Consider the following 112362-nt stretch of genomic DNA (forward strand, 5'->3'; position numbering starts at 1 on the left):
GCTCTCCCGCCGCATGCTCTTCTGGAGCCGCGCCGATCCCGCCCGTACCCGGGTCGTCCCCGTCACGCTGAGGGAGGACTTCACCATCGACCTCTTCATCGAGTGGGCCCTGGGCCTGCCGATGATCCACCGGGGCATGCCGGACGGAAGCCGGAAGCGGGTGCCCGCGGTGCCGTTCCGCACCCTCCTCGCCGAGGGCTTCGGGGACGGCACCTTCCCCGGCCTCCAGGACTGGCGCGACCATCTGTCGCAGATCTTCCCCGACGTACGGCTGCGGGACACACTGGAGCTGCGCGCTGTGGACGGGCTGCCCTACGAGGCGCTCGACGCCGTCCCCGCCTTCTGGACCGGGCTCACCTACGACCCCCCGACCCGGGCGGCGGCGTGGGAACTGCTCCGGCACATCAACGGAGAACAGCACCTCGAAGCCCTCGCCGACATCGCCCACCGCGGCATGCGCGCGGACCTCGCCGGGCATCCCGTACGCGAGCTGGCGGCCGAACTGCTACGGCTGAGTGAGGCAGGGCTCCGGGCACGGGTCGACGCGGGCCTTGAGCGTGCCGAGACCGTGTCCTGCCTGGAGCCGCTCAAAGAGGTGGCGCGCACGGGCGAGACCTTCGCCCACCGGACCCTCACGCAGTGGCACCAGGACCCCGCACACTTCCCCCGCAACTACGTCGCAGCACATCGGATCCCCACCACCGGATGACGAGGTCGCGCCGCCACCAGAGAGGGGGGCGGCCACCGCACCCGGTACCGCGCTCCCCGACCCCTGCTCTGCCCAGGCCGTCTCCTTCGGATCTTGCCGGGGTCGCGGGGCTTGGCACGCACATCTGCGGCGTTGTCGTCGGTTGCCAACGCTCCGCGTTGTCGCCCTCCTCCGCCTTGCAGCTGCACGCACCAAGCCCCGCTCGGCTCGACGGATCGTGAACGCCGACCGGATCCGGCCTGATCCGAAGGAAACGGCCCAGCGGATCAGTGCCGCGGCACCAGCCCCCGCACCACCTCCACCCGCTCCGCCGCCACCAGGCAGTCGACGGCGGAGCGGCCGCCCGCGTCTGCCGTGAAAGCGACCAGTACGCCCGGCTGTCCGCCGAACTGCCAGACCACCTCGGCCAGTTCGGTGTCCGTAGGGGAGCGGAACACCGGGTCCTGGAAAGCCGTCGGGCAGCGCACGAACAGTGGGTCGTGGAAGATCAGCTCCAGGCCGTGGTGATACGTGAGGTCGCTGTCGGCGGCCAGGCGGAACCGGCCCGCGTCCCAGCCGAGTACCTCCCAGTCCCACCAGGAACCCTCCGGCAACCGGAACGCCCCCGTCACGCCCCGCCTCCCTCCGGCAGGAGCAGCCGCATCGCCGGTTCCGGCATCCTGCGGAAGCCCAGGGACGCGTAGAGCTGTTCCGCCTCGGGGGACGAGGTCAGGTCGATCTTGCGGATGCCGCGTTCGCGGTACCAGCCGAGGAGGGCCTCCATGCAGGACCGGGAGTGGCCTCTGCGGCGCTGGGACGGGTTGGTGCAGACGTTGAAGACGTAGCCGATCCGGCCGTTGGGGTTCTCCGGGGAGCCGAGGCGGTTTTCGATCGTGCCGGTCGCGCAGGCGGCGAGGCGGTCGGGGCGTGCCGGGTCGTCGACGACCGTGGCCATCAGGTCGCCGTCCGGATCCGCGAGGGCCGTGCGCAATCGCCGTACGGACAGCTGCCGCCAGCCCGCGTGGTCGTCGCTCGGGCGGAGCGAGTCCAGCATGATCCTGCGGAGCCTGACCAGCTCCTCCGCGTCCCGCGGTGTGGCACGGCGTGTGTCGCTCATGGCCGGAGGCTAGCGAGGACACCCGGTGCTTCTCCTCCCGTTTTCGCTTGCTTGGAGTGCGCTCCAAGGTTCTAGCGTGGGGGCATGACGGTGATGGAGAGCAGTCCCCCGATCCCCGAAGACACGGTCGAGCGGTGTGCCGGGGCGGACCCCGGCCATCCGCGGCCGGACGGACAGGACCGGTACACGATCAGCGAGGTCGCGGCCCACACGGGGCTCAGCGCGCACACCCTGCGCTGGTACGAGCGGATCGGCCTGATGCCGCACGTGGACCGGTCGCACACGGGCCAACGACGGTTCACCAACCGGGACCTGGACTGGCTCTCCCTCGTCGGAAAACTGCGCCTCACCGGCATGCCGGTCGCGGACATGGTCCGCTACGCCGAGCTGGTGCGGCAGGGCGAGCACACCTTCGAGGAGCGGCAGGAGCTCCTGGAGCAGACACGGCACGACGTCCTCGGGCGCATCGCCGAACTCCAGGGCACCCTCGCCGTACTCAACTACAAGATCGACTTTTACGCGGGCGCCCGGCGGGCGCCGGAGAGGGCTTGAGCCTGATGAGCACGGAGCACGGCACGGAGAAGATCCCCACCACCCGACTCGGCACCGGCGGCCCCGAGGTGGGCGTCCAGGGCCTCGGCTGCATGGGGATGAGCTTCGGGTACGGGCCGACGGACGGGGACGAGGCGCGGGCCACCCTGGAGCGGGCCCTGGAGCTCGGCGTCACGCTGTACGACACGGCGGACATGTACGGGTGGGGCGAGAACGAGAAGTTCATCGCGCCGTTCGTGCGGGCGAACCGGGACGAGATCGTCCTCGCCACCAAGTTCGGCATCGTCCTCGACAAGGACGACCCGGCCAAGCGCGGCGTCAACAACGACCCGGCGTACATCCGCAGTTGTGTCGAGGGCAGCCTGCGGCGCCTGGGCGTCGACGTCATCGACCTCTACTACATGCACCGGCGCGACGTGAACGTCCCGATCGAGGAGACCGTCGGCGCGATGGCCGAGCTGGTCGCCGAGGGCAAGGTCAAGCAGCTGGGCCTCAGCGAGGTCACGGGGCCCGAGCTGCGCGCCGCGCACGCCGTGCACCCGATCGCGGCCGTGCAGTCGGAGTGGTCGGTGTTCAGCCGGGACGTGGAGGCCGGTGTGGTGCCCGCGGTGAAGGAGCTCGGCGTGACGTTCGTGCCGTACTCGCCGCTCGGCCGCGGCTTTCTGACCGGTGCGTTCACCAACGCCACCGATGAACTCACCGAAGGCGACAACCGCCGCGCGATGCCCCGCTTCACCGGCGAGAACGCCGCCACCAACGCGGCGCTGCTCGAACCCGTGCGCAAGCTCGCCGAGACCCGCGGCGCGAGCCTCGGCCAGGTCGCGCTCGCGTGGGTGCAGCAGCGGGCCCAGGTGCACGGCCTCCCCGTGGTGCCGATCCCGGGCACCCGCAAGCGCGGCCGTATCGAGGAGAACACGGCGGCGACCCGACTGGTCCTGACCGACAGCGAGTTGGAGCTGCTCGACCCGATCGCCGGGCAGGTCGCCGGCGGCCGCTACGCCGACATGAACTTCACGTCGGCCGGCCGGGAGTAACCGCTCCCGTACGGGCCGGGCGACCCGACACCCGCCCGGCCCGTACGGACAGTGCCTCTCAGCTCAGCCCGTACGGACAGGCCTCACGCCCGGCCCGTACGGACAGGCCCCTCACGCCTGATGCCCCGCACGCCTCATGCCCCGCACGCCTCAGGCCCCTCACGCCCAGCCGAGGGCGAACGCCGCGAACCCCGCCGCGAGCAACCCGGCTGCCGCGCGCCGGAGCCCGGAGGAACGCGTCGTACCCGTGCCCCAGGGCCGCTCGAAGCGGTGCGCGTACCGGCCGATCGCCACCAGGAGCAGCGCGAACAGCGGCAGCCAGGCCGCCCGCGCGGCGATCCAGGCGAACGAGTCGGGCGCCGTGGTCAGGCCCGCCAGCTCGCCGAACGGCGCGCCGGTCGCCGCCGCGGCGAACATCGCCGTCTGGTGCCAGCACAGGATCATCATCGCCGACAGGTTGATCACCACCACCGGCGCCCACATCGCGGGCCTGCGAAGCAGTGCGCCGATCCGGTCCCGGAGCAGGATCGCCGCACCGCTCTGCGCGGCCGCGAGCGCGAGGACGAGCAGCGACGGCGGATGCGAGTTGGTGCGCGCCTCGCCGGGCACGCCCACCATCGACGCCGGGTAGTGGAAGGCCAGGAGCAGCGCCGCGAACAGCGCGGTGCCGCCGACGAGCAGCAGCCACGCCCCGCGCCTGCCGAGCCTCTTCTCGCCCCAGGAGACGCCGAGTTGGTACGCGAACATCCACCCCGGCAGGATGTTCAGGACGCTCAGCCAGGACGGCACGGCCTCCGCGTACGGCCCGTAGCGCAGGAAGTCGACGGCGGCGACGGCCGCGAGGAGCGGTGCCGCGGACCAGGCGCCGAGGCGTTCGGCGGCGCGGACGCAAAGCGGGGTGAGCGCGGTGATCACCGTGTAGACGCCCACGAACCACAGGGGCTGGATCACCAGGGTCGAGCCGGTGCGCAGCGAGTCGCCGGGCACGCCGAGCGCGGAGAGCAGCGGGATCAGCAGCGCCCACACGGCCGTCACGCCGAGTACGGGCCGCCCGAGCCGTGCCACCCGCCCCCGCAGCCAGCCCGCCGTGGACCCGCCGCGCTCGCGGGTCCGCCGGTAGGAGAGCACCGAGGCGTACCCGCCGACCAGGAAGAAGATCCCCAGCAACTGCAGGAACCAGCTCAGCGGCGCGAGAGAGCCGAGCGCGGACAGCGGGCTGGCGTTGTGCAGCCCGCCGTGCGCGTCGAGCGTGAACCCGCCGAGCAGCCAGTGCCCCGTTGGCACGGCGAGCAGGGCCAGGGCCCGCAGCCCGTCGACGGCACGGTCGCGGTGCGCGGGCGTACGGGCCTCGATGGACGCGACCGTACGGTGCAGGGCGCGCCGCGCGGACCGCGGGGGAGCGGCCGGGCGGTGCCGGGAAGGGCCCAAGTGCCGTGCGGGAGGTGCGAGTTCGGCGTAGGTCATGGCTGGTCCTTCGAGGGATGCCGGGAAGCCGGGAGGCCGGGAGGCCGGGATGCCGGGAAGTCGGGAGGCCGGGATGCCGGGGCGGCCGGAGGCTCAGTGGGAGGCGCCGAGGGCGATGTCGGCGAAGGCGCGGAGCGAGTCCGTGCCGGGCGCGAAGTAGCCGGTGTGGCCGTCGGCCTCGGCGGACGGGACGGGGCGGGCGCCGAAGGACGGGTCCGCCGGGTCGGTGCCGTGGCCGAGGCCGAGCACCTGGACGTGCGGGACGTTGTCGATCCAGTCGCCCGGGTCCTTCGCGGCCCAGACGCGGGCCTCGGTGCGCAGGTCGGCGGCGCGCTCCACGCGCATGCCGGGGGAGCCCGCCACGACCAGGTCGGAGGCGGGCGCCTGCGGCGCGGCGAGGCCGCACACCACCGAGCCGTAGCTGTGGCAGAACAGCGCCGGGCGCGGGCCGCCCGCCGCGACCACGCCCTGCGCCAGCCGGGCCAGGCGCGGCGCGCCCGCCTCCGCGAGCCGGCCGGTGGCGGCGTCGGGGCCGAGCCCGACCGGCGTGGTGTACCCGGCCCAGGCGATCACGGCCGTGCGGTGCCCGGTCGCGGCGTAGAGGGAGCGGCCCATGCCGGTCGGGGTGCCGTACCGGTCCTTCTTACGGTCGAAGGTGCCGAGGTCGATGTCCGAGCCCGGCACGATCACGGAGACGTGCTCGGCTGCGTCCAAGTCCCCGTACACCTCGGCCACTTGGCCACGGCCGCGCGGGTCGAAGGCGAGGATCTGCCGTCCGGGAGCGAGGAGTTCGGCGTAGCGCTCGGCGCGGGCGCGGGCGGCGGCGCGGTCCTGCTCGGGTTGCTGCTCGTCGGCGGCGCGGTCCAGCTGCTGCGACCGTTCCTCCCGCAGCGCACGGGAGTTGGCCGCGTACCGCAGCTTCGGCGGGGCGCCGTCGAGGTTGCCCACGACAAGGGCGTGCCGTTCGACGAGGGTCCGGCGCCGCTGCTCGGTCAGCCCGGCGAAGAAGCCGGCGATCCGGGCCGGGGACGCGGTCGCCGGGTCGGGCAGCGGGCGGCCGTGCGGGTCGGCGGTGCGGTCGGCGCGCCAGGAACTGACGCCGGGCACCGGGCCGGTGACGGCCTCCTGCTCGGAGCCGACGGCCCAGCCGGTGCTGCCCGCCACGACCGCCGCCGTGAGCGCGGCCGCGACCAGCGTCCGCAGACGCCGCCCCTTGCGCTCCTTCGCCCGCCGCTGCTCGGCCATGGCCGTCCCCGCTTCCCGTAGGTCCCGTACATCGCGTACGTCCGTCTCGCTGACGGGAGGGAAGGTAGGAAGACGGCTTGGCCCGGCACGTCACACCGGGGAGCCAACTCCTGGGTGCTACTGGGGTCTTGGGGCGTGCTACTCAGGTAGGGGGTGCACGCGGCCCGGGAGCTCTCAGCCCGCGTCGCCGGGGGACACGAGGCCTGACTCGTACGCGAAGATCACGGCCTGGGCGCGGTCGCGCAGGTCGAGCTTGGCGAGGACGCGGCCGATGTGGGTCTTCACGGTCTGCTCGGCGAGCACGAGCCGTCCGGCGATCTCCTGGTTGGACAGGCCGCGGGCGATCAGTTCGAGCACTTCGGTCTCGCGTGGCGTCAGCCCGTTCAGGCGCAGCGAGGGGTCCTTGGCGCGGCTCGGCTTCTGCCGGGCGAAGTCCGCGATCAGGCGCCGGGTCACGGACGGCGCGAGCAGCGCGTCCCCGGAGGCGACCACGCGGACCGCGGCGATCAGGTCGGCCGGCGGCGCGTCCTTGAGCAGGAACCCGGAGGCACCGGCGCGCAGCGCCTCGTACACGTAGTCGTCCACGTCGAACGTGGTCAGCATCAGCACCTTCGGCCGGTGCACCACGCCCGGCGGCGGTTCGAGGAGGGCGCGGGCCGCGGCGAGGCCGTCCATCTCCGGCATCCGCACGTCCATCAGGACCACGTCGGGATGGGTGGAGCGGCTCACCTCCACGCCCTGCCGGCCGTCGCTCGCCTCGCCCACCACGTCGATGTCGCTCTGCGCGGCGAGCAGCGCGGCGAAGCCCGCCCGCACCATGGCCTGGTCGTCGACGATGAGCACACGGATCGTCACGGGCTGTCTGTGCCTTTCGTACGCAGCGGAAGCCGGGCCGCGACGCGGAACCCGCCGTCGGGCAGCGACCCCACGTCGAGCGAGCCGCCGGTCAACCGTACGCGCTCGCGCATGCCGACCAGCCCGTGCCCGGTACCGCTGTGTTCGAGGGGCGTCATCGGCTCGGCGGCGGGGCCGTTGACGACGAGGACAAGCAGATCCTCGCCGTCCCCGCGCACCGCGACCTCCGTACGGGCGCCCGGCGCGTGCCGCACGACGTTGGCCAGGGCCTCCTGCACGATCCGGTACGCCGACAGCTGCACGGCCTGCCGCACTTCGCCGAGCTTGGCTTCGAGCGCCAACTCGGCGGGCACACCGGCCCGTACGGTCGCCTCGACCAGCTGCTGCAGCCGGTCCAGGCCGGGCTGCGGGGCGCGCTCGCCCCGCGCGTCCTCGCTGCGCAGCACCGCGAGCAGCCGCCGCATCTCGGCGAGCGACTCCCGGGCGCTGCCCGCGATGGTCGCGAACTCCTCCTGCGCCTCGGGCGGCAGGCCCTGGATGCGGTACGGCGCGGAGTCCGCCTGAACCGTGATCACCGACATGTGGTGGGCGACCACATCGTGCAACTCCCTTGCGATCCGCGCCCGTTCTTCCAGCAGTGTCCGCTGCGCCCGCTCGGCCTCGCTGATGGTCTCCTGCACGACGAGCCGCCGCTGCGCCTCACCGCGGGCCCGCAGGGCGTACGTGACGACGAGGACGACGCCGCTGAGCACGAACAGCAGGACGTGCACGCCGTCGCTCTTCTCCTGCGAGACCGCCTCGAAGAGGAACCCGGCGAGACCGGTGGCCAGCCAGACGGCGACCAGGGTGCGCCGGGACTCGCGAAGGCCGAGCAGCGCCATCAGGAGCAGATAGCCGACGACCACCATGGGCGTCCACGGCCAGCTGCGGCCCGGGGTGCCGTCGGCCCCGAGCAGCGCGAGCGCACCGAGCACGTCCGCGACGCCGACGATCCACCAGGCGGGCAGCGGCCGGGTGAGGGCGAGCAGCAGCGGCGCGGTCTGCGCCGTGGCGAGCGCACCGGCGAGGGCACCGCCGAGCTTGTAGTCGCCCACGAGCACGGTGATGGTGACGGGCAGCAGCGAGGCGACGAAGCCGAGGACGATGACGTACGGCAGCAACCGCACCCACGCCTTGCCCGCCCCGGACAGTGGGGCGTCGCCGGACGCGGCGGGCGTGGTGAGCGCGGCGCCGACCTCCCGCAGCCCGTCGCGAAGGCCGTCGCGCAGGTTGTCCCGCAGCTTGTTGGGTGAGGTTTCCATGACGGCTTCAGCGTAGGCAGGCGGGGGCGTCGATGCCGTCATACCTGGGTCTTCAGGGTGGGGTGCTACTTGGGTATGAGGCGGGGCTGCGGGACGCGTGTTTTTTCCCCTACCCGCCCCTTCCCGAAAGTCCTGCGGACAGCTCCGGGGGCTGCGCCCCCGGGCCCTGCTTCGGGGCTCCGCCCCGGACCCCGCTCCTCAATCTCCCCCACCTACCGCTGGGAGGTGCCCCCAGAGGGGCTCAAAATTGAGCCCCTCCGGCGATTGAGGAGGCCCGAACCCCCTACAGCTCAGCCAGCAACTCGGCCTTTTTGGAGGTGAATTCGGTATCGGTCAGCAGCCCCGCCTGATGCAGCTCCCCGAGGTGCCGGATCCGGTCCGCGATGTCCGCCGGGTCACGCCGGGCCGGTGGGCGCGGGGACTCGGCCGCAGAGGGCCCACTACTGCGCACCGCCGCGAGGACCGCCGCCGCGAACGGCAGGGACTCGTGCACCGGCCCGTACCCGAGACCGAACACCACCGCTGCGGGATCCTGGTCCGCCTGCGCGGGCTGCGCTCCCGCGGGGGCGCGGTGCAGCAGCCGCAGATGGCCGTCGAACACCTCGGGGGAGCGCCACTCGACGTCCGCGAGGTCGCCGACCGCGAAGCTCTGGTCGCCCGCCTTCCACTTCGCCGACGAGGCACCCGTCCAGAACCAGCGGTACGACACGGTCCTGCCGTCGAAGGACGCCTTGCCGTCGTACGCCTTGAACTGCAGCGGACCTTCCGGCGCCGGTACGAGGAACTCCTCCGCGTCGGACTCGGGGCCGACCAGGGCGCGGAGCTCGTCCGCGTAGTACTCGGCGAGGATCTCGCGCTCGGCGGGCAGCACCAGGCGGTAGGGGTCGCTGCTGTCCTTCAGCTGCCCGTCGGCGGCCGCCATCAGCGGATCCGCGCCGGGTCTCGGAACGGCATGCAGCACCACCGTCCCGCGCTTTCCCGGGGTCAGGGTCACCGCCGCCAACGCCTCGTGGGGAATGCGTCGTTCACCGAGCGCCTGGAACAGCTTCGGTGTCCTGATCCCCCGTTCGAAGCGGATGAGCACGGAGTCCGAGTCGAACTCCCAGGCGGCATGAAATCCGGCCAGTACGTCACCCATGCGGCTCATCGTATGCGCCGCGGGAGCCGAAGCCCACCCGTCTCCCGAGGGCCGCGGGCCGAACGAGCCGCGCCGTCCGGCCCTTTGCCGCTCTCCCCGAGCCATCCCCCACACCACCAGGTGAACGGATCTCTACGCGCGTCAGGCCGAAGCGGAACCGGAAGGCGTGTTCCGGCACTCCTCGCCGCCCCCCGCACAGCTCACCGAGCCGTACTGGCCGACGCCGATCCGGGCGAAGTTGCGGAGGCTCTCGGTGCCCGGCTGAAAGTAGCCCGTATGGCCGACGGCGCCCTTCGCGGAGACGACGCGCGCGCCGAAACCCTTCGAGACGGGGTCGGCTCCGTGGCCGAGACCGCCGACCTCCATGTGCGGGATGTCCTGGATCCAGTCGTCGGAGTCCCGCATGGCCCAGACCTGGGCGCCGGTGTGCAGGGCGTCGACGCTCCCGGCGCGCATCCCGGGGCTGCCCGCGACCGCTATGTCGGTGACCCGCGAGGGCAGCTCGGGCGCGGCGACCCCGCAGACCACCGAGCCGTAGCTGTGGCAGTACAGGGCGACCTTCGACGAGCCGGGCAGCGTACGGACCAGGGAGTTCAGGCGGACCGAGCCGTCCTCGGCGCGCTTCGCCGTGGCCGCGTCCATGCCGAGGCCGGCGGGCGCCGTGTAGTCGGCCCAGGCGATGACGGCGGTGCGGGTCTTCGGGCTGCGCTCCTGCTGCTCGCGGTAGAGCGCGTTCGCCATGCCGCGCGGGGCGGTGTAGCGGCCGTACGACTTCTGGAACGTGAGCAGGTTGGTGTCGACGCCGGGCACGACGACGGAGACCCGCTGGGCGCGGTTCAGGTCGCCGAGCACCTCGGCGACGCGTCCGGGGCCCATCGGGTCGAAGGCGAGGATCTGCCGCTCGGGCCGCATCAGCGACTCGAAGCGGTTCATCCGGCGCCCCGCCTGGTGCCGGCCCGAGTCGGAGAGGCGTTTGTCGTGCATGCGCCGCTGCTCGACCTCGCGCGCCTTGCCGATGGCGACGCGGTTGGCCGCGTACCGGAGGGACACGGGCGCCCCGGTCATGTTGCCGACGGCGAGCGGGTGGCTGCGGGCGAGCCGGAGTCTCTGGGACCCGGTGAGGGTGTCGAAGAAGTGCGCTATCCGGGCGGCGGGGGCGTGCGGGTCGGGCAGCCGGTGGCCGTCGATGCCGCTGTGCTTCCAGGCGGAGAGTGCCCGGTCGAGCGGGGTCGACGCGCCCCGGTCGTGACGCACGGCGCTCCAGCCGGTGGTCGCCAGCATGACGAAGACGACCGCGAGAGCGAGGAGCGCGCGCCAGACGTTCAAGGTGGGGGACGAGTCGAAGGAAGTCACTCCGGAACACCCTAGGAGAACTGCCGCTCAGACCGGGAAAGGGGTGGGACAGATCACGTTTCGCGGGGGGTGATTCCAGCAAATCGGGCGCATGGGGGACGAGCTGGCTACGCTCCGTACTCACTTGAGGGGCACGGCAGTTCACCCTCTGCCGATGTGTTCGTACGCTCCGTCGGCCGCCAGTCGCCCGCGAGCGCCGGCGCCAGCTGGTCGAGCTGCGCGGCCGTGACCACGCGCATCGACTCGACGCTGAGGTCCTCACCCGCGCCCCACAGCCGCCCGGTCATCCGCATCACGCCGCTGAACGCGGCCACGGCCACGCGCGGGCGCGGGTCGGCGTCCACGTCGAGGCCCTCACGCTGCGCGATGATCCGCGCGACCTCCTCCTCCATCTCGATGGAGCGGCGCATCTGCACGGCGAGCAGCGTCGGCGTCGACTCGATCAACTGGAAGGTGCGCATGTGGAGTTCGACCGGCACGACCTGCTCGATGCTGTCGCCGATGGTGTTCCACGCGTCCAGGACGGCCGCCCGCAGCGCCTTGAGCGGCGGCTCGTGCGCGGGCCGGGCGCGCAGCTGCTCCACGAACTGCGCCTCGACCATCTCCTGTACGGCGAAGATCGCCTCCTCCTTGCCGGCGAAGTAGCGGAAGAAGGTGCGCTGCGAGACGTCGACGGCGTCCACGATCTCGTCGACGGTGGTCTCGTCGTACCCCTGTGACGTGAAGAGTTCGAGGGCGGCGCGCAGCAGGGCGTCGCGGGTGCGGCGCTTCTTGCGCTCACGCAGGCCCGGCTCGGGGTTGGGCTCGGGGTTGGGCGGGGTCAATCAGGGGCCTCTTTCCACCGGTCTGCGCACCGGTTCGCGCAGCTCACCCTACCTGTGAGCAACGTGACAGTTACCGACTTGTGAACTCGTTTGTCAACTGTCAGTCGCTGTCATTAACCTCGAACGCATGACTAGTCAGACCACCGTCGACAAGGCGGACAAGGCGCCGGAGCACCCCCGTCCTGGCGCTCCGGCTCCCGCTCCGGCCCGGGCCAAAGGCCTGCGGGGCCACCCCTGGCTGACGCTGTTCGCCGTCGCGATCGGCGTGATGATGGTGGCCCTCGACGGCACCATCGTGGCCATTGCCAACCCGGCCATCCAGAAGGACCTGGGCGCCTCCCTCGCGGACGTCCAGTGGATCACCAACGGCTATCTCCTGGCGCTCGCCGTCGCCCTGATCACGGCGGGCAAGCTCGGTGACCGCTTCGGCCACCGCCAGACCTTCCTCATCGGCGTCGTCGGCTTCGCCGCGGCGTCCGGCGCGATCGGGCTGTCCGAGAGCGTCACGTTCGTCGTCGTCTTCCGCGTCCTGCAGGGACTCTTCGGCGCCCTGCTGATGCCGGCGGCGCTCGGCCTGCTGCGCGCCACGTTCCCGGCCGAGAAGCTCAACATGGCCATCGGTATCTGGGGCATGGTCATCGGTGCCTCCACCGCGGGCGGCCCGATCCTCGGCGGTGTCCTCGTCGAGCACGTCAGCTGGCAGTCGGTGTTCTTCATCAACGTGCCGGTCGGCGTGCTCGCGCTCGCCTTCGGCCTGTGGATCCTCAAGGACCACCGCGCCGCGAACGCCCCGCGCTCCTTCGACATCCCCGGCATCGTGCTGCTGTCCGGCGCGATGTTCTTCCTGATCTGGGCGATCATCAAGGCCGGTGAGTCCTGGGGCTGGGGCGGCACCAAGACCTGGATCTTCCTGGGCGCGGCCGTCCTCTGCTTCCTCGTCTTCGCCGTCTGGGAGACCAAGGTCAAGGAGCCGCTCGTCCCGCTCGGGATGTTCCGCTCCATACCGCTCTCCGCAGGCACCGTCCTCATGGTCCTGATGGCCTTCGCCTTCATGGGCGGCCTGTTCTTCGTGACGTTCTACCTCCAGGGCGTGCATCGCATGACCCCGGTCGAGAGCGGCCTGCACCTGCTGCCGCTGACGGCCATGATGATCGTGTCCTCGCCGGTCGCGGGCGCCCTCATCACCAAGTTCGGCCCACGCGTCCCGCTGGTCGGCGGCATGGTGCTCACCGCGGCCGCGATGTTCGGCATGACCACGCTGTCCACCGGGACCGGTACGTGGACGATGTCGCTGTGGTTCGCCCTCCTCGGCCTGGGCCTCGCCCCGGTGATGGTCGGCGCCACCGAGGTCATCGTCGGCAACGCCCCGATGGAGCTCTCCGGCGTCGCGGGCGGTCTGCAGCAGGCCGCCATGCAGGTCGGCGGCGCGCTCGGCACGGCCGTGCTCGGCGCCGTCATGTCCAGCAAGACCGCCTCCGTACTGCCCGAGAAGTGGACGGAGGCCGGGCTGCCCGGCGAGCCCGCTCCCGGCCTGGACGCGGCCGCCGAGGTCGGATTCCTGCCGACCGAGGCCCTGGAGAAGGCGCACACCCCGCAGCCGGTCATCGAGCAGATCGGCGGCGTCGTGCAGGACACCTTCATGTCCGGCATGCACCTGGCCTTCCTCACGGCCGGTGTCGTCGCGGCCGTGGCCGCCGTGGTGGCCGTCTTCACCAAGCGCGGCGCCAACGCGGAGGCGGGCGGCGGAGCCGTCCACATCTGACGCCCACGTCATCTGACGCCCACGTCGCCCGCGGGCTCACGCCCTCGCGCACCCGCGCGCGAGCGGGTGTGCGCGCCGTCGCCCGCGCCGTACGCATCGGAAAGTCCCGCCGAAGAGCCCTTCGGCGGGACTTTCCCCTATCAGGGTGGCAGGACCCCGAACCCCCTTCCGGCAGGCGGCAGTTGCGGCCAGAGTGCGGACCAAGCATTCGTACGACACGGGGGTTCACCACCATGCGCATCATCAGCACGCTGCCCGCCCTGACCACCTCTCTGCTCGCCCTGGCGCTGCTCGCGGCACCCGCGGCGAGCGCGTCCCCGCCCACCCTCGGCGACTGCGGGCCCGGCGAGCTGTGCCTGTGGACGGACGCCGAGTTCAAGGGGAAGCGCCAGGTCCACGAACTGGCCGGAACCGACATCGAGAGCTGCGTCGCCCTCCCCGAGGGCACCTCGGCCCAGTCCCTCGCCAACCGCACCGGCCGCCCGGTGACGGTCTACCAGTCCGCCCACTGCGCGGAGACCGGCGAGTTCCAGACGTACCCGGGCGACGGCACGTACGCGCCCCGATCGCCCTATCGCGTACGGGCGTTCAAGATCTGGGAGCACTGAGCGCTCCCACCCGGACAGGCCCGCCGCCCCCGACGCCAGGGCGGCGGGCCGCCCGACCTCAGCTCAAGCGGGCCCCGACCTCAGCCGGTCGGGTCGCGTCGGCGTGCCGGTACCGGCGCCGCCGCCGCGGACAGCTCGGCCACCTGCGCCCGCAGCGCGGTGACCTCCTGCGTCAGGGCCTCGATGGCGGCGGTACGGCGCCGCTCCTCGGCGTCGTCCTGGTCGAAGCGGGCGATGAACCAGGCGGCGATGTTGGCGGTCACCACACCGAGCAGCGCGATACCGGACAGCATCAGGCCGACGGCGAGGACCCGGCCGAGGCCCGTCGTCGGCGAGTGGTCGCCGTAGCCGACCGTCGTCATCGTGGTGAACGACCACCACAGGGCGTCGCCCAGGGTCTTGATGTTCCCGTCCGGCGCGTCGCGCTCCACCGCGAGCACCGCGAGCGAGCCGAACATCAGCAGCCCCGCCACCGCCCCGGCCACATACGTCGTCAGCCTGATCTGCGAGGCCATCCGGGCCCGCCGCCCGACAAGCAGCAGCGTCGCGACGACCCGCAGCAGCTGGAGCGGCCGCAGCAGCGGCAGCAGGACCGCGCACAGGTCGAGCCAGTGCCTGCGTACAAAGCGCTTCCGGTCCTCGCTCAGGACCAGCCGCACCAGATAGTCCACGGCGAACGCGCCCCACACCGCCCACTCCACGACGGAGCAGCCGCGCCGCAGCGCCGGATCCGCGTCCGGCAGCACGATGGGCACCGCGTACGCCACCGCGAAGAGCACCGCGAGCGCGAGCAGGGGGCGCTGGGTGCGGTTCTCCCAGCGGATCCGGGACGGCTGTTCCTTCATGCGTGTTCCTTCATGCGTGTACCTTCATGCGGCGCATCGTAAGGAACGCACAAGGCGGCGGGACCAGTCGGCCCCGCCGCCTTGCTATCCCTGAGTGGAGGCTAGGCGTCGCCGCCCGCCGCGCCCGGGTCGGCCGCCGTCACGTCGAGCAGCTGGTAGTGGTCCACGGCCTGCTTCAGGACCGAGCGGTCCACCTTGCCGTCCCTGGCCAGCTCGGTGAGCACCGCGAGGACGATCGACTGCGCGTCGATGTGGAAGTACCGGCGGGCCGCGCCCCGGGTGTCCGCGAAGCCGAAGCCGTCCGCGCCGAGCGAGGTGTACTGCCCCGGCACCCAGCGCGAGATCTGGTCCGGCACCGACCGCATCCAGTCCGAGACCGCCACGAACGGACCCTCGGCACCCTGGAGCTTCTGCGTCACGTACGGCGTGCGCTGGTCCTCCTCCGGGTGCAGCAGGTTGTGCCGGTCCACCTCGACGGCCTCGCGCCGCAGCTCGTTCCAGGACGTCGCCGACCAGACATCGGCCTTGACGTTCCACTCCTCGGCGAGGATCCGCTGCGCCTCGACCGCCCACGGCACCGCGACACCGGACGCCATGATCTGCGCCGGGATCGCACCCGACTCCCCGCGCTTGAGGAGGTGGATGCCCTTGAGGATGCCCTCGACGTCCACGTCCTCAGGCTCCGCCGGGTGCTGGATCGGCTCGTTGTAGACCGTCAGGTAGTAGAAGACGTCCTCGCTCTGAGGCCCGTACATCCGGCGCAGGCCGTCCTTCACGATGTGCGCGATCTCGTACCCGAACGCCGGGTCGTAGGCGACACAGCCCGGGTTCGTCGAGGCGAGCAACTGCGAGTGCCCGTCCGCGTGCTGGAGGCCCTCGCCGGTGAGTGTCGTACGCCCCGCGGTGGCGCCCAGGACGAAGCCTCGGGCCAGCTGGTCGGCCATCTGCCAGAACTGGTCGCCGGTCCGCTGGAAGCCGAACATCGAGTAGAAGACGTACACCGGGATCAGCGGCTCGCCATGCGTCGCGTACGCCGAGCCCGCGGCGATCAGCGAGGCCGTGCAGCCCGCCTCCGAGATGCCGTCGTGCAGCATCTGCCCGGTCGGCGACTCCTTGTACGCGAGCAGGAGTTCGCGGTCGACCGCCTCGTACTGCTGGCCGAGCGGGTTGTAGATCTTCGCGCTCGGGAAGAACGCGTCCATGCCGAACGTGCGGTACTCATCCGGCGCGATCAGCACGAAGCGCCTGCCGATCTCCTTGTCCCGCATGAGGTCCTTCAGGATGCGGACGAACGCCATGGTCGTGGCGATCGACTGCTGACCCGAGCCCTTCTTCGCGGCCGCGTACGTCTTGTCCTCGGGCAGCTGCAGCGGCTTCGCGCGCACGACACGGGTCGGGACGTACCCGCCGAGGCCGAGGCGCCGGTCGTGCATGTACTGGATCTCGTCCGAGTCCCGGCCCGGGTGGTAGTAGGGCGGAACGCCGTCCTCCAGTTGCTTGTCCGTGATCGGCAGGTGCAGCCGGTCCCGGAAGCCCTTGAGGTCGTCGACCGTCAGCTTCTTCATCTGGTGCGTGGCGTTGCGGCCCTCGAAGTTGGGGCCGAGCGTCCAGCCCTTGACCGTCTGCGCCAGGATCACGGTCGGCTGGCCCTTGTGCGCCTTGGCCGCCGAGAACGCCGCGAAGATCTTCTTGTGGTCGTGACCGCCACGGCCCAGGTGCAGGATCTGGTCGTCGGTCATGTTCTCGACCATGGCGCGCAGCCGGTGGTCACCGCCGAAGAAGTGGTCGCGGATGTACGCACCGGTCTCGGTCGCGTACGTCTGGAACTGGCCGTCGGGCGTGGTGTTGAGCTTGTTGACCAGGATGCCGTCCCGGTCCTGCGCGAGCAGCGGGTCCCAACTCCGGTCCCACACCAGCTTGATGACGTTCCATCCGGCGCCCCGGAACTGCGACTCCAGCTCCTGGATGATCTTCCCGTTGCCGCGCACCGGGCCGTCGAGCCGCTGCAGGTTGCAGTTGACGACGAAGGTCAGGTTGTCCAGGCCCTCACGCGCGGCGATGGACAGCTGCCCGAGCGACTCGGGCTCGTCCATCTCGCCGTCGCCGAGGAACGCCCACACATGCGACTTGGAGGTGTCGGCGATGTCGCGCGCCTCCATGTACCGGTTCATCCGCGCCTGGAAGATCGCGCCGAGCGGGCCGAGGCCCATCGAGACGGTCGGGAACTCCCAGAAGTCCGGCATGAGTCGCGGATGCGGGTACGAGGAAAGGCCGTTCGGCGCCTTGGACTTCTCCTGCCGGAAGCCGTCCAGCTGCTCCTCGCTGAGCCGGTCCAGGAGGAACGCGCGGGCGTAGATGCCCGGCGAGGCGTGGCCCTGGAAGAAGATCTGGTCGCCGCCGTCGCCCTCTTCCTTGCCGCGGAAGAAGTGGTTGAAGCCCACGTCGTACAGCGAGGCGGAGGACGCGAACGTGGCGATGTGGCCGCCGACGCCGATGCCGGGGCGCTGCGCGCGCGAGACCATGACCGCCGCGTTCCAGCGGGTCGCGTTCAGGACCTTGCGCTCGATCTCCTCGTTGCCGGGGAAGAACGGCTCGTCCTTGGTGGCGATGGTGTTGATGTAGTCCGTGCTGCGCATCTCGGGTACGGCGACGCGCTTCTCACGGGCCCGCTCGATGAGCCGGAGCATCAGGTAGCGCGCGCGCTCGCGGCCGCGCTCGTCGACCGCCGCGTCCAGCGAGTCGAGCCACTCCTGAGTCTCTTCGGGATCAAAGTCCGGGACCTGGCTGGGCAGGCCGCCAATGATGATCGGGTTGCGATCGGATCCGGAAGCCACGCTGTTCCTTCGCTGTCGGTCGTGCTCGGTGTTCTGGGCTGGGGAATGGGCCTGGTACGCCGTCGATTGTCGTCCCCATCGTCCACCTCGGTCGCGCAAACGTCATCTGTACCGTTAGGTAACCAGTACGCGGCCACCCGGGCCGCGATTACCACAGGACCGGCAAAACAGGCCAGAATGGCCTGGGGTGAACAACGGATACCCGGCAAAGCGCTGCCGGCGCCGCGAAGGCGCCGCCAGGAACGTCACCGTTTCGGCGGTCTCGACGGCCGGGTACTTGCGCGATCCGCCCCGCACGTGTGGACTACGGCCAGTGGCCCACGTATGCGTGCGGCCGAGAACAACTTCCAAACATGATCAGGAGGCAATCCGTGAGCGCGACCGCGGACCACGCGGAGACGAGCCTGGCCGAGAGGCTGGGCTTCCAGTCCGGGCAGGTGGTCCAGGAGATCGGCTACGACGACGACGTCGACATGGAGCTCCGCGAGGCCATTGAACAGACCATCGGCGACGATGGCGATCTCGTCGACGAGGAATACGACGATGTGGCCGACGCCGTGGTGCTCTGGTTCCGCGAGGACGACGGGGACCTGACGGATGCCCTGGTGGACGCCATCGCGTACATCGAGGAAGGCGGCCCGATCCTGCTGCTGACCCCGAAGACCGGCCGCGACGGATATGTCGAGCCGAGCGAGATCAGCGACGCGGCCGCCACCGCGGGCCTGACCGCGAGCAAGAGCGTCAGCGTGGGCAAGGACTGGTCGGGCAGCCGACTCGCCACCCCCAAGGCGGCGAAGTCCGGCAAGCGCTGAACCTTTCACGCAGCCTTCGAACCCCCGTCGGCCACCGGTCGGCGGGGGTTCACGCATGCCCGGCCCCCATCGCTAGGCTGGCCCCACCTGAACAGCCCTACGGAGGGATCCGTCCTCATGGCACTCGCTGGCCTCGCGACCGGCACCAAGGCCCCGGACTTCGAGCTCAAGAACCAGCACGGAGAGACCGTCCGCCTGTCGGACTTCCGCGGCGAGAAGAACGTCGTGCTGCTCTTCTACCCCTTCGCCTTCACCGGCGTCTGCACCGGCGAGCTGTGCGCCCTGCGGGACGAGCTGCCGAAGTTCGTCAACGACGACGTGCAGCTGCTCGCCGTCTCCAACGACTCGCCCTTCACGCTCCGCGTCTTCGCCGAGCAGGAGGGCCTCGAGTACCCGCTGCTCTCCGACTTCTGGCCGCACGGCGAGGCCTCGCGTGCGTACGGCGTCTTCGACGAGGAGAAGGGCTGCGCCGTGCGCGGCACCTTCATCATCGACAAGGAGGGCGTGATCCGCTGGACCGTCGTCAACGCGCTGCCCGACGCACGTGACCTGAACGAGTACGTCACGGCCCTCGGCAGCCTCTGAACAGCTCGACGACCTCGTGATCCCGGGACGAATAGCCTGTTTGATGCGGGAACCGGTCACTAGGATCCAGTCGTTGATCCGATGCCAACGCACGACGGGGGCGCTGCCCCTGTACACCAATTGGGAGGACTCGTGGGAGTCAGCCTCAGCAAGGGCGGCAACGTCTCGCTGACCAAGGAGGCCCCTGGCCTCACGGATGTGACGATCGGCCTCGGCTGGGACGTCCGCACCACCACCGGTACGGACTTCGACCTCGACGCCAGCGCCATCCTGGCGCAGGAGGACGGCAAGGTCGCCAGCGACGCCAGCTTCGTCTTCTTCAACAACCTCAAGAGCCCCGACGGCTCGGTCGAGCACACCGGTGACAACATCACCGGTGAGGGCGAGGGCGACGACGAGCAGATCAAGGTCAACCTCACGGGTGTCCCCGCCGAGGTCACCAAGATCGTGTTCCCGGTCTCGATCTACGACGCCGAGAACCGCCAGCAGTCCTTCGGCCAGGTCCGCAACGCGTTCATCCGCGTCGTGAACCAGGCCGGCGGAGCCGAGATCGCGCGGTACGACCTCTCCGAGGACGCCTCGACGGAGACCGCGATGGTCTTCGGCGAGCTGTACCGCCACGGCGCGGAGTGGAAGTTCCGCGCCATCGGCCAGGGGTACGCCTCGGGCCTGCGCGGCATCGCGCAGGACTTCGGCGTGAACGTCTGAGCCACGCACCGCCACGCATGACCCGGCCCGGCGCCGCACTCTCCGTGCGGCGCCGGACGCGCTGGACCACCGCACCACCACCTCGGGGAGGACACGAACATGGGCGTCACGCTCGCCAAGGGGGGCAATGTCTCCCTCTCCAAAGCCGCACCGAACCTGACACAGGTCCTTGTCGGACTCGGCTGGGACGCACGTTCCACCACCGGGGCCCCCTTCGACCTCGACGCGAGCGCCCTGGTCTGCAAGTCCGGACGGGTGCTCGGCGACGAATGGTTCGTCTTCTACAACCAGCTCACGAGCCCCGACGGCTCGGTCGAGCACACCGGCGACAACCTCACCGGTGAGGGCGACGGCGACGACGAGTCCCTGCTCGTGGACCTCTCCAAGGTCCCCGCCGAGGTCGACAAGATCGTCTTTCCCGTCTCCATCCACGACGCGGACAACAGGGGCCAGACCTTCGGACAGGTCAGCAACGCGTTCATCCGCGTCGTGAACCAGGCCGACGGTCAGGAGCTCGCGCGGTACGACCTCTCCGAGGACGCGTCCACGGAGACGGCGATGATCTTCGGCGAGGTGTACCGGTACGGCGAGGAGTGGAAGTTCCGCGCCGTAGGCCAGGGGTACGCGTCAGGGCTGCGGGGCATCGCTCTAGACTTCGGGGTCAATGTTTCGTAAAGCCGCGCACGGCTCGGGGGAGTCCCCTTCTCGTCGCGGGCGCGGGGACGCCCCGTACACAACGATTGGGTAGCCAGTGGTATTGAGAACCTTCGGCTGGTCGTTCGCGGTCACCGCGGCCGGCCTGGTCGCAGCGGTGTTCATCGGGGGGTGGCAGGCGTTCGGGATCGTGGCGATCCTGTCGATCCTCGAGATCTCGCTGTCCTTCGACAACGCGGTGGTCAACGCCGGGATCCTGAAGAAGATGAATGCCTTCTGGCAGAAGATCTTCCTCACGGTCGGCATTCTGATCGCCGTCTTCGGCATGCGCCTTGTCTTCCCCGTCGTCATCGTCGCCGTCAGCGCCAAGATCGGGCCCATCGAGGCCGTCGACCTGGCGATGACGGACAAGGACATGTACCAGCAGCTGGTGACCGACGCTCACCCGTCGATCGCCGCGTTCGGTGGCATGTTCCTGCTGATGATCTTCCTCGACTTCATCTTCGAGGACCGCGACATCAAGTGGCTCGGCTGGCTGGAGCGTCCGCTCGCCAAGCTGGGCAAGGTCGACATGCTGTCGGTCTGCATCGCGCTCATCATCCTGATGGTCACCGCGATGACCTTCGCGACCCAGGCCCACCAGCACGGCGGCGCCCACGTCGACAAGTCGCAGACGGTGCTGCTCTCCGGCGTCGCCGGTCTGATCACGTACCTCGTGGTCGGCGGTCTCTCCGGCTTCTTCGAGAACAAGTTGGAGGAAGAGGAGGAGCGCGAGCACGAGGAGGAGGAGCGCGCCGCGCGCGAGGGCAAGCCCAAGTCGGCCGTCGTCCTCGCCGGCAAGGCCGCGTTCTTCATGTTCCTCTACCTCGAGGTCCTGGACGCGTCCTTCTCCTTCGACGGTGTGATCGGCGCCTTCGCCGTCACCAACGACATCGTCCTGATGGCCCTCGGCCTCGGCATCGGCGCCATGTACGTCCGTTCGCTGACGGTCTACCTGGTCCGCGAGGGCACCCTCGACGACTACGTCTACCTGGAGCACGGCGCGCACTACGCGATCGGTGCCCTCGCCCTGATCCTGCTCGTCACCATCCAGCACGAGATCCCCGAGGTCATCACCGGCTCCATCGGCGTCATCCTGATCGCCTGGTCGTTCTGGTCCTCGGTGCGGCGCAACAAGCGCCTGGCCGCGGCCGGGGGCGGCGGCGGACCGAGTTCGTAGGAGAAGACCGAGGTCTCCTCCGGGGTGTGATCTGCGGGTAGTTGAGGGAACGCTCTGAAGCGGGGCGGTCACGAGGGCATGACCCTCTGACCGCCCCGCTGTCACGTATGCAGGCATGTGAGAAGTTGGGGGCGGAATGTCCTTCTGGGAAGGGCTGTGGCGGGGTCGCGCATCGCAGTTCGAGTCGGGGAACGCGGCGACCAATTCCATCGAGCTCACCAAGCGCCGTCCGTCGGTGTCCCTGACCAAGCAGGGCGCGGCCACCGGCAATCTGCGCGTCAACCTGTCCTGGCGGATGCGTACTTCGGACATCGAGGGACAGTCGAAGCGGAGGGGCGGGCTGCTGCGGCAGCCATGGAAGATGTTCCAGCCCGATGTGGTGCAGGCCCACACGCAGGGTGTGGTCAATGTGGACCTGGACCTGGGCTGCCTGTACGAGATGACCGACGGCGCCAAGGGCGTCGTCCAACCCCTCGGCAGCTTCTTCGGTGATCTGAACGCCCCGCCCTATGTGAAGCTCAGCGGGGACGACCGCTTCGGCTCGGCCTCCGGCGAGACGCTGTATGTGAATCTGGACCACCGCGAAGAGATCAAGCGCCTGCTGTTCTTCGTCTACATCTACGACCAGACCCCGGCCTTCGACCGTACGCACGCGAAGGTCACCCTCTATCCGAGCAACGGCCCGCGGATCGAGATCGAGATCGACGAGCGCGCCCCGCAGGCGCGTTCCTGCGCGGTGATCTCTGTGGAGAACGTCAAGGGCGAGCTGGTCGTGCGCCGCGAGGTGAAGTTCGTGTACGGCTTCCAGGCCGAGCTGGACCGGCTGTACGGCTGGGGCCTGCAGTGGGGCCGGGGCTACAAGGCGAAGGCCGACCGGTAGTCAGCGGGCCAGGAACTGCGGTCCCTGCGGCGGCAGCTTGAAGTGCGGGTCGGGACCCGGGACGGGTGCGGCCACGGGCTGCGGATAGCCGTACCCGCCCTGCGGCGCGGCGGTCGGCGGCGCCGAGACGGGCTGCGGGTAGCCGTACCCGGGCGGAGCCGCGGGCGGCGGCTGGCTGGGCGGCTGCGGGTAGCCGTAGCCGGGTGCCGCCGTCGGCGCGGGCGGGGCGACGGTCGGCGGCAGCGCGGTGTGCTGCGTCGCGGCCTCGGAGTCCGCCCCGGGTTGCCGCGGCTCGGGATCCTTGGCCTCGGGATCCTTGGCATCGCCCCCGGACTGAGCCTCGGACTCGTCGACGGAGATCCCGAAGTCCGTGGCCAGGCCGACGAGGCCGTTCGAGTAGCCCTCGCCGAGCGCGCGGAACTTCCACGTGTCGCCGCGGCGGTACAACTCGCCGCAGATCAACGCGGTTTCGGCGCCCGTCTCGGGCTTCACGTCGAAGTACGCGTACGGATCGCCCTCCGCTCCGGCCGCCGCGTCGTACAGCGAGATGCGCAGTCCGCGTACGTGCTCGAAGGGGACGCCGTCCGCCGATGCCACTACCAGGACGCGGTCGACTTCGGCTTCCATTCCGGCGAGGTCGGCCTGGACGGAATCGCTCAGTCCGTCGGCGACGCGCTTCTTGCCGAGCCGCCGGACCGTGCCGGAGGGGTGCCGGGGCTGGTTGTAGAAGACGAAGTCCTCGTCGGAGCGGACCCGGCCCTCGGGGGAGAGCAGCAGTGCCGAGACGTCGATGTCCGGGGCTCCCGACGCTGCGGGCCCCGGGGTCCAGCGCAGCACGGCGTGTACGGCCATGGCTTCGAGCGGGACGTTCGACCCCTTCAGCATCGCGTGCGTCATGCCGTCATCCTGCCTTCCCCGGCCAGGCAGGGACAACGCGGGGGGCGTCGGCGGGGCGGGGTCCGCTCGCGGGAGACATGAGGGGGTTACCTGAATTTCATGCGAGCAGGGAACCCCTGACATGCTCGTTTACGTACTATTACCGGCCACATATGGTCGGTCGGCTGTCTACAACGGGGAGTCTCATGCGTCATTTCGGGCACATTGCGCCTGAGATCCGGAACCGCTTGTTCCACACGGAACCCTGCGAGTTCACCGCGGACTCTCCCGCATCGCTCCTCTCGGTCGCCCTCGGCGCCACCCTGTACTCGCCGGCGACCCGCCCCCACCTCGCCGACGACGTCGTCAAGCAGGCGCGGCGCGGAGTGGCCTCGATGGTGCTGTGCCTGGAGGACTCCATCGACGACGCGGACGTCGTCGGCGCCGAGGAGAACCTCGTCGCCCAGCTGTCCGTGCTCGCCGCCCGCGAAGAAGGGGCCGCGGCGGCCGGGCAGCTGCCGCTGCTCTTCATCCGCGTCCGGCACGCCGCCCAGATATCCGACCTCGTGCGCCGCCTCGGCCCCGCGGCCCGCATCCTCTCCGGCTTCGTCCTGCCGAAGTTCACCGAGGAGCGCGGCGTGCCCTTCCTGGAGGCGCTCACCGCAGCCGAGGCCGCCAGCGGACGCCGGCTCTTCGCCATGCCCGTCCTGGAGTCGCCCGAGCTGCTCCACCTGGAGACCCGCGCCGACACCCTCACCGGCATCGCCCGCACCGTCGACAAGTACCGCGACCGCGTCCTCGCCCTGCGCCTCGGCGTCACCGACTTCTGCTCCGCCTACGGACTGCGCCGCCAGCCCGACATGACCGCGTACGACGTGCAGATCGTCGCCTCCGTCATCGCCGACGTCGTCAACGTCCTCGGCCGGGCGGACGGCACCGGGTTCACCGTGACCGGGCCCGTATGGGAGTACTTCCGCGCCCAGGAGCGGATGTTCAAGCCGCAGCTGCGCAACAGCCCCTTCCTCGGCCGCGCCGAGGAGCTCCGTACCGCCCTCATCGAGCACGACATCGACGGACTGCTCCGCGAGATCGGCCTCGACCGGGCCAACGGACTGCTCGGCAAGACCTGCATCCACCCCTCGCACGTCCTGCCCGTGCACGCCCTCTCCGTGGTCAGCCACGAGGAGTTCAGCGACGCCCAGGACATCCTGCGCCCCGAGCGCTGCGGCGGTGGAGTCATGCGCTCCGCCTACACGAACAAGATGAACGAGGTGAAGCCGCACCGCGCCTGGGCCGAGCGGACCCTCAAACGCGCCCAGGCCTTCGGGGTCGCGGGCGAGGACGTCGGCTTCGTGGAGCTGCTGACCGCGGGACTGACCGGCGGCACCTGACCTGACAGGTCGACGACATGGGCACGGAGCAGGAACGGACAAACGTGGCGTACGCAAGCGACGAGAGGGACGCGAACAACGTGGTGTGGTCGGGCAAGTGGGTCGCTGAGCGACTCGGGGTCGAACTGGACGGCGACGAGCGGCTGCGGGGACTCCTCGGGCTTGCCCTGCGCCGCAACCCGAAACGGGCCCATCTGCTCGTCTCCCACGTCCTCGGCAAACACGTCCCGCAGTCGCCCGCCCTGGTCTGGCGCTCCGGGTACGACCTGGGCGTCCGGGTCCGCGCGCTGCTCGGCGACGACGAGGCCCGCCGCTCCGTCGTCCTCGGGTACGCGGAGACCGCCACCGGACTCGGCCACTCCGTCGCGGACGGCCTCGCCCTCGCCCCGTATCTGCACTCCACCCGGCGGCCCGTCCCCGGCGTCGCGCGCGCGGGCGGTTTCGAGGAGTCGCACTCGCACGCCACCTCGCATCTGCTGCTCCCCGAGGACCCCGGGCTCCTCGCCGGGGACGGCCCGTTGGTCCTCGTGGACGACGAGTTCTCCACCGGCAACACCGTCCTCAACACCATCCGCGCCCTGCACGAGCGCTACCCGCGCGGGCGGTACGTCATCGTCGCCCTGGTCGACATGCGCTCGGACGCCGACCAGGGCAGGCTCGCCGAGTTCGCCCGCGAGATCGGCGCCCGCGTCGACCTGATCGCCCTGGCCTCCGGGACCGTACGGCTGCCCGAGGGCGTCCTGGAGCGGGGGCAGGCGCTGGTCGCCGAGCACGAGCAGTCCGCGCTGGTCGCCGAACACGAGCAGGCCGCGGCGAGCGTTCCGGTCCGGCAGTCCGCGGTGGGCGTTCCGGTCCAGCGCGACGCGCGCCGACCCGTGCGCGTGGACCTCGGCTGGCCCGCCGGGGTGCCCGACGGCGGGCGGCACGGCTTCACGGCCGCGCACCGCGAGACCCTTGAGGCGGCCGCGCCCGGCCTCGCCGACCGGATCGCCGGGGCCCTGCCCGCCGACGCCCGCCGCGTCCTCGTGCTCGGCTTCGAGGAGCTGATGTACGCGCCGCTGCGGCTCGCGGTCGCCCTCGAGGAGCGCGTGCAGGCCGAAGTCCGCTACTCCACGACCACCCGCTCGCCCGTCCTCGCCGTGGACGACCCCGGCTACGCCATCCGCAGCCGCCTCGTCTTCCCCGCCCACGACGACCCGGCGGACGGGCCCGGCGACCGGTACGCGTACAACGTCGCGGGCGGCGGCTTCGACACCGTCGTCGCCGTCGTCGACTCCACCGCCGACACCCCCCAACTGCACGCCCCCGACGGCCTGTTGGCGCAGCTCGCCCGGCACGCCGAGCACGTCCTGCTCGCGGTCGTCCCGTCCCACGTCCCCGGCGCGCAAGCCGTCGAGGGCGCCTCCGAACGGCAGGAAAACCCCAGCATGCTGCCCGAACCCCTGCGCGGCCCCGCCTTCTCCTCGTACGCACCGGACGAGGTCGGCTGGCTGCTCCAGGACCTGTCCGAGGTCGAGCTCGAAGCGCCGACCGAGGAGCGCGAAGAGGCCATCCAGAGCGGCGGCGCGCACTACGCCGAGTCGCTGCCGGTCGAGTACCAGCCGAACGAGCAGTACCAGCAGCTGTTCAAGGCCGCCCTGGAGACCTCCGCCGCCCGGATCGCGCGGGCCGTCGGCGTCGTCACCGAGACCGTCCTCGCCGAGCGGTCGAAGCGTCCCGTCCTGGTGTCGCTCGCCCGCGCCGGTACGCCCGTCGGCGTCCTGATGCGCCGCTGGGCAGAGCACCGGCACGGCCTCGACCTGCCGCACTACGCCGTGTCGATCGTGCGCGGCCGCGGCATCGACGCCAACGCGCTGCGCTGGCTCGCCGCCCACCACGACCCGGCGGACGTCGTCTTCGTCGACGGCTGGACCGGCAAGGGCGCCATCACCCGCGAACTCGCCCAGGCCGTACGGGACTTCGAGGAGGCGAGTGGCGCCGAGGGCTTCGACCCGGAGATCGCCGTGCTCGCCGACCCCGGCTCCTGCGTACGGACCTACGGCACGCGCGAGGACTTCCTCATCCCGTCCGCGTGCCTCAACTCCACGGTCTCCGGCCTGATATCGCGCACCGTGCTCCGCGCCGACCTGGTCGGGCCGGACGACTTCCACGGCGCGAAGTTCTACCGCGAACTCGCCGGAACGGACGTCTCCGGCCACTTCCTCGACACCGTCGCGGCCCGCTTCGACGAGGTCGGCGTGGCCGTGGACGCCCAGGTCAAGGAGGTGCTCTCGGCGGACCGCGCGCCGACCTGGGAGGGCTGGGCGGCCGTCGAAAGGATCAGCGCCTCGTACGGCATCAACGACGTGAACCTGGTCAAGCCGGGCGTCGGCGAGACCACCCGCGTGCTGCTCCGCCGCGTCCCGTGGAAGATCCTCGCCCAGCGCGGCGCGGGCGCCGACCTCGACCACGTACGCCTCCTCGCGCGGCAGCGCGGCGTGGAGGTCGAGGAGGTGGACGGACTCCCGTACAGCTGCGTCGGGTTGATCCACCCCCAGTACACCCGGGGCGCGACCGGCGCCGACGGCAAGGCGGTGACGGGCCAGTGAGCACCTCCATGAGCAACTCCGTGAGCACCTCCGTGAGCAACTCGGTGAGCGGCTCGTACGGCGCCACCCTCGTCGCCAGCGACCTCGACCGCACCCTCATCTACTCCGCGGCCGCCCTCCAACTGCCGATGCCCGACGCGGAGGCACCCCGCCTGCTCTGCGTCGAGCTGTACGAGGGCAAGCCGCTGTCGTACGTCACGGAGGACGCCGCCGAACTCCTCGCCGAGCTGTCCCGGCGCACCGTCTTCGTGCCGACGACCACCCGCACCCGCGAGCAGTACGCGCGCATCCATCTCCCGGGCCGCACCCCGCGGTTCGCGATCTGCGCCAACGGCGGCCATCTGCTCGTCGACGGCGTCTCCGACCAGGACTGGCAGCGGCAGGTCGCCGCCCGCCTGGCCGAGGAGTGCGCCTCGCTCGACGAGGTCCGCGCCCATCTGGTGCGCAGCGCCAGTGAGTCCTGGCTGCTCAAGGAGCGGGTCGCCGAGGACCTGTTCGCGTATCTGGTGGTCGAGCGGGCGCTGCTGCCCGAGGGCTGGGTCAAGGAGCTGTCCGCCTGGGCGGAGGAGCGCGGCTGGACCGTCTCCCTGCAAGGACGGAAGATCTACGCGGTGCCGAAGCCGCTGACCAAGAGCGCCGCCATGCGCGAGGTCGCCCGCCGCACCGGCGCCGACCTCACGCTCGCCGCGGGCGACTCACTCCTCGACGCGGACCTGCTGCTCGCCGCCGACCGGTCCTGGCGGCCTGGCCACGGCGAGCTGGCGGACACGGGGCTCAGCGCGCCGCACCTGACCGTTCTGGCGCAGTGCGGGGTCGGGGCGGGGGAGCGGATCCTGCGGGAGTTCCTTTACGCCTCCGGCCCCGGCCGGGCCGCCTGATGATTCGTACCGCCACGAAGAGCACCACGGCAGCGGTGGCGGCACCGAGGACCACCGTCGAGTACGTGGAGACGTAGTCCGCGACCTGCGTCCAGTTCTCGCCGAGCAGATATCCGGCGAGGACGAACAGGGTGTTCCAGATCGCGCTGCCGAGCGCGGTGAGCCACAGGAACGTCGGCAGCGGCATGCGCTCCACGCCCGCGGGCACGGAGATCAGGCTGCGGAACACCGGGATCATCCGCCCGAAGAACACGGCCTTCGTGCCGTGCCGGGCGAACCACTGCTCGGTCCGCTCGATGTCGGACACCTTGACCAGCGGCAGCCGCGTGGCGATCGCGATCGTACGGTCCCTGCCGAGCAGCGCGCCGACCCCGTACAGCGCGAGCGCGCCGAGCACCGAGCCCACGGTCGTCCACACCAGGGCGGCCACGAGGTTCATCTGTCCCGTGCTCGCCGTGAAGCCCGCGAGCGGCAGGATCACCTCGCTCGGCAGCGGTGGGAAGAGGTTCTCCAACGCCACGAGAAGTCCGGCCCCGGGCGCCCCGAGGGTGTCCATGAGGCCGGTGATCCACCCCGGCGCGGTGCTGTCGATCATGCGGCCAGGGTACGGAGGGGAGCTGAAGCGGAGCTGAAGTCAGGGCGTCGCGCGGTGTGCGTCAGCCGCAGCAGCCTCCGCCGCAGCAGCCGCCTCCTCCGCCGGACGCGGGGGCGGGGCCGGACGAGGCGGCCGCTCCGCCGACGGCCACCGTCGAGAGCAGCTTCACGGTGTCGTCGTGCCCGGCGGGGCAGGCGGCGGGGTCGGACGACTCGGCCATGGGGCGGCTGAGCTCGAAGGTGTCACCGCAGGTCCGGCAGCGGAAGTCATAGCGAGGCATGCGGGTCAGGTTAACCGGGGCTGAGTCCGGTGAACACCGGCTCGGCCCCGCACCGACCCGCACCGACCCGCACCGACCCGCACCGACCCGCACCGACCCGCACCGACCCGTACCGGCACAGCGAACTCCCCGCGGAGGCTCCGGCCGCGGGGAGTCCGACTGTGGCGCCGTGTGCCCGGCGCCGGGCCCGGAGGCGTCGGGGCTCGGGGGCGCCTGGGGGGAGGGCCTGCTCAGGTCTTCGTGTCCTCGCCACGTGTTCCGGTACGCGTGCCCAGTTGCGCTTGAGCGAGAGTCCGCTCCTCACGTTCGGCCTGGCCGGGGTGGCGTGCCTTCCAGTACGGGTTGTCGTGCGGCAGTGCGCTGCCCACCCGCCCGTACATGCCGAAGACCATCAGCATGATGCCGACCACGAAGCTGAACAGGACGTTCTGGATCCGGAACGCCAGGAAATTCAGGTCCGTGTCGAGAAGCGCGAGATTCGCAAAGCCGCTGAGGATGAACGCGACGCCCAGGATCATGTTGAGCGTCGAGGCGAAGTTGCCGCCGATCACCATGCCCGCGAAGAGCAGCAGCCCCACGCAGATGGACAGCACGCTCAGCGCGCCGTTGGTGCTCAGACCGGCGACCTCGTCGCCCCGGGTGTCGAAGAACCCCACCTTGTCGATCAGGCCGAGAATGCCGAACGCGAGCAGGACGAGCCCGGTGAGGCCCGCGCCGACCCGGTAGACCTTGCTCAGGCGGTGGTCGACGGGGAGGTGTTCGTTCAGCGTGATCCGCCGCCTGGTGGGGTGGAGCGTTGCGTGTGTGGCCATGTCCGCCTCCCTCGGGTGCACGGAGGGCCCTCACTCCGGACGGAGGCTCCGCTCCGTTCCGGAGACCTGCGGTCGCGGGCACCGATCAGCACCCGTGTAGTACCAGGATCCGCCTACCTGGCCGCGGACGCCACATCGCGCCGAGTACGCCGGTACCTCGCGCCGAGTACGCCGGTACCTCGCGCCGAGTACGCCGGTACCTCGCGCCGAGTACGCCGGTACCTCGCGCCGAGACAGGGCGCCCGGCTCACACCCCCGCGCCGCCGCGTTCCTGCCGGATCTGGGCGACCACGTCGGCCACCGTGTTGCGCACCGCCTCCGTCTCCGTGAGGAAGTGCCAGTAATCCGGGTGACGGCCCTCCTCCAGGGTGCCGACGGCGCGCTCCAGGCGGGCGACCGCGCTGTCGAGCGGGCGGGCGTGCCGTGGATCGGGCGTGCTGCGGCCGGCCATCGCGAGCCGCTGCGCGTCCCGGATCGCGAAGCGGGTCCGCTCGATCTCCTGCTGCGGGTTCTTCGCCACGGCGTTCAGCTGCCGCAGCCGATCGCCCGCCGCGGAGACCGCCTCGTCCGTGGAGTTCAGCAGGGCCCGCACCGTGCTCAGCAGCGCGGTGGCGTCCGGCCAGCGCTGTTCGTCGCGCGCCTTGCGGGCCTCGGCCAGCTTCAGCTCGGCCTGCTTGACCGCCTCCGCTGCCTGCTCCGGCACCGACTGCAGGTCCTGCCAGCAGGCCGCCGTGAACCGCCGCCGCAGCTCGCTCAGCACCGGCTCTACCTGCGCGGAGCGCGTGGTCAGCGCCTGCGCGCGGGTACGCAGCGACACCAGCCGCCGGTCCGTCTCCGCGGCCCGCTCGGGCAGCCGCTCCGCCTCGGCGCGTACGGCCTCGGCGTCCCGCAGCACCCGGTCGGCGCGCTGCAGGGTCTCGGGCACGCCGTGCTGCCCCGCGCCCTGGTTGAGCTTGGTCAGCTCCGGGCCGAGCGCGGCGAGCCGGGCCGCCAGATCGTCGGCCCGCAGGCCCGAGCCCCGTACCGCGTCGAGTGCGGTGCTCGCCGCGAGCAGCGCCTGCCGGGCCCGCTCGACCGCCGGAGCGAGCCGCGCCAGCTGCGTCTCCGCCTTGTCGAGCAGCGCGCCGAGGCTCTGCTCGTACCGGTCGAGCTCCTGCTTGACGCGCACCAACTCGTCCTTGGCGCCGGTCAGTTCGGCCCGCGCCCGGCTCGCGACCGAGGCCTCCAGGTCGTCCCGGTCCAGATCGTGCGCGTCGACCGCCGTGATGTAGCGGTGGCTGACCTCGTCGATCCGGCGGCCGAGCGCGTCGAAGTCGGCGGCGACCCGGCGCGCGGCGGGCGAGCTGTCGACGGCCGTGATGGTCTCGATCGAGATCCGCAGATCCCGCTGGGCGGTGTCGAGTTCGTAGAACGCGGCCGCCGCCGCGTCCTTGGCGGCCTGCGCCTCCGCCCGCGCGCTCTCGCCCCGGCCGCCACCGAACCAGCGCCGCGTCCCGCCCCCGGCGAACGCGGCCGGGAGCACGGCCGCGAACCCCGCGAGCAACGGCAGCGGCAGCAGGACGAGTCCGACCGCGTCACGCAGCGCCGCCGCGCGCCGCCGTGGGCGTGATGAGAGGCGAGGAGCGACCTGCTGCGCGTACGGCTGCGGTGGTGTCGCCGTCACTTCTCACTCCCGTGCTGTCGTCCGCCCGGCCTGGGATCCCCTCCCGGCTGAGGCCGGGCAGCCATTCTCCCACCCGAAGAAGACGAACACACGGGCCGTTCAGTTCACACTGACGCTGCCGTCCTCGCTGTGTGCCTCCACCACATGCGCGCTCTGGTCGTCACGGTCCACGCCCACGTCCACCGAGCCGTCGTCGGACGAGGCCGCCACCTTGTACGCGCCGTCCGGCAGGTCCACCGAGACCGCGCCGTCCCGGCTGTGCGCCTCGACGCGGTCCGGGACCTCGGCGAGGGCGAGCCGTACCTTGCCGTCCTGGGACCGGGCGTCGACCCGCGCGGAGCGGATGCCGAGGGCCTCGACGGCACCGTCGGCGCTGATGAGTTCGAGCGGTCCGGAGGAGTCCTTGACGGTCACCCGCCCGTCGTCGGACCGGATCCGCACGGCGGTACGGAACCCGTCGGCCGTCACCCGCCCGTCCTTGTTGACCACGTGCACGCCCGCGTCGCGCGGCACCTCGATCCGGTGCCGGGCCGAGCAGTCGCTGACGAACCCGTCGCATTTCACGCGGAGTTGCAGCGTGTCGCCGTCCATCCGCCAGGTGGCCTCGGGGCTCTCGCCGAGCACAGTGCGGCCGTCGAACCATCGGGTGACCCGTACCTGCTCCTCATCGGCGGCCACGACGTCGAGCGCGGAGTCGTCCGAGTCGACGGTCAGGGTCCGCCCCTGCAACGGGAAGGACCGGCGCTCCGGCTCGTCGTCGCTCCCGGCGCTCGCGCACCCGCCCACCAGGACGACGGCGGCCAGGGCGGCCCCGAGCGCGACGGCCGTGCGCGGCCGCTGGACTCGTGCGGTACGGACGCTCATGTCGGTCTCCCCCAGGGACGGTACGGCGCCCTTCGCCGCGGTCCCTCAGACCGTACGAATCCGCGCTCCCCGCCGGGATCCGGGCCGCCACCGGATCCCTGGTGGGGCTCCCCCCCCCGGCGGTCCGCCCCCGGCCCGTACTGGTTTGCGGGGCAGTGCCCCCGGCAGGGTAAGGTGTCCACTCGTCCCGGGCGCGTAGCTCAGGGGTAGAGCGTCGCCCTTACAAGGCGAATGTCGGCGGTTCGAAACCGTCCGCGCCCACCGGGTATGACCTGGACAGAAGCCCCGCACCATGATCGGTGCGGGGCTTCTTCTAGATCATTTGGGAGATATTCAGGAGATCATCTCCGAAGGGCTCTCACTCCGTGCCCCAGGACGCAACGCGCTGCCCACGCACCCACCGGGCCTCCAGGCAGTCAAGGCGATGCTTCCGCATCTCGGGTGTCACGTGCTCGTAGGTGCCCTCGATGTCCTTCGGCACCCAGCCCATCGTCAGGAACCGTAGTGCGCGGTCTACGTTGTCGTCCTTCATCCACGTGTCGTGCGTGTGCCGTGCACCCCTCATCGTGAACCCAGGGACGATCGGCTTCCACTCCTCGCGTCCGGCGAACCCGACCTTGCGTGGAATCCCGTCCCGGCCGTCCGCGGCGGGCCGCAGCACCCGACTGAAGTTCCCGGCCCGCCACAACGTCCCCGAAGGGGTGGAGAACGGGTGGTCGTAGGGCCACGTCTCCATGTGCGCTTCGAGAAGCCGGACCAGGAACGGCGGCACGTCGATCTCGCGCGCGCTGTACTTGTTCTTGGGCGGCCCCAGATACACCTTCACCGTGGTCTTGGGGATCTTCCGGCGGTTCGCCTTCCAGCCCTTCTCCCGGCACTCGGCAAGCCGTGCATCTTCGGCCGCACGCCAGTCGGCGAGGCCCTGCTTGTCGAGCTCGAAGTCGTCCTCATGCACGGCCCCCACCTCCGGGTCGACACGGATGATGTGCCGGACGAATGGATTGCCGTCGACCTTGTCGACCCGCTTCAGCAGGCAGTTGTCGCGGTGCACCGCAGTGAGCTCATCCCAGCGCAGGCCGAGGTAGCAGTCAGCCACCACCATCAGGCCATGGACCCCGCCGAGTCGCTGGTACAGCTGGAATGCTTCGTCTGGCTGGGCCCAGACCTCTTCGTCGTCGTCGCGGTGATCGGCTCCCACGGTGATCCGCCGCCCGTACAGCTTGTTGGCGGCGATGTACCCAGCATCTTCAGCGCCCGACAGGATCGTGCTCAGCAGACTTCGTGCCTGGCCGACGGTGTCCGGGTGGTACCGGCCCACGGGCTTCGCTGTGCGTGTGGCCCACGCCTTCACGGTGAAGACGTTGTTCACCTCGTTCAGCGTGCTGTGTTCCCACTCGGGGAGGAGCAGGCTTTCGAGGAGCTGGCGGCGCTTGGCCTGGGTGCCGGCGCGCTTCTGGTTGGCGGTCTTCCAGATCTCGACCCACTCGCCGAACCTGGTCTTCGACTTCTGTGGATCGACCCAAGTCCCCGCCCGAATCGCCGCTTCCTGCTGGTTGCCCCAGTCTTCTGCGAGCTTCTTCGTCGGGAACCCCGGCTCACTGTCATACGACCCGTCGGGCTTCTTGTACCGGGCGCGCCAGGTGAACTGCTTGGTCTGCTTCCCGTTGCGGACCTTGTAGACCTTCTCGGCGTAGGCCATGCCTCATCCCCCTTGGTGTTGTGCAGTTTTGTCAGAGCCCGCCAGGCGGCGGATCCTCGGCGCGGGGGAGCAGCCGCTCCACCACCTGGCGGCCAGCGGCTGTCAGTTCGCCGTCGAAGAACAGGTTCGGGTCGACGTAGACCCGGTGTGTATCGGGGTCGGCCCACGCGAGCACGCCTTCCGGCATGGCCGGTGCACTGACCAGGTGGTCGTACATGTTCGAGGTCCCCCGGAGATTGCGGCCGATGGCGTGGGGTCAGCCCCAGCCCAGATCCTTCGTCGAAGCATCCGGGACGGGCTGCTCGATGACGACGGGCTGCTGCGGGATCTGATCCTCCGCGATGGGTTGTGCCGCTGCGGGGGTGAGCGCGCCGAGGGTTGCCAGCGCGGCGAGTGCTATTCCGGCCAGTGCGGCACGGTAACGGGGCATAGGAGGCCTCCCGGTCAGGGATAATCGAACGTGGATCCGATTCATGCTCGGTGACGGATCGTTACATAGGGCTTTGGCCTCAACCAAGCAGCCGAGAGTGCCAATATCGGCATATGCCATATGAGGCACTCTCAAGTCATGGGGGTTGCACGGATGTTGAGAAGAGATCTCCCAGAGCGGATGCAGGAGACGTACCGGCGGTCGCGGCAGGGGAGGCTGTCGAGGATGGCGCTGCCGCGCATCAGCTGCGCGAGCTCGGGCTCATCGAACAGCCCCCGTCGGACAGTACTTGGGTCGCTCACGACCCACGCGCTGTGACGCACGGTCTGATGGAGCGCGCCCTCGAGGGCCTGCAGCACAGCGTCGAGCAGATTCGGCAGCTGCCCGCCCTTGAGGCGATGTCGGTTCACTTCGACTCGAACCGTATGTACAGCGGTCCGGCTGCGGAGTTCCTCGCTAGCCGTACCGAGATGAACGTGCGGATTGGCGACGTCGCGGCCTCCGCGTCCACATCCGTCCTCACTGCACAGCCAGGCCGGCCGACGGACCGCGACCCCAAGGTGGTCGAGCTCGGCGCCCAACGGACGATCGATGCCCTGCAGTCCGGCGTCGAAGTGCGCAGCCTCTACAACCCCCTTGCCGCTGTCCATGAGCAGACGTGCGGCTACGTGGAGCAGATCGTCGACGCGGGCGCGGAGGTGAGCACCCTCGGCGGCGTGTTCCCGCGCATGATGATCATTGACGATCGGCACCTGTTCATCGACAACTGCCTTATGCCGAGCGCCCCGTCGGATGCGGGCTGGCACGTGACCGATCGCAGCGCAGTGACCTGGGTTATCACAGTTTTCGATTGCCTGTGGGACCGGGCGACGCGGTGGGAAGACATGTCCAAGGGGCGGGAGAGGTTGCCCGTGACGACCGTCCGACAGCGCCAGATCCTCCGCGACCTCGAATCCGGGTACAGCGTGCAGCAGGCGGCACGCCGTATCGACCTCGCCTCGCGCACAGTGACCAAGGAGCTGTCCGCGCTTCGGGAGGAACTCGGGCTGCGCACTCTGTACCAGGTCGTCGCGTGGTGGGTGCAGAGCCCCGACCGTGAACTGCACTGAGCCCTCCCTGACGGTCTCGGCCGACCAACGCGGCGCTCGAAGCAGAGTGCGCGGCGTTCGAAGTCCCGGGGCATGCAGTAGGAATCCCCGACAACGAGGCGGTAGTCCGGATCCCCGCCAGGATGACCGACATGATCAGGGAGGCATGCAGTGCCCTCGAACGTACCGACGATCGCTGAGCTCCTGACACAGTGCCAGCGCTCAGCCGTCCACCTGGAGATGCGCGATCAGTACGGCGTAGCGGCGGAGGCTTCCGAGTTCCGGGCCTGGCTCGACACCGGGGAGCTTGACGTCGACCCAGCCTCGCCTGGCTGGGAGCCGTGGGTGTCGCTCGTGTCCGAGGCGACCGCGAGGGGCGTCGCGGTACGTAGGGCGCGCATCGTGTCCGAGCCGGTCACCGACTACATCCGGTGGGAGCACGCATCGACCAGCGTGAACGTCGCCGCGGGCGAACAGGTCCGGTGGCTGCCGCGCCGAAGCGCGTCGAACCTGGCCCTGCCCGGGAATGACTTCTGGTTGTTCGACGACCGCATCGTCCGGTGGGGCTACTTCTCTGGTGACGGCGCCCTGGTCGGCCATGAGGTTACTGAGGACCCGACGGCGGCGAAGCTGTGTACCGAGGCGTTCGCCGCGGTGTGGGACCTCGCCGTCCCGCACGGCCAGTACCAGATTCGCTGACGAGGAAACCGGCAGCCAGCCCATGCCCGCCTCCCCGTCATCATCAGCCCAAGCCGCACGTGAGGCGGTGGCCCGCCAGTTGCGCGACCTGCGTAAGGAAGCAGGACTCACTGTCGTGCAGCTGGCGGAAGCCTGCGGATGGCACTACTCCAAGACGTCCCGCATCGAGAACGCCCTCACCGGTCCGTCGGTCCGCGACATACGACGCTGGTGCACTGCGACCGGCGCCGAGGACCAGGCGCAGGAATTGGTTACTCAATCCATCCACGCCGAGTCCATGTACCGGCAATGGCGAGACCAGGTACGCGCCGGCCTGCGCCATGTGCAGGACAGCCGCGTGCGGCTGTTTCAGGCGACGGCTGTGCATCGCCTGTATTCGGCCAGTCTCGTGCCTGGTCTACTTCAGTCCGAGGGGTATGTGCGCGCGGTACTGGGGATCGCGTCGACCGTCCACGGTCTGCCGCCAGAGGACGTCGACGACGCGGTCCGGGCCCGCTTGGACAGGTCGCGGATCGTCAATGAGCCGGGCCGCCGCTTCGTCGTGGTGATCGAGGAACCGGTGCTCTACCACCAGATCACCGACGTCGACGCGATGGGCGCGCAGCTCGGCTACCTGCTCACTGCGGGCGCCCTGCCGGCTGTCTCCTTCGGCATCATTCCGATGGGTGAGCGACGGTCGCACTGGCCGGAGGAAACGTTCCACATGTACGACAGCGACCGCGTGACCGTCGAGCTGGTCTCGGCGGAAGTCACAGTCACCCAGCCCGCCGAAGTCGCCCAGTACGCAGCGGCGTTCGACCGGCTGCGGAGCATGGCCGTGTACGGGGCCGATGCTCGCGCCCTCATCACACGCGCCATCGACGCCCTCGATCGGCCGTCTCCGGGTGATTGATGGCGCGACGGCAACGCACGAAACCGCCCCCGTTCCCCGCCGCATGGCGGGGAACGGGGGCTGGTGTTACGCGTCCCTGACAGGCGCGGCGGTGCGGAAGGACACCCGGCTCCGTGAGTACCCGCGGTGAATTCCCCTTCACGGTCTGGCGAGCAAGCGCGCTGCCAGGCCGGTTTCGGGCCTGGCAGCGCGCTGTTGTCCCCGGTTACTGAGTCTTGGCGGGCAGGAGATCGCGCTCGCCGAAGACCTTCTTGGCGACGAAGGTCGCGTTCAAAGCCTTGGGCATGCCGCAGTAGACGGCGGAGTGCAACAGCGCTTCGACGATTTCTTCGGGAGTTAGTCCGACGTTGAGGGCGGCGTTGATGTGCACCTCCAGCTGCGGTTCGCAGCCGCCGAGCGCGGTGAGCATGCCGAGGGTGACGAGCTGGCGGTCGCGCGGGGGCAGGTGGGGGCGGTCGTAGATCTCGCCGAAGGCCCAGGCGACGACCTGGTGGCCGAGCTCGGGGCTGATCTCAGCGAGGGAGTCGACGACCTTCTGGCCGGCTTCGCCGTCGATGCGGGTGAGGATTTCCAGGCCGTGGTCGAAGCGGTCCTGGCGGGTCTTGGCTTCGGAGGTGGTGCTCATGAGGGGGTGTCCATTTCCGGCTGCTCGGCGAGCAGCGTCTCGTAGTGCTTGATCTTCTTGTCCAGTGCGGCGGCGTTGCGCCGCAGGCTGCGGATGCTCTCGGCGAGGTTCTGGCGGTGGTCTCGGAGCATGGTCAGCCGGTCGGAGACCGTGGTGTCGCCGGCCGCCCGAAGTTGCGCGTAGTGCTGCATGTCGCTGATCGACATGCCGGTCTCGCGCAGCCGCAGCAGGAATTCCAGCCAGGCCAGATCGGCGGCTGCGTAGCGGCGCTGGTTGCCGGTGGTCCGCCCAATCCGTTCGATCAGCCCGGCGCGCTCGTAGTAGCGCAAGGTGTCCGGGGAGAGGCCGGTCTGCTCGGCGACCTGGGCGATCGTGAGGGCAGGTTCTCGCTGCGGGAGGGCGTTTCCATCGGTCATGGAAAGAACGTAAAACTTGGAGTGTGCTCCAGGTCAAACTATGATCGCGTGACGCCCATCACCCGCCCCCGGACCTCCGGTCAGGCATTTCGCCCCGTTCCGTTCCGTTCCGTTCGGTTCCGTTGCGTTCGGTTTCGGTGGCCGTGGAAGCGGACAAGCGCATCGGGGTCGCCGGACGTTGCCGGGCGGATTGCGTCGGGTGCCTTTCATGCCCCGGCCCCCTTCACCATGGCGGTCAGGTAAGGCAGCAGCGCGATGATGACGGTGAGGACAGTTCCGAGCATCCAGCGGCGGGTGTTCGTGACCTTGTCGGCGTCCTTCTCGCGGGCGGCCTCCAACGCGTCCACGCGAGCGGTGATCTGGTTCTTCTCGACGGTGTAGACGTCCATCGGAACGACCTTGTCCAGGCGCCCGTTCAGCTGGGCCATGTCCGCCGTGGGTCCCGCGTGAACCGCACGGTGAGAGCGGGCGCGCCGCCGTCCTTCCCCGGCGCCGTCCTTCCCCGGCGGCGGGCTTCGCCGTGGGCGGCGGAGGGGCGAAATCCGGTGGAGCGGCGCCGTGTTGCCGTGGCAGGCTCGGGTCATGACGTTCTGCCGAAAGGTCCATGCCGCGTAAGCGGCCGGGGCGGGTCCGTGTCGGGCAGCGCCCGCACGCGCACACGCCGTACGTGACCCGATCGATGATCACGGGGCTGTCGCCCGCGGCACTGGCGGAGATCGTCAGGCTGGAGCGGTCCCGGAACTATCTGTGGCCGGGGGCCGCCGAGACCAGCCTGGATGTCTGGGCCAGGTTCGTGCGCACCGCCCACCACCGCCTCTGGGTCGACAACGACGGCGGCTGCCGGGTCTGGGAGTGCTGCGGCGATCCGTACCTGGCGCGGGACCTCCTCGAAGGCCTGATGCTCGCCATGTCCCCGCGCCGAGGGCGCGAGCTCCGCCGCGTGGTGGAGCCGTTCGACGCGCGCTACTGACTCGCCCCCACAGACCTGTGGCGCGCTACTCACGCGCCCCCACCGGCCTGTGCGGGCAGGCGGCCGCCGCTGACGGCTGCGCCACACTCTTTTGCAACTTGTTGCACAACCATCTCCCCGTGGGTTACAACAAGCTCGACCGCACCCCACCAGGAGGCCCCGATGAGCCAGAGCACGAGCCGGCAGGCGAGCCCGACTTCGAGTCAGGTCCCGGGCTCCAGCCCGTACCCGCACCTGCTGCGCCCCCTCGACCTCGGGTTCACGACGCTGCCCAACCGCGTGATCATGGGCTCCATGCACGTCGGGCTCGAAGAGGCCGAGCGCGGCTTCGAGCGGATGGCGGCCTTCTACGCCGAGCGCGCGCGGGGCGGGGCCGGGCTCATCGTGACCGGCGGGATCGCCCCGAACGAGGCGGGCCGGCCGTGGGCGGGCGGGGCCAAGCTGACCACCGCCGACGAGGTCGCCCAGCACGCGGTCGTGACCGGGGCCGTGCACGCGGCGGGCGGCCGGATCGCCATGCAGATCCTGCACTTCGGGCGGTACGCCTACCACGAGGACCTGGTCGCCCCCAGCCCGATCCAGGCGCCGATCAGCCCCTTCGTACCGAACGAGCTGACGGACGACGAGGTCGAGCGGACCGTCGAGGACTTCGTGCGGGCCGCCGAGCTCGCCAAGGAGGCCGGGTACGACGGCGTCGAGATCATGGGCTCCGAGGGCTATCTCCTCAACGAGTTCATCGTCTCCGCCACCAACCGGCGCACCGACCGCTGGGGCGGCTCGTACGAGAACCGCGTCCGGTTCCCCGTGGAGATCGTGCGGCGCACGCGCGAGCGGGTCGGGTCGGACTTCATCCTGATCTACCGGCTCTCCATGCTCGACCTGGTGCCGGGCGGCTCGACCTTCGACGAGGTCGTCGCCCTCGCCCAGGAGATCGAGGCCGCGGGCGCCACCATCATCAACACCGGCATCGGCTGGCACGAGGCGCGCATCCCGACCATCGCGACCTCGGTGCCGCGCGGCGCCTACGCCTGGGTGACGAAGAAGGTCATGGGCGCGGTGTCCGTGCCGCTGGTCACCAGCAACCGCATCAACACCCCCGAGGTCGCCGAGCAGTTGCTGGCCGACGGGCACGCCGACCTGGTCTCGCTCGCCCGGCCGTTCCTCGCCGACCCGGAGTTCGTGGCCAAGGCACGCGAGGACCGGGCCGAGGCCATCAACACCTGCATCGGCTGCAACCAGGCCTGCCTCGACCACACCTTCAACCTGCAGATCACCTCCTGCCTGGTGAACCCGCGGGCCTGCCACGAGACCGAGCTGGTCCTCGAACCGATCACGGAGATCCGCCGCCGCAAGCGCGTCGGCGTCGTCGGCGCCGGGCCCGCCGGGCTCGCCTTCGCCGTGTCGGCCGCCGAGCGCGGGCACGAGGTCACGCTCTTCGACGCCGCGGACCGGATCGGCGGCCAGCTCAACCTGGCCCGCAAGGTCCCGGGCAAGGAGGAGTTCGGCGAGACGATCCGCTACTTCCGTACGCAGCTCGAACTGCGGGGCGTGGACGTCCGGTTGAGCACCCGCGTCACCGCCGAGGGGCTGACCTCCGGTGCGTACGGCGCGGCGTACGACGAGATCGTGATCGCCACCGGTGTCAGCCCGCGCACCCCGGAGATCCCGGGCGTCGACCACCCGCGCGTCCTCAGCTATCTCGATGTGCTGCGGGACGGTGCCGAGGTGGGCGAGCGCGTCGCGATCGTCGGCGCGGGCGGCATCGGCTTCGACGTCGCCGAGTTCCTCACCGACGGCGGGGACAAGGCGAGCCTGAACCCGGAGACGTACTTCGCGCAGTGGGGCGTCGACATGGACTACCGCGACCGGGGCGGCCTGCGCGCCCCCGAGCGGCCCGCGCCGCCGCGCCAGGTGCACCTGCTCCAGCGCAAGGCGAGCAAGGTCGGCGCCGGGCTCGGCAAGACCACCGGCTGGATCCACCGCACCGAACTGCGCCACCGCGGCGTCACGATGCTCGCCGGAGTGTCCTACGAGCGGATCGACGACGCGGGCCTGCACATCGGCGTCGACGGCGGCACCCAGGTCCTCGACGTGGACACGGTCGTGCTCTGCGCCGGGCAGGAGCCGCGCCGCGAGCTGTACGACGCGCTCCTTGCCGTGGGGCAGTCCGTGCACGTCATCGGGGGTGCCGACGTGGCCGCGGAGCTGGACGCGAAGCGCGCGATCAAGCAGGGCACGGAGCTGGCGGCGACGGTCTGAGGCCGCTCCCTCCGCCGGGGAGAGGGGCCGAGACCGGCTGCGCGTACTCCTTAGGATGCGGACATGTCGCTCCCGCACGCCATCCTCACCGCCCTTCTGGAGAAGCCCTCGTCAGGCCTCGAACTGACCCGCCGTTTCGACAAGTCCATCGGTTACTTCTGGTCCGCGACGCATCAGCAGATCTACCGCGAGCTCGGCAAGCTGGAGGACGCCGGACTGATCCGCGCCCTGCACTCACCGCAGCCGACCCGGGGGCAGCGCAAGGCCTACGAAGTGCTGCCCGCCGGGCGTGCGGAACTCTCGGCCTGGGTCGGCAAGGAGGAGGACCCGAAGCCGATCCGCTCCGCCCTGCTGCTGCGGATGCGCGCCGCCGCCGTGGTCGGCCCGCAGGGTCTTGAGGCCGAGCTGAACCGCCATCTCGCCCTGCATCAGGAGCAGTTGAAGGAGTACGAGCAGATCGAGGAGCGGGACTTTCCGGCCGGGCGTGACGGCGCGGAGGACCGGCTGCGGCATCTGGTGCTGCGCGGCGGCATCGAGCTTGAGACGTTCTGGATCGGCTGGATCACGGAGGCGCTCGCAGGCCTGGAGCAGCTGCCCGAGGCGCCCGACGGGCCTGGGGTGCCTGAGGTGTCCGAGGCGCCGGAAGGGCCTGGGGTTCCCGAGGTGCCCGGGGGGTCAGAGGTGCCCGGGGTGCCCGAGCAGGGCTGAGCGCTCAGGCTCCCGCGCCCGCCGCTGCCGCCTCGCCCGGCTCGTCCCGTATGTGCTTGAGGCGCATCCGGCCGTCCACGAGCTCGGGGCCGGTGAACGTGGACCAGAACCGATGGCAGGTCACGAACACCGCCAACTCCCGCTCGCGCTGCCGGAGTTTCTCCACCTCCGCCTGCTCGTCGGCGCTCCAGCCCGGGGAGGCGGGTCGCTCCACCTTGCGCCAGCCGGCTATGTCACTGAAGCCGTCGAGGGGCGTGACCGACCAGGGGAGCCGCTTGAGCAGAGCCAGGAGCTCGGCCCGGACCTGATGCAGCTCCTCCTGACCCGCGAGGAGGTCTTCGGGGAATTCAAAGGTCTCAGCCACGACCGCAATGCTACGCCTGTTCGAATTGCGGAAGCGAGGTCCGCTGTCCCGAACTCACCCGAACGTGTGTTCCCGGATCGACCCCCGTTGCTGCAGACTGTCCGTATGTGCCGAAGCATCAAGACCCTCCGCCCGCCGGCCATCCCCGAGGAGGCCACCGAGGACGAAGTGCGCGCCGCGGCCTTGCAGTACGTCCGCAAGGTCTCCGGCTTCCGCGCGCCCGCGGCCCACAATCGCGAGGTGTTCGACCGGGCCGTGGACGCGGTCGCGCTCGCGACGCGGGAACTCCTCGACGACCTGGTCGTGCGCGGCCAGAGACAGGGCATCGGCGGGTAGGCCTTCGCTGGGCAGCGCTCGGCCGACAGCGCTCAGCCGACAGCGCTCAGGGGCAGCGCTCAGGGGGCAGCGCTCAGGGGGCAGGGGTCCGGCGGAACGGGGCTCAGCGCGTGCGCGGCCGGCGGACCAGATACGCCGCGCCCGTGCCCGCCGCGAAGAGCGCGAGCAGCGAGACGCCCATGGCGAGCCAGCCGGCACCGAGCCACTGCCCGCCGAAGTAGCCGAGCCCGACGCTGTACGCGGCCCAGGCCACCCCGGCCGCCAGGGACCAGGGCAGGAACTCGCGGATCGTGCGGTGCGTGGCGCCCGCGCCGAGCGAGACCACGGAGCGGCCCGCGGGCGCGAAGCGCGCGATGACGACGAGCGCGCCACCGCCCTTGGCGAGTGCGGCGCCGAGGCGTTCCTGCGCGCCGGTGAGGCGGCGTGAGCGGGAGATCGCCCGGTCCAGGCGCTCGCCGCCGCGCCAGGCGACGCGGTACGCGGCGAAGTCGCCGAGCACGGAGGCCAGGGCCGCGCAGGCGCCGAGCGCCAGCAGGTCGGGCACCTGATGCGCCATCCGGTCGGCGGCGGCGCCCGCGGCGCCGGGGCCCGCGGCCGCGGCGGTGGCGGCCGTGATCACCAGGAGCCCGCTGGGCAGCAGCGGCAGGAAGACGTCGAGGGCGGCCTGTCAGACAGCTGTACAGCGTACGCCCGGCACTTCGGGAGGATTCCGGCGGGTGCCCCTCCCGCCCGTCGTACGCCTCGGCGAACGTTCACCCGCGTGCCGCTCCTGGTGCGGCACACGGCGCCGCCTTCCCGTACGAACGAGAAGTACGGAACGAGAGCGAGCACGTGAGGGTGAGGAGCAGGGTGATGGTGGCAGGGATGGTTGCCGCGCTGAGCGCGGCGGCGGTGTTGATGACGGGGGGTGGCTCGGTTGCGGGCGATGTCGAAGTGGTGCGTGCCGAGGCGGACTTCGCGCCGCCGAGCGCGTTCATCGCGTCCGACGCGAAGACGTACGACACGAAGCTGGTGCCGGCGGGCGCCCACATCAGGGTGGTCCAGGTCGCGCGGGACGCGAGCAACCTCGTGACGCTGCAGGTCGACGGCCTGAAGGCGAACCGGGCGTACGGCGTGCACGTGCACCAGAAGCCGTGCGGCCCGCAGCCCGAGGACGCGGGCGGCCACTACCAGCACCGCGAGGACCCGGTGCAGCCGTCCACGAATCCGGCGTATGTGAATCCGCGCAACGAGGTGTGGCTGGACTTCACCACGGACGGGCGCGGCCGTGGGTACGCGGCCGCCATGCACGACTGGGGGTTCCGTCCCGGGGAGGCCGCCTCGGTCGTCCTGCACCGCGAACAGGGCGGTGCAGGAGACCGGTTGGCGTGCTTCAGCGTGCCGTTCGCGCCTACGCGGGCGTGAGGTCGGCCTCGGTCCTGCCGGACTTGTCGGCCGCGGTGCCGCCGCGGCCGATGAGCCGGTCGAGACCGAAGGCCCCGGAGCCGGTGAAGACGAGCAGCAGGAAGGCCCAGCAGAACATCGCGGAGCTCTCACCGTCGTTCTCCATCGGCCACAGGCCCATGGACTGGTGCACGACGAAGTAGGCGTACGCCATGGAGCCGGAGGCGAGGAAGGCGGCCGGGCGGGTGCCGAAGCCGAGCATCACCAGGGCGCCGCAGACGAGCTGGATCAGCGCGGCGTACCCGTTGGGCCAGCTGGTCGGGTCGGCCGACTCGCGGCCGAGGACGCCGAACAGGGACGCGGCGCCGTGGCAGGCGAAGAGCAGGCCGGTCACGATGCGGAACAGCCCCAAGGCGTATGGCTGTGCGCTGTCGAGGCGTTCGTTCATGGGGGGACTCCTTCGTTCGGTCGGGGACGGCAACCGATCGGAGGCCATAGGTTAGGCAGACCTAATCAATACTTGCAAGTTCAACATTCGGTCGTTCCCCGTGCCCCGCCGCCGCCCCACCCGGAGATTCCGCTTCCGCCTGGGACCCCGCCTCCGCGCCCGAAGCGGTGCGCAACACCGCGCGTGCCACCGCGTCCGCATCCGACAGGGTCACCGAGTCGACCCCCGGTCGCGCTCCCGCCGCCGTCACCCAGTGCACGCCCTCCGTGGGGACGCCCACCGCGAACCGCCCGGGATGCGGCCGGCCGCCACGGTCCACGACCCGGTACGGGCGAGGTGTCACATCGAGGCCGCCGGTCTCGTAGCCGTCGACCACATGCTGCCTGCAGCCCCCCTCCCTCAACAGCTCCGCGAGCAGCGCATCACCCGTACGCCGAAGATCCGGTTCCGGAAGACGGGCCTCGATCAGCGTCGTGGCGCGTACCTCGGAACCCGGAACACCGGGGGAGTGCGCCACGAACCCGTCCGCCTCGGCGCGCACCTCCATGCGCGGGCCGACCACCTCCAGCACGCCCGCCTCCACGAGCGCCGTCATCTCCTCGATCCGGCGGCGCGGCGGGCCGATGGACAGGAACGCGTTCAGGGGCGTGTACCAGCGGTCCAGGTGCTCGCGTCGTGACCGCCCGGCGATGCCCCGGTGATCCACGACGAGGCGCAGCTCGTTGCGCAGATCCCGCAGCACGTCGAGCGCCGCCTTGGACGGGCCCGACACATTGCCGAGCGCGGCTTGCGCGGCGTCCTCGCGCAGATGCCCGAGCAGCCAGCCCCGAAAGCTCTCCGGCCCGTCGAACTCCACCCCGTCGTACGGGCGGGCGATCCGCTCCCAGGACCACCGCCCGGCCGCATCGAAACCGAACGCGTCGAAACCGAACGCGTCGAAACCGAACGCGTCGAAACCGAACGCGTCGAGCACGTCCGCCTCCTGGTCCGAGCCGTGCGCCGAGCCGAGGAAGCGCTCGCGGAACGGCTCGGTGGGCCGGCCGGCGGCGCGCAGCCGCGCCTCGTAGTGGACCGTCTCGACCTCTTTCGCGACCAGTGGCCAGATCTCGGCCAGGAAGTCGGGCGGATCACCGTCGGCCGCGCGCTTGCGGAAGCCCTCGATCACGGTCCCGGTGAGCACGAGCGGCTCATGCCGGCCGTGCGCGCCCTTCTCGTTGTCGCCGCGCGCCTGGTACGGGACGCCGCGCCGCGAACCCGCGTACAGCCTCGGCTCCCGGCCCGAGGGCAGGTAGCTGAGGCCGCCCCGAGGCCCGGGCGCGAAGCGGCCGCCGCGACCGGAGGTCAACAGGGCCATGTGGTCGAAGAAGTTGAGGCCGAGCCCGCGCAGCAGTACCGGGGCGCCGGGTGCGAGCGCGGACAGATCGAGGTCGGCCGGGTTGGCGGGCTGGACGTAGCGCAGACCGTGGCGCCGCGCGTGGTCCGCGAGCCGTCGCTGCACCGGTCCGCCGGTGGCCGGGAGGTGGCCCTGGGCGAGGACGACGGCGTGCAGGCCGGTCAGTTCGGTGCCGTCGGAGAGGGTGAGGCGTTGCTCGGTACGAAGAGGGGGCGGCGAAGCGTCGGTGTGGCGTTGGAGGGGGATGAGCGGGGCGTCGTCCGTGTCCGCCTCGTCCGTGCGCCGGAGCGAGCGGTTCTCCTGGTCGTCGAGCGGGGCCACGTGGTGCTCCTCGTCCGCGAGCCGCACCGCGCGGGCCCGGTGGACCTCGACGCGGACCTGTTCGGGGGCCCGGCGCAGCACCTCGGCGAACACCCACTCCAGGTAACGGCCGTACTGGGCGCGGGTCGGGTAGTCGTCGGGGCCGAGGGGGCCGGACCCGACGCAGCAGCCGCCCTCGCTCCGGCCTGCCGAGGAGTCGCCGCCAGGCCGTGTGCCGTCGAGCGCCTCGGGGTGCGCGGAGGCCCACTCGTACAGGCTCGGCCCCCGGCGTATCGGACCCTCGCAGGTCACGCTCGAGTCCGTGAAGAGGGTGACCTGCGAGGCGACGGTGTTCATCAGGAGCTCGTCGGACTGCGCGGTCCGCCACACCTGCCCCGCGCCGGGCGGTGCCGGATCCACCATGTGCACCGTGAGCCGGGCGCCCGGAGGCAGGAGTTCCGAGGCCGACGCGCACAGCCGTTCCAGGACGCTGGTGCCACGCGGCCCCGCGCCGACGACGGCGACGGAGAGATGTGCAGTCGCGGACAAAGGTGCAACTCCCGGGGCGGATGGGCGAAATGTGGCTCCTGCGACCACCGCCACCCGTGTGCTGGAAGCGGATCGTCCGGCTCATCATGCCGCCGGAAACGGATCTGTCGAACCCCTGGGCGAGCCAACCCCCGCCGGTGTGGGCCGGATCACGCCACCCACGCGGCACCTCCGTCTCAGGCGTCACGTGTTCCGTACCCGCCCGCCGCCTCCTCACGTACGCGCCCGGCCCCCCTCAAGTACGCGCCCAGCCGCCCCCTCACGTACGCGCCCGGCCGCCCCCTCACGTACGCGCCCGGCCGCCCCCTCACGTACGCGCCCGGCCCCCCTCAAGTACGCGCGCAGCCGCCCCCTCACGTACGCGCGCAGCGGAGTCTCGTCACGCAGAAGCGCTCACCCCGTCACGTACGGACAGCCGTCGGCTCACGTCGAGATGGCCGAGTCCCGCACCCTCTCCAGGCGTGCGGAGCCACCCCGTACCGCGCGGGCCCGGTCGAGGGCGAGGGTTCCCGAACGGCCGCGCAGCGTCAGGGTCATGAGGTGGTTGCCGAACCACGGGCCGTCCGTGCGGCGCCAGTCGACCTTCGCGCGGGCCGTGCGGCCGTGCCGGGCGAAGCGGCGGCCGAGAGCGCGCCCGACCCGGCTCCAGCCGAAGCGGAAGCCGAGCCGTATCGCCGTGTGGATGGAGTTGTGCATCGGCGAGCAGGTCAGCTGGAGCACCCGTACGTCCGGTCGCGGGCCCTCGCCGCGCGGCCAGCTCGGCTCCGCCACATACGCGTGGTGCACGTCGCCGGAGAGGACGCAGACCGACGCCGGGGCGTCGGGGCCGCTGCCCGCCTCGGCGATCAGGTCGGTCAGGGCGGCGAACGACTCGGGGAACGCCGGCCAGTGCTCCAGATCGCTGCGGCGGCGCAGGTCCTCCGCGAACCTGGCCCAGCGCGGGCCGCGTTCACCGCGCGCGAGGGCCGCGTTCCAGCCCTCCACGTCGTGCACGAGGTGCGGAAGCAGCCAGGGCAGCGAGGTGCCGATCAGCAGGTGGTCGTAGGAGCCCGGCGCGTCCAGGGCCTGGTCGCGCAGCCAGTGGGCCTCGGCCGCGTCGAGCATCGCGCGCCCCGACTCGTCCAGGACCCGCGCCGCCCGGGTGTCCACCATCAGCAGGCGCACGCGGCCGAAGTCGCGCCGGTAGCTCCAGCGGGTGCTCGCCGGATCCTCGTCCGCGCGGGCGGCGAAGGCGCGCAGCGCGTCCGTACCGTCGTCGCTCGCGCGGACCGCCGCGTACACCGGGTCGGACGCGAGCTCGGACGGCGGGAGATTGCCCAGGTGCTGGTAGACCCAGTACGACATCAGGCCGCTGCGGATGCGCTCGTTCCACCACGGCGTGGCCCGCATCTCGGCGACCCAGGCGGCGCTGGTGTTCCAGTCGTCGATCACGTCGTGGTCGTCGAAGATCATGCAGCTGGGCACTGTGGAGAGCAGCCAGCGCACCTCAGGGTCGAGCCACGACTCGTCGTAGAGGTGGGCGTACTCCTCGTAGTCCGCGACCTGGTCGCCCGGGGGCTCGCTCAGGTCGCGGCGTTCGGCGAGCCACCGCTTGGTCGCCGGCGAGACCATGTCCGCGTACACCTGGTCGCCGAGCAGCACCAGGACGTCGGGCCGCCGCGCCTGCGGGTCGGCGGCGAGACGGACGGCCAGGGTGTCCAGGGCATCCGGGCCCATCGGGTCCTTCTCGCCGGTCGGGGAGATCGCCCAGCGGCAGGAGCCGAAGGAGACCCGCACCTCGTCGGCCGGTTCGGCGGGCGTGCGGATCGTGGAGGGCGGGAAGGGCGAGGCGTCGAGCGGCCAGACGCGGTGGCCGTCGAGGAGCACCTCGTACGCCGTCTCCGTGCCCGGCGCCAGGCCCTCGACCGGCACCAGTGCGTAGTGGTGACCGGCGATCTTGAACGTGTGCGTCGAGCCCTTCGCGCCGTCGGCGCAGCGCACCTCGGCCGTGCACGGCCGGTCCGACTCGACCCACACGGTCGCCGTCGACCCGTCCACGTAGCGCAGCAGCGGTCCCAGGCGCAGCCCGGCCATCCGATCACTCTCCTCCGTCGTTCCGTACGGTACGGAACGACGGAGGGGAGCGGGGAGGTTCCGCCTGTTGCAGGTCAGCAACCGTTGAGGATGCCCTCCAGGGCCTGCTTCTCGGCGCTGTCCACGGTCATGTCGTAGTGGTGCTTCACGTCCACCCACATCCGGGCGTACATGCAGTTGTACGAGGACTCCGGAGGCAGCCACTCCGCCGGGTCCCGGTCGCCCTTGGACTGGTTGACGTTGTCGGTGACGGCGATCAGCTGCGGCCGGGTCAGGTCGTTGGCGAAGCCCTCGCGCCGGTCCGTGGTCCAGGAGCTCGCCCCGGACTTCCAGGCCTCGGAGAGCGGGACGACGTGGTCGATGTCGACGTCGCCGGACGCCGTCCAGGTCTCCCCGTCGTACTCGGAGAACCAACTGCCCGACGTGGCCGCGCAGCTGGAGTCCTGCTCGACGTTCTCGCCGTCGCGCTTCAGGACGACCTCGCGGGTGTTGCAGGCGCCCTCCTGGGTGCTCCAGTGCGGGAACTTCTCGCGGCTGTAGCCGTCCGACGAGCCCTCGGCCCGCTCGGTCAGCTGCCCCAGGTACGTTCGGGCGGTGGCCGCGTCGACCGGGGTGGGCGGGGCGGCCTGTGCGGGTGTGCCGGTCAGCAGTGCGGTGGCCGTGACGAGTCCGGCGGCCGACGCGAGCACGGCGATCCGGCGGGGGCTGAGGAGAGGGCTGCGGTGCGCGGCGGTGCGTCGACGCGCGTAGACGCCTGACATGCGAACTCCCTTGAGGTGGGGGGTGTTGGCCGTTCCGGGCCAGGCCAGGGTGGCGCCCCGGGGTTTCCGTGGGGTGAGCGCCGGATGACAGGGTCCCGTCAATGGCGCGCACACATCAAGACTTCTGGCGGAACGTCACCGGGGTCCGGTCGTAAGGGAGTTGGTTTACAAGGGGGCGTTTCACCTGATAGCGGGCGCTGCTGATTCCGGATTCGACGGAGGAGGGGTCCCGTAGGCTGGAGGTACGGGAGCGGCCAGGCGTGGCGGCCGTGGGTGAGCCCTTCGTGCCCTTCGTGCCCTTCGTGCCCTTCGAGCCTTCGTGCCCTTCGTGCCCGACCAGGCCGGACCTTCGGGCCTGCCCGACCAGGCCGGACCTGTGGGCCTGCCCGACCAGGCCGGACCTTCGTGCCTGACCGATTGAGGACCCTTGATCAGCTTCAGCGTCACGGCGCTCGTGTTCGGCGTCGTCCTCCTCGCCGAGCTCCCCGACAAGACGGCGCTCGCCGGGCTCGTGCTCGGCACCCGCTATCGCGCCTCGTACGTCTTCGCCGGGGTCGCCGCGGCGTTCGTCGTGCACGTCGCGCTCGCCATCGCCGCCGGCAGCGTCCTCACGCTGCTGCCCCACCGGATCGTCCAGGCGCTCACCGGCGTCCTCTTCCTCGGCGGCGCGCTGATCCTCCTGATGAAGAAGGACGAGGACGAGGAGCGCATCAGGCAGCCCGAGAACCAGGGCTTCTGGAAGGTCTCACGCGCGGGATTCATGCTGATCCTGGTCGCCGAGTTCGGCGATCTCACGCAGATCATGACGGCCAACCTCGCCGCCCGCTACGACGATCCGCTCTCGGTCGGCCTGGGCGCGGTGCTCGCGCTCTGGACGGTCGCCGGAGTCAGCATCCTCGGAGGTCAGGCGCTGATGAAGCGCGTACCGCTGCAGCTCGTCACCAAGGTCGCCGCGGTGGCGATGCTCGCCCTCGCCGGATTCAGTCTGTACGAGGCCGTGGCGCCGTGACCTGCGCGGACGGCGCGCGGGCAGAGGTGGTGGTGCCGGAATCGGGCAGGGCGGTGGCGTAGGCCTGCCCTCGTTTTGTATCGTGTGGGAACAAAGTGGTTCCCGCCTGTTCTCCCTGACCGGCGGGCGGGGCCCTTTGATTCTTCCGCCGCCCCGCCCAGGAGCATGCCGATGACGGCCACGCCCACCACCACCGTTCTGACCGCCCGCGCCCTCCTGCTCGACATGGACGGCACGCTGGTCAACTCCGACGCCGTGGTGGAGCGCTGCTGGCACCGCTGGTCCGAGCGGCACGGCCTCGACTTCGACGAGGTCATCAAGGTCGTCCACGGCCGCCAGGGCTACGCCTCCATGGCCGCGCTCCTGCCCGAGCGCCCCATGGCCGAGAACTACGCGGAGAACCGCGAGATGCTCGCCCAGGAGACCGCCGACGTCGAAGGCGTCGTCCCGATCGGCGGCGCCGCCGCGTTCATGGCCTCCCTCGCGAGCCTGCCGCACGCCCTGGTCACCTCGGCCGACACCGCACTCGCGAAGGCCCGCATGGGCGCCGCCGGACTCGACCTGCCCCTCGTCCAGGTCACCGCCGAGTCCGTGAGCGCGAGCAAGCCGGACCCCGAGGGCTTCCTCAAGGGCGCCGCCGAACTCGGCGTCGACCCCGCCGACTGCCTCGTCTTCGAGGACTCCGAGGCCGGAATCGCCGCAGGCCGCGCGGCCGGCATGCGCGTCGTGGGCGTCGGCCCCCGCGCCGCCGCGTTCGGCCCCGACGCCCACGTCCTGGACCTGCGCCAGATCGCCGTCGAGGCGGCGGGGGACGGGTCGGGGGAGCTGCGGGTCCGCGTTCACGGGGCCTGATCCGCGGGTCCGCAGCTACAAGGGGCGGGATCCGCGGGTGGCGCGGGCGGAGTCCGGACGGCCTGCGGGATGACGGTCGGGCGACGCGTTCGCGGTCGGGCTCCGGTGGTCAGCGGGGCGACTTGCCCCGGCTCCGGTGGTCAGCGGGGCGATCCGCCCCGGCTCCGGTTGTCGGTGGAGCGACTCGCCCCGGCTCCCGTGGTCAGCGCGGCGTCCCGCCCGCCGCCGGCGGCTCCCGCGTCTCCGCCTCAAGCGCCCTGCGCGTCCGGGGCCCGTACACGCCCCGCGGGTCGCCCTCGATTCCCTCCGCGTACTGGTAGCGCGTCACCGCGTCCTCGACCAGTACGTCATAACTCCCGCTCGTCGGACCCGCGTAGAAGTACCGCTGCCTGAGCCGGTCCTGCAGTTCACGCACCTCGGGGCCCTCGTCGCCCGCCCGCAGGACCGGCGCCCGCGGTGACCTCGGCGTGCCGACCGCACCCGTCGCGGAGGCGGTGGGCGGGGCCGACGTGACGGGCGCGGTCCGTGCCGGCGCCCCCGAGCGCGTCGGCCGCTCCGCCCCCGAACGCGACTCGGTGGCCGCGACCTTCGGCGACGCGGACGGCGTGTGCGTACGAGTCGGGGCACCCGTTGTCGTACGGGACGGGGCCGGGGCGGTCGTGCGGTGGTCCGGAAGCGCTTGCCGGTGGTCGGGTTCGCCGGGGAAAAGGGCGGTTGCCGTGGCCGTCACGGCGATCACGGCGAGGGCCGCGCCCGTGGCGGTGAGCAGGGCCGTACGACGGGGGCGGCGCCGGACCTCGGTCGGGGTGTCGGCTGCGGGGCGGGACGGAGGCGTGGTGGGGGTGCTGCCTGCCGGGCGGGGCGGAAGTGAGGTGGGGGTGGGGGTGGGTGTCGGGGGTGCCGGGAAGGCGTCCCTGCCGTTCCCCTCGCCTTCGGGGGCGTCCGGCAACGACACGTAGGGCCGCAGCCGCAGCAGGTCGAAGTCCTCGGCGGCGGCCGCCTCCGCGGTGCGGGTGTCGCGCAGCGCGTCCGCCGTGCGCCGGGTGCAGCCGCAGGCCGGGCCACCGTCCGCGGCCCGCGGAACACCGCACCGCGGGCAGTTGAGTGCGCTCACCGTCGGGTCCCCCTCCCTAAGGCGTACGGGGGCGATTATGCAGGGCCCCGGCCCCGCGGACAGCGCGTTCCCCGGCCACTCGACAGGCCATAACCGGCCGAACCACCCACGATGGAGGGTGGGCGGGCCCCGTACGGGGGGATCCGGCCCCGGCGGCGGCTGCGCCGTAGCGGCCGGAGGAGGCGTCGATGACGACGACGGACAAGGCCGGAGGCACCTCGGCCGCACCCGGAGCGCAGCACGGTCACGGGAGCGTGCTCGTGTCCATCGGCGCCCTGCTGCTCGGCATGCTGCTCGCCGCCCTCGACCAGACCATCGTGTCCACCGCGCTGCCGACGATCGTCAGCGAACTCGGCGGCATGAAGCATCTGTCCTGGGTCGTCACCGCGTACCTGCTGGCCGCGACCGCCGCCACCCCGCTCTGGGGCAAGCTCGGCGACCAGTTCGGGCGGAAGAAGCTCTTCCAGACCGCGATCGTGATCTTCCTGATCGGCTCCGCGCTCTGCGGCATGGCCCAGAACATGCCGCAGCTCATCGGCTTCCGCGCACTGCAGGGTCTCGGCGGCGGCGGTCTGATGGTCCTGTCGATGGCGATCGTCGGAGACCTCGTCCCGCCGCGCGAACGCGGCAAGTACCAGGGCCTGTTCGGCGCCGTCTTCGGTGCCACGAGCGTGCTCGGACCGCTGCTCGGCGGGCTCTTCGTCGACCACCTCTCCTGGCGCTGGGTGTTCTACGTCAACCTGCCCATCGGCGTCGTCGCGCTCCTCGTCATCGCCGGTGCGCTGCACATCCCGGTGCGCTCGCAGCGGCATGTCATCGACTACCTGGGCACGTTCCTCATCGCCTCCGTCGCCACCTGCCTGGTCCTCGTCGCCTCGCTCGGCGGCACCACCTGGGCCTGGGGCTCGGCGCAGATCATCGGGCTCTCCGTGCTGGCCGCGGTGCTGCTCGTGGCGTTCGTCGCGGTGGAGCGCAAGGCCGCGGAACCGGTGCTTCCGCTGAAGCTGTTCCGGATCCGCACGTTCACGCTGTCCGCGGTCATCAGCTTCGTGATCGGCTTCGCGATGTTCGGCGCGATGACGTACCTGCCGACGTTCCTGCAGGTCGTGCACGGGGTCTCGCCGACCATGTCGGGCGTCCACATGCTGCCGATGGTGCTCGGCCTGCTGCTCTCGTCCACGGTCTCCGGGCAGATCGTCAGCCGCACCGGCCGGTGGAAGGTCTTCCCGGTCCTCGGCACCGCCGTCACCACGCTCGGGCTGCTGCTCCTGCACCAGTTGAAGGAGACCAGCTCGACCTGGGAGATGAGCGCCTACTTCTTCGTCTTCGGCCTCGGCCTCGGCCTGGTCATGCAGGTCCTCGTCCTGATCGTGCAGAACGCCGTCTCGTACGAGGACCTCGGCGTCGCCACCTCCGGCGCCACCTTCTTCCGCTCCATCGGCGCCTCCTTCGGCGTCGCGATCTTCGGCACGATCTTCGCGAACCGCCTCGACGACAAGCTCACCGCCGCCCTCACCGGCCGGAACCTGCCGCCCGGCACCATCTCCGGCCTGGAGGCCGACCCGCGGGCCATGACCCAACTCCCGCCCGAAGTGCGCCCGTCGGCGCTGCAGGCCTACTCGTCGGCGATCACCGACGTCTTCCTGTACGCGGCACCGGTCGCCCTGGCCGCGTTCGCGCTGTCCTGGCTGCTCAAGGAGGACCGGCTGCGCGGCTCGGTCACCGCTCCGGAGATGACCGAGACCCTGGCCAGCAACCCCGTCGAACGGTCCTCGCACGACGAGGTGACGCGCGCCCTGTCGGTCCTCGGCACGCGCGAGGGCCGCAAGGAGGTCTACGAGAAAATCACCGCACGCGCGGGGTACGACCTGCTTCCGGCGGCGAGCTGGCTGCTCCTTCGCATCCAGAAGTACGGGGTCGTGGAACCGGCCCGGCTCGCCGAGCGCAGCGTCGTACCGCTGCTGGTGGTGCAGGCCGCCGCACGGCAGGTGGAGGAGCGGCACCTCGCTCTGCGCGAAGGGCTCGACCTGGTCCTCACCGACTCCGGGCGCGAGGTGGCGGGACGCCTCGCGAAGGCCCGCGAGGAGTCCCTGGCCGAGTTGCTCGGCGACTGGTGGAGCCCGGACCGGCCCACGGACCTGGCCCAGCTCGTCGAGGAACTGAACGCGGAACTGTGCGGCTCCGACAGCGAGCGCCCGCACGACGGGGTGATGAAGGAGATCGAGAAGCAGCGGACGGGGCGGCGCTGATCCCCGGCCGGACGGCGGCCCGGCGGCCCGGCGGCCCGGCACACGCGCGCGTGGCGCTGGTTCTGGGCGGCACGCGCGCGTGGTGCTGGTTTTGGGCTGCACGCGCGCGTGGTGGTCGTTTTCGGTGGCTGGGAGGGGAGCGGCGTCGGCGGCGCGGCGCGCTCGGAGCTGCTTGCCGTCCGGGGCTCAGAGCTGCTTGCCGTACCAGATCTCGCTGCACGGGCCGGAGGCGTACGCCGGGATCTCCCGGAAGCCGTGCCGGGTGTAGAGGGCGCGTGCCTCCACCAGGTCGAGGCGGGTGTCGAGCACCAGCTCACGTGCCCCGAAGTCCCGCGCGGCCTCCTCGGCGGCCGTCATCAGGGCCGTGCCCCCGCCGCTGCCGCGTAGCGCGCCGTCCACGTACACCCGCTTCAGCTCGGCCCGCCCGGAGCCGAGGAGGCGCAGCCCCGCGCTGGCCCCCGGGACCTCGCCGTACCAGCCGACGAGGAGCGTGCCGGACGGCGGCGCGAGGTCGGAGCCGCTCTCCGCCGCGACGCCGCGCTGCAGCTCGTCGGGCGGTGTGCCGCGCCCGGTCTCGCGTACGTACCAGCGGTCGCTCACCTCGGTGTAGTACGCGCGCCAGAGCGCGGCCGCGGTGGCGGAGTCGTACGGCTCGGGCCTGACGGTCCAGGAAGTCATGGCCCGATCCTTGGCCGGTTGCACGCGCGCGTGCAACGGGATTCCGGGGGCGCCGGGCGGCGCCCCCGGCGGCACCGTGGCTCAGGCCTGCTTCGGCGGGGCCTGCTGGACGACCTCGAAGGTCCACACCGTCGAACCGGTCGCCGCGGGCTTCGGGCGTTCGCCGCCCTCCGCCCCGCCCTCGGAGCCGCCGCCCTGGTGAGCGGCCTTCATCGGGCCCTCCATCCAGGCCTGGAACGCGGCCTCGTCGCGCCAGCGCGTGTACACGAGGTACTGGTCGGTGCCCTCGAGCGGCTTGAGGAGCTCGAACCACTCGAAGCCGTCGGCGCTCTCCACGGTGCCCGCGCGTGCGGCGAACCGCTTCTCCAGGACCTCGCGCTGCTCCTGCGGCACGGTCAGGGCGTTGATCTTCACGATGCTCATGGGGCCATCCTCTCCCAGGCCACCCTGCCCCACCGCATCCGTGTGTCCCGCGTCACGTACGCGGAAGGCGGCCGCGACCTATCATGCGGCGGCGCGCCCCACCGCGTCCCGATCCGGACGAGCCTCCCGACTCCCGGGAGGACACCGCGACTTGAAGGAGTCGTACGTGCTCGAACTCACCATGGCCTCGGTCTCGGCGGCGGACGCCGGCGCGACGGCGGGCATGCTCATGGCCGACGAGGACAGCGCGCCGGGCGCCGTGCTGCGCGTGGGCCGCGACGGTGCCGTCTGCCGGCTCGTACCGCCCGAGGACTGGCTGTTCGTGTCCCGCGCGCACCTGGAATTCCGCTGCGGCCCGGACCTGACGTGGAGCGTGAGCTGGCTGAAGGGCTCGCACCCGGACCCGTCGTCGCGGGTGCGCCTCGTCACCGGCGGCGTCACGCACGACCTGCCGTACGGCGGAAGCGTGGCGCTGCCCGCGGGCGGGTCCGGCGAGGTGGTCATCGAGGACAGAACCGGGCCGCGGAGCGTGAACGTGGGATTCCATCACGAGGTCTAGTGGGCCGCGTGTCACGCGTTTCCGGCTGGGGCCCGGGCCCGAGGGCGATTGTCAGTGGGGCCTCGCATACTTGGCCGCACAAGTCGTCGATGGCGAACGGGGGAAGAGTCATGGCCGAGGGGATCGAGCGGACCGAGCAGATCGAGAAGGTGCTGCCGGGGGCGGAGGTGCGCCGCCTGGCCGAGCGCTGGCTGCCGCATCTGGGCGGCGGCGGGACGGACTTCGCGTGTTCGCCCACGGGCCTGTGGCTGGCCCTGGCGTCCGTCGCGGCGGGAGCGAGGGGCGGTACGGCGGAGGAGTTGCGTGCGCTGCTCGGAGTCGCCGGCGAGGAGGCGGCCGGCGCGGTGACCGAGGGAGCTCGGGCCCTGGCGGGTACGGACGCCCTGGCCGTGGCCACGGGCGTGTGGAGCAGACTGCCGGTCTACCGCGCCTACCGCGAGGCGCTGCCCGACATCGGGTTCGGGCCGGTGGACCCGGGCGGGATCGACGCGTGGGTGGACCGCGCGACCGGCGGGCTCGTGCCCCGGCTTCCGCTGCGGATCACCGAGGCCACGCAGCTGGTGCTCGTCAACGCCCTTGCTCTGAAGGCCCGTTGGACCGTCCCGTTCAAGGGCTCGGCGACGCGGCCGAAGCCGTTCACCGACGCGTCGGGGGCGGAGCGCGAGGTCGCGACGATGCACGGTCCGGTGCCGAGCGGCCATGCCTGGGACGTGACGTTTACGGGCGGCGACGCGCGCGTGGTGGAGCTGGCCTGCGCGGCGCCCGATGCGGACCGTCGCGAAGCCTCGCCGTCGGCCTCCGCCAAGGTGAGGTTCGTGCTCGGGGCGCCCGGTGCGGGACCCGCACAGGTGCTTCCACTGGCCTGGGCGCCCGCCGAGCAGCGCCGCCGGATCGACGCGAGCACGATCCGGGTCGCCCTGCCGAAGCTGTCGCTGCGCACCCCCGTCGAGGCCGTGCGGCACTTGGAGGCGCTGGGTGTACGGCAGGCGTTCCGGGACTCCGCGGACTTCTCCGGCCTCTCACCGGAGGACATCGCCGTCTCTCAGGTCGTGCAGGAGACCGTCGTCAAGATCGCCGAGCAGGGCGTGGAGGCGGCCGCGGCGACGGTCGTGGCGATGCGCCGGGGCAGCGCCTACCGCCCGCCCGCGGACATAGAACACATCGCGTACGACCGGCCCTTCGGCATAGTCGTCCTCGACGGCAGCGGCACGGTCCCGCTGTTCACCGCCTGGCAGGCACAGGCCCCGGCGGCCGACGTCTGATCCGCCGCGCCACCGTGACCTGACAGCCGGAGCGGGGCGCACGGCCTGACGATCCGAGCTGGGGCTCGCGGGTGACCGACGCGCGCCCGAATCCGCGTGCGGCTATGCCCCGGACCTGAGCGCCCGGGCCTCCGCCTCGGTCTCCACCGCCGGCGCCGAGCCCGGCAGCGGTCGGCGGGCGCTCTCCGTCATGAACCAGACGGCGACACCGCCGACCACGGCCGCGGCCATCATGTAGTACGCGGGCATCATCACGTCACCGGTGGCGCCGATCAGCGCGGTCACGACCAGCGGGGTCGTACCGCCGAAGATCGACACGGAGATGTTGAAGCCGATGGACAGGGAGCCGTAGCGCACCCGGGTCGGGAACAGCGCGGGCAGCGCGGACGGCATCGAGGCCGTGAAGCAGACCAGGAGCAGACCGAGCGCGCCCATGCCGAGCGCGATCGCGAGGAGCGAGCCCTGGCGGATCAGCAGCAGCGCCGGTACGGACAGGAGCAGGAAACCCGCGCAGCCGAAGGCGATGACGGGTCGGCGGCCGACGCGGTCGGTGAGCCTGCCCGCGAACGGCTGGATCACCATCATCAGCGCCATCACGCCGAGCACGACGAGCAGTCCGTGCGTGGAGTCGTAGTTGAGCTCGCTCGTCAGATAGCTCGGCATGTACGAAAGGAGCATGTAGTCCGTGACGTTGAAGACCAGGACCAGGCCGACACAGAGCAGCAGCGCACGCCACTGCCCGACGACCATCTCGCGCAGCTTCACCTTCGGGCGCGCTTCCTCCGCCTTGTCCAGCTCAGCGGCGAACGCGGGCGTCTCCTCCAGCCGCATCCGCAGGTACAGGCCGATGAGGCCCATCGGACCGGCGATCAGGAACGGGATGCGCCAACCCCAGGAGAGCAGGTCGTCGGTGGAGAGCAGCGCGGTCATCAGGGTCACGAGACCGGCGCCGCCGATGTAGCCGGCGAGGGTGCCGAACTCCAGCCAGCTGCCGAAGAATCCACGCTTCTTGTCGGGCGCGTACTCGGCGATGAAGGTGGAGGCACCGGCGTACTCACCGCCCGTGGAGAAGCCCTGCACCAGGCGCGCAAGGAGCAGCAGTGCGGGTGCCCAGAGGCCGATGGAGGCGTGCGAGGGGATCAGGCCGATGGCGAACGTGCCCGCCGCCATCATGATCATGGTGAGGGCGAGCACCTTCTGCCGGCCGATGCGGTCGCCGAGCGGACCGAACACGAGGCCGCCGAGGGGCCGTACGAGAAAGGCCGCGGCGAACGCGCCGAATGTCGACAGGAGCTGGGCCGTGGGGTTGCCGGAGGGGAAGAAGACCTTGCCGAGCGTGACGGCGATGTAGCTGTAGACGCCGAAGTCGAACCACTCCATGGCGTTGCCGAGCGCCGCGGCCTTCACGGCGCGCTTGACCATCGCGGGGTCGGTGACGGTGACCTCGGAGGGCCGCGCGGACTCGGGCGCAGCCGGACTGAGAGTGGCAGATGACATGTGATCCGAAGATAGGGTCAATTCCCGCATTACGTACCGTGCCCGGTCCGTTGCGCGACCTGCGAAAACCCCGTCTCACCAGTGTCGTAGAGACCTCGCAAGGGCCGTGCGGCACGTCCCTCTTGTGATCTTTGTCGCGCCCGATTTGCGCAACCAGGCCGGTTGACCTGCGTCGGCCGAGGGGCACGGGGACCGTTTCAGAGAGTTATCCACAGGCTCAGCGGGGAGGGTCGGGAGGCCCATAGGATCCGGACACGGACACCGAAACGGGGCGGAGGCCGACAGGCATGGCGCATACGGAGCGGGGCGGGGCGGTGGCCACGGGCGGCGCCGCACCCTGGAGGGCGAGGAGAACGGGCCGGGCGCGATGCGCGAGGCGATACGGGGCCGGATCGCGCGTGGTCGCCCTGCGCGATCCGGCCGGGGAGCCGTTGGACCCGTACGCCTTCGAGCGGGCCAGACGGGACGTTCTGCGCGAGCACTTCGTGGAGTGCCGCACTGACCGTGCACGGCGCACGCGTCACGCTCTACGCGCGGCCGGGCCAGGCCAGGGCGGCACCGCACGAAGACCGGCAGCGCGGGCCGTCAACGGGCCGTCACCTGAAGCTCCTTGATGCCATTGAGCCACGCGGCCCGCAGGCGGCGCGGGTCGTCGGCCAGGCGCAGATCGGGGAGGGCGTCCGCGAGGGCGTTGAAGATCAGGTCGATCTCCTGGATGGCCAGGGACTTGCCGAGGCAGAAGTGCGGGCCGCCACCGCCGAAGCCGAGGTGCGGGTTGGGGTCGCGGGTGATGTCGAACTGTTCGGGCCGGTCGAAGACTTCGGTGTCGTTGTTGGCGGAGGAGTAGAAGAGGCCGACGCGGTCGCCCGCCTTGACCGGTACACCGCCGATCTCGGTGTCCTGGGTGGCGGTGCGCTGGAAGGCGGTGACGGGGGTGGCCCAGCGGACGATCTCCTCGGCGGCGGTCGAGGGACGCTCGCGCTTGTAGAGCTCCCACTGTTCGGGGTGGGTGAGGAAGGCGTGCATGCCATGGCTGATGGCGTTACGGGTGGTCTCGTTGCCGGCGACGGCGAGAAGGAGGACGAAGAAGCCGAACTCGTCGGTCGACAGATTTCCCTCGTCCTCGGCGGCGACCAGCTGCGAGACGATGTCCTTGGCGGGGCACTGCTTGCGGTCGGCGGCCATGTTCATCGCGTAGCCGATGAGTTCCATGGCGGCCTCGGCGCCGACCTCCTCGGTGATGGCGTACTCGGGGTCGTCGTACGCGATCATCTTGTTCGACCAGTCGAAGATGCGGGCCCGGTCCTCCTGGGGGACGCCGATGAGTTCGGCGATGGCCTGGAGGGGGAGCTCCACGGCGACGCGGGTGACGAAGTCGAAGGAGCCGTCTGCGGAAAGGCTCTGCCCGGCCTCGTCGGCGATGGCGCGGGCGCGCACGCGCAGGGCGTCGGTGAGGGAGCGGACGGCGCGGGGCGTGAAGCCGCGCTGCACGATCTGGCGGACCCGGGTGTGCTCGGGCGGGTCCATGTTGAGCATGATCAGCTTCTGGGCGTCGATCTGGTCGCGGTTGATGTGCTCGTTGAACCTGATGACGGCGGTATTGGTGTGGGAGGAGAACAACTCGGGGTGCGTGGACACGTACTTGACGTCGGCGTGCCGTGTCACGGCCCAGTAGCCCTCGTCGTCGAAGCCCGTGATGCCTCGCGGCTGGGGGCACCACCACACCGGCACGGTCTGCCGAAGCTCGGCGAACTCGGGGTGCGGGATGCGGCTCTGCAGGAGGTCGGGGTCGGTGGCGTCGAACCCGTCGGGCAGCGCGGGACAGGGCATCGGCAACTCCAGTGTCGTACGACGCGAGGTGCAACGTGTCGGCGGCGAATGTCTGACGGCCCATCAGGAGATGCCGGAAAGGTAGTAACGGGTTCTACAACTGGCAAGGCCCTCGGCGCCATCTGTTGCGTACGCGCTGTGCACGCGGTCCGTGCAAGACCCTTGCGGTGGGCGGGGAGCACTCATAAGACTGCTCTCAGAACTAGAACGCGTACTAGTTCTGTCTGTCCGTGCCTGCGAGTCGCATGGCGGGGTGCCGGGATCGCCCCGGGACGGGCGAGATGTGCGAGGAGAGGACTGGCTCATGGCCGCGGAACCCGTCATCGTCGAAGCCGTACGCACTCCGATCGGCAAGCGCTCAGGTGCGCTCGCCAACCTTCATCCGGCCTACCTGCTCGGCGAGACGTACCGCGAACTCCTCGCCCGCACCGGCATTCAGCCCGACTGCGTCGAGCAGATCGTCGGCGGCGCGGTCACGCAGGCGGGGGAGCAGTCCGCCAACCCGACGCGTACGGCGTGGCTCACCATGGGCCTGCCGTACGAGACGGCCGCGACGACGGTCAACTGCCAGTGCGGCTCGTCGCAGCAGGCCAGTCACATGGTCGCGAACATGATCTCGTCCGGGGTGATGGACGTCGGGATCAGCTGTGGGGTGGAGGCCATGTCGCGGGTGCCGTTGGGGGCGGCGTCCAAGCACGGTCCCGGGAAGCCGTTCCCCGACGAGTGGAACGTGGATCTGCCGAACCAGTTCGAGGCGGCCGAACGCATCGCCCGCAACCGGGGGTTGACCCGCGAGAACGTCGACTCGCTCGGGCTGATCTCGCAGGAGCGGGCCGCGATCGCCTGGGCCGAGGAGCGTTTCAAACGCGAGACCTTCGCCGTGCAGGTGCCGACGACGGAGGAGGAGCAGGCGGCGGGCCAGGGCATGTGGCGCCTTGTCGATCGGGACGAAGGCCTGCGGGACACGACGATGGAGGGGCTCGCCGGACTGAAGCCGGTGATGCCGACCGCCGTGCACACGGCGGGCAACGCCTCGCAGATCTCGGACGGCGCGGCGGCGATCATGTGGGCGTCGAAGCGGATGGCGCGCGCCCTGAAGCTGAAGCCCAGGGCGCGGATCGTCGCGCAGGCCCTGGTCGGCTCGGACCCGCACTTCCACCTCGACGGGCCGATCGACGCGACGCGGGCGGTGCTCGGCAAGGCGGGAATGTCCCTGAAGGACATCGACGTGGTCGAGATCAATGAGGCATTCGCCTCGGTGGTGTTGAGCTGGGCGCAGGTCTTCGACCAGGACCTGGAGAAGGTCAACGTCAACGGTGGTGCGATCGCTCTGGGCCACCCGGTGGGTGCGACCGGGGCCCGCATGATCACGACGGCCCTGCACGAACTGGAGCGCAGGGACAAGGAGTTCGCCCTGGTCACGATGTGTGCGGGCGGGGCACTGGCCACGGCGACGATCTTGCAGCGGCTTTAGAGCCACTCTCGACGCGCGGCACCCTCGACGGCCGCACCCCAGGGGGCTCCGCCCCCGCCCCCCCGCTCCTCAAGCGCCGGAGGGGCTGGATTTGGCCGGGGTATGCAGTTTGGCCGCACCCCGAGGCGGGGTGCGGCCAACCAGGCCAAATCGCTACCTACAAGCGGCCAGCGGTTCAGTACCAGCCGTTCGCCTGCCAGAAGTTCCAGGCCTCGACCGGGCTGCCGTAGCGGTCGTTCATGTAGTCCAGGCCCCACTTGATCTGCGTGGCGGGGTTGGTCTTCCAGTCCGATCCCGCGGAGGCCATCTTCGAGCCGGGCAGGGCCTGGACCAGGCCGTACGCGCCGGACGAGGAGTTGGAGGCGGAGGGGTTCCAGCCGCTCTCGTGCGAGACGATCTTGCTGAACGCGGCGTACTGGGCCTGGTCCGGGATCATCTTCTTCGCGATCTCCTTCGGGGACCCGGCGGCAGCGGGAGCCACGGCGGCCGGGGCGGCCGCGGGAGCGGCGGCGTGGGCAGGGGCCGAGGAGAGAGCCATGCCGGCGGCGGCGAGTGCCACGGCGGCACCGGCGATGGTCTTCTTCGGGGTGGCGACGCGGCGGAGAACGGAGACGGTCACGGAAAGCCTTCCAACGGGGACAGGGGGGCCGCGAGCATGCCGGTGCCGTTCGGGGGAGCGGCGGGGGCAATGCACAGGCGCCGCGACCGATGCGGTCGTGGCGCCCTGCGACGTCATCCAGAGAAGCAGGGCTGCCACGTCGCCGCAATGCCCCTTTTTACTAGTTGTGGTCGCATGTGGGGCGATAAGTCCCGAGTTCTGATATCGGAGGCATCAGCGCAGCTCAGGGCCCATTTCAGGGGGTCTGTGGATCACGGCTCAGGCCCTACTAGGGCACGTAGTGGAGGACCAAGGTCCTGTGCGGGGGCTCACCCTCGCAGGGCGGTTTCCGTTACGCACCGCAAGGGCGTGTCTACGGAAGCGGTTCGCGCACTGTGACCTGGGCCTCGTCGGCGGGGCACGAGAATGTGACGGGTGCCTCGAAAGCGGCCCGGCGGGTGGCCCGGCGCAGCGCCTTCAGGACCGTCGGACCGATGGCAAGGGTCAGGACGACCGTCATCACGGCGCGGCCCAGGTCCCAGCCGAGCGAGGTGGCCACGCAGTAGGCGAGATAACGGACCAGGTTCTCGTGCAGCGGGTCGCCGGGCTGGAAGGAGATGCCGGAGGCGAGGCCGGCCACGGTGGTCCAGCCGTACATGTTCATCACGAACCCATAGACGAACGCTGCCACGGCCCCGTACAGCGCGAGCAGTGCCAACTCGGCGCGGCCGCGCAGCATCCCCCAGGCACCGGGCAGCAGGCCCGCGCCCATCGACACCCAGGCCATCGTCAGCATCTGGAACGGCATCCAGGGGCCGACGCCGCCGGTCAGGAGCGCGGAGGCGAACATCGTGACCGCGCCGAGCACGAAGCCGAAGCCCGGACCGAGGACGCGCCCGGCCAGGATCAACAGGAAGAACATCGGCTCAAGGCCGGCCGTGCCCGCGCCGAGCGGGCGCAGCGCGGCGCCCACGGCGGCGAGCACACCGAGCATCGCGACGGCCTTCGCGCCGAGCCCCGACTCCGCGATGGTCGCGGCGACCACCCCGACGAGCAGCGGGAGCAGTGCGGCGAAGAGCCACGGCGCGTCCTGCGCGTGCGCGGTCACGCCCGAGGTGTCGTCGGCGAGCAGCGGCCAGCCGAACGCGGCCACGCCGATCGCGCTCACCAGGAGCAGGGCGCACACGGACTTGGGGCCGAGGCGGACGGCGCGGGTCTGACGCGCGAAACCCCCGCCGGTCACCGGTCGCTCACCAGCGCCGCCTCGACCTGCGCCACCGTCAGCCACTTCTGCGGCGCCAGGATCTTCGTGACCTGCGGGGCGAACGACGGGGACGAGACGACCACGTCGGCGGTCGGGCCGTCCGCGACGACCTCGCCGTCGGCCAGGATCACCACGCGGTGGGCGAGTTCGGCCGCGAGCTCCACGTCGTGCGTGGCGAGCACGATGGCGTGCCCCGCGTCGGCGAGGCCCTGGAGGTGCTCGACCAGGCGGGCCTTGGCCGCGTAGTCGAGGCCGCGCGTCGGCTCGTCGAGCAGCAGCAGCGGGGGCCGCGCGGTCAGGACGACGGCGAGCGCGAGGGTGAGGCGCTGGCCCTCGGAGAGGTCGCGGGGGTGGATCTCGTCCGCGATGCCGGGCAGCAACTCGCTGACCAGGGCGCGGCAGGTGCCGGGTGCGGCGCCCGCGTCGTGGTCGGCGGAGGCGCACTCGGCGGCGACGGTGTCGGCGTGCAGCAGGTCGCGTGGTTCCTGCGGTACGAGGCCGACGTGGCGGATCAGTTCGCGGGGCGTCGTCCGGTGCGGGGTGCGGCCGGAGATGCGTACCGCGCCCGTGGTGGGTTCGAGTACGCCTACGAGGGTGTTGAGGAGGGTGGACTTTCCGGCGCCGTTGCGGCCCATGAGGGCGAGGGTTTCGCCGGGGGTGACCTTCAGGTCCACCTTGTGGAGGGCTTCTACGCGGCCCCGCCGTACCGCGAGGTTTTCCGTTACGGCTGCGGTGCCCTCGGTCGGGGTGCGTTGCGCTCGACGTGTGCTGAGCCAGGTGGGCCACCTGGAGGCCCGTTGCGAAGTGTGCCCGGCACCGGGGGTGGTGCCCACCCGTTCCGCCCTGCGGAACGCCTGCCCACCACGGTGACGAAGGTGTTCCCTCAACGAGCCCGCCCGACGCCGCGCGTCCCGCACCGTCAGTGGCAGTGGCTCCCAGCCCGCCGTGCGCCCCAACCCGACCACCGGCGGGTACACCGGCGAGATCGCCATGATGTCCGCCGGGGTGCCGAGGAGCGGGGACGCGCCCGGTGCGGGCAGAAGCAGGACCTGGTCCGCGTACTGCACGACCCGTTCCAGGCGGTGTTCGGCGAGGAGGACCGTCGTACCCAGGTCGTGGACCAGGCGCTGCAGGACCGCGAGGACCTCCTCGGCGGCCGCCGGGTCGAGGGCCGAGGTCGGTTCGTCCAGGACGAGGACCTCCGGGTGCGGGGTGAGGACCGAGCCGATGGCGACCCGCTGCTGCTGGCCGCCGGAGAGCGTGGCGATGGGCCTCTCGCGCAGGTCGGCGAGGCCGAGCAGGTCCAGGGTCTCCTCGACGCGGCGCCGCATCACGTCCGGGGCGAGGCCCAACGACTCCATGCCGTACGCGAGTTCGTCCTCGACGGTGTCCGTGACGAAGTGCGAGAGCGGGTCCTGGCCCACGGTGCCCACCACGTCGGCGAGTTCGCGGGGCTTGTGCGTACGGGTGTCCCGGCCCGCGACGGTGACGCGGCCGCGCAGGGTGCCGCCCGTGAAGTGCGGGACGAGCCCGCTGACCGTGCCGAGAAGAGTCGACTTGCCGACTCCGGACGGGCCGACGAGCAGTACCAACTCGCCCTCGGGTACGGCGAGATCGATCCCGGCGACGGTCGGCGCGGCGGCCTCGTCGTACGTGACGGACACGTCCTCGAAGCGGATCATCGTGCTTCCTTCCGAGGCGGCGGGGCAGGAACGGGGGCGGATACCGAGGGCGGCGCCGGGGCGACGAACGCCGGGAGCAGTCCGAGCAGCACGCAGGCCGCGGGCCCCAGCGGCAGCGTCGGCGCGACGAGCGGGACGACACCGGGCCTGAGCGCCGCGGGATCGGTCGAGGCGAACCAGATCATCAGGGCCGCGACGGCGATGCCCGAACCGGACACGAGCCAGGCGCGCACGCCCCAGACGTCCGGCCGGTAGCGGGTGCGCACACTGCGCCGGCCGCCGAGCCAGAGCCCGCCGAGCGCGGCCCCGACCCCGACGAGCAGCACGGGAAGCCCGAACGCGGCGCCTTCGGCGGCGAGTAGTCCGTACGTACCCGCGCACATGCCGATCAGGCCGCCGAGCGTGAGCACGGAGGTGGTGTGCCGGACGAGGGGCGGTACGGCGGCGGTACGGCCGTAGCCGCGCGCGTCCATGGCCGCCGCGAGCGCCACCGAACGCTCCAACGCGCCCTCCAGGACCGGGAGTCCGACCTGGAGCAGCCCGCGCACGCCACGGTCGGCGCGGCCGCGCAGGCGGCGGGCGGCGCGCAGCCGCCGCAGGTCGGCGATCAGCTGCGGCGCGAACGTGAGGGCCACGACGACGGCGACGCCCGCCTCGTACAGCGCGCCCGGCAGGGACTTCAGCAGCCGCGCCGGGTTGGCGAGGGCGTTCGCGGCGCCGACGCAGATCAGCAGCGTGGCCAGCTTCAGACCGTCGTACAGCGCGAAGACCAGCGTCTCGGCGGTGACCCGGCCGCCGATGCGGACGCCCTGGGCCCACTCGGGCAGATCGACGTCGGGAAGCGTGAACAGCGTGTGTGAGCCGGGGATCGGGGAGCCGAGGAAGACGGCGAAGACGAGCCGGATGCCCAGCACGAACAGGCCGAGCTTCACGAACGCGCCGTAACTCCGCGCCCAGGGTGCCTCGCTGCGCCGCGCCGCCACCACGTACCCGGCGACGCCCACGAGCAGCCCGAGCAGCAGCGGGTTGGTGGTGCGCGACGCGGCCGTGCCGAGGCCGAGCGCCCACACCCACCAGGCGCCCGGGTGCAGGGCGTTGCTGCGGTTCGCCTCGGGTGCGAGCAGGGCGCGGCGGCGCGCGGCGGTGCTCTCCCTGCCGCTCTCCCTGCCGCTCTCCGTACGCATCACTGCTCTCGGTCCGTACGCATCCTCGCCACCGCTCAGCCGCGGCGCCGGCGGGCCTGCCACAGGGCGGCGCCCCCGAGTGCCAGTACCGCGGCGACGCCTGCGATCAGTCCGACGGACGGCCCGTCGTCGTCCGTCTTCCGGGCGTCGGGCGCGGCCTTCTCCTCGTCGCCGCCCGCGGCCTTCTCCGCGTCGCCGCCCGCGGAGACCTGCTCGCCGCAGCCCGACCGCGGGTAGCCGGCGACGGCGCAGAGCAGTGCGTCACTGCCGTAGCGCAGCGGCTTCGCGACCGCGGCGAGGGCCTCCGCCGACGTGCCGTCCTCGGGGATCCGCGCACAGGCGGTACGCGGCTTCGGCGGCGCCTCCCCCTTCGTGGCGTCCTCGGCCGTGCCGAAGTCGAGGACGAGCGCGATCCGCTTGCTGCCGGCCTTGGCTTCGGTGTCCGCGCAGATCCGCTCGAAGTCCGTGCCGCCGCGCGGTGTGGTGGCCTCCTTCGAGTTGGTGCTCACGGCGAACCGGAACCCTTCGACGTCCCCGTCGGCGGGCTCGGCGGTCGACGGCCCCTGCGTCGCGTACCGCCAGGCGCCGTCCTGGTGGTACCAGAACGACCAGTACCGGTACTCGGCGGCGTGGGCGGGCGAGGCGACGAGGACGGTCAGGCAGGAGGCGAGCAGGATCAGGACCGCCCGGCGCGCCGCGACCCTCGCCCTCACAGCTGGTTCTTCTTGTTACGGCCGCTCAGCAGGAACCCGAACCCGACGCTGGCGACGAAGAAGACGCCGATGATCCACCACGGGCTGAGGCCGCTGTCCTCGTCCTTCTTCTCGTCGGCCGCCGCGTCCTCCTGCTGCGGGGCGGGGCCGGTGGCGTTGAGGGAGCGGACCAGGTCGGTCGCGCCGAAGTCCTTAGGGTTCGCGCCCGCGGCCTGCGCGGCGAAGATCAACTGGGCGTAGGCGGCGGGGCCGTTGTCCTTGGCCCACTTCGCGGCGTTCTTCTTCAGCCAGTCCGTGGACTTCTTCGCCTGGTCGCCGAGGCCGGCCGCGGACAGGGCGGCGACGGCGTCCGCCGTGTTGCCGTAGTCCGGCTGGTCCTCGGAGCCCGGCATCGCGGACGTGAGGTGGTCGTTCTCGGCGAGTTGGCCGGCCAGGTACGCGGCGCCGTTCTTCGCGGCCTGCGCCACGTCCTTCGGAGCGGCGCACTTCGCGGGCTCCGCGGACTTCTCGGCCGGCTTGACGACCAGGCCCTGGTCGAGGGAGCCGAGGACACCGGCGGCGGTGGCGTCGGCGTTGGGGGCGAGCTTGCCGGTCTTCATGTCGGCGAGGCCGAACGCGCCGTCCTCGCCCTTGCCGCAGGGGAGCGCGAGCTTCGGCAGGGCGTCGTGCGCGGACTTGCCCTTCTGCGACGTGACCTCGGCCGGCTTCTCCCCGGCGGCGACGAGGGCGCCGACGACGATGCCGGTGGAGTTGGCGTCGCTGGGCAGGCCGGGGTTGTAGCCCCAGCCGCCGTCCTGGTTCTGCACGGACTTCAGCCAGTCGACGGCCTTCTTGACGGTGGCGTCCTGGCCGCCGAGCGCGCTGAGCGCCTGTACGGCGGCGGCCGTGGAGTTGGAGTCGACCTGCGTCTTCGCGTCGCACGCCTCGCTCGGGTCGGCCCGGAACGCCGCGAAGCCGCCGCTGTCGCACTGCTGGCCGGTCAGCCAGTCCACCGCCTTCCGCGCGGGCTTCACGCCGACGGAGTCCTGCGCGAGCAGCGCGTACGACTGCCGGAAGACGCCGTCGAACTTCGGGTCCTTGTCGCCGTACAGGCCGGACGGCAGCGCCGCCGAGGAGCTGGGCGAGGGCGTCTCCGCCGCGTGGGCGGCGGGCACGGCGGCCGTGAGGAGCACTGCGGTGGCAGCGGCGGCGGCCGCGCTACGGCGAACGTTCATGATCGGGGCGGGTGCCTCTCCTGCGGGGAGCAGGGGCACGGGCCCGCGCGGGGGACCGAGCTCCGGCTCCGTATACCTCGACGGTGCGACGGGGAGCGCACGCCTGTGCGGGGCATTCCGGCTCGCCGAAGCGTGCTCGTGCTCGTGCTCGCGGTCGGCTCACGGCTGCGGGTCAGCGCCGGTTTTCCACCGGCTTCCCCCCGTACGGGCGTGTGATTACCCGCCCACTGTACCGGTCGGTCACCCACGCGGGCCGTGGCGCTTTCTTCTTCCCCACCCCGCCCCTTCCCGAACTGGGGCTCCGCCCCAGACCCCTCCCCCAAGCTCTCGGCTTCGCTCGAGCAGGGGGGACCCCCATCTCAAACGCCGGAGGGGCTGGCTTTTTATAGGGGCGCGGGGAACTGCGCGACCAGCCACGACAGCGGGTCAGCCGAACGATGAAGCGGACGGCAGTCTTTCGGGAAGGGGCGGGGCGGGGAGAAAAAAAGCCCCCGGCCCCAAGAGACCCTCACACCGCCCGGTACGACACCGGCTCACTCCCCGGCACGACCTCCGCGAGCCCCAGTTTCACCAGGCGGCGCAGGTGGGCCTCGGCCTCGGAGACGGCGATGGTGCGGGAACCGTGCGGGATCTCGTCCCAGGGGCGGTTCCACTCCATGCGCTCGGCGATCCGCCAGGGCGTGAGCGGAGCGGAGAGGAGTTCGCGCAGGTCGCGCAGGCGGGCCTCGTGGTGGTCGAGGAGTTCCTCGACGCGGGCCCGGGAGTCGGTGAACGCGTACTGGTGCGCGGGCAGCACCTCCGCGACGCCGAGCCGGCCGATCCGCTCCAGGGAGTCCAGATAGTCGCCGAGCGGATCGATCACTGTGGCAGCGGCGTCGTCCGGGTCCTCGTACAGGCCGATGTGCGGGGTGATGCCGGGCAGCAGGTGGTCGCCGGAGAAGAGCCGGCCGCGGCCGGGCCGCCCGGTGGGGTGCTCCTCGTCGAGGTGCAGGCAGACGTGGCCCGGGGTGTGGCCCGGCGTCCAGATCGCGCGCAGGCGGCGGCCCGCGAGGTCGAGGAGTTCGCCGGGGACGATCTCCCGGTCGGGCAGGGCGGCGTTCAGCCCCGGCAGGGTGCGCATCCGGCCGGAGGAGCGGGCCGCGCGCAGCGGTGCGAGGTGCTCGTCGGGCGCCCCGGCGGCGGCGAGCTTCCCGGCGAGGTAGTCGAGCCAGCGGGCGGGCTGCTGCGCGCGGGTGCGGCGTACGACATGGGCGTCGGCGGCGTGCATCGCGATCCACGCGCCGGAGACCTCGCGCACGCGCCCGGAGAGGCCGTGGTGGTCGGGGTGGTGATGCGTGACGAGTACGCCGTGCAGATCCTCGACCGCCGTTCCGCACGCCACGAGCCCCGCGGCCAGGGTGTCCCAGGAGTCCGGGTCGTCCCAGCCGGTGTCGACGAGGACGGGTCCGCGGTCGGTGTCGAGGAGATGGACGAGCGTGTGGCCGAGCGGGTTGTCCGGGATGGGCACCTTGATGCTCCACACTCCGCCGCCGTGCTCGATCACCGTCGGTTCCGTCGTCATCAGGACATCCCCCCGCGGTTGGCGCGCCAGCACCAGGTACGCGTCCTGGCCCGACGGCCACTATAACTAGAACCAGTTCCAATGGTCGCTCAACGCACCTCTTTTGCAGGCGAGTTCGCGAGGGCGTGCCTCGCGCGTGTCCGGGCCGTGGACTCCTGTAACTAGAACTGGTATCAGTTCTGAAAGCGCGTCAGAAACGGTACGTCCCCCGGGAGGAAACCGGCCATGACCGAGCTCGTGGAGCATCAGAAGCTGTTCATCGGCGGGGAGTGGGTGGACCCCCTCGGCAGGGACGTCATCGAGGTGATCTCCCCGCACACCGAGGAAGTCGTCGGGCGGGTGCCGCACGCCGCGCCCGCCGACGTGGACCGGGCCGTCGCCGCCGCGCGCCGCGCCTTCGACGACGGACCCTGGCCGCGCATGACGCTCGACGAGCGGATCGAGGTCGTCACCCGGATCAAGGACGCCTTCGCGGTCCGGCACGAGGAGATCGCCCGCGTCATCAGCGGCCAGAACGGCACCCCGTACACGTCGAGCGTCATGGTCCAGGCCCTCGCCGCGATGATGGTCTGGGACTCCGCCATCACCACCGCCCGCGACTTCACGTACGAGGAGAAGCGCGACGGCGTGCTCGGCAAGCTGCTCGTCCGGCGCGAGCCCGTGGGGGTCGTGGCGGCCGTGGTGCCGTGGAACGTCCCGCAGTTCACCGCCGCCGCCAAGCTCGCGCCCGCGCTGCTCGCGGGCTGTCCCGTGGTCCTCAAGGTCTCGCCCGAGACGCCGCTCGACGGCTATCTGCTCGCCGGGATCGCCGCCGATGCCGGGCTGCCCGAGGGGGTGCTCTCGGTCATACCCGCCGACCGCGAGGTCAGCGAGTACCTCGTCGGGCACCCCGGGGTCGACAAGGTCTCGTTCACCGGCTCGGTCGCCGCGGGCAAGCGCGTGATGGAGGTCTGCTCCCGGCAACTCACCCACGTCACCCTGGAGTTGGGCGGCAAGTCCGCCGCCGTCGTGCTGCCCGACGCCGACGCGAGCACCGTCGTGCAGGGCATCGCGCCCTTCGCCTGGATGATCAACGGCCAGGCCTGCGTGGCCCAGACCCGGATCCTCGTACCGCGCTCCCGCTACGACGAGTTCGCCGAGGCCTTCGCCGCGGCGGCCTCCGGGCTGAAGGTCGGCGACCCGCTGGACCCGGCCACCGAACTCGGCCCGCTCGTCGCCCGGCGCCAGCAGCAGCGCTCCCTCGACTACATCCGGATCGGCCAGGAGGAGGGCGCCAAGGTCCTCGCGGGCGGCGGCCGTCCGGCGGGCCTGGACAAGGGCTGGTACGTGGAGCCCACCCTCTTCGGCGAGGTCGACAACTCCATGCGGATCGCCCGCGAGGAGATCTTCGGCCCGGTGATCTGCCTCCTGCCGTACGGCGACGAGGCCGAGGCCGTGAAGATCGCGAACGACTCGGAGTACGGACTCTCGGGCAGTGTGTGGACCGCCGACGTCGAGCGCGGCATCGACATCGCACGGCGGGTCCGCACCGGCACGTACAGCGTCAACACCTTCAGCCTCGACATGCTCGGCCCCTTCGGCGGCTACAAGAACTCCGGCCTGGGGCGGGAGTTCGGGCCCGAGGGGTACGGGGAGTACTTCGAGCACAAGATGATCCACCTGCCGTCCGGCTATGAGGGGTGAGGTGTCCCGATGGGTGACCGCTGGCAGGTCGAGGTGGACCGGAGCCTGTGCATCGGCTCCGGGATGTGCGTGAACGCTGCCGCTGAGGGGTTCAGGCTGGACTCGGCGCGGCAGTCCCACCCGGTCTCTCCGGAGACGGACGCCGACGAGGAGGTGCTCGCGGCGGCGGAGGGGTGCCCGGTGGAGGCGATCGCCATCACGGTCCTCGGGACGGGCGAACCGGTGTTTCCTCCGGAGGAGTAGCCGTACGAGGAAGGGGCGGGGCTACCGCGCGCCCCGCCCCGTCGGCGTCGTCAGGTCGATCAGCCGGCACACCGTCTCGATGTCGATCTTCACCTGGGCGATCGAGGCCCGCCCCGACAGCCAGGTGATCAGGGCCGAGTGCCAGGTGTGCTCGATGACCCGGACCGCGGACAGCTGCTGCGGCGTCGGCTCGGCGTCCAGGCCCATCGCGTCCAGGATGATCGCCGTGGTGAGCCGGGAGACCGTGTCGACCTCGGGGGAGACCGAGCGGTCCGCGAAGGTCAGGGCGCGGACCATCGCGTCGGCCAGGTGCGGCTCGCGCTGCAGGGCGCGGAAGGCCCGCATCAGCGTCTCGGCGACCCGCTCGGCCGCGTCGTCCCCGGCGGGCGGGCGCTTGCGCAGCGTCGTGTGCATGTGCTGGAGCTGGTCCTGCATCGTCGCGACCAGCAGGTGCACCTTGGACGGGAAGTAGCGGTAGAGCGTGCCGAGGGCGACGCCCGCTGCCTCGGCGACCTCGCGCATCTGCACCGCGTCGAACCCGCCCCTGCTGGCCAGTTGCGCACTGGCGTGCAGGATGCGGCGTCGCCGGGCTTCCTGACGCTCGGTCAGGGGAGGGGATGCCGCGCCGGAGTCCTTCACTTCCACTTCCGCAGTCATATGTCCCGTTCCGTGGTGCCGATCCCGGGAGCCTGGGGTCCCGGCCCGCGAGGAGCACAGCATGGCAGGGGCTCCGCCGTGGCGCGAATCACCTGATCCAGGCCTTCCGGTGTCGTTACCTGCCGGTAGATTCGATGCTCCTCAAGCGATCAAGTCTGAAACTTGTTCTAGGTTAGCGTCCCGACGTAGTGTCGCGGGAGCCGCAGGGAGAAGGGGGCCGCGCGTGACCGCTGAGGCCATGGAGACAGGCCCCGGAACGGGCTGTGCGGTGGGATCCCGCACGGGCTCCGGCACGACCGCGAAGCGGGGCGGCGACCGCCCGCTGCGGATCGCGATGCTCACCTACAAAGGGAACCCGTTCTGCGGCGGCCAGGGTGTGTACGTACGCCACCTCTCCCGCGAGCTCGCCCGCCTCGGCCACCACGTCGAGGTGATCGGCGCCCAGCCCTACCCCGTGCTCGACGAGGGCGTCCCGCTCACCGAGCTGCCCAGCCTCGACCTGTACCGCAGCCCCGACCCGTTCCGCACCCCGAAGCGCGCGGAGTTCCGGGACTGGGTGGACGCGGTCGAGTTCGCCACGATGCGCACCGGCGGCTTCCCCGAACCGCTCACGTTCTCGCTGCGCGCCCGCCGCCATCTCGCCGCCCGCCGCGGGGAGTTCGACGTCGTGCACGACAACCAGACGCTCGGGTACGGGCTCCTGGGCGGCCCCTCGGCGATCGGCGCGCCGCTCGTGACGACCATCCACCACCCCATCACCGTCGACCGGCAGCTGGAGATCGACGCCGCCGCGGACTGGATGGGCCGCCTGTCGAAGCGCCGCTGGTACGGCTTCACGCGCATGCAGAAGCGCGTCGCCCGCCGGCTGCCCTCCGTGCTCACCGTCTCCGGCACCTCCCGCCGGGAGATCGTCGACCACCTCGGCGTACGCGCGGACCGCGTCCACGTCGTGCACATCGGGGCCGACAGCGACCTCTTCTCGCCCGACCCGGCGGTGGCGGAGGTGCCGGGGCGGATCGTGACGACGTCCAGCGCCGACGTACCGCTCAAGGGCCTGATCCATCTCGTCGAGGCGCTCGCCAAGGTGCGCGCCGAGCAGCCCGGCGCGCATCTCGTCGTCGTCGGCAAGCGCGCCGAGGACGGGCCGGTCGCCGCGGCCATCGAGCGGTACGGCCTGGAGGGCGCCGTCGAGTTCGTGAAGGGCATCTCCGACCGGGAACTGGCCGACCTGATGCGCAGCGCGCAGGTCGCGTGCGTGCCGTCGCTGTACGAGGGGTTCTCGCTGCCCGCCGCGGAGGCGATGGCGACGGGGACGGCCCTGGTCGCCACGACCGGCGGGGCCATTCCGGAGGTCGCCGGTGAGGACGGCCGCACGTGCCTGGCCGTGCCGCCCGGGGACGCGGGGGCGCTGAGCGCTGCGCTGTGCCGGGTGCTCGGGGACCGGGAGTTGAGGCTGCGCCTCGGGGCTGCGGGCCGGGAGCGGGTCCTTTCCAGGTTCACCTGGGCGCGGGCTGCGGCGGGGACGGCTGAGCGGTATCGGGCGGCGATGGAGGCTGCGCCGCGTGCGGGGGTTGCGCGATGACTTTTCCCCTCCCCGCCCCTTCCCGAAAGTCCTACGGACCGCCTCGGGGCTCCGCCCCGGACCCCGTGTCGCCCTCCGGGCTCGTCCTCAAGCGCCGGACGGGCTCAATTTTCAACCCCGAAGGCAGGACCCTTTGCTGACCGTCGACTTCACCCGCTTCCCGCTCGCCGCGGGCGACCGTGTCCTCGATCTGGGGTGCGGTGCCGGGCGGCACGCCTTCGAGTGCTACCGGCGCGGTGCGCACGTCGTGGCGCTGGATCAGAACGCGGAGGAGATCCGCGAGGTCGCCAAGTGGTTCGCCGCCATGAAGGAGGCCGGGGAGGCCCCCGCGGGCGCGACCGCCACCGCCATGGAGGGGGACGCGCTCCAACTCCCGTTCCCCGACGAGTCGTTCGACGTCGTCATCATCTCCGAGGTGATGGAGCACATCCCCGACGACAAGGGCGTGCTCGCCGAGATGGTCCGGGTCCTCAAGCCCGGCGGCCGGATCGCCGTGACCGTGCCGCGCTACGGCCCGGAGAAGGTCTGCTGGGCGCTCTCCGACGCGTACCACGAGGTCGAGGGCGGCCACATCCGCATCTACAAGGCGGAGGAACTGCTCGGCCGGATGAAGGAGGCCGGGCTCAAGCCGTACGGCACGCACCACGCGCACGCGCTGCACTCCCCGTACTGGTGGCTGAAGTGCGCCTTCGGAGTCGACAACGATAAGGCGCTGCCGGTGCGCGCGTACCACAAGCTCCTGGTCTGGGACATCATGAAGAAGCCGCTCGCGACCCGCGTCGCCGAGCAGGCCCTCAACCCGCTCATCGGCAAGAGCTTCGTGGCCTACGCGACCAAGCCGCACCTGCCGAAGCTGCCCGAGGCGGCCGTGGCGGACGCTTCGTGACGACACCCCGTACCGACCATCTCGTCCTGCCCGGGGTGCTCACCGCCGAGCAGGCCGCGCAGACGGTCCGCGGCATCCGCGCCGGGCAGCGCGACGACGGCGCCATACCCTGGTTCCGCGGCCACCACCTCGACCCCTGGGACCACGTCGAGGCCGCCATGGCCCTCGACACGGCCGGCGAGCACGAGGCCGCGGCCCGCGCCTACGACTGGCTGGCCCGGCACCAGAACCCGGACGGTTCCTGGTACGCGGCGTACGCCGACGGGGACGCGGACCGGCCCACCGACCGGAGCGTGGAGTCCAACTTCTGCGCGTACGTCGCCGTCGGCGTCTGGCACCACCACCTCGCCACCGGCGACGACGCGTTCCTCGACCGGATGTGGCCGACGGTCGTCTCGGCGGTCGAGTGCGTCCTCACCCTGCAGCAGCCCGGCGGCGAGATCGGCTGGAAGCGAAACCCCGCCGATGAGAACGAGGACGGCGGCACCGTCGTCACGGACGCGCTGCTCACCGGCTGCTCCTCCGTCCACCAGGCGCTGCGCTGCGCCCTCGCCATCGCCGAGGCGCGCGAAGAGCCGCAGCCCGACTGGGAGTTGGCGGCCGGCGCGCTCGGCCACGCCATCCGGCGGCACCCCGAGCGCTTCCTCGACAAGGACCGCTACTCCATGGACTGGTACTACCCGGTCCTCGGCGGAGCGCTCACCGGCCCGGCGGCGAAGGCCCGTATCGAGGAGAGCTGGGACCGCTTCGTGGTGCCGGACCTCGGGGTCCGCTGCGTCGTGCCGAACCCGTGGGTCACCGGCGGCGAGAGCGCCGAACTCGCGCTCGCCCTCTGGGTGATGGGGGAGTCCGACCGCGCCCTGGAGATCCTCAAGTCCATCGGCCACCTGCGGGACGAGAGCACCGGCCTGTACTGGACGGGGTACGTCTTCGAGGACGCGGCGGTCTGGCCCGAGGAGCAGACGGCCTGGACGGCGGGCGCGCTGCTGCTCGCGGTGGCGGCGCTCGGGGGGCACGAGGCGACGTGCGCGGTCTTCGGTACGGATCGCCTGCCGGCGGGGCTTGAGCCGGACTGCTGCTGAGGAGGGGGCGTAGCCCCCTCCGACCCCCGCTTCGGGGCTGCGCCCCGTTCCCCGCTTCGTCGTTCGGCTTTCCCGCCGTCGTGGCTGGTCGCGCCCCGCGGCGAAGCCGCAAATGTCACAGCCCCGCGCCCCTAAAAGATGCGCAGTTCCCCGCGCCCCTAAAAACAGCCCCTCCGGGCCCGCCGTTCAGCTTTCCCGCCGTCGTGGCCGGTCGCGCCCCGCGGCGAAGCCGCAAATGTCACAGCCCCGCGCCCCTGTCGGGGCGGGTCAGAGCCTGCGGATGCGGTCCGCCGCGATGTGGCCGACGAGGAGGTAGACCACGGCGGCCAGGCCGTAGCCCGCGACCACCCGGGCCCAGGCCGCGTCGAAGGTGAACAGGTCGTGGGACCAGCCGGCGAGCCAGCGGGCGGACTCGCGTACGACCTGGACCAGGTCGTTGTCCGGGTTGGCGGACAGCAGATACATCAGGATCCACAGGGCGAGAATGGCGGCCAGCACGTCCGCGACGACAGCCACGGCGGTACTGGCCTTACCTGTGCCGTTCCGGTGCGTGGTCATGACAGATCCCTGACCGGATACCGCCCCCATAAACCCGTTCGGGCTCGCCCGAGTGGCGCAGCGCGGGGGGCCGGGTGAGTTTGAGGAAGGTCCACTTTCATCGGCCCCCGGAGGTTCCGACGTGTCCAGCAACACCCGCCCCGTACCGATATCCCGCCCGAAGCACCTGCTCCTCGCCCTGACCCTGTGCTGTGCGCTCGTCGCGGGCGGCACCGCCTGCGGGTCCTCCGGCAAGGAGGCAGCGGACGTGAAGGGCGCGGCGGTCGCCGCACCGACGCCGACGTCCACGACCGAGAAGCAGAAGTTCGCGAAGGCCCGGTTCGTGGCCAACGCGGGCCTCGCCGCGGGCGCCACCTACCAGTGGATCGTGAAGCCCGCCCGCGACGGCAAGTTCAAGAAGGGCGCGAAGGGCCGGAAGTTCACGCTGGTCAAGGCGGGGCTCGCGGGCGCGTTCGCGTACAACCGGCTCAAGGCGGCCGTGAAGAACGCCAAGGGCGACCCGCTCCTCTCCAAGGCCGTGGCCCCGCTCGCCGCGGGCATCGAGTCCCTCAAGGACCTGCCGGCCAAGCTCCGCAAGGGCGACGGCGCGGACGACGCGGCCGGGGTCTTCGACGACGTCATCAACTCCGTGAAGGACGCGGGCAAGGACGCGGGCGCACCCGTGAAGGACAAGGTGCCGTCGATGTCCCAACTGACCGGCGGCTGAGGAGCCTTCAGCCGTTGAGCTCCGCCAGGACCCGCAGGGTCCGACGGTCCGGCGCGAGGACCAGGAGGTCCGTCACCGGGCCCTTGCGCCACAACTCAAGGCGTTCCGCGATCCGCTCGCGCGGGCCGACCAGCGAGATCTCGTCGGCGAACGCGTCCGGCACGGCGAGCACGGCCTCCTCGCGGCGGCCCTCGGCGAACAGGTCCTGGATGCGCCGCGCCTCGGCCTCGTACCCCATACGAGCCATCAGGTCGGCGTGGAAGTTCTTCGCCGCGTGGCCCATCCCGCCGATGTAGAAGCCGAGCATCGCCTTCACCGGAAGCAGCCCTTCGGCCACGTCCTCGCAGACCTTGGCCCGCGCCATGGGGGCGATCCGGAACCCGTCCCGTACGCCGTCGAGCGACGCCTCGTACACATCCGTCCGCAGCGGCGACCAGTACAGCGGCAGCCAGCCGTCGGCGATCCGTACCGTCTGCGCGATGTTCTTCGGGCCCTCCGCGCCGAGGAAGACCGGCAGGTCGGCGCGGAGCGGGTGGGTGATCGGCTTGAGCGGCTTGCCGAGTCCGGTGCCGTCGTCGCCGTCGTACGGGAGCGGATGGAAGCGCCCGTCGAGCGTCACCGGGCCCTCGCGGCGCAGGACTTGGCGGATCACGTCCACGTACTCGCGGGTCGCCGTGAGCGGACTGCGCGGGAACGGCCGTCCGTACCACCCCTCCACCACCTGCGGTCCCGAGAGGCCGAGGCCGAGGGCCATGCGGCCGCCGGAGAGGTGGTCGAGGGTGAGGGCGTGCATCGCGGTGGCGGTCGGCGTGCGGGCCGCCATCTGCGCGACGGCCGTGCCGAGTTCGATGGTCGAGGTGTGCGCGGCGATCCAGGTCAGCGCGGTGAACGCGTCCGAGCCCCAGGCCTCCGCCGTCCACACGGAGGAGTAGCCGAGCCGCTCGGCCTCCCGTGCAAGGGCGAGGTGCTCCGCGTCGGGGCCGCGCCCCCAGTAGCCGAGTGCGAGCCCGAGCCGCATCTGCCCTCCCGTACACGGTTCTTGACGTTTTTGACGGTGCGTCAGTTCCGGTGTGGTGGGGCGACTGTACGGAAGTGCGGGCGACATGGCAACGGCCCCCTGCCGCCCGTACTTCCGTACGGGGAACAGGGGGCCGCGAAGGCTCCGCGGTGGCGTGGGGTCAGCCGCGCTGGATGCCCGTGGTGTCCTGCAGCACGCCGCGACGGCCGTCCTGCGTCTGGGCCACCAGGCCGGGGCCGCGCTGCTCGACCGCGAGGTACCAGGTGCCCGGCGCCAGCTCGGCGATCGGGGTGGGGTTGCCGTCCTCGGCGTACAGCGGGCGCTGCACGGGCACCGCGAACCAGAACGGGGCGAAGTCACCCTGCGCCTGCGCCTGAGCCGGCGCCTGGGTCTGGGCGGCCTGGCCCTGACCCTGGCCCTGGCCCTGACTGTGGTCCTGCGGGGCGGCCTGCTGCTGGCCCGGGACCTGCTGGCCGCCGAAGGGCTGCTGCTGACCGGGGTAGGGCTGGCCCTGCTGGGCGCCCGGGTAGCCGTACCCGCCCGGCTGCGGCTGGCCGCCGTACATCGGCTGCGGCTTCGGGGCGCCCATCAGGTCGGCGCTCAGGGCCGGGACGAGCGGGGTGGCGACGGCGCCGCCGGCGAGGGCGAGCGAGGCGATGAGGCCGAGGATCAGGGCCGGACCGGCGCCCGAGGCGTCGAGGATCGTCCAGAAGAACGTCCAGGCGGTCGAGATCGTCAGCACGATGCCGATGTGGCCGAGCTCGATTCCGGCGACCTTGCGCGGCTGCGGCAGCGCGCGGTTCACGACGATCAGGGCCGCTCCGATGATCCCCACCATGTAGAGACCGATGGCGTTGCCGAGGAACTCCCACGGGGTGACGGAGTAGCCGGAGTCGCCGCTGGTGGAGTTGAGGAAAGAGGCGATGAACAGCAACACCGCTGCTCCGATCACCACTGCGTCGCCTCGAGTGAGAGAGCGGAAGTTCACTTCAGGTCCTTCGTAGATGGTCGAGTCGTCAGGCGTCGCTGTCGCCGGTACGCGGGGTGCGAAGCGTGGGGGTTTGGATGACCCCCCATCGTACGGATGACAATATCGCCCGGCGGGCCGGGGTGTCTGGTCGGTATAAAGACCGCCACCTGACCGTGATCTGCCCAGTTCACGAGCTCCGCACCGCCCCGTTCACGCATTCCAGGAGGCCTCTGTGACCGTCCCCGCATCCGCTGTGACCGTCCCCGCATCCGCTGTCCCGTCGGCGCCGAAGCCCGAGATCATGGACGCTTTCGAGGCCGCGAAAGGTTTCATGCCGGCCGACGAAGGTCTCGCGCTGTACGCGGCCGCCGTGCGGGCCGGTGCGCTGGGGCTGCCGCTGGTCGAGGTCGGCACGTACTGCGGGCGCTCCACCGTGCTGCTCGCGGACGCGGCGCGCGCCTGCGGTGTGACAGCTGTCACCGTCGACCACCACCGCGGCAGTGAGGAGCAGCAGCCCGGCTGGGAGTACCACGACCCGGAGGTGGTCGACCCGGAGCTCGGCCTCATGGACACGCTGCCCACCTTCCGGCGCACCCTGCGCCGGGCGGGCCTGGAGGAGCACGTGATCGCGGTCGTGGGACGTTCGCCGCAGGTGGCGGCGGTCTGGGGCGGCGAGGTCGGCCTCGTCTTCATCGACGGCGGCCACACCGACGAGCACGCGAGCGCGGACTACGAGGGCTGGGCGCCGCACCTCGCCGAGGGCGGGCTCCTCCTCATCCACGACGTGTTCCCGGACCCGGTGGACGAGTTCACGGGCCAGGCCCCGTACCGCGTCTACCTGCGGGCACTCGACTCCGGCGCGTTCGAGGAGGTCTCGGCGCACGGGTCCCTGCGGGTGCTGCGGCGGGTGGCGGCGGGGGTGTAAGGGGCGTCCGGCCGCCACGGGGCGTTTCGTTAGGCTCGGTCTCGTGTCGTACGACGATCCGGACAACCCTTCGCCCGCCTTCGCGACCGCCGCACACCGCCCCCGGCGCCGCGTCGGCCTTGTCGCCGTTTCCGCGCTGGTCCCTGTGGGGCTCGTGGGCTTCCTGCTGTGGCAGAGCGGGGGCGGATCGGGCGGATCGGGGTCCGAGGGGGCGGCGCCGGGCGCGTCCGACGGGAGCGGGAAGAATCCGGCGCCGTCCGCACAGCCGGAGCGGTCCGCGTCGCCCTCGAAGTCCCAGCCCGCCGACACCGGCGAACTGACCGGCAAGACGGTCGTCATCGACCCGGGCCACAACCCGAACAACCGGAACCGTACGGCCGACATCGCCCGCGTCGTAGACATCGGTACGAACAAGAAGGAATGCGACACCACGGGCACGGCCACCAACGACGGCTACAGCGAGGCCGAGTTCACGCTCGACCTGGCCCGCAAGGTCCGTACGCTCCTGGAGAAGCAGGGCGCGACCGTGAAATTCACCCAGGACGGTGACCGCCCCTTCGGCCCCTGTGTGGACGAACGCGCCCGGATCGGCAACAAGGCGGACGCCGACGCCGTGATCTCCCTGCACGCGGACGGCTCGGGCGAGGGCAACCGAGGCTTCCACGTGATCATGCCGGGCAAGGTCGACGCGGGCGCCGCGGACACAGGCGAGATCGTCGGCCCCTCCCGCGACCTGGGCGAACGCCTCGCGGGCAGCTTCGTACGGGCCACCGGAAGCGCCCCCTCCAACTACATCGGCGACGGCACAGGCCTCGACACCCGCACCGACCTCGGCGGCCTCAACCTCTCCAAGGTCCCGAAAGTGTTCCTGGAGTGCGGCAACATGCGCGACCCCAAGGACGAGGCGCTCCTCACGAGCGCGGGGTGGCGGGAGAAGGCGGCGAAGGGGATCTCGGCGGGGGTTGCGGAGTTCCTGAGGGCCTGAGGCCGCCGTCGGCGGCGCTCCTCAGAGGTCTTCCGGCAGGAGCCGGAACGCGGGGTGCTGGTCCAGCGGGCGTACGACCCGGAAGTGACGGTCGGACGTGAACATGTCCGCCGTGCGGTAGTGCGCGGCCAGTGCGACGTTCATGGCGTCCGCAAGGCCGATGCCCTTGCCGCCGTCCAAGGTGCGGTAGCCGTCCATCACGGCACGCGCGGTGTGCAAGTGGGGCTGTACGGAGGGCACTTCGAAGCGCTTGCCGTCGATCCGCCTGCTGATGAACTCCAGGGCCGCGGACGCTGCATGGGCGCTGACGCGTTCGGTCAGGAGGTAGTCGAGCTCCGCCAGCACCATGGGAGAGATGACCAGGTGCCCGATCCGGCCCAGACCTGCACGGTGCTCGGCGTGGCCCTTGCTGGAGGCCGTGAACAGCCGGAACAGGGCGTTGGTGTCGCCGATTGCCACGGCAACGCTCTGCTCAGTCAACGTCGCCGCCCATGCCGCGCAAGGTGTCGCCGATCTCGTCGTCCGTGAGATCCGGCCCGTCGAACGTAGGCAGATCGTCGATCGGGCCCATCGGGTCAGTCCGGAACGGGTACACAACCTCCGCAGGCTGGATCCCCTGGGGCGACAAGGTGGCGATCGGCCGGCCGTTGCGCGTGATCGTCAGGACCTCTCCGGCCTCTACGCGCGCGACGACACCCGCCGTGTCCTGGTTGAGCTCTCTGATCGGCACGCTGTGGGTCATGGCACCACTGTAGTACGCGTAGTACGGGCAGGCCAGAGGGTGCGTCGAGGCGCGAGATCCGGCTACCGGGGCGGGGCTGACGCTGGGGATCCGCCGGCTCGGCCGGTGATGTGCTGACCGGCCGAGGCTTCGACAGCATCGCGTTGACGGGCGTACAGCTGGGGCATGTCCAACTGACCGCGGCGTTCGAGGAGTTCTGCGAGCGCTGGGAATGGGGCGTACGCGCACTCCTCGCCGAGGGCGACAAATTTGCTCAGGGAGTGGGCCTCGCTGCTGGGGCGTATTACGAGAACGAGCAGTACATCGACGGCACTTTCAAGATCGGTGCGAACGCCCTGATGGGCAACCCGCACGCGACGGAGGAAGAGGTCACCGCCCAGAGCTGGGACCAGGTCTGGGGGAACCACGCCTTCGCCGACCCCGACTACAGCCAGAAGTCGTTCGAAGAGGCCGGGGCGAACATGGCTCAGGGCTGGAAGGACGCGGGGCGGGACGTCGCGACGTCGGATATGAGTGTTGGCGGGCTGGCTAGGGATCAGGCGTTGGAGAGCAGCGGGATCAGCGAGGAGCAGTACGAGAGGTCCCTCGACCAGTACTTCGGTCCGTCCCCGGAGGAGCGGGCCAAGGCAGCCGAGCGGGAGGCTCTTGAGGGCGGGGAGCAGGGGGCGCAGGGCTGATGGGCATCGGTGATGCGATCAACGCCGGCCTCGGCAATCTCGAAAGTGGAGTCGGCGCCCTCAAGGAGGGAGCGGGCCAACTGGTCGACTCAGGCACCGACGTGGTTGCCGACGGCCTGGACTACGTGGGCGCCGAAGGCGCGGCGGACGAGGTCGAGGGCTGGGGAGACGGCGTCGCCTCCGACCTCGGCGCGCACGTCAAGGAGGACAGCCTCGGTACGACCGACACCCCGAAGCAGCTGGTGCACGGGGACCCGGCGGCGATCCAAGAGACGGCCGCACACCTCAAGGACTTCCACGACGCGTTCGAGCGGGTCGGCAGCGGAATGCGCGGCCTCGACTCGTCGAACTGGCGCGGCGAGGCGGCCGAGGCGTTCCGCGGCGCGTTCGACATGCATCCGACGAAGTGGCTGCACGCCGCGGACTCCTGCGGCAGGGCCGCCGAGGCTCTGAACCGTTTCGCTGAGACGGTCACTTGGGCCCAGCGGCAGGCCGAGGACGCCATAGCCCTGTACAAGCGGGGCAAGCAGGAGTCGGAGCAGGCGGTCTCCTCGTACAACAAGCGTGTGGACGCCTACAACGCAGCGGTCGCGGAGCAACGCGACCCTGGGCCGAGACCGGAGCCGTTCTCCGACCCGGGTGCGGCCGACCAGAAGCGGGCCGCCGAGATGCTGGAGGAGGCCCGGCGCCAGCGGGACGACATGGGACGGGTGGCCGCGGCCTCGGTGCACGAGGCGCTCACCCACGCGCCGGCCGAGCCGTCGGCCCTGGACCAGGTCGGAATGCAGCTTCAGGACCACGTCGTACGCAATGGGGTGCAGCTGGAGCACTTCGTGGGAGGTGTGGTCAAGGGTGCGACGGGCATCGGCACGACAGCCCGCGGCCTCATCCCCTTCGACCCGTACAACATCACGCACCCGGCTGCGTACATGCAGAACCTGAGCCTGACGGCCAGCGGGCTCGTGTCCACCGCGGCGCATACCGACCGCGCGGTGAAGGCCGCGATCGACGGATTCAAGAAGGACCCGGCCGAGGGGCTGGGGCGCCTTGTACCTGAGCTGCTCGGCACCAAGGGTGCAGGCTTGGCCCGCAGCGCGCTGCGCCACGGCTTGAAGACGGGCACGGACCTGGCCGAGAGCGGCGGCAAGAGGGGCCCGCGGGAGACCGTCGAAGAGGACCCGGCGAAACCCGCGCGCGACGGCGACTCCGTCGAGTCGGGCGGCACCGACCCGATCGACCTCGCCACCGGCAAGATGTACCTGCCGCAGACCGACGTAACCCTGCCCCGGCGTCCCGGTCATGCCGAGCCACGGCCCGCGCTGGCCGCTCGACCGGGCCGAGGACGGGGCGGGGTACACGGTCACCGACCCGGAGACCGGCCGCGTCCGGCACTTTGCAGACCGGGGCGCGAACCTGTCGGTGATCGAGCAGATCGACGACCGCAACGGCAACTGGATCACGTTCTCGTGCGACGCCGACGGAGATCAACCACTGCGGTGGCTACCGCCTCCGGCTCACGACGGCCGACGGGCGAGTTACGGGCTCCACCTGGCGGGCGCGGCACCCGACGGCACGGACCAGCAACTCCTCACCTACGGATACGACGAGGCCGGCAACCTCACCGAGGTCACCAACTCGTCGGGCCTGCCACTGCAGTTCACGTACGACGCATCGGGCCGGGTCACGTCCTGGACGGATACGAACGGCCGCGGCTACGCGTACGAGTACGACGACCGGGACCGCTGTGTGGCGGAGGGCGGCGCCGAGGGCCACATGGCGCTGCGCCTGCGCTACGACGACACGGACCCGGCGACGGGGCTGCGGGTCACCCGGGCGGTGACGGGTGAGGGGCACGAACGCCGCTACCTGATCAACGACCGGCACCAGGTGGTGGCGGAAGTGGACCCGTTGGGGGCGGTCACCCGCTACGAACGCGACCGCTACAACCGCCTGCTGACCCACACAGATCCGCTCGGGTACACCACCTCGTACCGCTACGACGAGAACGGGCACTTGGCGGCCGCAACGCGCGCCGACGGTCGCGAGACGCAGGCCGAGTACAACGAACTCGGCCTCCCTGTAAGGGTGGTGCGTGGCGATGGCACAGTGTGGCATCACTCCTACGACGAGCGGGGTAACCGGACGGCGGTGACGGCCCCGACCGGCACGACGACGCGTTACGCGTACACGGAGGCAGGCCACCTGGCCTCGGTGACGGACGCCCTGGGCGCAACGACCCGGGTCCGCTGCGATGCGGCGGGTCTGCCGGTGGAGGTCGTGGACCCGCTGGGCGCGGTGACGCGCTACGACCGTGACGCGTCCGGTCGTCCGCTGCGGGTGACCGACCCGCTGGGTGCGGTGACGCACCTGGAGTGGACGGTCGAGGGCAAGCTCTCGCGCCGCACGGCCCCCGACGGTTCGTCGGAGTCCTGGACGTACGACGGCGAGGGCAACTGCACGACGCACACCGACCCGATGGGCGGGGTGACTCGCTTCGAGTACACGCACTTCGACCTGCTGGCGGCCCGTACGGGCCCGGACGGGGTGCGCTACGAGTTCGCGCACGACGCGGAACTGCGCCTGACGGAGGTCACCAACCCACAGGGACTGAGCTGGAGTTACACCTACGACCCCGCAGGCCGCCTCACCTCCGAGACGGACTTCGACGACCGCACGCTGACGTACGCGCATGACGCGGCAGGCAGGCTGGTCTCCCGGACGAACGGCCTGGGCGAGACGATCACGTTCGAGCGCAACACTCTCGGCCAGATCACGCGGAAGGACGCGGCGGGCAGCGTCACGACGTTCGCGTACGACCTGACGGATCAGCTGGCGGAAGCCCACAGCCCGGACGCGACGCTGGAACTCCTCCGGGACAGGGACGGCCGCCTCAAGTACGAGACGGTCAACGGGCGTCGACTGTCGTACGAGTACGACACGCTGGGCCGCCGAGTGGGCCGTACGACTCCGTCCGGGGCACACAGCAGCTGGACGTATGACGCGGCGGGCAACCGCACGGAGCTGACGACGTCCGGCCGGACGATCACGTTCGACCATGACGCGTCGGGCCGCGAACTGACCCGCCGCGTCGGCGATGCTCTTGAGCTGTCCAACACGTACGACCCGCTGGGCCGCCTGACCGCGCAGACGGTGACCGGGGCAGGGGCGGCTGGGGCCCCGATCCAGCAGAGGTCGTACGGCTACCGCGCCGACGGCCATCTCACCCGCATCGACGACCAGTTGAACGGCACCGCCACTTCGACCTGGACGCGGTGGGCCGGGTCACGGCGGTCCGCGCGGCGGGCTGGACGGAGACGTACGCGTACGACGAGGCCGGCAACCAGACCGACGCCTCCTGGCCCTCCCCGATGCCGGGCAGCCAGGACGCGACGGGCCCGCGCACGTACTCAGGCACACGCATCCGCACGGCGGGCGGCGTCCGCTACGAACACGACGCCCAGGGCCGAGTGGTCCTCCGCCAGAAGACCCGCCTGTCGCGCAAGCCGGACACGGCGCTACGAGTGGGACGCGGAGGACCGCCTGACGTCGGTGGTCACTCCGGACGGGGTCCGGTGGCGGTACCTGTACGACCCTCTGGGCCGCCGCATCGCGAAGCAGCGGTTGGCTTCGGACGGTTCGGGTGCGGTGGTGGAGGAGGTCGCCTTCACGTGGGACGGCACGGTTCTCTGCGAACAGACCAGCCGCAGTGCGGAGGCCCCGAATGCGCTGACCCTCACCTGGGACCACGACGACCTGCGCCCGCTGGCCCAGACGGAACGCAAGCACCTCTCCGACGACGAGGTCGATCAGCGCTTCTTCGCCATCGTCACGGATCTGATGGGTGCGCCGACTGAACTTGTTGATGAGCAGGGAGAGTTGGCGTGGCGTGCACGGTCCACTCTGTGGGGGACTACGGTTTGGGCGCGTGGGGGGTCGGCTTATACGCCGCTGCGGTTTCCTGGGCAATACTTCGACCCCGAAACTCACCTCCATTACGATTTCTATCGCTATTACGATCCAGAAAATGCCCGATATTTTACCCCGGACCCCCTGGGGCTTGCTCCGGCGCCCAACCCGGTCACCTACATTCGTAATCCACATACCTGGGCTGACCCTCTCGGACTCGCCGCCTGCCGCCCTCACGGCGCCTCGCCGATGGACTCATTTTTGGCGAACGGGGCTGATGTCAGACACACAGAGACGGCTACGGCGATCGGGAGTGATGTCAATACTTTGGAGAACCTCGGACGGTCAACTGGTGCCGCCGGGCACGATGTCATCGTGCCCGGCGATGACCTTGGAAACTTTCGAGTCGATGGGATGATAACTCACCCGCAGCAAATCGCTGATGCGGTGCTGGAGAATCCCCACTATCGGGGTGGCCCTATCCAACTCGTTACTTGCCATGGTGCCAATGGTGCAGCCCGGGAGTTGGGTGAGATACTAGGGGTCGAAGTGCGTAATGCAAGTGCGCACATGGTGGACCTTGATCGAAGGACCGACCTTGTGCGCGAATGGCCGGATGGCCCCCGAGGCGATCCGATTACAAAATGAGTAATTCAGGGATCGTGGATGATGAGGAGTCACCATGAAGGAAGTTCGAGCGCTGGGGATCCTGAGTTCCCTGGAAGGTCAGGCTGCATACTCGGAACGCAGGGGCGAGATGTTGGCTCTTTCCGATTCGCTAGCCAGCCCCGACAGGGGTCTCGTTTCAAACTACCTGCGTAATGGGGGGGGTGTGCTTGCCATCATGGAGCACACGAAGGACATCATTGGAGCAAAATTTGATGTCGCGGGCGGGAGCGGAATCCTGACAGACGGACATTACTTCTGGCGTGGCGATGCGGCTGATTATGTGGACACGTACGGTATCTCGCCAGGGGCTGAATTCGTGGAGCATGTGCGCCGGCAGGGTGGAAAGCCGAAAGCGTTGACTCAAGGTGAAATGATCGAGATCGACGACTTTCTGTCAGAAAGTCGAAGGCGAGGGGAATTCTAGGATCCTCGGGCCGTTACGAGGGGAAGGCCGAGGTTGTGGCGTAATGCCAGAGTTGGGGGCGTGCAGTTTGTGGGGTTCTTTTGCGAGATCGAGCCCGATAATCCAGATGTCTACAGCGCGCCGATCAGTCTGGCCCTGGCCGGAGCTGATGGGTATCCCGCAGAAGAGATGGCGCGGTACCTGGAATCTGGGCATCCGATCTTCGATGTGATGGAGGGAACCCGCGATGTGGTCGGGGACCTCTTCCACTCTCCTGGCGGCTCCTCTCTCCTCACCGACGGTAGGTTCGTCTGGCGGGTTGATCTCGCGTCCTACGTGAAGCACTATTGTCTCGGCCTGTCCGATGAGTTCTTGAATCACGCGGCGGGACACAGCTACCAGGTGCCAGATGTGCCTTTTCGTCAACTCCTCGAGATCTCGGTATCCGCAGCGGGAAGGCTCGGATACCGATGATCTGGGGATGAAGTTCTCCACGGAGCCAAGGGCGGACAGTTACCTTTGCGACACGTGTCCCTGCTGAGACATGAGCGAAGCGCATTCTGCGCGGGCCTGGTGGTGTTCCCTCGTGAGTGATGTCTCAGAGTGACATCAGGATGCCCGGTAAGGGGGAGCCAGAAGGCGGTGCGGCCGTCCAGTGGGCGGACGACGGCGGAAACGCTCCGCCCAGGCAACGTCGCCGCCTTTCCGTACTGCCGACCAGCTCCTGTCGAGGTTGCACAGCGCGGGCGGGCCGAACGGGTTGAGGCTGAGGCGTTTCTCCAGCTGTTGCAGGGACTCGCTCTGAGGCGTCGGGAGTTGCGCCCTGTGCCGTGCCGCCAGGTCCGCGTACCTGATCGCGTGCGAACTCATCCGGACCTCCCCGCGCCCCGGGGTTGTTCTCGGCGTCGTGAGTGTTGCCTTTCCGCGTAGTGGAAGACCATGCCGTCCGTGTCGCCCTCTGCCAGGCCCTTGACGGTCTGCTCCACCTCGTCCAAGTAGCCAGGGGCCGCGCAGGCGCACGCGAAGGGGTGCCACTTGGCCAGGGGCCTCGTCCAGTTCCGCGCGGTCGAGGTCCGCCGCCGCGCTGAGCCAGTCCCACTCGAAGCCCTGCGGCCAGTCGGGGTGCCGCTGAGGAGCGGTCCGGATCGCTTCCGGGGTTCTCGCGCAAGCCTTCGGGGCGACCTCGTGGACCATGATCGCGATGCTTCCGGCGGTGGCGCCGGGACGGTCGGGCAGGAACCCACCGTACGGCGCGTACGTCATCGCTCGTCGCCCTTCGCCTCGCATTCGAACCAGACCGTCTTCCCGCCCGGCGCCGGCGCTGCGCCCCAGCGGTCTGTCACCGCCTCGACGAGGAGCAGGCCGCGGCCGCCTTCGCTCAGGCCCTCCGGGGTCCGGGCGTGGAGCGGGCTCGGGCTGCGGTCCGTCACCTCGACCCGCAGCACGCGCGCGTAGCGCAGGATTTGCACCGTGCAGTGGGGGTCCTGCGGTACGTGGCGGAGAACGTTCGTCACCAGTTCTGTCAGGGCCAGTTCCGCCGCGTCCCGTACATCGGTCATGTCCCACGACGTGAGCAGCATGCGCAGGATGCGGCGGAAGTGGCCCACCGAGTGTTCACCGAGCGTCATGCTCAGGCGGTAGCAGTACTCAATTTCCGTCGCCTCGCGGCCAGTTGATGGATTCACCACACCAGCGTGCGGTGAGCTGATTACGCTCGGCTACCAGCTGAACCGAACCTCGCACAGCGTGAACTTGGGGGTGGCCGTCCGCATGGCCAACATCCGCAACCTCGACCCCGGCGCCTCTCCGCTGGACTACTACGGCTCCGAACTCCGCCGCCTGAGAGAGGAAGCGGGGCTCAAGCAAGGCGAGTTGGGTTCCATCGTCTTCTGCACGGGGTCCCTCATCGGGCAGATCGAGACCGCCCACAAGGTGCCGACGCGTGAACTGTCCGAGCGGTTGGACGCGGCACTCGGGACCGACGGGCAGTTCTCGCGGCTGGTCGGGCTTGTGCTGCGCAGTCAGCTGCCGAGCTGGTTCCAGGCGTACGCCGAGATGGAGGCCAGGGCGAGCTATATCTCCACGTATCAGGCCCAGTTGGTGTACGGGCTTCTTCAGACGGAGGAGTATGCGAGGGCCGTACTCGGCGTGCGGTCCGACGGTGACCTTGATGCCCGGGTCGCCGCACGGATCGATCGCCAGCGTGTGTTGGAGCGGGACGAGCCGCCGTTGCTCTGGGCGGTACTGAGCGAGGCTGTCCTGTACCAGGAGGTCGGCGGTGCTGCCGTCATGCGAAACCAACTTGCCCACCTGTTGGATCTGCAGCGGCGGCCGTGGGTGAGTGTCCAGATCCTGCCCTTCGAGGCGGGTGCGCACCCCGGCCTGCCGGGCACCTTCAACATACTGCGCTTCGAGGATGACCCCGACATCGTCTACACCGAGGACTTCGTCCAGGGCCACATGACCGCCAACCCGCAAGCCATCAGGGAAGGTTCGTTCCGATACGATCATTTGCGGGCCGCCGCGCTCTCCGTGGAGGACTCGGCGGATCGGATCGCCCGAGTAATGGAGGAGCGCTATGCACACGGACCAGGACCTGACGGGCGCGACGTGGCGTAAGTCGTCGTACAGCTCCGACACCGGAGGCGACTGCATCGAGTGCGCCCCGCTCGGCGGCGCCGCCTGGCGTAAGTCCTCGTACAGCGGTGACACCGGCGGTGACTGCCTGGAGATCGCCGAACTCCCCACCCATATCGCCATTCGCGACTCCAAGAACCCCGAAGGCGGCGCCTTCACCGTCAGTCCCGGCGCCTTCGCCGCCTTCGTCGCGGCTGCGAAGCGGGGTGAGGGGCTCCGGTGAACGGGCTGTGAAAGGTGGGGAGTTGGGGGACTCGTGGGGTGTGCGGGCGTGATTGGCTCGCCCGGCACCTGATCCCCTCCAGACTCGAAGGACACTCACCATGAGCCAGACCTCGCGCATCGAGACCGCTGAGATAGCCGACGCCGACCTCGACAACATCGCGGGCGGCCTGTCCGTCAGCGGCAGCGTGGAGGGCCTGACGGCCAACTTCGCCCAGGGCCCCAACGGTCTGCCCATGCTGACCGACGGCTCCATCGACTCCGTCTCGGTCACCGTGAAGGACATCCCGCTGGGGCTTGGCTCCACCACCGTCTGAGCCTCCGCGCCCTGCGCGTTCGTCGGCCTCCAGAGCCAAGCTGCGGCTTGCGGCCCTGGAGGCCGATGGCGTTCCCGCGTTCCTGACCTTCCGTCAGAATGGAACGTGTTCTACTGTGCCCCGCATGGGGAACGGAAGCAGCGGAAGCGCAGGAAGCACCGGAAGCACCGGAAGCATCGGGACCACCGAAGAGCAGGGGGAGTTGGCCTACGCCGTGCGCGGTTGGGTGGCCCGCTCCGTACCGCCCGAGGAGACGCGCAAGCTGCTCGACGCCCCGAGCGGAGCCACCGGGCGGCCCGCGTACTGGGCCGGGCTCGCCGAGCAGGGGCTGCTCGCGCCGCATCTGCCCGAGGAGTACGGGGGAGGGGGCGGCGATCTCGTAGATCTGGCCGTCGTGCTGGAAGAGGCGGCGAAGGCCTCGCTTCCCGGGCCGTACCTTGCCAACGCCCTGGCCCTCACCGTCCTGCATCGCGCCGCCGGACAGGATGAGTTGGTGCGGCAGCTCGCCGCAGGAGAGCGGATCGGCGCCGCCGCACTGGGTGCCGGCACGCTCACCGCCGTGGCCGAAGGCGACGGGTACGTGCTCGACGGAACCGCCCCGCCCGTGCTCTCCGGCGGCGAGGCCGACCTGCTGCTGCTCGCCGCCGAGTCCGCGACCGGCACCGTATGGATGGCGGTGGACGCGGCCGACGTCTCCGTGCGCGGGCACGAGAGTGCCGACCCGACCCGGCCCACCGCCCACGTCGTCGCCACACACACCCAGGTGCCCGCCACGCGTGTCCTGAGCCGCCTCGACACCGCCCTCGTACGCGACCTCGCCGCCACCCTGTACGCCGCCGACGCCTGCGGAACCGCCGACCGGGCGCTGCAGACCGCCGCCGAACACGCCCAGGTGCGCGAGCAGTTCGGGCGGCCCATCGGGCAGTTCCAGGGGGTGAAGCACCTGTGCGCCGACATGCTCGTACGGGTCGAGCAGGCGCGCGCCCTCGCCTGGGATGCCGCCAGGGCGGCGCAAACCGACCCACCCGACGTACGCGGGCTCGTCGCGTCGCTCGCCGCCGCGACTGCCCTCGACGCCGCCCACTCCTGCGCCAAGGACTGCATCCAGATCCTCGGCGGCATCGGCTTTACCTGGGAGCACGATGCCCATCTGTTCCTCCGCCGGGCCCTCGTCGCACGCCAGTTGCTCGGCTCCGGGGACAGCCACCGCGCGCGTGCTGTGCGATTTGCCGGGACGGGAGCGCGCAGGGAGCTGAAGCTCGACCTTCCGGCCGAGGCGGACGCGTACCGGCGCACAGCGCGCGAGGCCATCGACGGGGCGCGCGGGCTCGACCCCGCCGCCGCCCGCCGCGCCCTCGCGCCCACCGGCTACGCCGCCCCGCACCTTCCGCCCCCGTACGGACTCGGCGCCGGGCCCGTCCAACAGCTCGCTGTTCAGGCCGAGTTGAAGGCGGCCGGGGTGAAGGTGAGCGATCTCGGCATCGCCACCTGGGTCGTGCCGTCGCTCATCGCGTACGGGACGCCCGCCCAGCAGCAGGACCACCTCGCGCCGACCCTGCGCGGGGACGTGCTCTGGTGCCAGCTGTTCTCCGAGCCCGAGGCCGGGTCGGACCTCGCCGCCCTGCGCACCCGGGCCGAGCGGCTCGACGACGGGCGGTGGCGGGTCAACGGGCAGAAGGTGTGGACGAGCGCCGCGCAGTGGGCGGACTTCGGGATCCTGCTCGCCCGTACCGACCCCGAAGCCCCCAAGCACAAGGGGCTCACCTATTTCCTCGTCGACATGAAGGCCGCGACTTCTCAAGCGGGGGACGGCATCGACGTACGGCCGCTCAAGGAGATCACGGGGGACTCGCTCTTCAACGAGGTCTACTTCGACGACGTGGTGCTGCCCGCCGACGCCGTCGTGGGCGAGGTGAACGACGGCTGGCGGGTCGCCCGCAACACCCTCGGCAACGAACGCGTCCACATGGCCGACCAGTTGACGTTCGACACCGGCCTCGAAGCGCTCATCGCCCGCGCCGCCGACCTCGACGGCGCCTGCCGCGCCCGGATCGGCGCCCTCGCCGCCGAGGCACACGCCCTCGCGTGCATCGGACTTCGTACGACCATGCGGCAGGTCGCCGGGGCCGAGCCCGGGGCCGGTGCGTCCATCAGGAAACTCGTGCAGACCCCGCACCAGCAGAAGGTCGCCGAGCTCGCGCTCGAACTGCTCGGCCCGGCCGGGGCGGTGCGCGAGGGCGCGGGCGAGCGGGCCGTGCACGGATTCCTGATGTCCCGCTGCCTGACCATCGCGGGCGGCACCACGCAGGTCCAGCTCAACGTCGTCGCGGAACGGCTCCTCGGCCTGCCCCGCGACCCCGAGCCGCGCCCCCTCATCTGATCCCGGACTCCGGAGGACTGTTGTGAAGACGTACATCGTCGGTGTCGGCATGACCAAGTTCGAGAAGCCCGAGACCCGCGACTGGCAGTACTGGGACATGGCCGAGGAGGCCGGGACCAAGGCCCTTGAGGACGCGGGGATCTCGTACGAGCAGGTCGAGCAGGTACCCGTCGGCTACTGCTTCCAGGCGTCCACGGCCGGGCAGCGTGCCGCGTACGAACTCGGGCTGAGCGGCGTGCCGGTCTACAACGTCAACAACAACTGCGCGACCGCCTCGACCGCCCTGATGATGGCCCGCCAGTTCGTCGCGGGCGGCCTCAACGACTGCGTGCTCGCGCTCGGCTTCGAGAAGATGGCGCGCGGCGCGCTCGGGGGTGGTGCCGATGGTGGCGACTTCAAGACCTCGCCGGTCGCGCGGCACTACGGGATCATGGCGGCCAAGCACGGCTTCGAGATGTCCCCGCCCACCGCCCAGATCTTCGGCGACGCTGCCCGTGAGCACATGGAGCTGTACGGGACCACGGAGGCGCAGCTCGCGGCGGTCGGCGCCAAGAACCACCGGCACTCGGCGCACAACCCGTACGCGCAGTTCCAGGACGTCTACACGGTCGAGGAGATCCTCGCCGCCAAGACCATCCACCGGCCGCTCACCAAGCTGCAGTGCTCGCCCACCTCGGACGGCGCGGCCGCGGCCGTCGTCGTCTCCGAGCGGTTTGTCGAGCGGCACGGGCTCGGCGACCGGGCCGTGGAGATCGTCGCCCAGGCCATGACGACCGATACGGCTGCTTCCTTCGACTCCGGCTCGTGCATCGACGTCGTCGGCAAGCCCATGTCGAGGGCGGCGGCGGAGCAGGTGTACGAGGCGTCCGGGCTCGGCATCGAGGACGTCGACGTGATCGAGCTGCACGACTGCTTCTCCATCAACGAACTCCTCACGTACGAGGCGCTCGGGCTGTGCGAGGACGGGGGGTCGGGGAAGCTCGTGGAGTCGGGGGCGACGACGTACGGGGGGAAGTGGGTCGTCAACCCGTCCGGTGGGCTGATCTCCAAGGGGCATCCCCTGGGGGCGACGGGGCTTGCGCAGGTCGCGGAGTTGACGTGGCAGTTGCGGGGGGCGGCCGGTGAGCGGCAGGTTCCCGACGCGCGGGTCGGGCTCGCGCACAACATCGGGCTGGGTGGGGCGGCTGTGGTGACGATGCTGCGGCGGGGCTAGTTCTTCCCCTCCCCGCCCCTTCCCGAAAGTCCTGCGGACAGCTCCGGGGGCCCCGCCCCGCGCCCCGCTTCACGGCCGTTCTTCGGCTGCCGCGCCGTCGTGGCTTGTCGCGCAGTTCCCCGCGCCCCTGTCGGGGCCTAAGCCTCTGGACCGAGGACAGCTCCGTCGATGCCCCGATGTAACCGGAGTCCACCTCCTGAGAGCATGGCCCGCATGGTCCAGAGCCCCACCGACACGTACATAGCCCCCACCGTCCGCAAAAAGACCGCGCCCCTGTGGGCCGTCATGCTCGCCGCCTGCGCGGGACAGTTCCTCGTCGTGCTCGACGTGTCCGTGGTCAACACCGCGCTGCCGTCGATGCGCGCCGACCTCGGGATGAGCGCGATCGGCCTGCAGTGGGTCGTCAACGCCTACTCGATCGCCTTCGCCGGGTTCATGCTGCTCGGCGGGCGGGCCGGGGACCTCTTCGGGCGGAAGCGGATGTTCCTCGTCGGGCTCGGACTCTTCACCGCCGCCTCCCTCGCCGGCGGCCTCGCGCAGGCCGACTGGCAGCTCCTCGCCGCCCGCGCCGTCCAGGGCCTGGGCGCGGCCGTCCTCGCCCCGTCGACCCTGACGATCCTCACGTCGGCGGTGCCCGAGGGGTCCGCGCGGGTGCGGGCGATCGGCACCTGGTCCGCGGTCGGGGCGGGCGGCGGCGCGGCCGGCGGGCTCGTCGGCGGAGTCCTCACCGACCTGCTGTCCTGGCGCTGGGTGCTCCTCATCAACGTGCCGATCGGCGCGCTCGTCCTCGTCGCGGGCGTGCTCTGGCTCAGCGAGAGCCGCTCCGGCCAGGCCCGCCGCCTCGACCTGCCGGGCGCGGTCCTCGTCACGGCGGGCCTCGCCACCCTCGCGTACGGCATCGTCCAGACCGAGGTCGAGGGCTGGACGGCGCCCGCCACGCTCGCCCCGCTGGGCGCGGGGCTCGCGCTGCTCCTGGTGTTCCTGCTGGTGGAGGCGCGGACGCGGGTGCCGCTCATGCCGCTGAAGCTGTTCAAGGTGCGGTCGGTGTCGGCGGCCAACGCGTCGATGTTCATCTGCGGCGGCGCCATGTTCGCCATGTGGTTCTTCATGACGCTGTACGCGCAGAACGTCCTCGACTACTCGCCCCTGAAGGCCGGGCTCGCGCTCATCCCGTCGTCGCTCACCGTCGTCGTCGGCTCCAAGCTCGCCCCGCGACTGATGCCGCGGCTCGGCGCGCGGAACGTGTCGATGCTCGGCATCCTGATCGCCGCGGCCGGCTTCGGCTGGCAGTCGACGATGACCGCTGACGGCACGTACCTCACGTCCATCATGCTGCCCGGCATCGTGATGATGCTCGGCGCGGGCCTCGCCTCCACGCCGCTCGCCTCCCTCGCCACGTCCGGTGCCGCCCCCGGCGACGCGGGCCTCGTCTCCGGTCTCATCAACACCTCCCGCACCATGGGCGGTTCGCTCGGCCTGAGCGTGCTCTCCACGGTCGCCGCCTCCCACGCGGACGGCTCGGGCAGCCTGGCGCCGGTCAGCCCCGAGGCGCTGACGGAGGGGTACGCGGCGGCGTTCCGCACCAGTGCGTTCTTCCTGCTCGCCGGGGTCGTCGTGATGCTGCTCTGGATGCCGCGCGGGACGGCCGAGCGGCGCACCACCTCAGCCTGACGAGGGCTTCTCGCGGCGCGCGGCAGCGGCCAGAGCCGGGTCGACGACCGTCTCGCCGCGCAGCACCCGCCTGATCGCCTCCGCCAGCTCCCCGACCGGCCCGTCCTTCACGAGCACGCCCGCCGCGCCCGCGTCGAGGGCGCGGCGCAGCAGCCCGGGCCGCCCGAACGTCGTGAGGACGAGGACCGCGCAGTCCGGGCACTCCGCGCGCAGCCCCGCCGCCACGTCGAGACCGTCGCAGCCCTCGCGCCCCGGCAGTTCGACGTCGAGCAGCGCCACGTCCGGCCGTACGGTCAGGGCCTCGGCCACCACCCGCTCGCCCGCGCCGACCTGCGCGACCACCGCGAGGTCCGGCTCCATGCCGAGCAGCAGGGCCAGCGCGCCGCGGCTCATGCTCGGATCCTCGGCGAGCAGGACCCGCACGCTCTTGGTGGGGCGGTGGGCCGGAGGCATGTCGTTCATACGTCCAGATTAGGGCGGTTTGTCGTAATAGGTACTCCGTGGTGTGGGCGGGCTCGGGCCATCCGGCATTCATCTGACATTCCGTCAGCTGGGAGTCTTCACAAGCGCGGAGGGCTGCGTTATACATGGTGACCATCGGCCTAGAACGCGTTCTAGAAGCGCGGTTCGGGCCGGTCGAGGACGGCCTCGGTGCGGCCGACGGTGCGGACGGTCGCGCCGAGGTCTTCGCCCGTACGCACGCACCCGCAACGCACACGCGACGCACACGCGACGCACCCGCAACGCACCCGCGACGCACCCGCAACGCACCCGCGACGTGAACGACAAGGAGCCGTGTCCCCATGCCCATTGATGCCGCCAAGGCCCTAGCCGCCGAGCCCCGCAGCACCGACATCGCCTGGGACCACAAGGACATCCAGCTCTACCACCTGGGCCTCGGCGCGGGCCGCCCCGCCACCGACCCCGACGAACTGCGCTACACCCTGGAGTCGAAGCTGCACGTGCTGCCCAGCTTCGCCACCGTCGCGGGCGGGGGCATGGCCGTGGCCGGCGGACTCTCCGCGCCCGGCGTCGACGTGAACCTCGCCCACGTCCTGCACGGCGGCCAGACCGTCACCCTGCACCGCCCGATCCCCGTGACGGGCACGGCGGTCCAGACCTCGACGATCCCCGCGGTGTACGACAAGGGCAAGGCCGCCGTCATCGTGATGCGCTCCGACGTGGCCGACGCCGACGGCCCGCTGTGGACCTGCGACACCCAGATCTTCGTACGCGGCGAGGGCGGCTTCGGCGGCGACCGCGGGCCCTCCGCCCGCCTCGAACTCCCGGGCCGCGCGCCCGACCGCGTCGAGGAGCGCACCATCCGCGAGGACCAGGCCCTCCTCTACCGCCTCTCCGGCGACTGGAACCCGCTGCACGCCGACCCGGAGTTCGCGAAGCTCGCCGGGTTCGACCGGCCGATCCTGCACGGGCTCTGCACGTACGGCATGACCCTCAAGGCCGTCGTCGACACGGTGCTCGGCGGGGACGTCTCGCGGGTGCGCTCGTACACGACGCGGTTCGCCGGGGTCGTGTTCCCGGGGGAGACGCTGCGGCTGCGGATGTGGGAGGACGCGGGCCGGGTGCAGGTGGCGGTGAGCGCGGTGGAGCGGGACGACGCCCCGGTGCTCGCCGACACGGTGGTCCAGCACAACTGACGTACGACCAGGACCGGTTGACGTACGAGAGGAGCCGCACCATGCGCGCAGCCGTGCTGCACGAGATAGGCCAGGAGAAGCTGGAGGTCCTCGACGACGTCGAGGCGGTGGGGTTCGGGCCCGGCAAGGTGAGGATCAGGGTGCGGGCCACCGGCCTGTGCCACTCGGACCTCTCCGCGATGAGCGGCGTGCTGCCGCAACCCGGACCGTTCGTGCCCGGACACGAGGGCGCCGGCGAGATCCTCGACGTCGGCGACGGCGTCACCCACGTCAAGCCCGGCGACCGCGTCCTGGTGTGCTGGCTGCCCGCCTGCGGCGCTTGTCCCGCGTGCAAGCGCGGCCAGACCCACCTGTGCCTCGCCGGGTTCATGAACGCGGGCACGCCCAACTTCAAGCGCCCCGCCGGGAGTCCGGCCGACGTCTTCGGCTTCGCCGGCACCGGCACGTTCGCCGAAGAGGTCGTCGTGGACGCCAAGTGCGCCGTGCCGATCCCGGACGACGTGCCCTTCGACATCGCCGCCCTCATCGGCTGCGGCGTCACCACCGGGCTCGGCGCCGCCGTCAACACCGCGGACGTGGCGGCCGGTTCGTCGGTCGCCGTGATCGGCTGCGGCGGGGTCGGGATCTCCGCCATCCAGGGCGCGCGGCTCAAGGGCGCCGCGCAGATCGTCGCCGTCGACCCGGTGGAGTCGCGGCGTGAGGCGGCGCTCAGGTTCGGCGCCACGGAGGCCGTCGCCCCGGACGCGCTCGACGACGCCAGCCAGCGCATCACGGCGGGCGAGGGCTTCGACTACGTCTTCGAGGTCGTCGGCAAGTCCGCCACCGCCCGCACCGCGTACGAGAGGACCCGGCGCGGCGGCACCCTCTGTGTGGTCGGCGCGGGCGCCCTCGATGACTTCCTGCAGGTCAATATGTTCGAGCTGTTCTTCGACGAGAAGAGGATCCTGCCGTCCATGTACGGCGGCGGCGACGTCCTCACCTCGTACCAGCGGGCCATCGCGCTGTGGCGGGCCGGGCGGATCGACCTGGAGGGCCTGATCACGCACCGCGTGCCGCTCGCCTCGATCAACGACGCGCTCGACCAGATGCGCAGCGGTGCGGCCCTGCGCACCTGCATCGAGCTCTGAGACCCGTACTCCCAACTCAGCACAGGCGAAGGGACTTTGATGTCACAGCCACTTGCCGGCCTGTCGGCGATCGTCACCGGCGCGGGCCGCGGTCTCGGCCGGGCCGAGGCCCTGGAGCTGGCCCGGCTCGGCGCGAGCGTCGTCGTCAACGACTTCGGACAGCCGGGAAGGGACGGTTCGGGGGAGGCTTCGGCCGCCCCGGCGGAGGAGGTCGCCGCCGAGATCCGGGCGGCGGGCGGGCAGGCGGTCGCGCACCTCGGCGACGTCGCGGACCATGAACAGGCCCGTGAACTAGTGAAGTTGGCGGTCGACACATACGGAAAGCTCGACATCCTCGTCAACAACGCGGGCATCCTGCGCGACCGGATGATCTTCTCCATGGGCGAGGACGAGTGGGACTCGGTCATCCGCGTCCACCTCAAGGGGCACTTCAACACCACCCACTTCGCCTCGGTGCACTGGCGCGCACGCTCCAAGGAGGCGGGCGGCCCGGTCTACGGCCGGATCGTCAACACCTCCTCCGAGGCCTTCCTCGCGGGCTCGGCCGGACAGCCCAACTACGCGGCCGCCAAGGGCGGAATCGTCGGCCTCACCACGTCCTCGGCGCTCGCGCTCGGCAAGTACGGCGTGACGGCCAACGCGATCTGCCCGCGCGCCCGTACGCGGATGACGGAGGACGTCTTCGCCGGGTTCGGCGAGCCGACGGGGGACGAGCTCGACCCGCTGGCCCCGGAGCATGTCGCTCCGCTGGTCGGGTACTTGGCGGGCCCGGCGGCCGGGAAGGTCAACGGGCAGCTGCTCGTCGTGCACGGCGGCATGGTCGCCGTCGTCGAACGCCCGTGCGTGGCCGCGAAGTTCGACACGGCGAAGGAGGTCTTCTCGTACGAGGAGCTGGACGAGGCGCTGTCCCCGTACTACGCGGACCGGCCCGCGAACGAGACGTTCGCGGCTTCGGAGGTGCTGGGGCTCAAGCGGGGGTGATCTTCGGACTTCTCCGGGGGCTGCGCCCCCGCGCCCCTAAATACCAGCCCCTCCGGCGTTTGAGGAGCGGGGGTCTGGGGGCTGGCCCCCAGTTCGGGAAGGGGCGGGGTGGGGAAAGAGCGCGCCCCCGGACCCGAGGGGCTCCGGGGGCGCGCATCGGAAGAAGACGCTTACGCCGCTTGCGAGCGTCGTTCGTCGGACGGTTTGCGGTGTCGGCCGCGCGGCGCCGGAGTGTTCTCCGGAACGTCCTGTACGGAGACCGGGCCCCGGTGCCTGCCGTGCCCGCGCTGCTCGCGCGCGGCGTCCGAAGCCTGCGGCTCCGTGGGCACGTCGCTGTTCTCGGTCATGGGAAAAACGTCACCCCGTAAGAAGATCGTCAAAGGACAGCCGGGCGAGTCTAACTGTCCTGTACGCGGCAATCACGCCGGGTGAGTAACGGCTTGTGGCACGCCTTCGTAACGGTTCGGAAGCCGTGCCCGGCACGCCGTGCGAACCCTTTGCGTTCCGGCCTTTCGGCGGCGCCGTTCACACCTCCACGTGCTGGATGCGGCGCGCCATCCGCCGCATCGGCAGGGCCTGTTGAAGCGGCGCCTGCTGCAACGGGACCGGGCGGGGAGCGGGCGCGGGCGCGGGCGCGGGAGCCGGTTCGGGCGGAGCCGGGGGCGGCGCCATGACCCGGGCCACCCCACAGGGCACGGCCTCCGTCGCGTACGGGAGCCGGAGTTCACCGTCGGGCGTCCACAACCCGGCGCCGGTCAGCCAGCCCTGGGGCGCGGCCAGGTGCTGGACGCGACGCTCGACGGGCCGCCAGAGCCCGATCCACGTATCCGCCGCACCGTCGATCCGCAGCGCCACGGCGCAGTGCTCGGGCATCAGGGCCTGCCCCGGCTCGATCGCGAACGGCGTCACCGCGCAGTCCGGCAGCCGCAGGCACTCCGGGAACCGGACCGGCAGCGTCGAGCCGAGCACGCCCCAGCCGAGCCGGTCCTGGCCGGGGGCGTCGGAGCGGACCAGGATCAGCCCGCTGGCCGCGTCGGCGAGCAGCAGCCGGTCGTTGCTCTGCTCGGTGATCTGCAGCAGCGGCGTCACCTCGCCACCGCGCTCCAGGTCCACGGCGACCGTCTTCGTCCGGCCGTCGAGCTCCTGGTCGAGGGCGAGCATCCGGCCGGTGCGGTCCAGCCACACCCCGCCCGTGCAGCGACCCGGCACCTCGGCGACCTGCTGGGGCCCGAAGGCGCCGCCCGCGACCAGCCAGACCGAGGTGGCCTGCAGTCCGACGGCCAGGGCGTACGCACAGGAGCCGCTCGGCGAGGGCGGCAGGAGCCTCAACTGCTCCGATTCCAGGGCGCCCAGGAGGTGTTCGCCGGTGCCGGGTCCCGTCGGGTAGAGCAGCGAGAACGACTGCCGCTGCCCGTTGGTGCGGTGCACGAGGACCCGGCCGTCCGCCATCGGCAGCACTTCGGTGCCGTACTCCTCCGGCTGGTCGAGGGGGAGCGGGACGGCGTAGGGCTCGGGGCCGTCGAGGGTCCAGCGCTCGGGGCACCAGACGGCGCCGCCCTCACCGTGCGGGGCGAGGCGGGCGGCGTACGCACCGGCCGCGCTGATGGTGAAGGAGGGCGTGGCCGGGGGGTGCCCGGGGCGGGGCGGGGGGTCCTGGGGTGAGGGGTCCTGGGGTGAGGGGGGTTGCAGGACCGTTTCGGCAGGGGCTGCCGCGAGTTCGGCGTCGGCAGCCGGGTCCGTCGAGGCGGCGCTCCGCGTAGGCACCTCCGGCGTGAGCGGAGTCCCCGTGCCCGGGCCCTCGGTGCCGGATGTTTCCTCGTCGTACCCGTCGTACCCGTCGTACCCGTCGTACCCGTCGTGCCCGTCGTGCCCGTCGTGCCCGTCGTGCCCGTCGTGCCCGTCGTGCCCGTCGTGCCCGTCGTGCCCGTCGTGCCCGTCGTGCCCGTCGTGCCCGTCGTGCCCGTCGTGCCCGTCGTGCCCGTCGTACCCGTCGCACCCGTCGCACCCGTCGTACCCGTCGTGCCCGTCCTGCTCGGGGATCTCGCCGCTGCCGCCGGAGCCTTGCGCGCCGGTCGCGGTCTTCGTGGCACAGGCCGTCGTGGTCATCAGTGAGCTTCACCTCCGGCCCAGAAAGCTAGTTTTCGCACGCGCTGCCGTGGCACGAGCAGCCCACCGCTTCACACCAAAGGGTGGCCATGTCCTGATTCGCCTGAGAAAGCTGAGGGGGTTGTGCTGGACCGGAGGTGGCTTAAGGTAAGGCCAACCTAAGTACCCCCAGGAGTTTCGATGTCCCTACGCCGCCGCGGCACCGCTGCCGTCGCACTCGCCGTCGCCGCCTCGCTCTCCCTGGCCGCCTGTTCCGGCGGAGACGCCGGTTCCGGTGCCGACGGAGGCAGCGGCAAGAAGAACGGCAGCGGAAGCAAGTCCGTGGCCCAGGGCGGCGAGGACTTCGCAAAGGCCGCCGAGCAGACCGCGAAGATGGGCACCGAGGCGAAGCCCGGCGAGTTCCCGCGCACCATCGAGCACGCCATGGGCAGCACCGAGCTGAAGGCCAAGCCGAAGCGGGTCGTCGTCCTGGACGTCGGCGAGCTGGACAACGTCGTCTCGCTCGGTGTGCGGCCCGTCGGGTACGCGCCGACCGAGGGCGACGACGGCATACCCGGCTACCTCGCGAAGGACGCGGGCAAGCCGAAGAACGTCGGCACCATCAACGCCCTCAACCTGGAGGCGATCGCCGCGCTCAAGCCCGACCTGATCCTCGGCAGCGAGCTGCGCGCCGCGAAGATGTACCCGCAGCTCTCCAAGATCGCGCCGACCGTGTTCTCCATCCGCCCGGGCTTCACCTGGAAGGAGAACTACCTCCTCAACGCCGCCGCCCTGGACGAGCAAGGCGAGGCGAAGGACCAGCTGTCCGCGTACGAGAAGAAGGCCGAGAAGCTCGGCGCCGCCATCGACGAGGGCGGCGAGAAGCCCACCGTCACGATGCTGCGCTACCTGCCGGGCATGATCCGCCTCTACGCGAAGGCCTCGTTCATCGGCACGATCCTGGATGACGTCGGCGTGGAGCGCCCGAAGAACCAGCAGGTCAACGACCTCGCCACCGAGATCAGCCCGGAGAAGATCGACGAGGCCGACGCCGACTGGATCTTCACCGGGGTCTACGGCGACGCCAAGAAGACCGACCGCTCCCGGGCCGAGGCCAACCCGCTCTGGAAGAAGCTCGGCGCGGTCGAGCAGGGCCGGGCGAAGAACGTGCCCGACGAGACCTGGTACCTGGGCCTCGGCGTGACGGCGGCGGACGAGGTCCTGGACGACCTGGACGGGTACCTGGCGCGCTGACTCCGAGAGCCGCGCTTTCCGTCCCGAATGCGGTGCGGACCGTTGTCCACAGGCGCTGATCGGCAGGGGCACGGGGAAGGTAGCCTTTTCCCCGTGCCCCGTCTCTCCGAAGTAACCGCCGCCCTGGACGCCCTGTGGCCCCCCGAGCGGGCCGAGCAGTGGGACGCCGTCGGCACCGTCTGCGGGGACCCGCAGGCCGAGGTCACGCGCGTGCTCTTCGCCGTCGACCCGGTGCGGGAGACCGTCGACGAAGCGGTCCGCCTGGACGCCGACCTCCTGGTCACCCACCACCCGCTCTACCTGCGCGGTACGACGACGGTCGCCCGCTCGCACTTCAAGGGCCGGGCCGTGCACGACCTGATCAAGAACGACGTGGCCCTGCACGTCGCGCACACCAACGCCGACACCGCCGACCCGGGAGTCTCCGACGCCCTCGCCGGCGCCCTCGACCTCCGCGTCGTCGGCCCGCTCGTCCCCGACCCGACGGACGCATCGGGCCGTCGCGGCCTCGGCCGGATCTGCGAGCTCGACCATCCGCTCTCCGCCCGGGAGTTCGCGGCCCGCGCGGCCAAACGGCTGCCCGGCACCGCGCAGGGCGTCCGCGCGGCGGGCGACCCGGACGCCGTGATCCGTACGGTCGCGGTGAGCGGCGGCTCCGGCGACAGCCTCTTCGACGCGGTCCGCGCGGCCGGAGTGGACGGCTTCCTCACCGCCGACCTGCGCCACCACCCGGCGTCCGAGGCCACTCAGCAGACTCCGCTCGCGCTGTTCGACGCCGCCCACTGGGCCACCGAGTGGCCCTGGTGCGAGCAGGCCGCCGCCCAGCTCGACGAGATCTCCGACCGCAACGGATGGGGCCTGCGGGTCCACGTCTCGCGTACGGTCACCGACCCCTGGACCGCCCACGCGGCGTCGTCCGTCTCCGCACCCACTGACTCAACTGGAGCCCCCAACTGAACGCCGCGCCCGCCGACCAGATCCGCCTCCTCGACGTCCAGGCGCTCGACGTACGCCTGCAGCAGCTCGCGCACAAGCGCAAGGCGCTGCCCGAGCACGCCGAGATCGAGTCGCTCACCAAGGACCTCACGCAGCTCAAGGACCTGCTCGTCGCCGCGCAGACCGAGGAGAGCGACTGCGCCCGCGAGCAGACCAAGGCCGAGCAGGACGTGGACCAGGTGCGCCAGCGCGCCGTCCGCGACCAGCAGCGTCTGGACTCCGGCGCGATCACCAGCCCCAAGGACCTGGAGAACCTGCAGCGCGAGATCGCCTCGCTCGCCAAGCGCCAGGGCGACCTGGAGGACGTCGTCCTGGAGGTCATGGAGCGCCGCGAGTCCGCGCAGGAGCGGGTCGGCGAGCTGACCGGGCGCGTCGAGTCCGTCCAGGCGAAGATCGACGACGCCACGGCCCGCCGCGACGCCGCCTTCGAGGAGATCGACGGCGAGGCCGCCACGGTCACCAAGGAGCGCGAGGTCGTCTCCGGTTCGGTCCCGGCCGACCTGCTGAAGCTCTACGACAAGCTGCGCGAGAAGGAGGGCGGCGTCGGCGCGGCCCGCCTCTACCAGCGCCGTTGCGAGGGCTGCCGCCTGGAGCTCAACATCACCGAGCTGAACGAGGTCCGTGCCGCCGCCCCGGACGCGGTCGTGCGCTGCGAGAACTGCCGCCGCATCCTGGTCCGTACGTCGGAGTCCGGGCTGTAGTCCATGCGTTTCGTGGTCGAGGCCGACGGCGGGTCCCGGGGCAACCCGGGCCCCGCGGGCTACGGCGCGGTCGTCCTGGACGCCGCCACCGGTGAAGTCCTCGCGGAGCGGGCCGAGTTCATCGGTGTGGCGACGAACAACGTCGCGGAGTACAAGGGCTTGGTGGCCGGTCTGAAGGCCGCCCGCGAACTCGACCCGGAGGCCTCGGTCGCGGTCCGGATGGACTCCAAGCTGGTCGTCGAGCAGATGTCGGGCCGCTGGCAGATCAAGCACCCGGGCATGCGCCCGCTCGCCGCCGAGGCCCGCGGGGTCTTCCCACCGGGGACGGTCACGTACGAGTGGATCCCGCGCGCGCAGAACAAGCACGCGGACCGGCTCGCCAACGAGGCGATGGACGCGGGCAAGCGCGGTGAGCAGTGGAGCGCGGCCGACTCCACGGCGGAGCTGGACGCGCGGGACGCCCGCGCGGCACGGAACGCGGCGACGGCTCCGGTCGGCGATGGCCCGCCCGGCGATGGCCCGCCCGGCGACGGCCCGCCCGGCGACGCGTCGGCGGGAGCGGCCAAGGCGCGGGCGGCGCTCGCTGGTTCGCGTACGAGTGCGGCTCCCGTGGTCCAGGCCCCCACCGCCGCCCGGCCCGCCGCCGCACCCGACCTCGGCCCGCCCGCCACGCTCGTGCTGCTTCGGCACGGCGAGACCGCGTTGACGCCCGAGAAGCGGTTCTCCGGAAGCGGGGGTTCCGACCCGGTGCTCTCGGCCGCCGGGCGCGAGCAGGCCGAGCGGACCGCCGCCGCGCTGGCCGCGCGCGGCACGATCCAGGCGATCGTCAGCTCACCGCTGCGCCGCTGCCGTGAGACCGCGGACACGGTCGCGGCCCGCCTCGGCCTTGCCGTGACGATCGAACAGGGCCTCAGGGAAACGGACTTCGGGGCCTGGGAGGGTCTGACGTTCGCCGAGGCGCGCGAGCGCTATCCGGACGAGCTCGACGCCTGGCTCGCCTCGCAGGACGCGGCCCCGCCGGGCGGCGAGTCCTTCGCCGAGGTCACGGCGCGGGTCGAGGAGGCGCGGGACCGCCTGGTCGCGCGGTACGCGGGGCGTACGGTCCTGCTTGTCACGCATGTCACGCCGGTCAAGACGCTGGTGCGGCTGGCGCTCGGGGCGCCGCCCGAGGCGCTGTTCCGGATGGAGCTCTCGGCGGCCTCGCTCTCGGCCGTCGCGTACTACGCCGACGGGAACGCCTCGCTGCGGCTCCTCAACGAGACGTCCCACCTGCGCTGAACCGAGGGGGCTTCAGGCCTCTCGTACGGACGCGGCCTCGCGGGCCAGGTGCTCCACGCGGGCCCAGTCCTTCGCGGCGACCGCGTCACCGGGAAGCATCCAACTGCCGCCCACGCAGCCGACGTTACTCAGCGCGAGGTACGAGGGTGCCGAGGCGGGCGTGATGCCGCCGGTCGGGCAGAAGCGGGCCTGGGGGAGCGGGCCCGCGAGGGACTTGAGGTAGGCGGTGCCACCGGCGGCCTCGGCCGGGAAGAACTTCATCTCGGCGACGCCGCGTTCGAGCAGGGCCACCACCTCCGACGTCGTGGAGACGCCGGGCAGGAACGGCACGCCGGACTCCTTCATCGCGTCAAGCAGCGCGTCCGTCCAGCCGGGGCTGACCAGGAACTGCGCGCCCGCCGCCACCGAGTCCCGGACGTTGTCCGGGGAGATCACGGTGCCCGCGCCGACCACCGCGTCCGGCACCTCGGCCGCGATCGCGCGGATGGCGTCGAGGGCGGCGGGGGTGCGCAGCGTCACCTCGATCGCGGGCAGGCCGCCCGCCACCAGGGCCCGGGCGAGCGGCACCGCGTCCGCCGCGTCCTCCACGACGACGACGGGGACGACGGGGGCGAGGTCAAGCACAGAGCGCGAAGTCATGGCACCATCCTGCCCGGCGCATGCAGCATGCGCAAAGCCCATTGCGCATGCTGCAACCGCCTCTCGTGCGGCTCAGTGGATCTGCCTCGTACGGCTCAGTGGATCTCCCCGTACGGTTCAGTGGATCTCCCCTGTACGGCTCAGCGGATCTCCCTCGTACGACTCAGTGGATCTCCGTCACGACCACATCGAGCTGCCAGGCCTTCCCCGGCTTCGCGGGCGCCTCGGCCTCCACCGCGTACCCGAGCCCGCGCAGCGTCTCGACGAGCTCCGCCGGTGTCGCGGGCGCCGCGCCCGCCTGCAGCAGGTCGCGTACGACGCGGCCCTTGGTCGCCTTGTTGAAGTGGCTCACCACGGAGCGCTTCTCCACGCCGTCGACCAGCTGCGAGTGCAGCACCCGCACCGTCGCGGTCCGGCCCGCCACCTCGCCCTTCGGCTTCCAGGCGCTCGCGTACGCGGACGAACGCAGGTCGAGCACGAGCCCCTGCCCGGCGGCCTCCGGAAGGGCCTCGGCCATGACGCCGCGCCAGTACGCGTTCAGGGCGCCGAGGCCCGGCAGCTTCACGCCCATCGAGCAGCGGTACGACGGGATCTTGTCGGTGACCCGGACCGCGCCCCACAGCCCCGAGAACACGAGCAGCGACTTCGAGGCCCGCCGCTTAGCCGCCGCGTCCAGGGAGGCGAGGCCGAGCGCGTCGTACAGGACGCCGGTGTAGATCTCCCCGGCCGGACGCGCCCCGGCCGTGCGCAGCTCCGCGTTCTTCGCGACCTCGGCGCGCAGCCCCTCGCTCAGGCCGAGCACCTCGCGCGCCTTCTCCTCGTCGGCCGCGCACAGCTCCACCAGCTCGTCGAGCACCGCCTGCCGCGCCTCGTTCAGACCCGGCAGGGACAGCCCCTCGACCTTCAGCGGCGCACCCCTCCCGGAGGCGGCCTTTCCCTCGGACGGAGGCAAGAGCACGAGCACGACGGGTTCTCCTTCTGCGGCGGTACGAGGCGGGGGTGCGGCCCCCGAGGCGCGGGGGTGCGGCCCCCGAGGCAGCGTATCGGCCGGACGGGGTACGCAAGGACCGTGCAGGGAGCAAGCGGGCAGAACGGGAGGAATCCGTACGGACGAAATACGCTCGCCCCATGCCCCGCCGCCACCTGCACGTGCCCCCCACCGCGGAGGCGACCCCGCTGCGCGCCGCCCTGCGCGAGCTGCGCGCGAGCCTCGACGTGCCGCAGGACTTCCCGCCCGAGGTCCTCGCCGAGACGGAGGCCGCCGTACGCGAGCCCCGGCTGCCCGAGGCCGACGCCACGGACCTCCCGTTCTTCACGATCGACCCGCCCACGTCGACCGACCTCGACCAGGCCATGCACCTCTCCCGCAGGGACGGCGGCGGCTACCGCGTGCGGTACGCCATCGCCGACGTCGCCGCCTTCGTCACCCCCGGCGGCGCCCTCGACCGCGAGGCGCACAGCCGCGCGGTCACCCTGTACTTCCCCGACGAGAAGGTGCCGCTGCACCCGCCGCTGCTGTCCGAGGGCGCCGCCAGCCTGCTCCCCGACCAGGACGTGCCGGCCCTGCTCTGGACCATCGACCTGGACGCGGACGGGCACCGCACCGCCGTCGACGTGCACCGCGCCCTCGTCCGCAGTCGCGCCAAGCTCGACTACGAGGGCGTCCAGAAGGCCGTCGACACCGGCACCGCCGAGGAGCCCCTCACCCTCCTCCGCGACATCGGGCTGCTGCGCGAACAGCGCGAGGTGGCGCGCGGCGGGATCTCCCTGAACGTCCCCGAGCAGGAGATCGTCGAACGCGACAACCACTACGCCCTCACCTACCGCGCGCCCCGCCCCGCCGACGCCTGGAACGCCCAGATCTCCCTGCTCACCGGCATCGCCGCCGCCGACCTGATGATCGAGTACGGCACCGGCATCCTGCGCACCCTGCCGGCCGCCCCCGACGGCGCGGTCGGCCGCCTGCGCCGCGCGGCCACCGCCCTGCACGTGGACTGGCCGCACCACGTCCCGTACGCCGATCTCCTCCGCGCTCTCGACCCGCGCGAGCCGAACCACGCGGCGTTCCTGCAGGAGTGCACGACGCTCCTGCGCGGCGCCGGCTACACCGAGTTCACCGGCGGCGAGCTGCCCGAGCCGCGCGTCCACTCCGCCGTGGCCGCCGCGTACACGCACTGCACGGCTCCGCTGCGGCGGCTCGCCGACCGGTACGCGGGCGAGATCTGCCTGGCCGCCTGCGCCGGTGGCGATCCTCCGCCGTGGGTGCTCGACGCCCTGCCCGAGCTGCCGAAGGAGATGGCCGACGGCACCCGGCGGGGCAACACCGTGGAGCGCGAGTGCGTCGACATCGTCGAGGCCGCGCTGCTCCGGGACCGGGTCGGCGAGACCTTCGACGCGATCGTGATCGACGTCAAGGAACAGGAACCGGCCGTCGGCACCGTGCACTTGGAGGACCCGGCGGTCGTCGCCCGCATCGAGGGCACCACCGACCTGCCCCTCGGTGAACGCCTCCGCGTCCGCCTCACCCAGGCCGACCCGGGTGCGGCGAAGGTGCGGTTCGCTCCGGCGTGAGACCGGTTGGCGGGGCCGTTGTTCGCGGGGCCGTTGTTCGCGGGGCCGTTCTCAGGGCCGCGACGAGCGCCTGCGGATCGTCCGCGTGGAACCGCACCGCCGTCGTCACCTCCACCCGCCGCCCCAGCGGCCGTACGAACGCCACGGGCGCCGCGAGCTCCACGGTCACCGTCGTCTGGGAGCCGACCAGGAGGTCGAGGCTGCCGTCCAGGTGCTCCTGGATCCGCTTGCCGGTGGGGTAGCGGCGCTCCACCCGTGCGCGGGCGACCGCCGCGGCCGGAACGCGCAGGTCGAGCAGATGCCCGTACCGGATGCGCAGTGAACCGTCCGCGCCCACCACATGGGGGCGGACCACACAGGCGGCGTGCAGGGCGAGCACCTGGAGCACGGTGTAGACGTCGAGGAACAGCACGACCGCGTGCACCGCGGGCCACGGGATCAGCACCGCGAGCGCGACCGTCTCGAGCACCGCCACGAACAGCAGCCCGAACAGCATCGCCGTCTGCGGCCCGGTGTACGACACGGGCCGCGCCCCCTCGGGAACCCCGTGCCGCCGCCGCGCCACCCACAGCAACAGGCAGTACATCCCGTGCAGTTCGAGCACGGTCAGCCGACTTGTGACCCGTACGGCCTTCCCCATGCTCATGGCCGCCCACCCCCTCCCGCCCGCCGCGCGCGCTCCGCGAGCCCCGCGAGCATGCGCCGTACGACCTCCGCCTGCGCCGCCGGGAAGTCCGCGAGGAACGCCTCCCCGAAGCCCCCGCCGAGCGACTGCCCGGCGTCCTCCTGAGCGATCAGCCGCAGTACGGCCTCCGGCATCGCGGCCACGAGCTCGTCGCCGAGCGGCGCGATCCGCGGATCGTCTGCCGCGGCCTCCGCCAACTCGTCCAACCGCCCGTACAGCTCCTCCACCCGGCCCGCGAACTCCGGGTCGTCGGCCAGTGGCCGCAGCGCCGCGACCAGCTCGCCGCTGCCCTCGGGCCCGCCGAGCGAGTCGAAGAGGGCCAGGTGCTCGCGGTCCTTCGCGGCGATCGCCGAGTCGGTCGGCCCGAGCGCGGCGAACAGCCGGGCGAGGTCCGGCGAGACGGGCCCCTCCGGCGGCAGCTCCCCGGCCCGCGCCTGCTCGAGGAGCGCGGCGAGCCGCTCCCGCCGCTCCCGGACCGCCGCTTCCTGCCGCGCCAGATCTCCGTCCAACTCCTCCAGAACCTCTACGAGTTCACGCCCGGCGTCGTCCGCGAGCACGTCCTTGACCTCGGCGAGCCCGAGCCCGAGCTCGGTGAGCCGCCGGATCCGGGCGAGCTCCACGGCGTGCCGCAGCCCGTACTCCCGGTACCCGTTGGCCCGCCGCTCCGGCTCCGGCAGCAGCCCCTGCTGGTGATAGTGGCGCACGGCCCGCGTGGTGACCCCGGCGAGCGCGGCGATCTCTCCGATCCGCATGAGGCCAGTAGAAACGTTGACGCTGCGACAAGGTCAAGGGCTCTCGGGTCAAGGGCTCCCCGTGGCGCGGGTAGCATGGTCGACACGGCGGACGAGCCGGCCGGGCGGTCGCGGCGGGGGTTTTCGGACTCCCTCCGAGGAACGTCCGGGCTCCACAGGGCAGGGTGGTGGCTAACGGCCACCCGGGGTGACCCGCGGGACAGTGCCACAGAAAACAAACCGCCCGGCGCTCAGGTGCCGGGTAAGGGTGAAACGGTGGTGTAAGAGACCACCAGCGCCTGAGGTGACTCAGGCGGCTAGGTAAACCCCACCCGGAGCAAGGTCAAGAGGAGTGCCGCGAGGCGCTCTGCGCGGATGATCGAGGGCTGCCCGCCCGAGTCCGCGGGTAGACCGCACGAGGCCGACGGCAACGCCGGCCCCAGATGGATGACCGCCTCCCCCCGGGCCGCAAGGCCCTGGGGAGACAGAACCCGGCGTACAGGCCGACTCGTTCCGCCGCAAGGCCCCTGACCTGGGAGTTTC

Annotated in this window: 106 protein-coding genes, 1 tRNA gene, 1 other RNA gene, 3 pseudogenes and 1 riboswitch (1 of these 112 cut by a window edge); of the genes and pseudogenes, 56 read left to right on the forward strand and 55 right to left on the reverse strand. The window is 71.3% G+C overall.

All coding sequences use genetic code 11. The annotated features are described in order from the left end of the window. Window positions 1-709, forward strand: partial view of a glutamate-cysteine ligase family protein gene (locus QIT00_RS15005; RefSeq protein ID WP_282535742.1) — the 3' portion only. It extends 662 nt beyond the left edge of the window; only the last 709 of its 1371 coding nucleotides appear in the window; its start codon lies off the left edge, out of view; its stop codon occupies window positions 707-709. A 266-nt stretch (window positions 710-975) separates the two neighbouring features. On the opposite strand, the gene QIT00_RS15010 is transcribed toward QIT00_RS15005, so the two are convergent. Both QIT00_RS15010 and QIT00_RS15015 read right to left on the reverse strand, forming a co-directional pair. Further along, window positions 976-1320: a hypothetical protein gene (locus QIT00_RS15010; protein WP_282535743.1), complete on the reverse strand. Its 345-nt coding sequence runs from the start codon at window positions 1318-1320 to the stop codon at window positions 976-978. Continuing rightward, on the reverse strand, window positions 1317-1805 hold the full coding sequence (locus tag QIT00_RS15015; RefSeq protein WP_282535744.1) for a GNAT family N-acetyltransferase: 489 nt from the start codon (window positions 1803-1805) through the stop codon (window positions 1317-1319). The genes QIT00_RS15010 and QIT00_RS15015 overlap by 4 nt, the downstream gene beginning before the upstream one ends. A gap of 84 nt (window positions 1806-1889) precedes the next feature. Between QIT00_RS15015 and QIT00_RS15020 the strand changes: the two genes are divergently transcribed. Together QIT00_RS15020 and QIT00_RS15025 are read left to right on the forward strand one after the other, a co-directional pair. Next, window positions 1890-2357 (forward strand): MerR family transcriptional regulator, encoded by a 468-nt coding sequence (locus QIT00_RS15020; RefSeq protein ID WP_282535745.1) that lies wholly within the window; start codon window positions 1890-1892, stop codon window positions 2355-2357. A 5-nt stretch (window positions 2358-2362) separates the two neighbouring features. Next, the gene (locus QIT00_RS15025) at window positions 2363-3391 is read left to right on the forward strand and encodes an aldo/keto reductase (RefSeq protein WP_282535874.1); all 1029 of its coding nucleotides are present in this window, start codon (window positions 2363-2365) and stop codon (window positions 3389-3391) included. 159 nt (window positions 3392-3550) lie between these two features. Here the strand turns inward: QIT00_RS15025 and QIT00_RS15030 are convergent, their stop codons facing one another. The 7 genes from QIT00_RS15030 to QIT00_RS15060 form a co-directional block, all read right to left on the reverse strand. After that, on the reverse strand, window positions 3551-4855 hold the full coding sequence (locus tag QIT00_RS15030) for an acyltransferase family protein (protein WP_282535746.1): 1305 nt from the start codon (window positions 4853-4855) through the stop codon (window positions 3551-3553). A 93-nt stretch (window positions 4856-4948) separates the two neighbouring features. Next, window positions 4949-6100 (reverse strand): alpha/beta hydrolase, encoded by a 1152-nt coding sequence (locus QIT00_RS15035; protein ID WP_282535747.1) that lies wholly within the window; start codon window positions 6098-6100, stop codon window positions 4949-4951. Between the two features lie 174 nt (window positions 6101-6274). Next, the gene (locus QIT00_RS15040; protein ID WP_282535748.1) at window positions 6275-6955 is read right to left on the reverse strand and encodes a response regulator; all 681 of its coding nucleotides are present in this window, start codon (window positions 6953-6955) and stop codon (window positions 6275-6277) included. After that, on the reverse strand, window positions 6952-8256 hold the full coding sequence (locus QIT00_RS15045; protein WP_282535749.1) for a sensor histidine kinase: 1305 nt from the start codon (window positions 8254-8256) through the stop codon (window positions 6952-6954). The genes QIT00_RS15040 and QIT00_RS15045 overlap by 4 nt, the downstream gene beginning before the upstream one ends. A gap of 283 nt (window positions 8257-8539) precedes the next feature. Beyond that, on the reverse strand, window positions 8540-9394 hold the full coding sequence (locus tag QIT00_RS15050) for a DUF4429 domain-containing protein (protein ID WP_282535750.1): 855 nt from the start codon (window positions 9392-9394) through the stop codon (window positions 8540-8542). Window positions 9395-9535: 141 nt separating this feature from the next. Beyond that, window positions 9536-10747, reverse strand: coding sequence for an alpha/beta hydrolase (locus QIT00_RS15055; RefSeq protein ID WP_282535751.1), 1212 nt, complete (start codon window positions 10745-10747; stop codon window positions 9536-9538). A 107-nt stretch (window positions 10748-10854) separates the two neighbouring features. Further along, window positions 10855-11571: a TetR family transcriptional regulator gene (locus QIT00_RS15060; protein ID WP_282535752.1), complete on the reverse strand. Its 717-nt coding sequence runs from the start codon at window positions 11569-11571 to the stop codon at window positions 10855-10857. Between the two features lie 268 nt (window positions 11572-11839). Between QIT00_RS15060 and QIT00_RS15065 the strand changes: the two genes are divergently transcribed. Next, window positions 11840-13333, forward strand: coding sequence for an MFS transporter (locus tag QIT00_RS15065; protein ID WP_408909780.1), 1494 nt, complete (start codon window positions 11840-11842; stop codon window positions 13331-13333). Between the two features lie 233 nt (window positions 13334-13566). Further along, a complete protein-coding gene (locus tag QIT00_RS15070) occupies window positions 13567-13941 on the forward strand; it encodes a peptidase inhibitor family I36 protein (RefSeq protein WP_282535754.1) in 375 nt (124 codons plus the stop codon). Between the two features lie 80 nt (window positions 13942-14021). Here the strand turns inward: QIT00_RS15070 and QIT00_RS15075 are convergent, their stop codons facing one another. Together QIT00_RS15075 and aceE are read right to left on the reverse strand one after the other, a co-directional pair. Then, window positions 14022-14786 carry a potassium channel family protein gene (locus QIT00_RS15075; protein ID WP_282535755.1) on the reverse strand — a complete coding sequence of 255 codons (765 nt, stop codon included), beginning with the start codon at window positions 14784-14786 and terminating at the stop codon, window positions 14022-14024. A gap of 101 nt (window positions 14787-14887) precedes the next feature. After that, window positions 14888-17620 (reverse strand): pyruvate dehydrogenase (acetyl-transferring), homodimeric type, encoded by a 2733-nt coding sequence (gene aceE / locus QIT00_RS15080; protein WP_282535756.1) that lies wholly within the window; start codon window positions 17618-17620, stop codon window positions 14888-14890. A gap of 371 nt (window positions 17621-17991) precedes the next feature. Here aceE and QIT00_RS15085 point away from each other — a divergent pair, with 371 nt between their 5' ends. The 6 genes from QIT00_RS15085 to QIT00_RS15110 all read left to right on the forward strand — a co-directional run bounded on the left by QIT00_RS15085 (window position 17992) and on the right by QIT00_RS15110 (window position 22478). Next, a complete protein-coding gene (locus QIT00_RS15085; RefSeq protein WP_282535757.1) occupies window positions 17992-18432 on the forward strand; it encodes a DUF3052 domain-containing protein in 441 nt (146 codons plus the stop codon). Window positions 18433-18549: 117 nt separating this feature from the next. Further along, a complete protein-coding gene (locus QIT00_RS15090; RefSeq protein ID WP_282535758.1) occupies window positions 18550-19017 on the forward strand; it encodes a peroxiredoxin in 468 nt (155 codons plus the stop codon). A 132-nt stretch (window positions 19018-19149) separates the two neighbouring features. Continuing rightward, complete coding sequence (locus tag QIT00_RS15095) at window positions 19150-19725, forward strand: TerD family protein (RefSeq protein ID WP_282535759.1); 576 nt, start codon at window positions 19150-19152, stop codon at window positions 19723-19725. Between the two features lie 99 nt (window positions 19726-19824). Next, on the forward strand, window positions 19825-20400 hold the full coding sequence (locus QIT00_RS15100) for a TerD family protein (protein WP_282535760.1): 576 nt from the start codon (window positions 19825-19827) through the stop codon (window positions 20398-20400). A 76-nt stretch (window positions 20401-20476) separates the two neighbouring features. Continuing rightward, a complete protein-coding gene (locus tag QIT00_RS15105) occupies window positions 20477-21598 on the forward strand; it encodes a DUF475 domain-containing protein (RefSeq protein ID WP_282535761.1) in 1122 nt (373 codons plus the stop codon). A gap of 136 nt (window positions 21599-21734) precedes the next feature. Continuing rightward, entirely contained in the window at window positions 21735-22478 is a 744-nt protein-coding gene (locus tag QIT00_RS15110; RefSeq protein WP_282535762.1) for a TerD family protein, read from the forward strand. On the opposite strand, the gene QIT00_RS15115 is transcribed toward QIT00_RS15110, so the two are convergent. Continuing rightward, entirely contained in the window at window positions 22479-23375 is an 897-nt protein-coding gene (locus QIT00_RS15115; protein WP_282535763.1) for a TerD family protein, read from the reverse strand. 185 nt (window positions 23376-23560) lie between these two features. Between QIT00_RS15115 and QIT00_RS15120 the strand changes: the two genes are divergently transcribed. From QIT00_RS15120 to QIT00_RS15130, 3 genes are read left to right on the forward strand one after another with little or no spacing between them, the layout of a single operon-like run. After that, a complete protein-coding gene (locus tag QIT00_RS15120; RefSeq protein ID WP_282535764.1) occupies window positions 23561-24745 on the forward strand; it encodes an HpcH/HpaI aldolase/citrate lyase family protein in 1185 nt (394 codons plus the stop codon). A gap of 44 nt (window positions 24746-24789) precedes the next feature. Further along, on the forward strand, window positions 24790-27333 hold the full coding sequence (locus QIT00_RS15125; RefSeq protein ID WP_282535765.1) for a phosphoribosyltransferase: 2544 nt from the start codon (window positions 24790-24792) through the stop codon (window positions 27331-27333). Window positions 27334-27341: 8 nt separating this feature from the next. Further along, window positions 27342-28211: an HAD family hydrolase gene (locus QIT00_RS15130; RefSeq protein WP_282535766.1), complete on the forward strand. Its 870-nt coding sequence runs from the start codon at window positions 27342-27344 to the stop codon at window positions 28209-28211. On the opposite strand, the gene QIT00_RS15135 is transcribed toward QIT00_RS15130, so the two are convergent. From QIT00_RS15135 to QIT00_RS15155, 5 genes are all read right to left on the reverse strand, one after another. After that, window positions 28108-28806 (reverse strand): DedA family protein, encoded by a 699-nt coding sequence (locus QIT00_RS15135; RefSeq protein ID WP_282535767.1) that lies wholly within the window; start codon window positions 28804-28806, stop codon window positions 28108-28110. The genes QIT00_RS15130 and QIT00_RS15135 overlap by 104 nt on opposite strands. Window positions 28807-28867: 61 nt before the next feature. After that, window positions 28868-29086, reverse strand: a complete 219-nt coding sequence (locus tag QIT00_RS15140) for an FmdB family zinc ribbon protein (RefSeq protein ID WP_282535768.1) — start codon at window positions 29084-29086, stop codon at window positions 28868-28870. 230 nt (window positions 29087-29316) lie between these two features. Further along, complete coding sequence (locus tag QIT00_RS15145) at window positions 29317-29898, reverse strand: DUF4383 domain-containing protein (RefSeq protein ID WP_282535769.1); 582 nt, start codon at window positions 29896-29898, stop codon at window positions 29317-29319. A gap of 247 nt (window positions 29899-30145) precedes the next feature. Continuing rightward, window positions 30146-31561, reverse strand: coding sequence for a hypothetical protein (locus tag QIT00_RS15150; RefSeq protein WP_282535770.1), 1416 nt, complete (start codon window positions 31559-31561; stop codon window positions 30146-30148). A gap of 99 nt (window positions 31562-31660) precedes the next feature. Continuing rightward, window positions 31661-32425, reverse strand: a complete 765-nt coding sequence (locus QIT00_RS15155) for a DUF4097 family beta strand repeat-containing protein (protein WP_282535771.1) — start codon at window positions 32423-32425, stop codon at window positions 31661-31663. 189 nt (window positions 32426-32614) lie between these two features. Here QIT00_RS15155 and QIT00_RS15160 point away from each other — a divergent pair. Then, window positions 32615-32686: transfer RNA gene (locus tag QIT00_RS15160), tRNA-Val, on the forward strand. Between the two features lie 97 nt (window positions 32687-32783). On the opposite strand, the gene QIT00_RS15165 is transcribed toward QIT00_RS15160, so the two are convergent. The 3 genes from QIT00_RS15165 to QIT00_RS15175 are packed head-to-tail and all read right to left on the reverse strand — an operon-like array spanning window position 32784 to window position 34554. Beyond that, window positions 32784-34124, reverse strand: a complete 1341-nt coding sequence (locus tag QIT00_RS15165; protein ID WP_282535772.1) for a hypothetical protein — start codon at window positions 34122-34124, stop codon at window positions 32784-32786. 31 nt (window positions 34125-34155) lie between these two features. Beyond that, window positions 34156-34341, reverse strand: a complete 186-nt coding sequence (locus tag QIT00_RS15170; RefSeq protein ID WP_282535773.1) for a hypothetical protein — start codon at window positions 34339-34341, stop codon at window positions 34156-34158. Window positions 34342-34380: 39 nt separating this feature from the next. Further along, on the reverse strand, window positions 34381-34554 hold the full coding sequence (locus QIT00_RS15175) for a hypothetical protein (RefSeq protein WP_282535774.1): 174 nt from the start codon (window positions 34552-34554) through the stop codon (window positions 34381-34383). Between the two features lie 314 nt (window positions 34555-34868). Between QIT00_RS15175 and QIT00_RS15180 the strand changes: the two genes are divergently transcribed. The 3 genes from QIT00_RS15180 (at window position 34869) to QIT00_RS15190 (ending at window position 37233) form a co-directional block, all read left to right on the forward strand. Beyond that, complete coding sequence (locus QIT00_RS15180) at window positions 34869-35663, forward strand: LuxR C-terminal-related transcriptional regulator (protein WP_282535775.1); 795 nt, start codon at window positions 34869-34871, stop codon at window positions 35661-35663. 150 nt (window positions 35664-35813) lie between these two features. Then, window positions 35814-36341: a DUF6879 family protein gene (locus QIT00_RS15185; protein ID WP_282535776.1), complete on the forward strand. Its 528-nt coding sequence runs from the start codon at window positions 35814-35816 to the stop codon at window positions 36339-36341. 22 nt (window positions 36342-36363) lie between these two features. After that, a complete protein-coding gene (locus tag QIT00_RS15190; RefSeq protein WP_282535777.1) occupies window positions 36364-37233 on the forward strand; it encodes a helix-turn-helix domain-containing protein in 870 nt (289 codons plus the stop codon). A gap of 205 nt (window positions 37234-37438) precedes the next feature. Here the strand turns inward: QIT00_RS15190 and QIT00_RS15195 are convergent, their stop codons facing one another. From QIT00_RS15195 to QIT00_RS15205, 3 genes are all read right to left on the reverse strand, one after another. After that, window positions 37439-37858 (reverse strand): carboxymuconolactone decarboxylase family protein, encoded by a 420-nt coding sequence (locus QIT00_RS15195; RefSeq protein ID WP_282535778.1) that lies wholly within the window; start codon window positions 37856-37858, stop codon window positions 37439-37441. Next, window positions 37855-38274 carry a MerR family transcriptional regulator gene (locus QIT00_RS15200; protein WP_282535779.1) on the reverse strand — a complete coding sequence of 140 codons (420 nt, stop codon included), beginning with the start codon at window positions 38272-38274 and terminating at the stop codon, window positions 37855-37857. The genes QIT00_RS15195 and QIT00_RS15200 overlap by 4 nt, the downstream gene beginning before the upstream one ends. A 206-nt stretch (window positions 38275-38480) precedes the next feature. Beyond that, window positions 38481-38702 carry a hypothetical protein gene (locus QIT00_RS15205; RefSeq protein WP_282535780.1) on the reverse strand — a complete coding sequence of 74 codons (222 nt, stop codon included), beginning with the start codon at window positions 38700-38702 and terminating at the stop codon, window positions 38481-38483. A 239-nt stretch (window positions 38703-38941) separates the two neighbouring features. On the opposite strand from QIT00_RS15205, the gene QIT00_RS15210 reads away from it, so the two are divergent. The 3 genes and pseudogenes from QIT00_RS15210 to QIT00_RS15220 all read left to right on the forward strand — a co-directional run. Continuing rightward, window positions 38942-39244, forward strand: a complete 303-nt coding sequence (locus QIT00_RS15210; protein ID WP_282535781.1) for a hypothetical protein — start codon at window positions 38942-38944, stop codon at window positions 39242-39244. Window positions 39245-39406: 162 nt separating this feature from the next. Next, the gene (locus tag QIT00_RS15215; protein ID WP_282535782.1) at window positions 39407-41503 is read left to right on the forward strand and encodes an NADPH-dependent 2,4-dienoyl-CoA reductase; all 2097 of its coding nucleotides are present in this window, start codon (window positions 39407-39409) and stop codon (window positions 41501-41503) included. Window positions 41504-41566: 63 nt separating this feature from the next. Continuing rightward, window positions 41567-42103 (forward strand): annotated as a pseudogene (locus QIT00_RS15220) (PadR family transcriptional regulator); the annotation flags it as partial. 112 nt (window positions 42104-42215) lie between these two features. Here the strand turns inward: QIT00_RS15220 and QIT00_RS15225 are convergent. After that, window positions 42216-42575: a hypothetical protein gene (locus QIT00_RS15225; protein ID WP_282535784.1), complete on the reverse strand. Its 360-nt coding sequence runs from the start codon at window positions 42573-42575 to the stop codon at window positions 42216-42218. Window positions 42576-42680: 105 nt separating this feature from the next. Between QIT00_RS15225 and QIT00_RS15230 the strand changes: the two genes are divergently transcribed. Then, on the forward strand, window positions 42681-42911 hold the full coding sequence (locus QIT00_RS15230) for a DUF2277 domain-containing protein (RefSeq protein WP_282535785.1): 231 nt from the start codon (window positions 42681-42683) through the stop codon (window positions 42909-42911). A gap of 103 nt (window positions 42912-43014) precedes the next feature. Here the strand turns inward: QIT00_RS15230 and QIT00_RS15235 are convergent, their stop codons facing one another. Further along, window positions 43015-43557, reverse strand: a complete 543-nt coding sequence (locus QIT00_RS15235; RefSeq protein ID WP_282535875.1) for a DedA family protein — start codon at window positions 43555-43557, stop codon at window positions 43015-43017. Window positions 43558-43763: 206 nt separating this feature from the next. On the opposite strand from QIT00_RS15235, the gene QIT00_RS15240 reads away from it, so the two are divergent. After that, entirely contained in the window at window positions 43764-44315 is a 552-nt protein-coding gene (locus QIT00_RS15240) for a superoxide dismutase family protein (protein WP_282535786.1), read from the forward strand. Here the strand turns inward: QIT00_RS15240 and QIT00_RS15245 are convergent. From QIT00_RS15245 to QIT00_RS15260, 4 genes are all read right to left on the reverse strand, one after another. After that, complete coding sequence (locus tag QIT00_RS15245; RefSeq protein WP_282535787.1) at window positions 44302-44742, reverse strand: DoxX family protein; 441 nt, start codon at window positions 44740-44742, stop codon at window positions 44302-44304. The two genes, QIT00_RS15240 and QIT00_RS15245, sit on opposite strands and share 14 nt — an antisense overlap. A 61-nt stretch (window positions 44743-44803) precedes the next feature. Next, on the reverse strand, window positions 44804-46984 hold the full coding sequence (locus tag QIT00_RS15250) for an FAD/NAD(P)-binding protein (RefSeq protein WP_282535788.1): 2181 nt from the start codon (window positions 46982-46984) through the stop codon (window positions 44804-44806). Between the two features lie 423 nt (window positions 46985-47407). Continuing rightward, a complete protein-coding gene (locus tag QIT00_RS15255) occupies window positions 47408-49057 on the reverse strand; it encodes an alkaline phosphatase D family protein (protein WP_282535789.1) in 1650 nt (549 codons plus the stop codon). Between the two features lie 74 nt (window positions 49058-49131). Beyond that, a complete protein-coding gene (locus QIT00_RS15260) occupies window positions 49132-49818 on the reverse strand; it encodes an HNH endonuclease family protein (RefSeq protein ID WP_282535790.1) in 687 nt (228 codons plus the stop codon). A gap of 427 nt (window positions 49819-50245) precedes the next feature. Between QIT00_RS15260 and QIT00_RS15265 the strand changes: the two genes are divergently transcribed. Together QIT00_RS15265 and QIT00_RS15270 are read left to right on the forward strand one after the other, a co-directional pair. Further along, a complete protein-coding gene (locus tag QIT00_RS15265; RefSeq protein WP_282535791.1) occupies window positions 50246-50827 on the forward strand; it encodes a TMEM165/GDT1 family protein in 582 nt (193 codons plus the stop codon). Between the two features lie 165 nt (window positions 50828-50992). Next, window positions 50993-51679, forward strand: coding sequence for an HAD-IA family hydrolase (locus QIT00_RS15270; RefSeq protein WP_282535792.1), 687 nt, complete (start codon window positions 50993-50995; stop codon window positions 51677-51679). A 202-nt stretch (window positions 51680-51881) separates the two neighbouring features. On the opposite strand, the gene QIT00_RS15275 is transcribed toward QIT00_RS15270, so the two are convergent. Further along, entirely contained in the window at window positions 51882-52793 is a 912-nt protein-coding gene (locus tag QIT00_RS15275; RefSeq protein ID WP_282535793.1) for a peptidoglycan-binding domain-containing protein, read from the reverse strand. A gap of 188 nt (window positions 52794-52981) precedes the next feature. Here QIT00_RS15275 and QIT00_RS15280 point away from each other — a divergent pair, with 188 nt between their 5' ends. Beyond that, on the forward strand, window positions 52982-55042 hold the full coding sequence (locus QIT00_RS15280) for an MDR family MFS transporter (protein ID WP_282535794.1): 2061 nt from the start codon (window positions 52982-52984) through the stop codon (window positions 55040-55042). 186 nt (window positions 55043-55228) lie between these two features. Here the strand turns inward: QIT00_RS15280 and QIT00_RS15285 are convergent, their stop codons facing one another. Both QIT00_RS15285 and QIT00_RS15290 read right to left on the reverse strand, forming a co-directional pair. Next, on the reverse strand, window positions 55229-55720 hold the full coding sequence (locus QIT00_RS15285; protein WP_282535795.1) for a GNAT family N-acetyltransferase: 492 nt from the start codon (window positions 55718-55720) through the stop codon (window positions 55229-55231). An 81-nt stretch (window positions 55721-55801) separates the two neighbouring features. Further along, entirely contained in the window at window positions 55802-56143 is a 342-nt protein-coding gene (locus tag QIT00_RS15290; protein WP_282535796.1) for an antibiotic biosynthesis monooxygenase family protein, read from the reverse strand. A gap of 166 nt (window positions 56144-56309) precedes the next feature. Here QIT00_RS15290 and QIT00_RS15295 point away from each other — a divergent pair, with 166 nt between their 5' ends. Together QIT00_RS15295 and QIT00_RS15300 are read left to right on the forward strand one after the other, a co-directional pair. Next, complete coding sequence (locus QIT00_RS15295) at window positions 56310-56702, forward strand: hypothetical protein (protein WP_282535797.1); 393 nt, start codon at window positions 56310-56312, stop codon at window positions 56700-56702. 110 nt (window positions 56703-56812) lie between these two features. Further along, a complete protein-coding gene (locus tag QIT00_RS15300) occupies window positions 56813-57964 on the forward strand; it encodes a serpin family protein (protein WP_282535798.1) in 1152 nt (383 codons plus the stop codon). Window positions 57965-58066: 102 nt separating this feature from the next. On the opposite strand, the gene proP is transcribed toward QIT00_RS15300, so the two are convergent. Both proP and QIT00_RS15310 read right to left on the reverse strand, forming a co-directional pair. Beyond that, window positions 58067-59461, reverse strand: a complete 1395-nt coding sequence (proP, locus tag QIT00_RS15305) for a glycine betaine/L-proline transporter ProP (protein WP_282535799.1) — start codon at window positions 59459-59461, stop codon at window positions 58067-58069. 585 nt (window positions 59462-60046) lie between these two features. After that, complete coding sequence (locus QIT00_RS15310) at window positions 60047-61291, reverse strand: cytochrome P450 (RefSeq protein WP_282535800.1); 1245 nt, start codon at window positions 61289-61291, stop codon at window positions 60047-60049. A gap of 304 nt (window positions 61292-61595) precedes the next feature. Here QIT00_RS15310 and QIT00_RS15315 point away from each other — a divergent pair, with 304 nt between their 5' ends. Continuing rightward, window positions 61596-62765 carry a steroid 3-ketoacyl-CoA thiolase gene (locus QIT00_RS15315; protein WP_282535801.1) on the forward strand — a complete coding sequence of 390 codons (1170 nt, stop codon included), beginning with the start codon at window positions 61596-61598 and terminating at the stop codon, window positions 62763-62765. A 175-nt stretch (window positions 62766-62940) separates the two neighbouring features. Here the strand turns inward: QIT00_RS15315 and QIT00_RS15320 are convergent, their stop codons facing one another. From QIT00_RS15320 to QIT00_RS15350, 7 genes are all read right to left on the reverse strand, one after another. Then, on the reverse strand, window positions 62941-63384 hold the full coding sequence (locus QIT00_RS15320) for an aggregation-promoting factor C-terminal-like domain-containing protein (RefSeq protein ID WP_282535802.1): 444 nt from the start codon (window positions 63382-63384) through the stop codon (window positions 62941-62943). A gap of 352 nt (window positions 63385-63736) precedes the next feature. After that, the gene (locus QIT00_RS15325) at window positions 63737-64606 is read right to left on the reverse strand and encodes an ECF transporter S component (protein ID WP_282535803.1); all 870 of its coding nucleotides are present in this window, start codon (window positions 64604-64606) and stop codon (window positions 63737-63739) included. Next, window positions 64603-66309 (reverse strand): ABC transporter ATP-binding protein, encoded by a 1707-nt coding sequence (locus tag QIT00_RS15330; protein WP_282535804.1) that lies wholly within the window; start codon window positions 66307-66309, stop codon window positions 64603-64605. The genes QIT00_RS15325 and QIT00_RS15330 overlap by 4 nt, the downstream gene beginning before the upstream one ends. Then, entirely contained in the window at window positions 66306-67493 is a 1188-nt protein-coding gene (locus QIT00_RS15335; protein WP_282535805.1) for a CbiQ family ECF transporter T component, read from the reverse strand. Before QIT00_RS15335 ends, QIT00_RS15330 begins: the two co-directional genes overlap by 4 nt. A gap of 35 nt (window positions 67494-67528) precedes the next feature. Further along, complete coding sequence (locus QIT00_RS15340; RefSeq protein WP_282535806.1) at window positions 67529-68206, reverse strand: SCO2322 family protein; 678 nt, start codon at window positions 68204-68206, stop codon at window positions 67529-67531. Next, window positions 68203-69420, reverse strand: a complete 1218-nt coding sequence (locus tag QIT00_RS15345; protein WP_282535807.1) for a prenyltransferase/squalene oxidase repeat-containing protein — start codon at window positions 69418-69420, stop codon at window positions 68203-68205. Before QIT00_RS15345 ends, QIT00_RS15340 begins: the two co-directional genes overlap by 4 nt. 110 nt (window positions 69421-69530) lie before the next feature. Then, window positions 69531-69620: riboswitch (cobalamin riboswitch) on the reverse strand. A gap of 308 nt (window positions 69621-69928) precedes the next feature. After that, window positions 69929-70981: an MBL fold metallo-hydrolase gene (locus tag QIT00_RS15350; protein WP_282535808.1), complete on the reverse strand. Its 1053-nt coding sequence runs from the start codon at window positions 70979-70981 to the stop codon at window positions 69929-69931. A gap of 225 nt (window positions 70982-71206) precedes the next feature. Between QIT00_RS15350 and QIT00_RS15355 the strand changes: the two genes are divergently transcribed. After that, window positions 71207-72664 carry an aldehyde dehydrogenase gene (locus QIT00_RS15355; RefSeq protein WP_282535809.1) on the forward strand — a complete coding sequence of 486 codons (1458 nt, stop codon included), beginning with the start codon at window positions 71207-71209 and terminating at the stop codon, window positions 72662-72664. 9 nt (window positions 72665-72673) lie between these two features. Further along, on the forward strand, window positions 72674-72907 hold the full coding sequence (locus tag QIT00_RS15360; protein WP_282535810.1) for a ferredoxin: 234 nt from the start codon (window positions 72674-72676) through the stop codon (window positions 72905-72907). 21 nt (window positions 72908-72928) lie between these two features. Here the strand turns inward: QIT00_RS15360 and QIT00_RS15365 are convergent, their stop codons facing one another. Further along, window positions 72929-73564 carry a TetR family transcriptional regulator gene (locus QIT00_RS15365; protein WP_282535811.1) on the reverse strand — a complete coding sequence of 212 codons (636 nt, stop codon included), beginning with the start codon at window positions 73562-73564 and terminating at the stop codon, window positions 72929-72931. Window positions 73565-73787: 223 nt separating this feature from the next. Here QIT00_RS15365 and QIT00_RS15370 point away from each other — a divergent pair, with 223 nt between their 5' ends. The 3 genes from QIT00_RS15370 (at window position 73788) to QIT00_RS15380 (ending at window position 77114) form a co-directional block, all read left to right on the forward strand. Next, window positions 73788-75146 (forward strand): glycosyltransferase family 4 protein, encoded by a 1359-nt coding sequence (locus QIT00_RS15370; RefSeq protein WP_408909776.1) that lies wholly within the window; start codon window positions 73788-73790, stop codon window positions 75144-75146. 133 nt (window positions 75147-75279) lie between these two features. Continuing rightward, window positions 75280-76032: a class I SAM-dependent methyltransferase gene (locus QIT00_RS15375; protein WP_282535812.1), complete on the forward strand. Its 753-nt coding sequence runs from the start codon at window positions 75280-75282 to the stop codon at window positions 76030-76032. Beyond that, window positions 76029-77114: a prenyltransferase/squalene oxidase repeat-containing protein gene (locus tag QIT00_RS15380; RefSeq protein WP_282535813.1), complete on the forward strand. Its 1086-nt coding sequence runs from the start codon at window positions 76029-76031 to the stop codon at window positions 77112-77114. The genes QIT00_RS15375 and QIT00_RS15380 overlap by 4 nt, the downstream gene beginning before the upstream one ends. Before the next feature lie 267 nt (window positions 77115-77381). On the opposite strand, the gene QIT00_RS15385 is transcribed toward QIT00_RS15380, so the two are convergent. Continuing rightward, complete coding sequence (locus QIT00_RS15385) at window positions 77382-77672, reverse strand: hypothetical protein (protein ID WP_282535814.1); 291 nt, start codon at window positions 77670-77672, stop codon at window positions 77382-77384. 121 nt (window positions 77673-77793) lie between these two features. Here QIT00_RS15385 and QIT00_RS15390 point away from each other — a divergent pair, with 121 nt between their 5' ends. Continuing rightward, entirely contained in the window at window positions 77794-78378 is a 585-nt protein-coding gene (locus tag QIT00_RS15390) for a hypothetical protein (protein WP_282535815.1), read from the forward strand. Window positions 78379-78385: 7 nt separating this feature from the next. Here the strand turns inward: QIT00_RS15390 and QIT00_RS15395 are convergent, their stop codons facing one another. Both QIT00_RS15395 and QIT00_RS15400 read right to left on the reverse strand, forming a co-directional pair. Continuing rightward, window positions 78386-79396, reverse strand: coding sequence for an LLM class F420-dependent oxidoreductase (locus QIT00_RS15395; RefSeq protein ID WP_282535816.1), 1011 nt, complete (start codon window positions 79394-79396; stop codon window positions 78386-78388). 160 nt (window positions 79397-79556) lie between these two features. Next, complete coding sequence (locus QIT00_RS15400) at window positions 79557-80384, reverse strand: hypothetical protein (protein ID WP_282535817.1); 828 nt, start codon at window positions 80382-80384, stop codon at window positions 79557-79559. 283 nt (window positions 80385-80667) lie between these two features. Between QIT00_RS15400 and QIT00_RS15405 the strand changes: the two genes are divergently transcribed. Together QIT00_RS15405 and QIT00_RS15410 are read left to right on the forward strand one after the other, a co-directional pair. After that, window positions 80668-81291, forward strand: a complete 624-nt coding sequence (locus QIT00_RS15405) for a class I SAM-dependent methyltransferase (RefSeq protein ID WP_282535877.1) — start codon at window positions 80668-80670, stop codon at window positions 81289-81291. Between the two features lie 43 nt (window positions 81292-81334). Next, window positions 81335-82276, forward strand: coding sequence for an N-acetylmuramoyl-L-alanine amidase (locus QIT00_RS15410; RefSeq protein WP_282535818.1), 942 nt, complete (start codon window positions 81335-81337; stop codon window positions 82274-82276). A 21-nt stretch (window positions 82277-82297) separates the two neighbouring features. On the opposite strand, the gene QIT00_RS15415 is transcribed toward QIT00_RS15410, so the two are convergent. Beyond that, window positions 82298-82735: a PIN domain-containing protein gene (locus tag QIT00_RS15415; protein ID WP_282535819.1), complete on the reverse strand. Its 438-nt coding sequence runs from the start codon at window positions 82733-82735 to the stop codon at window positions 82298-82300. 13 nt (window positions 82736-82748) lie between these two features. Continuing rightward, on the reverse strand, window positions 82749-83018 hold the full coding sequence (locus QIT00_RS15420; protein ID WP_282535820.1) for a type II toxin-antitoxin system Phd/YefM family antitoxin: 270 nt from the start codon (window positions 83016-83018) through the stop codon (window positions 82749-82751). Between the two features lie 110 nt (window positions 83019-83128). On the opposite strand from QIT00_RS15420, the gene QIT00_RS15425 reads away from it, so the two are divergent. From QIT00_RS15425 to QIT00_RS15450, 4 genes and pseudogenes are all read left to right on the forward strand, one after another. Continuing rightward, window positions 83129-83695 (forward strand): hypothetical protein, encoded by a 567-nt coding sequence (locus tag QIT00_RS15425; RefSeq protein ID WP_282535821.1) that lies wholly within the window; start codon window positions 83129-83131, stop codon window positions 83693-83695. Further along, window positions 83695-87823, forward strand: a pseudogene (locus QIT00_RS38930) (putative T7SS-secreted protein); the annotation flags it as partial. The gene QIT00_RS15425 and the pseudogene QIT00_RS38930, both read left to right, overlap by 1 nt. A gap of 460 nt (window positions 87824-88283) precedes the next feature. Then, window positions 88284-88694, forward strand: a complete 411-nt coding sequence (locus QIT00_RS15445; RefSeq protein ID WP_282535823.1) for a hypothetical protein — start codon at window positions 88284-88286, stop codon at window positions 88692-88694. A 60-nt stretch (window positions 88695-88754) separates the two neighbouring features. After that, window positions 88755-89147: a hypothetical protein gene (locus QIT00_RS15450; protein ID WP_282535824.1), complete on the forward strand. Its 393-nt coding sequence runs from the start codon at window positions 88755-88757 to the stop codon at window positions 89145-89147. Between the two features lie 785 nt (window positions 89148-89932). Here the strand turns inward: QIT00_RS15450 and QIT00_RS15455 are convergent. Next, window positions 89933-90358 carry an ATP-binding protein gene (locus tag QIT00_RS15455; protein WP_349017180.1) on the reverse strand — a complete coding sequence of 142 codons (426 nt, stop codon included), beginning with the start codon at window positions 90356-90358 and terminating at the stop codon, window positions 89933-89935. A gap of 85 nt (window positions 90359-90443) precedes the next feature. Here QIT00_RS15455 and QIT00_RS15460 point away from each other — a divergent pair, with 85 nt between their 5' ends. The 6 genes from QIT00_RS15460 to QIT00_RS15485 all read left to right on the forward strand — a co-directional run bounded on the left by QIT00_RS15460 (window position 90444) and on the right by QIT00_RS15485 (window position 97113). Next, complete coding sequence (locus tag QIT00_RS15460; RefSeq protein WP_282535880.1) at window positions 90444-91292, forward strand: helix-turn-helix domain-containing protein; 849 nt, start codon at window positions 90444-90446, stop codon at window positions 91290-91292. After that, window positions 91252-91533, forward strand: a complete 282-nt coding sequence (locus QIT00_RS15465; protein WP_282535825.1) for a DUF397 domain-containing protein — start codon at window positions 91252-91254, stop codon at window positions 91531-91533. The genes QIT00_RS15460 and QIT00_RS15465 overlap by 41 nt, the downstream gene beginning before the upstream one ends. A gap of 100 nt (window positions 91534-91633) precedes the next feature. Beyond that, window positions 91634-91849, forward strand: coding sequence for a hypothetical protein (locus QIT00_RS15470; protein ID WP_282535826.1), 216 nt, complete (start codon window positions 91634-91636; stop codon window positions 91847-91849). A gap of 124 nt (window positions 91850-91973) precedes the next feature. Beyond that, the gene (locus QIT00_RS15475; RefSeq protein ID WP_282535827.1) at window positions 91974-94229 is read left to right on the forward strand and encodes an acyl-CoA dehydrogenase; all 2256 of its coding nucleotides are present in this window, start codon (window positions 91974-91976) and stop codon (window positions 94227-94229) included. A 22-nt stretch (window positions 94230-94251) separates the two neighbouring features. Further along, on the forward strand, window positions 94252-95442 hold the full coding sequence (locus tag QIT00_RS15480) for a lipid-transfer protein (RefSeq protein ID WP_282535828.1): 1191 nt from the start codon (window positions 94252-94254) through the stop codon (window positions 95440-95442). 213 nt (window positions 95443-95655) lie between these two features. Continuing rightward, on the forward strand, window positions 95656-97113 hold the full coding sequence (locus tag QIT00_RS15485; protein ID WP_282535829.1) for an MFS transporter: 1458 nt from the start codon (window positions 95656-95658) through the stop codon (window positions 97111-97113). Here QIT00_RS15485 and QIT00_RS15490 read toward each other — a convergent pair. Continuing rightward, window positions 97114-97575, reverse strand: a pseudogene (locus QIT00_RS15490) (response regulator); the annotation flags it as partial. It abuts the gene before it with no gap. Between the two features lie 341 nt (window positions 97576-97916). On the opposite strand from QIT00_RS15490, the gene QIT00_RS15495 reads away from it, so the two are divergent. From QIT00_RS15495 to QIT00_RS15505, 3 genes are read left to right on the forward strand one after another with little or no spacing between them, the layout of a single operon-like run. Beyond that, entirely contained in the window at window positions 97917-98771 is an 855-nt protein-coding gene (locus QIT00_RS15495) for a MaoC/PaaZ C-terminal domain-containing protein (protein ID WP_282535830.1), read from the forward strand. 41 nt (window positions 98772-98812) lie between these two features. Continuing rightward, the gene (locus QIT00_RS15500) at window positions 98813-99898 is read left to right on the forward strand and encodes a Zn-dependent alcohol dehydrogenase (RefSeq protein WP_282535831.1); all 1086 of its coding nucleotides are present in this window, start codon (window positions 98813-98815) and stop codon (window positions 99896-99898) included. A gap of 39 nt (window positions 99899-99937) precedes the next feature. Next, window positions 99938-100879: a 3-oxoacyl-ACP reductase gene (locus QIT00_RS15505; protein WP_282535832.1), complete on the forward strand. Its 942-nt coding sequence runs from the start codon at window positions 99938-99940 to the stop codon at window positions 100877-100879. Between the two features lie 170 nt (window positions 100880-101049). Here the strand turns inward: QIT00_RS15505 and QIT00_RS15510 are convergent, their stop codons facing one another. Both QIT00_RS15510 and QIT00_RS15515 read right to left on the reverse strand, forming a co-directional pair. Then, window positions 101050-101226 carry a hypothetical protein gene (locus QIT00_RS15510; RefSeq protein WP_282535833.1) on the reverse strand — a complete coding sequence of 59 codons (177 nt, stop codon included), beginning with the start codon at window positions 101224-101226 and terminating at the stop codon, window positions 101050-101052. Between the two features lie 178 nt (window positions 101227-101404). Then, window positions 101405-102568: a hypothetical protein gene (locus tag QIT00_RS15515; protein ID WP_282535881.1), complete on the reverse strand. Its 1164-nt coding sequence runs from the start codon at window positions 102566-102568 to the stop codon at window positions 101405-101407. Between the two features lie 597 nt (window positions 102569-103165). Between QIT00_RS15515 and QIT00_RS15520 the strand changes: the two genes are divergently transcribed. The 4 genes from QIT00_RS15520 to QIT00_RS15535 all read left to right on the forward strand — a co-directional run bounded on the left by QIT00_RS15520 (window position 103166) and on the right by QIT00_RS15535 (window position 107193). Next, window positions 103166-104218: an ABC transporter substrate-binding protein gene (locus tag QIT00_RS15520; RefSeq protein ID WP_282535834.1), complete on the forward strand. Its 1053-nt coding sequence runs from the start codon at window positions 103166-103168 to the stop codon at window positions 104216-104218. 93 nt (window positions 104219-104311) lie between these two features. Continuing rightward, entirely contained in the window at window positions 104312-105175 is an 864-nt protein-coding gene (locus QIT00_RS15525; protein ID WP_282535835.1) for a Nif3-like dinuclear metal center hexameric protein, read from the forward strand. Then, window positions 105172-105915: a zinc ribbon domain-containing protein gene (locus QIT00_RS15530; RefSeq protein WP_349017182.1), complete on the forward strand. Its 744-nt coding sequence runs from the start codon at window positions 105172-105174 to the stop codon at window positions 105913-105915. The genes QIT00_RS15525 and QIT00_RS15530 overlap by 4 nt, the downstream gene beginning before the upstream one ends. Before the next feature lie 3 nt (window positions 105916-105918). Beyond that, window positions 105919-107193 carry a bifunctional RNase H/acid phosphatase gene (locus QIT00_RS15535; RefSeq protein WP_282535837.1) on the forward strand — a complete coding sequence of 425 codons (1275 nt, stop codon included), beginning with the start codon at window positions 105919-105921 and terminating at the stop codon, window positions 107191-107193. A 12-nt stretch (window positions 107194-107205) separates the two neighbouring features. On the opposite strand, the gene eda is transcribed toward QIT00_RS15535, so the two are convergent. Both eda and yaaA read right to left on the reverse strand, forming a co-directional pair. After that, window positions 107206-107832: a bifunctional 4-hydroxy-2-oxoglutarate aldolase/2-dehydro-3-deoxy-phosphogluconate aldolase gene (eda, locus tag QIT00_RS15540; RefSeq protein WP_282535838.1), complete on the reverse strand. Its 627-nt coding sequence runs from the start codon at window positions 107830-107832 to the stop codon at window positions 107206-107208. Window positions 107833-107995: 163 nt separating this feature from the next. Beyond that, on the reverse strand, window positions 107996-108796 hold the full coding sequence (gene yaaA, locus QIT00_RS15545) for a peroxide stress protein YaaA (protein ID WP_282535839.1): 801 nt from the start codon (window positions 108794-108796) through the stop codon (window positions 107996-107998). 164 nt (window positions 108797-108960) lie between these two features. On the opposite strand from yaaA, the gene QIT00_RS15550 reads away from it, so the two are divergent. Continuing rightward, a complete protein-coding gene (locus QIT00_RS15550) occupies window positions 108961-110403 on the forward strand; it encodes an RNB domain-containing ribonuclease (RefSeq protein WP_282535840.1) in 1443 nt (480 codons plus the stop codon). Here the strand turns inward: QIT00_RS15550 and QIT00_RS15555 are convergent. Both QIT00_RS15555 and QIT00_RS15560 read right to left on the reverse strand, forming a co-directional pair. Further along, complete coding sequence (locus QIT00_RS15555) at window positions 110354-111049, reverse strand: hypothetical protein (protein ID WP_349017181.1); 696 nt, start codon at window positions 111047-111049, stop codon at window positions 110354-110356. The two genes, QIT00_RS15550 and QIT00_RS15555, sit on opposite strands and share 50 nt — an antisense overlap. Then, on the reverse strand, window positions 111046-111840 hold the full coding sequence (locus QIT00_RS15560) for a MerR family transcriptional regulator (protein ID WP_282535841.1): 795 nt from the start codon (window positions 111838-111840) through the stop codon (window positions 111046-111048). The genes QIT00_RS15555 and QIT00_RS15560 overlap by 4 nt, the downstream gene beginning before the upstream one ends. Window positions 111841-111932: 92 nt before the next feature. On the opposite strand from QIT00_RS15560, the gene rnpB reads away from it, so the two are divergent. Further along, window positions 111933-112334, forward strand: an RNA gene (gene rnpB / locus QIT00_RS15565) — RNase P RNA component class A. The last annotated feature ends 28 nt before the right edge of the window (window positions 112335-112362 follow it).

The organism is Streptomyces luteolus (assembly GCF_029968015.1).
Classification (GTDB): Bacteria; Actinomycetota; Actinomycetes; order Streptomycetales; family Streptomycetaceae; genus Streptomyces; species Streptomyces luteolus.

Excerpts from the sequence above, each read along its gene's own strand:
- QIT00_RS15015 (WP_282535744.1), bottom strand. The coding sequence starts at position 1,805 with ATGAGCGACACACGCCGTGCCACACCGCGGGACGCGGAGGAGCTGGTC.
- QIT00_RS15020 (WP_282535745.1), top strand. The coding sequence starts at position 1,890 with ATGACGGTGATGGAGAGCAGTCCCCCGATCCCCGAAGACACGGTCGAG.
- QIT00_RS15025 (WP_282535874.1), top strand. The coding sequence starts at position 2,363 with ATGAGCACGGAGCACGGCACGGAGAAGATCCCCACCACCCGACTCGGC.
- QIT00_RS15030 (WP_282535746.1), bottom strand. The coding sequence starts at position 4,855 with ATGACCTACGCCGAACTCGCACCTCCCGCACGGCACTTGGGCCCTTCC.
- QIT00_RS15035 (WP_282535747.1), bottom strand. The coding sequence starts at position 6,100 with ATGGCCGAGCAGCGGCGGGCGAAGGAGCGCAAGGGGCGGCGTCTGCGG.
- QIT00_RS15045 (WP_282535749.1), bottom strand. The coding sequence starts at position 8,256 with ATGGAAACCTCACCCAACAAGCTGCGGGACAACCTGCGCGACGGCCTT.
- QIT00_RS15050 (WP_282535750.1), bottom strand. The coding sequence starts at position 9,394 with ATGGGTGACGTACTGGCCGGATTTCATGCCGCCTGGGAGTTCGACTCG.
- QIT00_RS15065 (WP_408909780.1), top strand. The coding sequence starts at position 11,840 with ATGATGGTGGCCCTCGACGGCACCATCGTGGCCATTGCCAACCCGGCC.
- QIT00_RS15070 (WP_282535754.1), top strand. The coding sequence starts at position 13,567 with ATGCGCATCATCAGCACGCTGCCCGCCCTGACCACCTCTCTGCTCGCC.
- QIT00_RS15075 (WP_282535755.1), bottom strand. The coding sequence starts at position 14,786 with ATGAAGGAACAGCCGTCCCGGATCCGCTGGGAGAACCGCACCCAGCGC.
- QIT00_RS15090 (WP_282535758.1), top strand. The coding sequence starts at position 18,550 with ATGGCACTCGCTGGCCTCGCGACCGGCACCAAGGCCCCGGACTTCGAG.
- QIT00_RS15100 (WP_282535760.1), top strand. The coding sequence starts at position 19,825 with ATGGGCGTCACGCTCGCCAAGGGGGGCAATGTCTCCCTCTCCAAAGCC.
- QIT00_RS15110 (WP_282535762.1), top strand. The coding sequence starts at position 21,735 with ATGTCCTTCTGGGAAGGGCTGTGGCGGGGTCGCGCATCGCAGTTCGAG.
- QIT00_RS15115 (WP_282535763.1), bottom strand. The coding sequence starts at position 23,375 with ATGACGCACGCGATGCTGAAGGGGTCGAACGTCCCGCTCGAAGCCATG.
- QIT00_RS15120 (WP_282535764.1), top strand. The coding sequence starts at position 23,561 with ATGCGTCATTTCGGGCACATTGCGCCTGAGATCCGGAACCGCTTGTTC.
- QIT00_RS15130 (WP_282535766.1), top strand. The coding sequence starts at position 27,342 with ATGAGCAACTCCGTGAGCACCTCCGTGAGCAACTCGGTGAGCGGCTCG.
- QIT00_RS15135 (WP_282535767.1), bottom strand. The coding sequence starts at position 28,806 with ATGATCGACAGCACCGCGCCGGGGTGGATCACCGGCCTCATGGACACC.
- QIT00_RS15140 (WP_282535768.1), bottom strand. The coding sequence starts at position 29,086 with ATGCCTCGCTATGACTTCCGCTGCCGGACCTGCGGTGACACCTTCGAG.
- QIT00_RS15145 (WP_282535769.1), bottom strand. The coding sequence starts at position 29,898 with ATGGCCACACACGCAACGCTCCACCCCACCAGGCGGCGGATCACGCTG.
- QIT00_RS15155 (WP_282535771.1), bottom strand. The coding sequence starts at position 32,425 with ATGAGCGTCCGTACCGCACGAGTCCAGCGGCCGCGCACGGCCGTCGCG.
- QIT00_RS15165 (WP_282535772.1), bottom strand. The coding sequence starts at position 34,124 with ATGGCCTACGCCGAGAAGGTCTACAAGGTCCGCAACGGGAAGCAGACC.
- QIT00_RS15170 (WP_282535773.1), bottom strand. The coding sequence starts at position 34,341 with ATGTACGACCACCTGGTCAGTGCACCGGCCATGCCGGAAGGCGTGCTC.
- QIT00_RS15175 (WP_282535774.1), bottom strand. The coding sequence starts at position 34,554 with ATGCCCCGTTACCGTGCCGCACTGGCCGGAATAGCACTCGCCGCGCTG.
- QIT00_RS15190 (WP_282535777.1), top strand. The coding sequence starts at position 36,364 with ATGCCCGCCTCCCCGTCATCATCAGCCCAAGCCGCACGTGAGGCGGTG.
- QIT00_RS15195 (WP_282535778.1), bottom strand. The coding sequence starts at position 37,858 with ATGAGCACCACCTCCGAAGCCAAGACCCGCCAGGACCGCTTCGACCAC.
- QIT00_RS15200 (WP_282535779.1), bottom strand. The coding sequence starts at position 38,274 with ATGACCGATGGAAACGCCCTCCCGCAGCGAGAACCTGCCCTCACGATC.
- QIT00_RS15205 (WP_282535780.1), bottom strand. The coding sequence starts at position 38,702 with ATGGCCCAGCTGAACGGGCGCCTGGACAAGGTCGTTCCGATGGACGTC.
- QIT00_RS15215 (WP_282535782.1), top strand. The coding sequence starts at position 39,407 with ATGAGCCAGAGCACGAGCCGGCAGGCGAGCCCGACTTCGAGTCAGGTC.
- QIT00_RS15230 (WP_282535785.1), top strand. The coding sequence starts at position 42,681 with ATGTGCCGAAGCATCAAGACCCTCCGCCCGCCGGCCATCCCCGAGGAG.
- QIT00_RS15240 (WP_282535786.1), top strand. The coding sequence starts at position 43,764 with ATGGTGGCAGGGATGGTTGCCGCGCTGAGCGCGGCGGCGGTGTTGATG.
- QIT00_RS15245 (WP_282535787.1), bottom strand. The coding sequence starts at position 44,742 with ATGAACGAACGCCTCGACAGCGCACAGCCATACGCCTTGGGGCTGTTC.
- QIT00_RS15255 (WP_282535789.1), bottom strand. The coding sequence starts at position 49,057 with ATGGCCGGGCTGCGCCTGGGACCGCTGCTGCGCTACGTGGACGGGTCG.
- QIT00_RS15260 (WP_282535790.1), bottom strand. The coding sequence starts at position 49,818 with ATGTCAGGCGTCTACGCGCGTCGACGCACCGCCGCGCACCGCAGCCCT.
- QIT00_RS15270 (WP_282535792.1), top strand. The coding sequence starts at position 50,993 with ATGCCGATGACGGCCACGCCCACCACCACCGTTCTGACCGCCCGCGCC.
- QIT00_RS15280 (WP_282535794.1), top strand. The coding sequence starts at position 52,982 with ATGACGACGACGGACAAGGCCGGAGGCACCTCGGCCGCACCCGGAGCG.
- QIT00_RS15285 (WP_282535795.1), bottom strand. The coding sequence starts at position 55,720 with ATGACTTCCTGGACCGTCAGGCCCGAGCCGTACGACTCCGCCACCGCG.
- QIT00_RS15290 (WP_282535796.1), bottom strand. The coding sequence starts at position 56,143 with ATGAGCATCGTGAAGATCAACGCCCTGACCGTGCCGCAGGAGCAGCGC.
- QIT00_RS15300 (WP_282535798.1), top strand. The coding sequence starts at position 56,813 with ATGGCCGAGGGGATCGAGCGGACCGAGCAGATCGAGAAGGTGCTGCCG.
- proP (WP_282535799.1), bottom strand. The coding sequence starts at position 59,461 with ATGTCATCTGCCACTCTCAGTCCGGCTGCGCCCGAGTCCGCGCGGCCC.
- QIT00_RS15310 (WP_282535800.1), bottom strand. The coding sequence starts at position 61,291 with ATGCCCTGTCCCGCGCTGCCCGACGGGTTCGACGCCACCGACCCCGAC.
- QIT00_RS15315 (WP_282535801.1), top strand. The coding sequence starts at position 61,596 with ATGGCCGCGGAACCCGTCATCGTCGAAGCCGTACGCACTCCGATCGGC.
- QIT00_RS15330 (WP_282535804.1), bottom strand. The coding sequence starts at position 66,309 with ATGATCCGCTTCGAGGACGTGTCCGTCACGTACGACGAGGCCGCCGCG.
- QIT00_RS15335 (WP_282535805.1), bottom strand. The coding sequence starts at position 67,493 with ATGCGTACGGAGAGCGGCAGGGAGAGCGGCAGGGAGAGCACCGCCGCG.
- QIT00_RS15345 (WP_282535807.1), bottom strand. The coding sequence starts at position 69,420 with ATGAACGTTCGCCGTAGCGCGGCCGCCGCCGCTGCCACCGCAGTGCTC.
- QIT00_RS15350 (WP_282535808.1), bottom strand. The coding sequence starts at position 70,981 with ATGACGACGGAACCGACGGTGATCGAGCACGGCGGCGGAGTGTGGAGC.
- QIT00_RS15355 (WP_282535809.1), top strand. The coding sequence starts at position 71,207 with ATGACCGAGCTCGTGGAGCATCAGAAGCTGTTCATCGGCGGGGAGTGG.
- QIT00_RS15360 (WP_282535810.1), top strand. The coding sequence starts at position 72,674 with ATGGGTGACCGCTGGCAGGTCGAGGTGGACCGGAGCCTGTGCATCGGC.
- QIT00_RS15365 (WP_282535811.1), bottom strand. The coding sequence starts at position 73,564 with ATGACTGCGGAAGTGGAAGTGAAGGACTCCGGCGCGGCATCCCCTCCC.
- QIT00_RS15385 (WP_282535814.1), bottom strand. The coding sequence starts at position 77,672 with ATGACCACGCACCGGAACGGCACAGGTAAGGCCAGTACCGCCGTGGCT.
- QIT00_RS15395 (WP_282535816.1), bottom strand. The coding sequence starts at position 79,396 with ATGCGGCTCGGGCTCGCACTCGGCTACTGGGGGCGCGGCCCCGACGCG.
- QIT00_RS15405 (WP_282535877.1), top strand. The coding sequence starts at position 80,668 with ATGGACGCTTTCGAGGCCGCGAAAGGTTTCATGCCGGCCGACGAAGGT.
- QIT00_RS15420 (WP_282535820.1), bottom strand. The coding sequence starts at position 83,018 with ATGACCCACAGCGTGCCGATCAGAGAGCTCAACCAGGACACGGCGGGT.
- QIT00_RS15445 (WP_282535823.1), top strand. The coding sequence starts at position 88,284 with ATGAAGGAAGTTCGAGCGCTGGGGATCCTGAGTTCCCTGGAAGGTCAG.
- QIT00_RS15460 (WP_282535880.1), top strand. The coding sequence starts at position 90,444 with ATGGCCAACATCCGCAACCTCGACCCCGGCGCCTCTCCGCTGGACTAC.
- QIT00_RS15465 (WP_282535825.1), top strand. The coding sequence starts at position 91,252 with ATGCACACGGACCAGGACCTGACGGGCGCGACGTGGCGTAAGTCGTCG.
- QIT00_RS15470 (WP_282535826.1), top strand. The coding sequence starts at position 91,634 with ATGAGCCAGACCTCGCGCATCGAGACCGCTGAGATAGCCGACGCCGAC.
- QIT00_RS15475 (WP_282535827.1), top strand. The coding sequence starts at position 91,974 with ATGGGGAACGGAAGCAGCGGAAGCGCAGGAAGCACCGGAAGCACCGGA.
- QIT00_RS15485 (WP_282535829.1), top strand. The coding sequence starts at position 95,656 with ATGGTCCAGAGCCCCACCGACACGTACATAGCCCCCACCGTCCGCAAA.
- QIT00_RS15495 (WP_282535830.1), top strand. The coding sequence starts at position 97,917 with ATGCCCATTGATGCCGCCAAGGCCCTAGCCGCCGAGCCCCGCAGCACC.
- QIT00_RS15500 (WP_282535831.1), top strand. The coding sequence starts at position 98,813 with ATGCGCGCAGCCGTGCTGCACGAGATAGGCCAGGAGAAGCTGGAGGTC.
- QIT00_RS15505 (WP_282535832.1), top strand. The coding sequence starts at position 99,938 with ATGTCACAGCCACTTGCCGGCCTGTCGGCGATCGTCACCGGCGCGGGC.
- QIT00_RS15510 (WP_282535833.1), bottom strand. The coding sequence starts at position 101,226 with ATGACCGAGAACAGCGACGTGCCCACGGAGCCGCAGGCTTCGGACGCC.
- QIT00_RS15520 (WP_282535834.1), top strand. The coding sequence starts at position 103,166 with ATGTCCCTACGCCGCCGCGGCACCGCTGCCGTCGCACTCGCCGTCGCC.
- QIT00_RS15535 (WP_282535837.1), top strand. The coding sequence starts at position 105,919 with ATGCGTTTCGTGGTCGAGGCCGACGGCGGGTCCCGGGGCAACCCGGGC.
- eda (WP_282535838.1), bottom strand. The coding sequence starts at position 107,832 with ATGACTTCGCGCTCTGTGCTTGACCTCGCCCCCGTCGTCCCCGTCGTC.
- QIT00_RS15550 (WP_282535840.1), top strand. The coding sequence starts at position 108,961 with ATGCCCCGCCGCCACCTGCACGTGCCCCCCACCGCGGAGGCGACCCCG.
- QIT00_RS15555 (WP_349017181.1), bottom strand. The coding sequence starts at position 111,049 with ATGAGCATGGGGAAGGCCGTACGGGTCACAAGTCGGCTGACCGTGCTC.
- QIT00_RS15560 (WP_282535841.1), bottom strand. The coding sequence starts at position 111,840 with ATGCGGATCGGAGAGATCGCCGCGCTCGCCGGGGTCACCACGCGGGCC.